102 protein-coding genes (2 of these 102 running past the window's edge) are annotated in these 115,343 nt (G+C 35.1%); 31 read left to right on the top strand and 71 right to left on the bottom strand.

From position 1 onward, the window contains the following. The 4 genes from K7G76_RS09590 to lptB form a co-directional block, all read left to right on the top strand. Positions 1–875: the 3' portion of a KpsF/GutQ family sugar-phosphate isomerase gene (locus K7G76_RS09590; RefSeq protein ID WP_223034158.1), read on the top strand. Its footprint begins 43 nt before the window's first position; the window shows 875 of its 918 coding nt (coding positions 44–918); its start codon lies off the left edge, out of view; its stop codon occupies positions 873–875. Next, positions 875–1,708 carry a twin-arginine translocase subunit TatC gene (gene tatC, locus K7G76_RS09585; RefSeq protein ID WP_223033980.1) on the top strand — a complete coding sequence of 278 codons (834 nt, stop codon included), beginning with the start codon at positions 875–877 and terminating at the stop codon, positions 1,706–1,708. The genes K7G76_RS09590 and tatC overlap by 1 nt, the downstream gene beginning before the upstream one ends. Beyond that, complete coding sequence (locus K7G76_RS09580; RefSeq protein ID WP_223033979.1) at positions 1,692–2,036, top strand: carboxymuconolactone decarboxylase family protein; 345 nt, start codon at positions 1,692–1,694, stop codon at positions 2,034–2,036. The genes tatC and K7G76_RS09580 overlap by 17 nt, the downstream gene beginning before the upstream one ends. Positions 2,037–2,109: 73 nt before the next feature. After that, entirely contained in the window at positions 2,110–2,850 is a 741-nt protein-coding gene (lptB, locus tag K7G76_RS09575; protein WP_223033978.1) for an LPS export ABC transporter ATP-binding protein, read from the top strand. A gap of 196 nt (positions 2,851–3,046) precedes the next feature. On the opposite strand, the gene K7G76_RS09570 is transcribed toward lptB, so the two are convergent. Continuing rightward, positions 3,047–3,922 carry a DUF808 domain-containing protein gene (locus tag K7G76_RS09570; RefSeq protein WP_223033977.1) on the bottom strand — a complete coding sequence of 292 codons (876 nt, stop codon included), beginning with the start codon at positions 3,920–3,922 and terminating at the stop codon, positions 3,047–3,049. A 17-nt stretch (positions 3,923–3,939) separates the two neighbouring features. Then, positions 3,940–4,689, bottom strand: a complete 750-nt coding sequence (locus K7G76_RS09565) for a CDP-alcohol phosphatidyltransferase family protein (protein ID WP_223033976.1) — start codon at positions 4,687–4,689, stop codon at positions 3,940–3,942. Positions 4,690–4,818: 129 nt separating this feature from the next. On the opposite strand from K7G76_RS09565, the gene K7G76_RS09560 reads away from it, so the two are divergent. From K7G76_RS09560 to K7G76_RS09550, 3 genes are all read left to right on the top strand, one after another. Beyond that, on the top strand, positions 4,819–5,892 hold the full coding sequence (locus K7G76_RS09560) for a putative type IX sorting system protein PorV2 (protein WP_255572979.1): 1,074 nt from the start codon (positions 4,819–4,821) through the stop codon (positions 5,890–5,892). A 13-nt stretch (positions 5,893–5,905) separates the two neighbouring features. Further along, positions 5,906–7,081, top strand: a complete 1,176-nt coding sequence (locus K7G76_RS09555) for a lipoprotein N-acyltransferase Lnb domain-containing protein (RefSeq protein ID WP_223033975.1) — start codon at positions 5,906–5,908, stop codon at positions 7,079–7,081. 94 nt (positions 7,082–7,175) lie between these two features. Continuing rightward, positions 7,176–7,541 carry an endonuclease domain-containing protein gene (locus K7G76_RS09550; RefSeq protein WP_223033974.1) on the top strand — a complete coding sequence of 122 codons (366 nt, stop codon included), beginning with the start codon at positions 7,176–7,178 and terminating at the stop codon, positions 7,539–7,541. A 376-nt stretch (positions 7,542–7,917) separates the two neighbouring features. Here K7G76_RS09550 and K7G76_RS09545 read toward each other — a convergent pair whose 3' ends face one another. Next, positions 7,918–9,309 carry a sugar transferase gene (locus K7G76_RS09545; protein ID WP_223033973.1) on the bottom strand — a complete coding sequence of 464 codons (1,392 nt, stop codon included), beginning with the start codon at positions 9,307–9,309 and terminating at the stop codon, positions 7,918–7,920. A gap of 555 nt (positions 9,310–9,864) precedes the next feature. Between K7G76_RS09545 and K7G76_RS09540 the strand changes: the two genes are divergently transcribed. Beyond that, positions 9,865–10,170, top strand: a complete 306-nt coding sequence (locus tag K7G76_RS09540) for a GIY-YIG nuclease family protein (protein ID WP_223034156.1) — start codon at positions 9,865–9,867, stop codon at positions 10,168–10,170. Between the two features lie 386 nt (positions 10,171–10,556). Here K7G76_RS09540 and K7G76_RS09535 read toward each other — a convergent pair whose 3' ends face one another. The 7 genes from K7G76_RS09535 to K7G76_RS09505 all read right to left on the bottom strand — a co-directional run bounded on the left by K7G76_RS09535 (position 10,557) and on the right by K7G76_RS09505 (position 18,445). Continuing rightward, positions 10,557–11,567: a glycosyltransferase family 4 protein gene (locus K7G76_RS09535; RefSeq protein WP_255572977.1), complete on the bottom strand. Its 1,011-nt coding sequence runs from the start codon at positions 11,565–11,567 to the stop codon at positions 10,557–10,559. Next, positions 11,527–12,900 carry an O-antigen ligase family protein gene (locus K7G76_RS09530; protein ID WP_223033972.1) on the bottom strand — a complete coding sequence of 458 codons (1,374 nt, stop codon included), beginning with the start codon at positions 12,898–12,900 and terminating at the stop codon, positions 11,527–11,529. Before K7G76_RS09530 ends, K7G76_RS09535 begins: the two co-directional genes overlap by 41 nt. After that, entirely contained in the window at positions 12,897–14,027 is a 1,131-nt protein-coding gene (locus tag K7G76_RS09525; RefSeq protein ID WP_223033971.1) for a glycosyltransferase, read from the bottom strand. Before K7G76_RS09525 ends, K7G76_RS09530 begins: the two co-directional genes overlap by 4 nt. Next, positions 14,024–15,133: a glycosyltransferase family 4 protein gene (locus K7G76_RS09520; protein WP_223033970.1), complete on the bottom strand. Its 1,110-nt coding sequence runs from the start codon at positions 15,131–15,133 to the stop codon at positions 14,024–14,026. Before K7G76_RS09520 ends, K7G76_RS09525 begins: the two co-directional genes overlap by 4 nt. Further along, positions 15,130–16,464 carry a glycosyltransferase family 2 protein gene (locus K7G76_RS09515; RefSeq protein ID WP_223033969.1) on the bottom strand — a complete coding sequence of 445 codons (1,335 nt, stop codon included), beginning with the start codon at positions 16,462–16,464 and terminating at the stop codon, positions 15,130–15,132. The genes K7G76_RS09520 and K7G76_RS09515 overlap by 4 nt, the downstream gene beginning before the upstream one ends. Continuing rightward, complete coding sequence (locus tag K7G76_RS09510) at positions 16,464–17,303, bottom strand: FkbM family methyltransferase (RefSeq protein ID WP_223033968.1); 840 nt, start codon at positions 17,301–17,303, stop codon at positions 16,464–16,466. The genes K7G76_RS09515 and K7G76_RS09510 overlap by 1 nt, the downstream gene beginning before the upstream one ends. Before the next feature lie 392 nt (positions 17,304–17,695). Further along, positions 17,696–18,445: a hypothetical protein gene (locus K7G76_RS09505; protein ID WP_223033967.1), complete on the bottom strand. Its 750-nt coding sequence runs from the start codon at positions 18,443–18,445 to the stop codon at positions 17,696–17,698. 1,602 nt (positions 18,446–20,047) lie between these two features. On the opposite strand from K7G76_RS09505, the gene K7G76_RS09500 reads away from it, so the two are divergent. Then, a complete protein-coding gene (locus tag K7G76_RS09500) occupies positions 20,048–20,263 on the top strand; it encodes a hypothetical protein (RefSeq protein ID WP_223033966.1) in 216 nt (71 codons plus the stop codon). 19 nt (positions 20,264–20,282) lie between these two features. Here K7G76_RS09500 and K7G76_RS15490 read toward each other — a convergent pair whose 3' ends face one another. From K7G76_RS15490 to K7G76_RS09360, 28 genes are all read right to left on the bottom strand, one after another. Next, entirely contained in the window at positions 20,283–21,458 is a 1,176-nt protein-coding gene (locus K7G76_RS15490; protein WP_223033965.1) for a glycosyltransferase family 4 protein, read from the bottom strand. A 21-nt stretch (positions 21,459–21,479) separates the two neighbouring features. Then, complete coding sequence (locus tag K7G76_RS09490) at positions 21,480–22,601, bottom strand: glycosyltransferase family 4 protein (RefSeq protein WP_223033964.1); 1,122 nt, start codon at positions 22,599–22,601, stop codon at positions 21,480–21,482. Beyond that, on the bottom strand, positions 22,598–24,427 hold the full coding sequence (gene asnB / locus K7G76_RS09485) for an asparagine synthase (glutamine-hydrolyzing) (protein ID WP_223033963.1): 1,830 nt from the start codon (positions 24,425–24,427) through the stop codon (positions 22,598–22,600). The genes K7G76_RS09490 and asnB (K7G76_RS09485) overlap by 4 nt, the downstream gene beginning before the upstream one ends. Positions 24,428–24,436: 9 nt before the next feature. Next, complete coding sequence (locus K7G76_RS09480) at positions 24,437–25,819, bottom strand: asparagine synthetase B family protein (protein WP_223033962.1); 1,383 nt, start codon at positions 25,817–25,819, stop codon at positions 24,437–24,439. Between the two features lie 97 nt (positions 25,820–25,916). Beyond that, positions 25,917–27,104 carry a glycosyltransferase family 4 protein gene (locus K7G76_RS09475; protein ID WP_223033961.1) on the bottom strand — a complete coding sequence of 396 codons (1,188 nt, stop codon included), beginning with the start codon at positions 27,102–27,104 and terminating at the stop codon, positions 25,917–25,919. Further along, positions 27,101–28,939 carry an asparagine synthase (glutamine-hydrolyzing) gene (gene asnB / locus K7G76_RS09470; protein ID WP_223033960.1) on the bottom strand — a complete coding sequence of 613 codons (1,839 nt, stop codon included), beginning with the start codon at positions 28,937–28,939 and terminating at the stop codon, positions 27,101–27,103. Before asnB (K7G76_RS09470) ends, K7G76_RS09475 begins: the two co-directional genes overlap by 4 nt. Before the next feature lies 1 nt (position 28,940). Further along, positions 28,941–29,882, bottom strand: coding sequence for a glycosyltransferase family 2 protein (locus K7G76_RS09465; protein ID WP_223033959.1), 942 nt, complete (start codon positions 29,880–29,882; stop codon positions 28,941–28,943). Position 29,883: 1 nt separating this feature from the next. Then, a complete protein-coding gene (locus K7G76_RS09460) occupies positions 29,884–30,804 on the bottom strand; it encodes a glycosyltransferase family 2 protein (protein WP_223033958.1) in 921 nt (306 codons plus the stop codon). After that, positions 30,794–31,678 carry a glycosyltransferase family 2 protein gene (locus K7G76_RS09455; RefSeq protein ID WP_223033957.1) on the bottom strand — a complete coding sequence of 295 codons (885 nt, stop codon included), beginning with the start codon at positions 31,676–31,678 and terminating at the stop codon, positions 30,794–30,796. Before K7G76_RS09455 ends, K7G76_RS09460 begins: the two co-directional genes overlap by 11 nt. Further along, complete coding sequence (locus tag K7G76_RS09450; protein WP_223033956.1) at positions 31,671–32,495, bottom strand: glycosyltransferase; 825 nt, start codon at positions 32,493–32,495, stop codon at positions 31,671–31,673. Before K7G76_RS09450 ends, K7G76_RS09455 begins: the two co-directional genes overlap by 8 nt. Further along, the gene (locus tag K7G76_RS09445) at positions 32,488–33,459 is read right to left on the bottom strand and encodes a glycosyltransferase family 2 protein (RefSeq protein ID WP_223033955.1); all 972 of its coding nucleotides are present in this window, start codon (positions 33,457–33,459) and stop codon (positions 32,488–32,490) included. Before K7G76_RS09445 ends, K7G76_RS09450 begins: the two co-directional genes overlap by 8 nt. Positions 33,460–33,469: 10 nt before the next feature. Continuing rightward, a complete protein-coding gene (locus tag K7G76_RS09440; protein ID WP_223033954.1) occupies positions 33,470–34,240 on the bottom strand; it encodes a class I SAM-dependent methyltransferase in 771 nt (256 codons plus the stop codon). A 31-nt stretch (positions 34,241–34,271) separates the two neighbouring features. After that, positions 34,272–34,967 carry a TylF/MycF/NovP-related O-methyltransferase gene (locus K7G76_RS09435; RefSeq protein WP_223033953.1) on the bottom strand — a complete coding sequence of 232 codons (696 nt, stop codon included), beginning with the start codon at positions 34,965–34,967 and terminating at the stop codon, positions 34,272–34,274. A gap of 28 nt (positions 34,968–34,995) precedes the next feature. Further along, positions 34,996–35,475 carry a hypothetical protein gene (locus K7G76_RS09430; RefSeq protein ID WP_223033952.1) on the bottom strand — a complete coding sequence of 160 codons (480 nt, stop codon included), beginning with the start codon at positions 35,473–35,475 and terminating at the stop codon, positions 34,996–34,998. Further along, positions 35,472–36,542, bottom strand: coding sequence for a lipid II:glycine glycyltransferase FemX (locus K7G76_RS09425; protein ID WP_223033951.1), 1,071 nt, complete (start codon positions 36,540–36,542; stop codon positions 35,472–35,474). Before K7G76_RS09425 ends, K7G76_RS09430 begins: the two co-directional genes overlap by 4 nt. Then, on the bottom strand, positions 36,539–38,131 hold the full coding sequence (locus K7G76_RS09420; protein ID WP_223033950.1) for a hypothetical protein: 1,593 nt from the start codon (positions 38,129–38,131) through the stop codon (positions 36,539–36,541). Before K7G76_RS09420 ends, K7G76_RS09425 begins: the two co-directional genes overlap by 4 nt. Before the next feature lie 18 nt (positions 38,132–38,149). Continuing rightward, entirely contained in the window at positions 38,150–39,232 is a 1,083-nt protein-coding gene (locus K7G76_RS09415) for a glycosyltransferase (protein WP_223033949.1), read from the bottom strand. Between the two features lie 7 nt (positions 39,233–39,239). Continuing rightward, positions 39,240–40,124: a beta-1,6-N-acetylglucosaminyltransferase gene (locus K7G76_RS09410; protein ID WP_223033948.1), complete on the bottom strand. Its 885-nt coding sequence runs from the start codon at positions 40,122–40,124 to the stop codon at positions 39,240–39,242. Beyond that, positions 40,125–40,949, bottom strand: coding sequence for a glycosyltransferase family 2 protein (locus K7G76_RS09405; RefSeq protein WP_223033947.1), 825 nt, complete (start codon positions 40,947–40,949; stop codon positions 40,125–40,127). After that, on the bottom strand, positions 40,939–41,841 hold the full coding sequence (locus K7G76_RS09400; protein ID WP_223033946.1) for a glycosyltransferase family 2 protein: 903 nt from the start codon (positions 41,839–41,841) through the stop codon (positions 40,939–40,941). The genes K7G76_RS09405 and K7G76_RS09400 overlap by 11 nt, the downstream gene beginning before the upstream one ends. A gap of 38 nt (positions 41,842–41,879) precedes the next feature. After that, positions 41,880–42,734, bottom strand: a complete 855-nt coding sequence (locus K7G76_RS09395) for a glycosyltransferase family 2 protein (RefSeq protein WP_223033945.1) — start codon at positions 42,732–42,734, stop codon at positions 41,880–41,882. Positions 42,735–42,736: 2 nt separating this feature from the next. Beyond that, on the bottom strand, positions 42,737–43,384 hold the full coding sequence (locus K7G76_RS09390) for an acetyltransferase (RefSeq protein ID WP_223033944.1): 648 nt from the start codon (positions 43,382–43,384) through the stop codon (positions 42,737–42,739). Further along, positions 43,375–44,451, bottom strand: a complete 1,077-nt coding sequence (locus tag K7G76_RS09385) for a DegT/DnrJ/EryC1/StrS family aminotransferase (protein ID WP_223033943.1) — start codon at positions 44,449–44,451, stop codon at positions 43,375–43,377. Before K7G76_RS09385 ends, K7G76_RS09390 begins: the two co-directional genes overlap by 10 nt. Beyond that, positions 44,448–45,215 (bottom strand): FkbM family methyltransferase, encoded by a 768-nt coding sequence (locus K7G76_RS09380; protein WP_223033942.1) that lies wholly within the window; start codon positions 45,213–45,215, stop codon positions 44,448–44,450. The genes K7G76_RS09385 and K7G76_RS09380 overlap by 4 nt, the downstream gene beginning before the upstream one ends. Before the next feature lie 29 nt (positions 45,216–45,244). After that, the gene (locus tag K7G76_RS09375; RefSeq protein ID WP_223033941.1) at positions 45,245–45,928 is read right to left on the bottom strand and encodes a sulfotransferase; all 684 of its coding nucleotides are present in this window, start codon (positions 45,926–45,928) and stop codon (positions 45,245–45,247) included. Beyond that, positions 45,925–47,148, bottom strand: coding sequence for an ABC transporter ATP-binding protein (locus K7G76_RS09370; RefSeq protein WP_223033940.1), 1,224 nt, complete (start codon positions 47,146–47,148; stop codon positions 45,925–45,927). The genes K7G76_RS09375 and K7G76_RS09370 overlap by 4 nt, the downstream gene beginning before the upstream one ends. 110 nt (positions 47,149–47,258) lie before the next feature. Beyond that, on the bottom strand, positions 47,259–48,104 hold the full coding sequence (locus K7G76_RS09365) for an ABC transporter permease (protein ID WP_223033939.1): 846 nt from the start codon (positions 48,102–48,104) through the stop codon (positions 47,259–47,261). Between the two features lie 441 nt (positions 48,105–48,545). After that, positions 48,546–49,526 carry an SDR family oxidoreductase gene (locus K7G76_RS09360; protein WP_223033938.1) on the bottom strand — a complete coding sequence of 327 codons (981 nt, stop codon included), beginning with the start codon at positions 49,524–49,526 and terminating at the stop codon, positions 48,546–48,548. A 407-nt stretch (positions 49,527–49,933) separates the two neighbouring features. Between K7G76_RS09360 and K7G76_RS09355 the strand changes: the two genes are divergently transcribed. Next, the gene (locus tag K7G76_RS09355; protein WP_223033937.1) at positions 49,934–50,299 is read left to right on the top strand and encodes an endonuclease domain-containing protein; all 366 of its coding nucleotides are present in this window, start codon (positions 49,934–49,936) and stop codon (positions 50,297–50,299) included. A 314-nt stretch (positions 50,300–50,613) separates the two neighbouring features. Here K7G76_RS09355 and K7G76_RS09350 read toward each other — a convergent pair whose 3' ends face one another. From K7G76_RS09350 to K7G76_RS09340, 3 genes are read right to left on the bottom strand one after another with little or no spacing between them, the layout of a single operon-like run. Next, complete coding sequence (locus tag K7G76_RS09350) at positions 50,614–51,897, bottom strand: nucleotide sugar dehydrogenase (RefSeq protein WP_223033936.1); 1,284 nt, start codon at positions 51,895–51,897, stop codon at positions 50,614–50,616. A gap of 34 nt (positions 51,898–51,931) precedes the next feature. Then, the gene (locus tag K7G76_RS09345; protein ID WP_223033935.1) at positions 51,932–54,409 is read right to left on the bottom strand and encodes a GumC family protein; all 2,478 of its coding nucleotides are present in this window, start codon (positions 54,407–54,409) and stop codon (positions 51,932–51,934) included. A gap of 2 nt (positions 54,410–54,411) precedes the next feature. Continuing rightward, positions 54,412–55,206 (bottom strand): polysaccharide biosynthesis/export family protein, encoded by a 795-nt coding sequence (locus K7G76_RS09340; protein ID WP_223033934.1) that lies wholly within the window; start codon positions 55,204–55,206, stop codon positions 54,412–54,414. 1,100 nt (positions 55,207–56,306) lie between these two features. Here K7G76_RS09340 and K7G76_RS09335 point away from each other — a divergent pair. The 7 genes from K7G76_RS09335 (at position 56,307) to K7G76_RS09305 (ending at position 69,371) form a co-directional block, all read left to right on the top strand. Continuing rightward, the gene (locus K7G76_RS09335; RefSeq protein WP_223033933.1) at positions 56,307–58,166 is read left to right on the top strand and encodes an ABC-F family ATP-binding cassette domain-containing protein; all 1,860 of its coding nucleotides are present in this window, start codon (positions 56,307–56,309) and stop codon (positions 58,164–58,166) included. A 2-nt stretch (positions 58,167–58,168) separates the two neighbouring features. Beyond that, positions 58,169–58,936, top strand: a complete 768-nt coding sequence (locus K7G76_RS09330; protein ID WP_223033932.1) for an O-methyltransferase — start codon at positions 58,169–58,171, stop codon at positions 58,934–58,936. Positions 58,937–59,403: 467 nt separating this feature from the next. After that, entirely contained in the window at positions 59,404–59,976 is a 573-nt protein-coding gene (locus K7G76_RS09325; protein ID WP_223033931.1) for a cob(I)yrinic acid a,c-diamide adenosyltransferase, read from the top strand. Between the two features lie 109 nt (positions 59,977–60,085). Next, on the top strand, positions 60,086–60,307 hold the full coding sequence (locus tag K7G76_RS09320) for a DUF2795 domain-containing protein (RefSeq protein ID WP_008637498.1): 222 nt from the start codon (positions 60,086–60,088) through the stop codon (positions 60,305–60,307). A 158-nt stretch (positions 60,308–60,465) separates the two neighbouring features. Next, on the top strand, positions 60,466–63,819 hold the full coding sequence (gene secA, locus K7G76_RS09315; protein ID WP_223033930.1) for a preprotein translocase subunit SecA: 3,354 nt from the start codon (positions 60,466–60,468) through the stop codon (positions 63,817–63,819). A gap of 208 nt (positions 63,820–64,027) precedes the next feature. After that, a complete protein-coding gene (locus K7G76_RS09310) occupies positions 64,028–68,602 on the top strand; it encodes a malectin domain-containing carbohydrate-binding protein (protein WP_223033929.1) in 4,575 nt (1,524 codons plus the stop codon). A gap of 10 nt (positions 68,603–68,612) precedes the next feature. Beyond that, complete coding sequence (locus K7G76_RS09305) at positions 68,613–69,371, top strand: T9SS type A sorting domain-containing protein (RefSeq protein ID WP_223033928.1); 759 nt, start codon at positions 68,613–68,615, stop codon at positions 69,369–69,371. On the opposite strand, the gene K7G76_RS09300 is transcribed toward K7G76_RS09305, so the two are convergent. The 4 genes from K7G76_RS09300 to K7G76_RS09285 are packed head-to-tail and all read right to left on the bottom strand — an operon-like array spanning position 69,368 to position 72,775. After that, entirely contained in the window at positions 69,368–70,060 is a 693-nt protein-coding gene (locus K7G76_RS09300; protein ID WP_223033927.1) for a peptidoglycan DD-metalloendopeptidase family protein, read from the bottom strand. The genes K7G76_RS09305 and K7G76_RS09300 overlap by 4 nt on opposite strands. Positions 70,061–70,089: 29 nt before the next feature. Further along, positions 70,090–71,643, bottom strand: a complete 1,554-nt coding sequence (locus K7G76_RS09295) for a hypothetical protein (RefSeq protein ID WP_223033926.1) — start codon at positions 71,641–71,643, stop codon at positions 70,090–70,092. Positions 71,644–71,655: 12 nt separating this feature from the next. After that, positions 71,656–72,240 carry a hypothetical protein gene (locus tag K7G76_RS09290; protein ID WP_223033925.1) on the bottom strand — a complete coding sequence of 195 codons (585 nt, stop codon included), beginning with the start codon at positions 72,238–72,240 and terminating at the stop codon, positions 71,656–71,658. Further along, positions 72,224–72,775 (bottom strand): RNA polymerase sigma factor, encoded by a 552-nt coding sequence (locus K7G76_RS09285; RefSeq protein WP_223033924.1) that lies wholly within the window; start codon positions 72,773–72,775, stop codon positions 72,224–72,226. The genes K7G76_RS09290 and K7G76_RS09285 overlap by 17 nt, the downstream gene beginning before the upstream one ends. A 169-nt stretch (positions 72,776–72,944) precedes the next feature. On the opposite strand from K7G76_RS09285, the gene K7G76_RS09280 reads away from it, so the two are divergent. Both K7G76_RS09280 and meaB read left to right on the top strand, forming a co-directional pair. Beyond that, positions 72,945–73,511 carry a DUF2911 domain-containing protein gene (locus tag K7G76_RS09280; protein WP_223033923.1) on the top strand — a complete coding sequence of 189 codons (567 nt, stop codon included), beginning with the start codon at positions 72,945–72,947 and terminating at the stop codon, positions 73,509–73,511. After that, a complete protein-coding gene (gene meaB / locus K7G76_RS09275) occupies positions 73,504–74,592 on the top strand; it encodes a methylmalonyl Co-A mutase-associated GTPase MeaB (protein WP_223033922.1) in 1,089 nt (362 codons plus the stop codon). The genes K7G76_RS09280 and meaB overlap by 8 nt, the downstream gene beginning before the upstream one ends. On the opposite strand, the gene K7G76_RS09270 is transcribed toward meaB, so the two are convergent. Next, a complete protein-coding gene (locus K7G76_RS09270) occupies positions 74,587–75,528 on the bottom strand; it encodes an NAD-dependent epimerase/dehydratase family protein (protein WP_223033921.1) in 942 nt (313 codons plus the stop codon). The two genes, meaB and K7G76_RS09270, sit on opposite strands and share 6 nt — an antisense overlap. 90 nt (positions 75,529–75,618) lie before the next feature. On the opposite strand from K7G76_RS09270, the gene K7G76_RS09265 reads away from it, so the two are divergent. From K7G76_RS09265 to K7G76_RS09255, 3 genes are read left to right on the top strand one after another with little or no spacing between them, the layout of a single operon-like run. Further along, on the top strand, positions 75,619–76,335 hold the full coding sequence (locus K7G76_RS09265) for a glycosyltransferase (RefSeq protein ID WP_223033920.1): 717 nt from the start codon (positions 75,619–75,621) through the stop codon (positions 76,333–76,335). After that, positions 76,332–76,964, top strand: a complete 633-nt coding sequence (locus tag K7G76_RS09260; RefSeq protein WP_223033919.1) for a lipid-A-disaccharide synthase N-terminal domain-containing protein — start codon at positions 76,332–76,334, stop codon at positions 76,962–76,964. Before K7G76_RS09265 ends, K7G76_RS09260 begins: the two co-directional genes overlap by 4 nt. Next, positions 76,945–78,573, top strand: coding sequence for an ArnT family glycosyltransferase (locus K7G76_RS09255; protein ID WP_223033918.1), 1,629 nt, complete (start codon positions 76,945–76,947; stop codon positions 78,571–78,573). Before K7G76_RS09260 ends, K7G76_RS09255 begins: the two co-directional genes overlap by 20 nt. Here K7G76_RS09255 and K7G76_RS09250 read toward each other — a convergent pair whose 3' ends face one another. From K7G76_RS09250 to K7G76_RS09240, 3 genes are read right to left on the bottom strand one after another with little or no spacing between them, the layout of a single operon-like run. Beyond that, a complete protein-coding gene (locus tag K7G76_RS09250) occupies positions 78,574–79,149 on the bottom strand; it encodes a phosphatase PAP2 family protein (protein ID WP_223033917.1) in 576 nt (191 codons plus the stop codon). It lies immediately after the preceding gene. 2 nt (positions 79,150–79,151) lie between these two features. Further along, positions 79,152–79,379, bottom strand: a complete 228-nt coding sequence (locus K7G76_RS09245; protein WP_223033916.1) for a hypothetical protein — start codon at positions 79,377–79,379, stop codon at positions 79,152–79,154. Further along, a complete protein-coding gene (locus K7G76_RS09240) occupies positions 79,366–80,751 on the bottom strand; it encodes an MATE family efflux transporter (RefSeq protein ID WP_223033915.1) in 1,386 nt (461 codons plus the stop codon). Before K7G76_RS09240 ends, K7G76_RS09245 begins: the two co-directional genes overlap by 14 nt. A gap of 297 nt (positions 80,752–81,048) precedes the next feature. Here K7G76_RS09240 and K7G76_RS09235 point away from each other — a divergent pair, with 297 nt between their 5' ends. Further along, positions 81,049–81,870, top strand: coding sequence for a hypothetical protein (locus K7G76_RS09235; RefSeq protein WP_223033914.1), 822 nt, complete (start codon positions 81,049–81,051; stop codon positions 81,868–81,870). A gap of 167 nt (positions 81,871–82,037) precedes the next feature. Next, positions 82,038–82,964, top strand: a complete 927-nt coding sequence (locus tag K7G76_RS09230) for a TolB family protein (protein WP_255572975.1) — start codon at positions 82,038–82,040, stop codon at positions 82,962–82,964. A gap of 3 nt (positions 82,965–82,967) precedes the next feature. Here the strand turns inward: K7G76_RS09230 and K7G76_RS09225 are convergent, their stop codons facing one another. The 3 genes from K7G76_RS09225 to mnmA all read right to left on the bottom strand — a co-directional run bounded on the left by K7G76_RS09225 (position 82,968) and on the right by mnmA (position 86,802). Next, positions 82,968–83,909, bottom strand: coding sequence for an NAD(P)H-dependent flavin oxidoreductase (locus tag K7G76_RS09225; protein ID WP_223033912.1), 942 nt, complete (start codon positions 83,907–83,909; stop codon positions 82,968–82,970). Continuing rightward, positions 83,909–85,513, bottom strand: a complete 1,605-nt coding sequence (locus K7G76_RS09220; protein ID WP_223033911.1) for a S8 family serine peptidase — start codon at positions 85,511–85,513, stop codon at positions 83,909–83,911. The genes K7G76_RS09225 and K7G76_RS09220 overlap by 1 nt, the downstream gene beginning before the upstream one ends. Positions 85,514–85,605: 92 nt before the next feature. Continuing rightward, complete coding sequence (gene mnmA, locus K7G76_RS09215; protein ID WP_223033910.1) at positions 85,606–86,802, bottom strand: tRNA 2-thiouridine(34) synthase MnmA; 1,197 nt, start codon at positions 86,800–86,802, stop codon at positions 85,606–85,608. Between the two features lie 201 nt (positions 86,803–87,003). Between mnmA and K7G76_RS09210 the strand changes: the two genes are divergently transcribed. Beyond that, a complete protein-coding gene (locus K7G76_RS09210) occupies positions 87,004–88,455 on the top strand; it encodes a fasciclin domain-containing protein (RefSeq protein WP_223033909.1) in 1,452 nt (483 codons plus the stop codon). Between the two features lie 557 nt (positions 88,456–89,012). Here K7G76_RS09210 and K7G76_RS09205 read toward each other — a convergent pair. From K7G76_RS09205 to bshC, 9 genes are all read right to left on the bottom strand, one after another. Beyond that, a complete protein-coding gene (locus K7G76_RS09205) occupies positions 89,013–89,717 on the bottom strand; it encodes a toxin-antitoxin system YwqK family antitoxin (protein ID WP_223033908.1) in 705 nt (234 codons plus the stop codon). 90 nt (positions 89,718–89,807) lie between these two features. Further along, positions 89,808–91,706 (bottom strand): membrane protein insertase YidC, encoded by a 1,899-nt coding sequence (gene yidC / locus K7G76_RS09200; RefSeq protein ID WP_223033907.1) that lies wholly within the window; start codon positions 91,704–91,706, stop codon positions 89,808–89,810. A 102-nt stretch (positions 91,707–91,808) separates the two neighbouring features. Beyond that, positions 91,809–93,446 (bottom strand): CTP synthase, encoded by a 1,638-nt coding sequence (locus tag K7G76_RS09195; protein ID WP_223033906.1) that lies wholly within the window; start codon positions 93,444–93,446, stop codon positions 91,809–91,811. 92 nt (positions 93,447–93,538) lie between these two features. Beyond that, complete coding sequence (locus K7G76_RS09190) at positions 93,539–93,772, bottom strand: DUF3820 family protein (protein WP_407927997.1); 234 nt, start codon at positions 93,770–93,772, stop codon at positions 93,539–93,541. A gap of 12 nt (positions 93,773–93,784) precedes the next feature. Then, positions 93,785–94,315 carry a DUF922 domain-containing protein gene (locus tag K7G76_RS09185; RefSeq protein WP_223033904.1) on the bottom strand — a complete coding sequence of 177 codons (531 nt, stop codon included), beginning with the start codon at positions 94,313–94,315 and terminating at the stop codon, positions 93,785–93,787. 56 nt (positions 94,316–94,371) lie between these two features. After that, positions 94,372–96,282: an amino acid ABC transporter substrate-binding protein gene (locus K7G76_RS09180; RefSeq protein WP_223033903.1), complete on the bottom strand. Its 1,911-nt coding sequence runs from the start codon at positions 96,280–96,282 to the stop codon at positions 94,372–94,374. 45 nt (positions 96,283–96,327) lie between these two features. Next, the gene (gene guaA, locus K7G76_RS09175) at positions 96,328–97,863 is read right to left on the bottom strand and encodes a glutamine-hydrolyzing GMP synthase (RefSeq protein ID WP_223033902.1); all 1,536 of its coding nucleotides are present in this window, start codon (positions 97,861–97,863) and stop codon (positions 96,328–96,330) included. A 58-nt stretch (positions 97,864–97,921) separates the two neighbouring features. Next, positions 97,922–99,292 carry a pyridoxal phosphate-dependent decarboxylase family protein gene (locus K7G76_RS09170; RefSeq protein WP_223033901.1) on the bottom strand — a complete coding sequence of 457 codons (1,371 nt, stop codon included), beginning with the start codon at positions 99,290–99,292 and terminating at the stop codon, positions 97,922–97,924. A gap of 3 nt (positions 99,293–99,295) precedes the next feature. Next, complete coding sequence (gene bshC, locus K7G76_RS09165; RefSeq protein ID WP_223033900.1) at positions 99,296–100,900, bottom strand: bacillithiol biosynthesis cysteine-adding enzyme BshC; 1,605 nt, start codon at positions 100,898–100,900, stop codon at positions 99,296–99,298. A gap of 267 nt (positions 100,901–101,167) precedes the next feature. Here bshC and K7G76_RS09160 point away from each other — a divergent pair, with 267 nt between their 5' ends. After that, complete coding sequence (locus tag K7G76_RS09160) at positions 101,168–101,965, top strand: dienelactone hydrolase family protein (protein ID WP_223033899.1); 798 nt, start codon at positions 101,168–101,170, stop codon at positions 101,963–101,965. 53 nt (positions 101,966–102,018) lie between these two features. Beyond that, a complete protein-coding gene (locus K7G76_RS09155; RefSeq protein ID WP_223033898.1) occupies positions 102,019–103,299 on the top strand; it encodes a carboxypeptidase-like regulatory domain-containing protein in 1,281 nt (426 codons plus the stop codon). Positions 103,300–103,364: 65 nt separating this feature from the next. Here K7G76_RS09155 and K7G76_RS09150 read toward each other — a convergent pair whose 3' ends face one another. Genes K7G76_RS09150 through K7G76_RS09140 form a run of 3 tightly spaced genes read right to left on the bottom strand, consistent with a single transcriptional unit; the run spans position 103,365 to position 106,617 of the window. Further along, complete coding sequence (locus K7G76_RS09150) at positions 103,365–105,455, bottom strand: hypothetical protein (RefSeq protein ID WP_223033897.1); 2,091 nt, start codon at positions 105,453–105,455, stop codon at positions 103,365–103,367. A gap of 12 nt (positions 105,456–105,467) precedes the next feature. Further along, positions 105,468–106,118, bottom strand: a complete 651-nt coding sequence (locus K7G76_RS09145) for an outer membrane beta-barrel protein (RefSeq protein WP_223033896.1) — start codon at positions 106,116–106,118, stop codon at positions 105,468–105,470. Between the two features lies 1 nt (position 106,119). Next, positions 106,120–106,617: a T9SS type A sorting domain-containing protein gene (locus tag K7G76_RS09140; protein WP_223033895.1), complete on the bottom strand. Its 498-nt coding sequence runs from the start codon at positions 106,615–106,617 to the stop codon at positions 106,120–106,122. A 209-nt stretch (positions 106,618–106,826) separates the two neighbouring features. Between K7G76_RS09140 and K7G76_RS09135 the strand changes: the two genes are divergently transcribed. The 4 genes from K7G76_RS09135 (at position 106,827) to K7G76_RS09120 (ending at position 110,647) form a co-directional block, all read left to right on the top strand. Continuing rightward, on the top strand, positions 106,827–108,773 hold the full coding sequence (locus K7G76_RS09135) for a tetratricopeptide repeat protein (protein WP_223033894.1): 1,947 nt from the start codon (positions 106,827–106,829) through the stop codon (positions 108,771–108,773). Between the two features lie 222 nt (positions 108,774–108,995). After that, a complete protein-coding gene (locus K7G76_RS09130; RefSeq protein WP_223033893.1) occupies positions 108,996–109,931 on the top strand; it encodes a cadherin repeat domain-containing protein in 936 nt (311 codons plus the stop codon). Between the two features lie 196 nt (positions 109,932–110,127). Continuing rightward, on the top strand, positions 110,128–110,361 hold the full coding sequence (locus tag K7G76_RS09125) for a hypothetical protein (protein ID WP_223033892.1): 234 nt from the start codon (positions 110,128–110,130) through the stop codon (positions 110,359–110,361). Continuing rightward, a complete protein-coding gene (locus K7G76_RS09120; RefSeq protein ID WP_223033891.1) occupies positions 110,345–110,647 on the top strand; it encodes a type II toxin-antitoxin system RelE/ParE family toxin in 303 nt (100 codons plus the stop codon). Before K7G76_RS09125 ends, K7G76_RS09120 begins: the two co-directional genes overlap by 17 nt. 147 nt (positions 110,648–110,794) lie before the next feature. Here the strand turns inward: K7G76_RS09120 and rimO are convergent, their stop codons facing one another. From rimO to K7G76_RS09085, 7 genes are all read right to left on the bottom strand, one after another. After that, the gene (rimO, locus tag K7G76_RS09115; protein WP_223033890.1) at positions 110,795–112,099 is read right to left on the bottom strand and encodes a 30S ribosomal protein S12 methylthiotransferase RimO; all 1,305 of its coding nucleotides are present in this window, start codon (positions 112,097–112,099) and stop codon (positions 110,795–110,797) included. Between the two features lie 60 nt (positions 112,100–112,159). Then, complete coding sequence (ftsY, locus tag K7G76_RS09110; protein WP_223033889.1) at positions 112,160–113,113, bottom strand: signal recognition particle-docking protein FtsY; 954 nt, start codon at positions 113,111–113,113, stop codon at positions 112,160–112,162. A gap of 145 nt (positions 113,114–113,258) precedes the next feature. Then, a complete protein-coding gene (locus K7G76_RS09105) occupies positions 113,259–113,411 on the bottom strand; it encodes a DUF4295 domain-containing protein (RefSeq protein ID WP_104734399.1) in 153 nt (50 codons plus the stop codon). Positions 113,412–113,459: 48 nt separating this feature from the next. Beyond that, on the bottom strand, positions 113,460–113,642 hold the full coding sequence (gene rpmG, locus K7G76_RS09100) for a 50S ribosomal protein L33 (RefSeq protein ID WP_007648529.1): 183 nt from the start codon (positions 113,640–113,642) through the stop codon (positions 113,460–113,462). Between the two features lie 23 nt (positions 113,643–113,665). Continuing rightward, the gene (gene rpmB / locus K7G76_RS09095; protein WP_104734400.1) at positions 113,666–113,902 is read right to left on the bottom strand and encodes a 50S ribosomal protein L28; all 237 of its coding nucleotides are present in this window, start codon (positions 113,900–113,902) and stop codon (positions 113,666–113,668) included. 99 nt (positions 113,903–114,001) lie between these two features. Continuing rightward, complete coding sequence (locus K7G76_RS09090; RefSeq protein WP_223033888.1) at positions 114,002–115,249, bottom strand: competence/damage-inducible protein A; 1,248 nt, start codon at positions 115,247–115,249, stop codon at positions 114,002–114,004. After that, positions 115,249–115,343 carry the end of an Hpt domain-containing protein gene (locus K7G76_RS09085; RefSeq protein ID WP_223033887.1) on the bottom strand. 247 nt of this gene lie beyond the right edge of the window, so 95 of the gene's 342 nt are visible here — the last part of the coding sequence; the start codon falls outside the window, past its right edge — the gene reads right to left on this strand; it ends in the stop codon at positions 115,249–115,251. The genes K7G76_RS09090 and K7G76_RS09085 overlap by 1 nt, the downstream gene beginning before the upstream one ends.

The following is a 115,343-nucleotide window of genomic DNA, read 5'->3' as shown; positions in this document are numbered from 1 at the left end:
ACGATTTTGCCAACACTGTTGAACACATATACAACTCTAAAGGACGTGTTATTATTACTGGAATTGGTAAAAGTGCCATAATTGCCACTAAAATTGTAGCCACCATGAACTCCACAGGAACACCTGCTGTTTTTATGCATGCTGCCGATGCTATTCATGGTGATTTAGGACTTATTTTAGAAGACGATGTCGTAATCTGTATTTCAAAAAGCGGTAACACACCTGAAATCAAGGTTTTAGTGCCTCTTATTAAAAATGCCAAAAACAAAATGATAGCCATTACTGGAAATCCCGATTCATTTTTAGGGCAGCAGGCCGATTATGTATTGAATACGTTTGTTGAAAAAGAAGCTTGTCCCAACAATTTGGCTCCCACAACAAGCACGACTGCCCAATTAGTAATGGGTGATGCCCTTGCTGTTTGTTTGTTGGAACTACGTGGATTTTCAAGTAAGGATTTCGCCAAATATCACCCTGGTGGTGCCTTGGGAAAAAAATTATATTTACGCGTAAGTGATTTGGCAGATGCCAATCAAAAACCAGCTGTTAAACCAGATACGTCTATCAAAGACATCATTATTGAAATTTCTGAAAAAATGCTTGGGGTTACTGCTGTTGTGGAAAATGATACCATTGTTGGTATTATTACAGATGGTGATTTACGTCGCATGTTGAAAAAAACAGACAATTTTAGCGGGTTTACAGCTAGAGATATTATGGGCTTAAACCCTAAACGGATTGATTATGATGCTATGGCTATAGATGCCAAAGAGGATATGGAAGCACATGGTATTTCGCAATTATTAGTAGAACGCGACGGAAAATATGCGGGTATTGTTCATTTACACGATCTTATTAAAGAAGGCATAATTTAATGGCACAAAAGAATATTAATGAAATGTCCTTTCTAGATCACCTAGAAGATTTACGCTGGCATTTAATTCGGGCTACATTGGCCATTTTAGTTGGCGGCATTGTCGCGTTTTTAATGTCTGACTTTTTATTTGACACTATTATTTTTGGCCCAAAAAAAATGACCTTCCCTACCTATCAATGGCTTTGTAAAGTCTCACAATTTGTAGGTGTTGATACTACTTTTTGCCTGGATGAATTTCCATTTAGAATTCAGAATAGGACTATGGCCGGTCAGTTTTCGGCACATATATGGACAGCTATTACAGCGGGATTTGTTATAGCTTTTCCTTATGTCATTTATCAATTATGGCGCTTTATTAGTCCAGGTTTACACCCTAATGAACGCAAACACTCCAGAGGATTTATCATTATATCATCATTTTTATTCTTTATTGGTGTGTTATTTGGATATTATATTGTTACACCGCTATCCATAAACTTTTTAGGCACCTATGTAGTAAGTTCTGAAATTTCCAATGAAATTGATTTAAGTTCCTATATTTCGTTAGTTCGCTCTTCAGCATTGGCATCAGGATTAATATTCGAACTCCCCATATTGGTATATTTTCTAACTAAAATTGGTTTGGTAACCCCTGAAATCCTAAAAAAATACAGAAAATTTGCTTTAGTATTGGTATTAATATTATCAGCAATTATTACACCTCCAGATATTGCGAGCCAAATAATAGTGGCCATCCCTATTTTAGTCTTATATCAAGTTAGTATTTATATTTCTAAAATGGTTGTAAAAAAAGAAAAACGAAAAACATCTAAACATGTCAAATCTAGTTGAAGACTTTAATGCCTATCGTTCTAAAATGAACGATAAAATTCTAGCTGATAACAATAAAATTATCAAACGCATTTTTAATCTGGACACCAACGCATATCAAGAAGGTGCTTTAGATGTAAAAACCAAAGAACTACTGGGTCTAGTAGCTTCTGCCGTATTGCGTTGTGACGATTGCATTCGATATCATTTAGAAAACAGCTATAAGGCCGGTTTAACCAAAGAACAGGTTGTGGAGGCTTTGGGAATAGCCACATTAGTTGGTGGAACCATTGTAATCCCACATTTACGACGTGCTTATGAGTTTTGGGATGCTTTAGAACAGCGTTAAACTTTGCATAAATTAGTACTGTATCAAGTATAGAGTTTTATGATTTTACTATTTTAGCTTCCAGTTTGTACTTATGAAATTAAAAGCAGAACATTTAATGAAGTCTTATAACGGCCGTAAAGTCGTTAAAGATGTCTCTTTGGAAGTTAACCAAGGTGAAATAGTAGGGTTACTAGGCCCTAATGGAGCTGGTAAAACCACGTCGTTCTACATGATTGTAGGATTGATTAAACCCAATGGTGGTCAAATTCATTTAGACCGTACCAATATTACGAAGTTCCCAATGTATAAACGAGCTCAAAATGGTATTGGGTATTTGGCACAGGAAGCTTCTGTTTTTAGAAAATTAAGTATTGAAGATAATATTTTGAGTGTTCTGCAATTGACCAAATTGAGCAAAAAGGAACAGCATCATAAAATGGAATCCTTAATTGAAGAGTTTGGTTTGGGACATATTCGAAAAAATCGTGGTGATTTATTATCGGGTGGTGAACGCCGTAGAACTGAAATCGCTCGTGCGCTAGCTACGGACCCTAACTTTATTTTATTGGATGAACCCTTTGCTGGTGTAGACCCTGTTGCCGTTGAAGATATTCAACGTATTGTAGCCCAATTGACCAAAAAGAATATTGGCATCCTCATTACCGATCATAACGTTCAAGAGACTTTGGCTATTACCGATAGGACTTATTTAATGTTTGAAGGTAGTATTCTTAAAGCTGGAGAACCAGAGGAATTAGCCAACGATGCTATGGTTCGGAAAGTGTATTTAGGTCAAAACTTCGAATTGCGTAAAAAGAAAATTAGAGACTAACCTATCATTCATAATCGGTCATCTGTCACTTGTCATTCAAAACGAGCGCAGCGATGTGAAGAAACCTTTAGGTTCAGCGCAGCTGATCTATTTATCATGAGTTGCTTGTCATTTCATTCAGAGTGAAACGAAGAATCTCTTTGTCAACTGTCACCTGTCATCAGTCATTTGTCATCTGTCAATTACCACGCTTTGCTTATCGCCTAAACATTTTTACAATTACTTTCACAGCTTTAAAAACTACAAGCGCTATAAACCCCACACCCAGACCTACAATAAAATCACGTAAAACGCTAGGCCACGACTCCAATACATGATGAAGAAAATCAATATGATGAACAAAAATACCGCCGGCAACCAATAGCAGGGCAATTGTTCCAATTACCGACAAGCTTTTAATAACCCATGGTAACGCCCGAATTAACAGGTTGCCCAAATTAAAGAGAAAGCCTTTTTTATGGGCTTTCAACTTAACTAACCACAACCCAAAATCATCCATACGTACCAACAAAGCCACTATACCATACACTCCAATAGTTGCAATAATAGCCACTATAGATACTACTAATATTTGAAACAGTAAATCCTGGCCAACAACGGTCCCTAAAGCAATAATGACAATTTCTACAGATAAAATAAAATCGGTTATAATGGCTGACTTTACTTTTTTCTTTTCTATATCGAGTACACTTTCCTTGGGCATGCTTGCCGAAATATGTTCCTGTTTCTCGTGGTCATGGGGCACAAAAAATTCATAAATCTTTTCGGCTCCTTCAAAAGCCAAATACACGCCTCCTAAAACTAAAATCAGTGTCACAGCCCAAGGCACAAAAGCACTTAACACAAAAGCAATAGGTAAAATAATAAGCTTGTTTAAAAACGAGCCTTTTGTAATAGCCCATAAAACAGGGAGCTCGCGGGAAGACATAAAACCAGAAGCCTTTTCAGCATTCACAGCCAAATCGTCACCTAGAATACCTGCTGTTTTTTTGGTGGTGACTTTGCTCATAACCACTACATCATCCATTAATGCACCAATATCATCCAATAAGGCAAAAAACCCTGAAGCCATTTTAATTTCAAATTAAATTAAACAATTGTTTTTTGAGCAAACAAAGATAATAGGATATAACTAACAATAATTACCGGTATTGCAGCAAATTGCAAGACAATCAATAACACAATGCTCAACAGAAGAAAAATATAACGTATACTATTTTCGCTAAATCCCCAAGTTTTAAATTTTAGCGAAAATAATTTAAAGGGTGCGTTTAATACATAACAGCTCAATATGGTTACGCCAATTAAAAACCAAATATTAGTAATAGTTGCATTAATTACATCGTTATTCTGAAATTCCATAATTAAAGGAAACGACAAAATTAATAAGGCATTGGCTGGTGTTGGCAAACCTTTAAAATATGACTGTTGCTCAGTATCAATGTTAAAGTTGGCTAACCTATAGGCAGAAGCTAATGTTATAAGCAAACCAACTATCGGTAAAAATAAATACAGTTCTGCATTAGAAAATTCAAACCCTACAGTACTGTTATATTTCATATTATCCCATTGCGGCCCGGTTAGTTCTATAAGTTTATACATCATTAATCCAGGAACTAAACCACTAGTCACCATATCTGCCAAAGAATCCAACTGCAAGCCCAATTCACTTTGAACATTTAATTTACGGGCAGCCAGACCATCAAAAAAGTCGAAGAAAATACCTAAAAAAACAAAAATGGCAGAAGCCACAAAATAATTATTTATAACCAAAATAACGGCTATAGAACCGCATAATAGGTTTAACAGTGTAATTACATTAGGGATGTGTTTTTTCATAAGTACGTATTACGCTTTGTAAAAATAACAAACTATTTGCGTCTAAAACAAACAACGTACAATAAGTCTACTAATTTCAAGTTTATTATATTGAAAAATTGTAGCATATTTGCAAAAAAAGAATTGTCTTTGAGAACCTTACTAACCACGGCACTATTAGTTGTAGTTTCCATTTCATTATTTGGACAAACTGTTCGTAAATATTCCAATGAATTTATGAATATTGGTGTTGATGCTGCAGCTCTAGGTATGAGCAATGCAGTAACAGCCAGTACTGCCGATGTTAATTCGGGCTATTGGAATCCTGCCGGCTTAACCGCTCTAGAGGATAAGCAAATAGCTTTAATGCACTCCAGTTACTTTGCCAATATTGCCAATTATGATTATATAGCTTTTGCCATGCCCTTGGACGATAGAAGTGCGATTGGTATTTCTGTAATACGTTTTGCTGTTGATGACATTTTAAATACCACCGAGTTAATTGATGCTGACGGAAACATTAACTACGACAGGATTAGCTTATTCTCTACTGCCGATTATGGGTTTACCTTTTCATATTCACGAAAACTGCCTTTGGATGGTTTGAATTATGGTATTAATGCCAAGGTTATACGTCGTATTATTGGTGATTTTGCTACGTCTTGGGGTTTTGGTCTTGATGCTGCTATTCAGTTTGAAACCAAAGATGAATGGAAATTTGGTATTATGGCTCGGGATATTACAACAACCTATAATGCCTGGGCTATAAATGAGGAAGAATTTGAAAAAATACAAAATGCCATACCAGGTGAGAATCAAGATTTACCTGAAACTACTGAAATAACCATTCCTAAATTACAATTTGGTGTCGCCAAAAAATTTATTATTCGCTATGATTATTCGCTATTGGCTGAAGTAGATTTAAACTTTCGTTTTGCTGAAACCAATGATGTTATCTCCACGTCTTTTGCCAGTATAGCACCTGCTTTAGGATTGGAGTTTGGATATATTGATATGGTATTTTTACGTGCTGGCATGGGTAATTTTCAAAACGAACTACAAATAGATAATTCAGAAAAGGTTACCTTTCAACCCAGTATTGGTCTTGGTTTTCGATATAAGGGTATAGAGATAGATTATGCCTTTACCGATATTGGTGACCAAAGTGTAGCTCTCTACTCCAATGTCTTTTCTCTAAAATTGGATTTTAGTATCTTTCGCTAATTAAACCCATACTATGAGTCTGCGTGTACTTGCACTATTAGTCCTTTTAAGTATTCAAAACCTATTTGCACAACAGTTATCACCTGAAGCTTCAATTCGTGTTTTAACTATTGGACCGGGTTATAATTTAAATGATGCCTTTGGGCATTCGGCTTTTCATATTCAAGACCACTCCCAAAACATTGATATGGTATTTAACTATGGGGTTTACGATTTTGATACCCCAAATTTCTATACCAAATTTGCACAAGGGAAATTACATTATCTTATTGGTGTTAATTATTTTGACGACTTTATGCTGATGTACAAACGCCAGAATAGAACTGTGCAATCCCAAGAATTAGATTTAGATACTGGGCAAAAACAAGCGCTTTTTGACTATCTACTTGAGAATTACAAACCCGAAAACAGGCGTTACCTTTATGACTTTTTCTATAACAACTGTGCCACTAAAATTAGAGATGTTTTACAAACAGCTGTTGGTGAACCTATAGTTTTTCATGAACCAGAAGCATTTCAACCGCAAACATTTCGCACACTTATTCAGGATAATTTGAAAACTAATTCTTGGGGCAGCATGGGTATAGACCTAGCATTAGGTTCTGTAATTGATCAAACCGCCACTGCCGAAGAGCATATGTTTTTACCAGAGTACATACATACGTTTTTTAGCTCGGCTACTTTGGGAAATAGTAACAAAAAACTGGTCAAGCAAGACAAAACCTTGTATACCAAACAGGCTATCAACTCCAACAAATCGTCATTTTTTACGAGTCCAATTTTTGTATTAGGCGTTATTGGGCTTTTTATAGTTATTATTACCTATTTCGATTTTATTAAAGGAAAACGAAGCCGATGGTTAGATTTTACTATTTCTGTATTAACAGGCGTTATTGGTTTGTTGCTTTTACTATTATGGTTTGCTACTGACCATACGGCTACAGCTCAAAACTATAATTTACTTTGGGCATTTCCGCTCAATATTATTTTGGGTATACAATTACTCAAGAAACAACCAAAGCCATGGGTTATCAAATTCTTAAAGTTTTTGTTTATTATGCTAGCCTTAATGGCCTTTCATTGGTCTGTAGGTATACAAGTTTTTGCTCCAGTACTTATACCGTTGTTATTAGCATTGGTAATTAGGTATATGTATTTGGTGTATTATTTAAAAAACGAGAAATTATAAAACCCTTTATCAAAGAGCCTTGCTTTTTGACGCCTCCCTTTATATAAAGAAAGGAACCAAAGGGAGTTTGAACTTAAATTACTATACTTAATTCATGTCCAAACAACACATACACAACAAAATTCAGTTGAAATCTAGAAGACAGGAATTAAGAAAAAATCTGACTCCAGCTGAAGCGTTTTTATGGACACACCTTAAGTCAAGACAATTGAAGTGGAAACGTTTTACAAAACAACACAGTATCGGAAACTATATTGTAGACTTTTACTGTGCTTCAGAAAGACTTATCATTGAGCTAGATGGTGAAGTACACAACAATCCAAAAGCAGTATCCTATGATGAAATTCGAACCGGATATTTAAACGAATTGGGATACCAAGTCCTCCGATTCGAAAACAAAATGGTATTTAACCAATTACCCTCTGTATTGCAGGACATAATAAGGCATTTTAAAAACTAATTCAAACCCTCCGTCTAGACTCAATACGTCTAGACACCTCCCTTTATCTAAATGGAGGAGCCTTTAGGTGATAAACAAAACTATTACTCCCCTCTTCAGATGAAGAGGGGAATGAATTTGTTTAATTTACGAAAACAAAGAAAGGGGAGTTTGATTTTAAATACACCAATACCTTTTCAATCCATCGGTCTAACCAAACCTTTTGCCTGCTTGCACATTCACTTAAATAGTCCACCAGACAGTTTTCAAACGTCCAGTCGCCTTCTGAAATCGAAGATTCGATAGAGTCAATAACATTGATCTTTCTTATTTAATGAGGGTAGCCTTATATAAAACTAGTTAGTAGCACTTTGTACTTATCTCTTATCTAGTAAATTTATTGCCCCCTAAAAAATATCATTGTACTTAAGGTTTTAATAATAACATTGGCATCTAAAAAGAAACTACGGTGTTTAATATAATACAGGTCGTATTGTAATTTTAATAAACTATCCTCTACGGTAGAACCATAGCGCACCTTAACTTGAGCCCAACCTGTAAGACCAGGTTTTATAATATGCCTGGTTTCATAAAACGGAATGACTTTAGAGAGTTCTTTAACAAAGTAAGGGCGCTCTGGCCTTGGCCCTATTAAACTCATGTCGCCCTTTAAAATATTAAAAAACTGGGGCATCTCATCCAATCGTGAACGTCGTAAAAACCGTCCAAATCCTGTAACGCGCTTATCATGTTTTGTGGCCCAAACCGCTCCTTCCTTTTCTGCATTTACAATCATGGTGCGAAACTTCACAATTTTAAACACTTCACCATTTTTCCCCACACGTTCTTGGGAATAAAACAAGGGGCCACGATTGGCTATTACATTTCCTAATAAAACAATAGGCATCAAAATCAGTGTCAATACCGCACCAACACATGCAATAATTAAATCGAACAATCTATGAAAAAACAAATACAGTTTATTTTGATTGCTTCTACTAAATGGAAAGTACTTGTAAAAATCCTTACCAACAAATTGCACCGGTACTCTATACGTAATATCCTCGTACACTTGAGTGTATTCCTTAATAGGAAAACCACGCTCCAATAGCGCTATTAAGTCTAAATAAATTTCTGAAGTAATCGTTTCAGCATTATAACTGGCCACAACAATTTCAGAGATGTTTTCTTCTAGAATAACCTGATGGATAGCACTGGGGTGATATTCAGAAATCCCTTTATAAACGATATCGCTATCCTTTTTGGCCTCACAATTAATAAATCCCACTATTTTGTAATTGGGATCCGAATTTTTAAAGGCTTCAACAATGGTTTCAATATTAGAAATTTCGCCAACAATCAATACCTTTTTGTAAAACCGTGGTGAGGTTATAAACTTGACATATAAAAAGCGCCATAGCATTAAAGCGACTATAATGGCTATATAAAAATAAAGAATTTGCAAACGATTGGCGGGTAAGAAAGGTGTAAAATAAGGCGTTAGTAAATAAAACAGCACCGTTACGGATGCCGTAAGCACAACATTAGCAAATACGGCATCAAGCCTACTGGCCTTTTGCAAATCGTAGAGTTCGAAAACCGTACCAAACGCACTAATATATAATGCTAGAACTACAACCCAACTCCAATTTTCAGCACTTATGGTAAAGTAATCAAAGTTAAATTTTACACTTATAAAACACAATACCAGCAGGACACTAATCACATCCATTAAGCGCAGTAAAATCTTGCGTTCTGAAATATTAAAATGTACGGTCTGCTTCCCCATTTCGTTAATAAAATGTTAAGGTAAAGATAAAAAGTTCACTGTATAAAGCAAGGTTAAGCTTTAGTAATTATTATAAATGCATGAACTAATGGTTTGACTTTGTTTTTTAAAATGTCAGTTTTATAAGATTACCTATACTGATTGAGAATGTCAGCATCACCATGACAGCACCATCCCTATTAATACAGTATCTTGTCATTCAGAACGAGCGCAGCGAAGTGAAGAATCTCGTTGTCATTCAGAACGAGTGCAGCGAAGTGAAGAATCTCGTTGTCATCCTGAACACGTAAGGCAAAATGAAGAATCCCTAATACTAAACTTTGTTAAACTTTAAAAGATTCTTCGGTCGTTCCTCCCTCTGAATGAAAATCAGCATGTCATTGACTACGTCGAATCTTCGATTTCATAACGTGTAAAGCGCAGTGAAGAATCTCATTGTCATTCAGAACGAGCCTGCCTGTCGGCAGACAGGCACAGCGATGTGAAGAATCTCTTTCTCATCCTGAACAGGCAAGGTAAAGTGAAGAATCTCAAAAATTGATTATATTTAGTTTAATAAAAACTATAGGCACACATAATTATTATGTTTACATTTTAACAAACAAAAGTAAAACAGTACTATATACAGGTGTTACAAATAATCTTAAAGAACGTATTCATCAGCACAAGAATCCATTACCTTTTTCTAAAGCTTTTACAACTAAATACAAATGCTTTTTCCTCATATACTATGAACATTTTAATAATATTGAAATAGCCATTAAACGCGAAAAACAAATAAAAGGATTTAGCAGAATCAAAAAAGAACAATTAATTGAAGCATTTAATTCGAATTGGGGATTTTTGAATGATAGTATTTAGAAATTTAACAGGTTCTTCAGTCGGCTTAACAGTCTCCTTCTGAATGACAGCTTTAATATTTTTTAATTGCCCAAGTGTCATTCAGAACGAGCGCAGCGATGTGAGGAATTTCCTTGTCATCAGTCACTTGTCATTCCGAGCTTGCCGAGGAATCTCATAAATTAAGGCTCCATAAACTTCTAAAGGTTCTTCAGTCGGCTTAACTGCCCCTTTCTGAATGACAGCTTTAATATTTTTAATTGCCCAAGTGTCATTCAGAACGAGCGCAGCGAAGTGAAGAATCTCTTAATTGAATACCCTAAAACAATAAAGGTTCGTATCAGATTGCCGCGTCACAAGCTCCTATAAATGAAAGCATTAGTGTTATTGAATAGATTTAAATGTTTTTATTGCAATACTTCAAACCATTGATGCTTGACAACCTTCCATGCAAACAGCTCCACTTTTTTCCTAGCATTAAACGCCATAGCTTGGCTGGCAACAGGACTATTTATAATACGCTTAATAGCATTAGCCATTGCTAATGCGTCATTAGCAGGTACCAACAACCCATCGGTTTCATGGTCGATTAAAAAAGGTATTCCACCAACCTCTGTAGATACTATGGGCAAGCCCAATGCCATAGCTTCAATAACACTTACGGGCATATTATCAAAATTGGTGGTATTTATAAAGATATTGTAATCTGCTGCCAAGGCAACCCAATCTGTTTTAGGCAATTTTCCGGTAAAATTTACAGAAACATTATAGGCCTTGGCCAAGTCTTGCACTGTTGTTAAGGAGCCATCACTATCGGGTCCAACCATACACAATTCTGCCTGAATACCATCTTCCTGAAGCACTTTCAACACCTTTACAGCTAAAGTGGGGTTATATATTTTAGAAAACGAGCGTACCCATAACAATTTAGGGTGGTTAAATGCTTTTACAACATATTTATAGGCATCCAATTCCAAACTATTGGGTATATAGGTCACATTGGTATAGCCATGGTATTTAAATGCTTCTTGTAAATATACCGATGGGGACACTAATTTATACGCGGTCCTAAAAATAAGCCTGCAAAGCCCTGGATTTTTTTCCAAACGCACAGGCAGGTTCCCACCATTTAAGCTTGGGATATATGTTATGTTTAAAAGCCTACATAATTGACTCACCGCTAACGCATAATAGAAATTTTGTGTGCTATAAGTATCTATTATAACAGCATCGGCCCAGTTTCGATACTTGATACAACTTTTTAACATATCCATAAAACGCCAAACCTTATTTGAGTAACTGGAAGCATATCGTACATTAAAGCCTTCGGCTTCGAGCATGGGGCCCAAAACAACAATAGAGGACACATTACTCCGCTTATTGTTTAAGTTGTTTCCTATGTATAGTAGGTTTTTCATTTGTTACATTTAATAAGGCTAGCGCATAAATAAATGATGGTGCTACAATACGCATGCCTGAATGGTTAATCGTGGCAAACCAAAAGGCTAAAAAGGCATAAAAAAACAGGTTCTTATTATTCCTGCTGTAATATCCCAGAGGAGTTGATACCAACAAAATAATTACCATTATTCCAAATATACCATGTTCTGCCAACAACCGCCCTATTTCATTGTGAGATGGCAATTTTAGTCCTATAGTCTCAACACGGATATTTTTTATTCTACTCGCTCCAATTCCAATAAATGGACTTTCTAAAAACCCCTCAATTTCTTCCATAAACAAACCTAAACGGCCCGTTGACACATCCTTCTTTTGTCGTCCCATAGAATCCTTATTCAAATACCTATTATCAATAAGTCCTTGGGTTTGATTGGAGCTAATAGTCCATGTTACAACAATGGCAATCATTAATAGCAAAAAGGAACCAATAATTTGGTTTTTTTGTTTATAGGATGAACGAATAAATAATGAGAATAGAAATACACTAACTACTATAACTGCTGCTATTACACCACCTCTACTAAAGGTTACAATAGCCCTGAAGGTCATGGCTCCCAAAATAAGAATATTAAATATTTTTAAAAACAGTGAGGGTGATTTTAAAAACAATCTTACAATAATTAAAAACATCCCCAAGCCCAATACCGTTGACACTTGATTAGGCCCAAACCCCCCTGAAGTTGCCGCATTTGAAGCCGTTCCCGATAAGGTATCCTTAATACTTGGGTTATATAAAAACAAGTACATAGTAGTTGAAACAACAGGTAATAGCATATATAAAAGCACATCCATTAACTGTTTATTCGTAACTTTCCTATCGTAACAAAACAAAGCTGCTATACCCAAAGCTACAGGACCACTTAATACAAAGGCAATATTCGTTCTAAATTGTGCGTCAAAAGTCAAAGTAACAGAAGCCACTACAATTGAGGGCACTAACAAAATTAAGTAAATAAAATAAGGATAGCCTTTTCCAGAAAGGCCTTTAAAAAACATCCCCATTAGCATAAAGACAATTACCAAGTATTTAGACGCTTCATAGGCCAGCCCCCCTTTAGTCATCCTAAATAATACTTCTATTCCCGTAAAATACGCACAGGCCAACAACACTTGTTGCACTTTTTTGGATTCAGGGGCTGCTATTATCTTCCAGATAAAAAACAACATCATTATCGTAAAAAAGACTTTAGCCATGGGCTCAGCCACAAAAAAAAGGACACCAAGTCCTATATGGAACAGTACCAAAACTACATAGTTATCTATATTTTCTGACTGAATCCGTTTTATCATTTTTCTAGCAGCTTCAATATTCGATTATTATAATGTTTAAAAGAAAATCTATTAACTATATCCCGATTACCCTTTAGGTTTTTGATTATGTTCCCATCTATACCATCCTTAAGAATAGCATACAAAACCTCTTGAATAGTATCCAAAGATACGGTATCTAAAATATATCCTTGTTTCCCATTTATGACATACTGTGCAATAGCTGACACATTTGACACCACCGGTATACAGCCAAAATTCATGGCTTCGGCAATCACTTTAGGAAAGCCTTCAGACGCTGTGGTAGGCATCAAAAAGATATCCGATATCTTAAACACTTCAAAGACTTGCTCACGTGGTAAATAACCATGAAACCGAATTTCTACGCCAGCCTTCTGTGCTTCAGCTTCAAAATGGGGTCGTTCTGGTCCATCTCCTACCAAATGAACCGTTTTCACCTTGGCTTTGGCTTCTGGACTTAACTCTGTAAAGGCTTGAATAATGCGTCCCACACCCTTTTCAAGTTCTAAACGCCCTACATAACAAAAGGTCAAGGGACTCTTATAGGTTTTCTTTTTCGACCACGCCAAACCTGCTTCCAAATCCGCTTCCGTTAAACAGGGGTTTTCAAAAGTCAAGCAATGTACCGGTTGGTTGGGCCAGTGTCCATTAATCGTCACCTTTCTGCTTTGTTTTTTCAACATCCACCGTTGCAGACGGTAGCCTAAAGGTGGATTAGCTTGGTTCCAATTCCCAGCATATTTATACCAACCTGGTTTTTTTACAAAAAGGGTCAAGTACGGAATAAGATACACGCCAATACCTGTTGGTGTACGCAGTTGGAATACATCGGCTTTTTTAAGGGTTTGGGACACGATTTTTATCACTTTTGGAGCCTTCCAAATACTCTGGATTTTAGCAGCTATTGTACGCCCACCCGAAGGCGGTAAGGCTACAAACTGAATATTCGAAGCAGTATAGGGTAAGGCACTGGGTGGTGGGGTTCCCAGATGTAACATGGCTATATGAAAAATGGTTTCAAAATGTGCCGCCAAATGGTTGAGTTCACTAACAGTCGGTCCCCAGCCCACCCATTCTCCAGATGCTGTTTGATAATGTTCGGTATGGGATATGATACACAGTTTCATGCCTCAATTACTTTAATATAGTCTTTAACCACCTTTTTCCAATCGTGTTGTTCAGCCCATAGGCGGGCAGATTTCTGGTAGAATTTCCGCTGTTCTAAAATGCCCTGCAAAGCTTTAACCAAAGCTTGGTCGTTTTGGGTATCTATAAGCCTACCCGTTTCACCATCAACAATAGCATCGGTAATACCAAAGCCTCTAGTGCCAATTGCTGGCAACCCAAAATAGTTGGCCTCTAATATAGCAATTCCAAAGCCTTCCACATCACCACTCTGGGTTTCGGTACTCAACATCACAAAACAGTCGGTGCCTTTATAAAAACGCTCCAAAGCTTCATGACTCACATGACCATGAAACGTCAATTTATCAACTACCCCCAATTGTTTAGCCGCATTTATAACACTATTTTTTTCGGTTGGAAACCCCACACAATGGTAATGGGCTTCAGGATATTGAGCCAAGACAGCAGGTAATTGTTTAATTACTTGTAGCTGTCCTTTACGTTCGGTAACATTGCCTACGGTTAGTAAACTGGGATTTCCTTTAAGGGGCTCATTTCCTCCCATTGCCTGTTTCCAGTCTGTAGGATTAAAACCATTAGGTATCACCGTAACGGCCCGTAAGGGCAGATGTGCTACCAAACTTTTGGTGTATTGCGATACAGCAATAATATGGTCCATACGCTTTAAAGCCCTATTAATGGAATTTTTTAACAGAGGCTGCGCAAAATTAACCTCACTTCCATGAATTACAGCTAGCCAAGGTATCTGATATAAGCTCTTAACTAAACCGCCTAGCCACAGGGAGAATTTTCCCGAAACAATAACTACATCTTGATGCTTTAATAGTTGTCTAGCTAGCTGCAGGCGTTTGACGTACATAAAAATGCGTTTGTTTTTTATGGCTATCCTATGGACCTTAAACGGTAACTTGTCGTCAAAAGCCACTTCCACCTCCGGGTTGGGATCCCGTTGGTCCGCCATTAGGGTAACCTCATATCCTGAATGTTGTAATTGCAAGGCCAAATTATAGGCATGATTCCCTATACCGCCAGGTAATGGTGGGAATTCAGACGTGATAATGAGTATGTTTCTTCGGGTTGCTTTCAAATTAAGGATTCAACTTTTGGGCCTTCAGCCAGTTTTACGGAAGCCAGTCGCCATGATTTCCATACTTGATACACTACTATTGGCAGCAGCAATACAGCCAGAAAAGCACCCACAATCTTTAAGGCTTTATGACTCTTAAATCGGTACGGCATTATAGATAACGGCACTGTTTTAAATATAGCGTATTTTGCCGCCGTGTTGCCATAATACCTCCTAAAATAGTATAATACACTTGGGATTGGTCTGGGATCTAAAAAACTTTTTGTTCTAAATGCATCCCAACTTCCCATATCGCGTAGCCCTCCTGTGCCTACTTTTAGATGTAAACGTTTGGCTTTGGGGTTTGATATATTTTTAAAATTATTGATAAAAGCCCTCGCTCCAAACTCGCCATCTCCCATCCGTTGTTTTTCAAATTGCCTATCAAAAAGTCCGATGGTTTCAAAAACCTTACGTTTTATCATTGCATTTCCTGTATCTAATTGATCACTAATCCTGAAAATATTGTAATGCTCAGGTACTTTATCCCCTACTTTAGAAATTGACACCCCAGACGATATGTCGGCATTAAATGCTTCCAAACATTTAAGATGGTTAGATATCCAATCGGGTTCTACACGACTGTCATCATCAAACAATAAAATATACTGTCCTTTAGCCTGTTTGATAGCCGTATTTCTGGCTAGCCACAATGCTTTTTCTTCCTGTCTGACAACCTGTACATCAAGATTAAAATCCTTGTAAAAATTTGCTTGGAAGGGTTCGGATTGGTCCACTACAATCACTTCAAATCGCTTGTAATTCTGCTTTTCCAAATCCTTTAACACATCTTTTAAATACAGATAACGATTTAGAGTTGGTATAATTACGGTTACTAAAGGTTGATTTATTATCCATTGAGATTTAAAGGTCTGCCAATACTCCTCATGTGAAATTGGATTTTCTAAATACTTGATCCTATTTACATGTTTAGCAGTAGTATAAGCTTTGATTTCCTTAATTGGATTTCTAAAACTTAATACTCTTATCATTAATACATAAAGTACCCAAAAATGACTAAAATATCGTTTAATAAAAATATAACTATCCCCAATAGAAGGTTTATAATTGTTATTTATTGTTCCTGCATTTTCCAATAATCCTTTATTAATTGCTTGCCAAGACAAATCTTCATTTCTTATTAAATCATTTGAATACTTAAGCTCACTTTTTAAAACTTTTTTTACTTCAGAAGGGATACTTTCGTAAGACGGTAAAATATAAGTCCCATCTTTTCTTTTTAAACTAAAATAATGGGTAGGCTGTAAAATTTTTAAAAATGAAAACACCATTAGTTTATTTTTGGAATACAAAATATATTTGGTGGCAATCCATTTTTTTCTTTAAATGGTTTTAAATCCATATCCAATATATCATAATCCATGGATTGAAAAAAGGAAACTATTCTATTATCGCTATTCGTTTCTACTATACATATTGGACTGTATAATTTTAAAACATTAGTACACCCTTTTAAAATATCTAATTCAATACCATCTACATCTATTTTAATTAGATCACATTTTTTAAGATGACTTTTCTGAAAATAATTATCCAATGTTATCATTTCCACCTCCTGCTTATTCAAAACTTTATCTGATTCCAAAACATTAGATGTTGTATTATTTAGAAAAATTGAAATCCTTTTATTTTCAGCACCAACCGCCATGTTGTGCAACTCTATTTTGTTCTTCAAATTGTTTTTGTCAATTGATTTTTTAAATGAATTGTAGACGTTCTTATTCGGTTCGAAAGCGATTACTCTACCAAGTTTTTGGCAAACTGTAGTTGCCCACACCAAGCTTAAAAATCCAAAATTTGCACCTACGTCAAAGATTATTATCTCATCCCTCCAGTCTTTGTGTAATTTTAGCAATTTAAATGAGTTTAAAAGCAATGTATTTTCTACTCCTGACTTTTTGGCTTTTGCTGCATTCTTTATTGTTGACATATACTTAAACTGACTCTTAAAATCCAGATATTGTCTATCAATAAAGACCTCTCCTTCTTTATAAGCACCGTCATTTTTCAAAAGAAAATCCCGAAGGGGCTTTAAAACAACAGATTGTCCCAATTTATGCTGTATCGTCTTCGGTAAAATTGTATAAATTGCCAATAAAAATTTATTCATAAATCTGTTAAATTTCTGTCATTTTTTAATAAAAATATCCTTCTAATATTCAACGGAAACCCATTAGAAAAATACTTTTGATTTTTTCATTTTTATTTTACTAAATCACTACTACTATTTAAAGTTAATTGTCGTTAAAAATACTAAAAGGTATTTACTTGACACTATACTGATTATAATTTATGTGCATGGCGTATTATTTTGTGTTTATTTAGGGATTAGTAGTAGGTAGTGGGTAGTGGGCAGTAGGTTGTCTAGTTAATTATTCTTCATTTTTAATAGACTCGTTTTGCCGTATGAAAACCATTGCCTTTACTTTTTACTCATGGTAAATAGCATACAACAAAAAGAGCCTGTGTTTCCACAGGCTCTACTTACTCCATTCTTTCCATTTAGATCAGCCCGACCATTTGCAATGCATTGTAAGCTCCATTATTTAATGGGTACTGTACGGCATTAATCTCTTGGTAGAAGGCTATCTTTAAGAAATAGGCCTGGGTACCCATTCCGACAGGTACTGCTGCCGGTGTTAGAGTAACCGTACTCAAGGTATTGTCTATGGGCAGGTTTGTGATAGGACTTAATTCTAAGTCTTTATCGCCTGTAGCAAAGTCCAGGTTCAAAAATCCCGACTCTAAACTCACATGGGTTGCTCCTTCGGGTATTGCCAGATTTTGATTTGGTGCAAAATCGGCAATGGTAATTTCTCCTGTTGCCGTATCCAACGTAAAATCGGATAATAATACCGCACTTAACTTGGCCCTATCGTTAAAATTGAATCCGTTTAAAGCCTGTTGCCCATTGGGTGTTAGAATTCCAACCGCCACTGTACGCTGACCTCTAGGACTGGTTGTATCTGCATTTTTCACCCTCATCATGACTTGGGTCAATCTTGACGTCACCAAATTGTCTTTGGCATCGGACATCAGGTTGAGAATAGCCTGCCTTAACATTTTGCCACTTGAGGCTGCCATGCCAAATTCTGAACCATTTTCACGGGTTCTTGCAAAAGCCGGATCGTTTTCTATCCTTTTTTTACTTACCCCACTTTTGGTTTTTACCAAATACCCCTCTTTGCCCTTGTAAAAGGTAAGATCGTCCAGGGTTCCTTCGATCTTGATTATGCTTTTTAATTTTGCCATTTTTTTAATTTTTATGTGTTTTAAAAACACGTTTTACAATTATTTATCCATTTGATTTGGTTGCGCAAATCACCTCGGCCGTCGGTTATTATATATCCCCTTTCAAATGGTTTGATGAAGTTATCACAAACAGTAGCTGATGCATTACCGTACCTGCCACATTATTTAGATTTATCCTAAAGGCTCAATAGTTGGTATACTTTTCTTTATGCTGTTTTAGGTGCCTGAATTTCATAATTTTTTAATTTTTTGTTAGCCCTACCGATAGTGTCTATTTTTTCCACTGCTAGCTTTTATTACCATTTGTTCCTATATGTTTCATTCATACTTTATCCATACCGAAGCCATACTTAAGCCATGCTTGATCGTAGGATTAGGGATTAAATATTTCACGCCTTTTCTAAATAGCAACCATGCTTCGCTGTTTCAACAGCACTTCGATGTTTCGAGAGCGCTTCGACAGCACTTCGACAGGCTCAGTGTGACATTGCTTGATACAGGCTTGCTCAATGTGATAGTGAGATAGCCAAGTCGTAAGCCCCTCGCAATGACAAAAACTTTTTTATTCTACATTATAAATACTTTGCTATTATGGTTGCACATCGTTGATTTGAAAGCACTTTGACAGCACTTCGACAGCACTTCGACAAGCTCAGTGTGACATTGCTTGATACAGGCTTGCTCAATGTGACAGTGAGATTGCCGCGTCATGCCAATGCGCTGGCTCGCCTACCTACCGGCAGGCAGGTTCCTTTACTAAAATAGTCCACCGGGCAAATTTTAAGGTTCGGTCGTAACTAAAAGGAGAGGCTTACTTTAATATATATTTACAATTCTTGAAGCACTCATTGTTAGACGAAGAGACGTGAGTTTTGATTTATGGCATTTTGTTTCCCTTACTTTTTTGCATTGTCCAAATAGTTCGACAGGCTCACTACAGGCAAGTAACAAAAAACGCTAGGCTGATGCTGACTTTCTTGACCTTCTAGCACGATGCCTTAATTGTGGGTTTAAGGATTAATTTTTATTCTTTGTGGTGGTAGTTTTATTTTATGAGATTATGATTATTATTTAAATAATTGTCTATTGTATTTACAGATTGACGCTGGCGTATCGCCTTTACCATGATAATTAAAAACTGGCGATTTTTTTATTTGTTCTTTTTGCCATTGCCGCAAAAAGAACCCAAAAGGTCTAGACTTACTTTTAACACCGTGGTAAAACTAGATCGAGAGGGCCTTATATAAATACTAAATTAATTACTATTACATATGAATTGGAAAACATGGATGTAATAGATAGCTAATGGTTTTTGATTATTTAAGTCATCTTCAAACTCTCTGTCTAGCCTTTATATTTCAAAGCATTAAGTCTGTGAATAATATGATGACTTCTTGAATTTAAATGAGGTTCTTAAGATGATATTGTTTGAAGTCTGTTAAACTTTTAATAAAAACCGTTACAATATGTAAGAAAACTATTTCTTTTTACGTTGTTTGTTTAAAGTAGGTTTCTACTTCTATAGCTTTTCAATTCCCACAAGACAAACTCTTTTAAAATTAACAAGGCTCCATTGTGCTTTGTACTTAACACCATTTTAAAATGTCAATTTATAGGATGTGTATTTATGCTAAAGAAATTTCATTTATTACAGGACGTAGTGAACGCTATGCCCGGGAGGTTATTCGTGATATTCGGTTATTGCATGGAAAAGATAAGCATCAAGTTATCACTATTGCAGAGGCTTGTGACTATTTAGGTTTGCCATACGCCGAAGTATTTAAAATGATTAATGGGCGTATTCCCCAATCTTCTTAACTTTTAAAGTCAAATTGATTTAACCATTTTGATAAAATTCTAACCACTCCCTATGGTGTTTTGTTAGGTTAAATTGGTCTTTCACCCTTTGTCTAGCCTGTTTAGCTATTCTGACTTTTTCATCTTCAGGTAAATTTATCACTTCTTTTATTTTTTCTGCCAGGGCTTTTGGATTCCGTTTTGGTACCACCCAACCTGTTTGTCCATGTAATATATTTTCGGTTAAGCCTCCTCCATCGGACACTACACATAGACAACCCATTGCTTGGGCTTCCAGAACCGCATTACAGAAGCCTTCTGAATAGCTATATTGTAGATACAAATCAGCTTGAGCCATATACTCTACTACCCTTTTATGAGCTTGCTTACCTATTAATTTCACCTCATCATATATATTTAACTGGTGTGCGGCAAATTTTATTGGTTCAAATTCTTGCCCTTCACCAATGATGATATAGTTAAATTTTATCCCATTCTGTTTTAATTGCGCCAAAGCTTCCAAAGTCTCGATAAAACCTTTTATCCAATGCAAACGCCCTACGGTTAAAAAATACAATGTGCTTTCAGGTTTTGGTAATATTTCTACTTTATTATCAAACAATTGTGTGTCGATAGCTGGTGTGATAATTTCTGTTGGCACATGGCCAGGCAATCCAAAAGTTTTAGCTTTGCCTAATATATACTTGGAAATACCATGTACTTTGTCCACTTTAGTCCATAACAATTTATAACAATTTGGATGTTTTAACGGGTACACATCTACATCGAAGCCACGAAAACTTACCGCGAATTTGGCGTTGATTGCTTTAGCCACATGCTCACTTTGTAATGCCAATGTACCAAACCCAAAATGTAACCAATCTACATTAGCCTTAAGTAAATGTGCATTATTGTAACAATTTTTTAATATCTGAATTTTAGAGCGTTTAGCGGCTATTTCTAATCTATAAAAACGCACTAAACGTTTTGAATATGGTAAAAGCGTTATAAAGACCCATAGTGATTTGAACAATTGAATATATGACCGTTTATATACTTTTGGTGCTTTTTTGGTTTCACATAAGCTAAACGAAGCATTATCGTTTTGCACCAATAAAACCACCTTATAACCAGCCTCTTGTAACCCTTTAATTTTGTTATTAAAAAATGTTTCTGAATATGCTGGTGGTTTCGATAAAACGAGTCCTATTTTCACTATTATAAATTTATTATTTTTTTACTTCAAGATTTTTAAAAACATTTGTTCTGTCCTTTTCACTTCCCTTTCAATTGTATAATTTTCTTTAACATGTAATCTGAACTGCATACCCAATTCCTTATTATCTTCTTTGGTCCTATTCATACACAGTGAAAGTGCATGACTCCATGAGTCTACGCATCCAGCCTTTATTAAGCTCTGGGGAAAATCTTTTAATTGGTCTTTAATTCCAGGAATATTTGAGCCTAGAACATTTTTACCAGCAGACATGGCTTCTAATAATGAAACGGGAGATCCTTCTTTCCGCCCCTTATTTAATGTTGGTAAAACCACTATTTCCGCTAAACTCAAATAGTTTTCCATTTGACTTTGCTTGCCACAAAAAATTACTTGATCTTTTAACTTTAATTGGTGCATGAGTTTTTCCATTTCTTCACCATAAGCATTATTATTGTCACCAACAATCATTAATCTCCAATCAGACTGGCTTTTTGTTGTTTTATTAAATGCCTTTAATAAGACATCAATTCCTTTTATTGGCACTAGGTTAGCTATACACATAATAATACGCTGGTTGGGTTTTATCTGCCATTGTTTTGCCAAGTTTACATCTCGGTATTTTGGTGTAAATTCTTTTGTATTTACCCCTCTAGGGATGAGCCTAGTTTTGTTTGAGTTTGGAAAAAAAAGTTTTTCCATATCTGTATTTTGAATAGCAATGGCTGTTGCTAAGTAACTTCTTACTTTCCATGCATTTTTTGATGTCCCTCCCCAATTCATATTCTTTTTAGTATATACCCATTTAATTCCGGCCATTTTAGAAGCTAAAGCTTCAGAATAGTCGGCCGCATAATGAAAACTATGAATAATATCTGGTTTAATAGCTTTAAACTGTTTGCTAATTTTATAACAGTTGCTTATCCCTTTAAAATATGGTTTCATAGTACAAGTATATTGTAAAATATGAATCGGGATTCCTGATTGCTCAACTGTTTTAAAAAAGTCTCCTTTATTATGCATACAGGCAATATGTGGTTCAAATTTTTTTGAATCCAATCTTGTAGCCACATTAAACAATGCTTTACCACTACCCGCCGTGTCAAAATTTGGTATTGTAAATAGTACTTTTATTTTTTTCATTTTAAAAGCGCATAAAGTGTAAATAAAGGCCACTTGAAATCGCCTTTTTCTTGAATATGATCTTGAAGCATGGACTCAATAGCTTTTTTTTCAAAACCAAATTTAACTGCATCACCTTCTAAAAGCCGTTCCGAAAAAACAGTCTTTAAATCTTTTCGTATCCAACTTGATAAGGGTATAGAAAACCCTTTTTTTACAGTCTCGTTAGGAATTGAGGGAATTCTATTATGCAGTATTCCTTTAAGTACTTTTTTTCGATTAGCACCCCCAAAACTGATTAGTGGATCCATTTTTAAACTAGCTTCAATCATCTCTTTGTCTAAAAATGGTACTCTCACCTCCAAACTATTTTGCATGCTTGCTAAATCTACCTTTCGGAGTGTTTTTTGCATCATACCATAGAACTCTGCATGACGGATATTGGACATAAGGGCTCTTGCGTCTTTAGAATTACTGTAATTATACACATTATATCCTTCTGGTATATCCTCCTTTTGTAAATCTGGAGCTATTTTATATAACCATTCTTTTCGGAACCTAGAATGTAATCCTTGATGTGCTGCCGCTTGAGATTTTGCCAAAAGTGCCGCATTTACCCGCTGATTTCCTGACGTATATTTATCTACTCCATAAATAGCTTTTTTAAACAAACTGGGGAGATGTTGATATTTTATATTTTTTCCAATACTCCAAAAACGTTCATAACCAAAAAACAATTCGTCACCCCCATCCCCGCTTAATGCCACTGTTACTTCTTTCTTTGCCAGTTTAGACACTAGAAAGGTTGGTAGAATACTAATATCTGCCAAGGGTTCGTGAAGTGCTGCTATAGCTTCATCCCAATACATCATCATATCATTAGCGGTGAGATGCTGAATAGCTTGTTTTAAGTGTAAAGCCTTGGCTATCTTTTGAGCTCTTTTGGATTCGTCATGCACCTTACTATCAGAACCTATAGTAAATACTTTAGGATTTTTCTGGTTGTTTTTTAGGGCTGTACAGATTAAAGCTGAATCCACACCACCCGATAAAAAAGCACCTAATGGCACATCAGACAACAGTTGAGATTTCACACTTGAATCTAAAACGGTTGCAATATATGATTCTGCTTCTTGACTATCCTTTATTTGATAATTCAGACTGGTGGGCAGTTTCCAATACCTGGTATGCGTTTTTTTACCAGTTTGCGTAATTGTAATCATTTCACCAGGCAAAACTTGATATGTATTGTCATACAAACCAAAGGGAGCTGGCACAAAATGCTGTTGCAAATACAATTTCAGTACACTAGGATCTATTGATTTACTATTAAATAGCGGGTGACTTGTTATTTGGTCGTATTGGGAGGCAGCTACAAGCGTACTACCATTCCAGGCATAAAACAAAGGTTTTATGCCCGCAAAATCACGTACTAAAGTAACCTCATTCGTTTTATTATTAACAATTGATAATGCGAACATACCATTCAATGCCTTTACCGTTTTTAGAATCCCCCATTCCTCTAGGCAAACTGTAATGGTTTCCGTATCACTTGTAGTACAGAATTTATTGTAACTTAATTTTTTTCTTAATTCCAAATGGTTATAAATTTCACCGTTGAACACTATAGTGAATTTATTATTTTTGCTAATCATCGGTTGGTTTGCAGCATTTGACAAATCTAAAATTGCCAAGCGGTTAAATCCCATTTGAATATTAACATTATTAGACCAATAATTTTGGCTATCAGGCCCCCTAGTATTGGAGAGCGCTAAAATATTCAAAAAGTTACTTTTATTTATTCCAATTTGAGAATTGCAATTGTACTCAACTAAAAACCCACACATACATCAAATTTAATCATTGTTTATATTAGACTGATATAAAACTGCCAAAATCATATTTAATTGATGTGCCGTTTTAGGATTCGGGTTTAATTTAAAATCGACAACCGTTTGGTTTATAAAATCTTCTGGTATGCAATTATTACTTTTTAACATTGATATAGTTCTATCTAAACCCAATTGATTAGATTTTCCTAAAAATTGTAATTCCCAATTCCGTAAAACATGTGGTTTACCTATACCCTCTTTTAGTAAACGCTTAACTTTATTAGCCAGTTTGTAGGGTATATTGTAAGGTGCTTTATTAAGCCTATAGTTATTTAAATTAAATGGAATCATTTGTTGCCAGGTAATTTTAGCCAATTCTGGAGCTTTATTTTTAATATATGCTATTTGAATTTGACGATTTTTTAGATAGTCTTCAGGAATTGAGCAAATAAATTCGCACATACGGTTGTCGTAATACGGCAACCCAATAGGGTGTTTTGCCTTGAATACTGATAGATTTACAGATGTCCATCGCGGTGCCCAATATAAACTTTTAAACGCCCTTAACTTGGCATTTGTGTTTTCAATTTGTATTTCATCCAGTAATTTCTCTATTCTCCCTTTATAGTAGGTTTTAAAATCGCCGCTTAAACCCCATACTGCCCATAGATTAGTGGCCAATTCCAGTCCACCTTTCTTCAACAGTTTTAATTGCATGATTTCAAGTTCCTCTTCTTTTGATAATTGTGGTAGGTCCATAGAATCAAATAACACATCGCCCCAATGCCCCAAATTAAATTTAGTACCCATTGTGTCAAATTCATCGTATATTGCCATTTGACGTGGCGCTGTAAAATCGGAATAGCATTGATTTAATTCTGATAATTTATCCAGTTTATCCCATAAATACCCGCTTGGAATTGTAAATGGTCTAAAATCAAAATTACACGAATTTGCTATTTGCTTTGCTATTTTAGTTTCTTTATAGCCATTTTCGAAGTGGTATCCATAAGAAAACACATCGGCATTTATACTTCTTAAAGCCACTGCTTGCGTTCTACTATCCAAGCCTCCGGACAAAGGTAAAATTACTTTATGCCCTTTAGACTGTTCTGATATAATAGTTTCAAATAAATGACCAAATTCTTCTACTGCATCATTAAATGACACAACTCTAGGTGTGTAATACCATTTAAACCAGGATTCAGAATTTACAAGCGAATTTTGATTGTTCAATGTATTGTAACTGGCCGGTTTCAAGACTACCTGATCTTTCCAATATGTATCGGTATCTAAAAAAAAACCCATAGCCGCAAACACACAAATAGCCTCTAAATTCAAACTATGCTGTGCTTTTACACCTGCAAAGGTTTGATTAATTGGAATAATTGGGGTTTTTACCTGCATGTCTGTTGTTGTTGCCTAATATAGGTAATATTTAAAAAATCAGAATACAAAATCTTTTTTAAGAATTCCCCCATCATGCGTTTTCTCTATTTGGCTCTTATTTATTTGCAACCGAAGTATATAAAGTTAAAAACTTCTCTATACAATTTTCCTTATTAAATTCTTTTTTAACCAAATCATGCGCTTGTTGGGTTATACTATTTACGACATTTTCAGGTGTTTCCTGAAAATCCAAAATAGCTTGGGCCATAGCATTTGGATTCCTTACAGGTACCAACCAGCCTGATTCATTTAATTTCACAACTTCAGTCATCCCGCCACAATCTGTAGATATTACTGGGAGTCCCAGAGCCATTGCTTCCAGTACCACGTTGGCAATACCCTCTTCTAAACTGGGCAATAAGAGGACATCATACGTTTTCATAACCTGAAACAATTCATTTTGAGTCTTCCCTTTTACAATCTTGACTTGGTTTACAAGATCTAATTGATACATTTGAAACAAAATCTCTTCAGACACTTTATTAGAACTTATAATAGTATACTCAAACTGTATCCCTTTTTCCTTTAGAATAGAACAGGCATCCAGTGCATATTTATAGCCTTTTTTCCAGTGGAAGCGCCCAATTGACAGTATTTTTATTGGACCATTGTTTTTTTTAATGTTACTGAATAGCTTAAAAGTTTTCCTAGGCACCGGAGAGTGTATCAAATTTATTTTTGAAGGTTCTGCATTATACTTTTGTGCTTCCAAAGCAATAGCCACCGAAACTGCATGAAAACCATCGACAACAGGAAAATATTTTTTATACAGTTGAGCAATATGTCCTTCTACAATAGGCGTATAATTGATATGTGCGCCTCTTAAACTTACGATTACAGGTATATTGAACTTTGTTTTTAAAAAGGTATAGAATTCCATATCCCTTGCCCATTGCAAATGTATCACATCTGGTTTATGCAATACAATAGGTAAGAATTTTGAAAACCATATCCATTGATCGTAAAATCTTGGGTATTTTTTAATTTCCTGAAATAGCTTTACACTATCTAAAGGACGTTTTAATAGTAATTGTGCTAGACGGTACAGCGTATACATTAGATTTTTAATATGCGAATAGGGTGTGCTGTATACTTTTATGTTTTTGGATTTATAAATTTTAGGAGTTTCAATAACTCCAAATAAAAGCACTTTATGATGTTGTGCTACACCTTTAATAAGCTCTTCAATAAATGTAGAACTTGGGATAGCACCCGAAAAAATGGCTATTTTTAAAGGTTTCATATTAATTTTTCTTTAAGCGCCCATTTTTGCCAAGCATAAATGTGCCAGACACCCCAAGCTGAATTATGTTTATCTAAATAAAAATCTTTGACGTATTGCCTTAATTCCTTCTGTTTAATAATTTCATTCCCATAAATAGGCTTATCAAATATTACACTCTTTACATCTGCTTTAAGTTCGCTTTTCAACCAAGATTCCATAGGTACTGCAAACCCTTTTTTTTGTTGGAAGATGATGTTTTTAGGAATATAATCTGCTAGCATATCCTTAAGTGTTCTTTTAAGATCTTCAGGTTTTCTTATACTTTTTGGGTCCAACTTTAAAGCTTCTTCAATCACCTCTTTATCCAAAAAAGGCACCCGCACTTCCATGCTATTAGCCATACTCATACGGTCTACTTTTATCAAGACCCTTTGCATATGACCGTAAAACTCATTCCACCTCATCCCTTTCCATAAGCTTGTTCTGGATGTTGTATTTATACTGCCATAAAGTTCGTTGAACTCTTTAGAAAATGATATGTCCTCGAAGATATTATTCAGTTTATCAGGATTTATATGACTGTGTTTACCTCTTATAAAATCGGTTAGGTTTTTGTAATTATAGGGTGCCCATGTATGAATCAGTTTCAATTTATTCAATAGGCGTATAATTGGTTTTCTTGTTTTAAGAGGCACTGAAAACCAATGTCGTTTTCTATATACATCCCAAAATCTGGGATATCCCCAGAACAATTCGTCTCCACCATCACCAGAAAGCATAACCGTAAATTGTTTTTTTGCTTTTTTAGAAATCAAAAACGTTGGAATGCTTGAGTAATCGCCAAAAGGTTCTGAAAACTTTTGAAAATGTTCGTCTATAATATGCAACAAGTTATCTGTTTGGATACTTTCGATAGTATGCTTGACTTTTAGGTTTTTAGCATAAGCCTTGGCTACATGACTTTCGTTTAAATCTTTATGCTCAACCTCCAAAGTAAAAGCTGTAACATTATTTTTATGCTCATTTGCCACTGCTGTAATCAAAGGACTGTCTATTCCTCCGCTTAAGAAGGTTCCCAAAGGCACATGGCTTACCAATTGCGATTGTGTAGCCTTAACTACTTTCTGCTTTAGTTTTTGAGGATTGGTTTTTGCATTTGATAATCCTAAAAAATCAAAACTCTGAATTATTTGTTTTTTAATATTCCCTTTTTTATCACATATCAATAACTCTCCAGGGTTAATCTGATAAATTGATTTAAAAATTGTATTTGGTGCCTGCATGTATCCAAAGGCAAAATATTCTTTTATTACTTCTGGTCGGTAATTTAAATTGTCTCTAAACCAAGGATGCTTGAATATCTGATTAAATTGTGAAGCTGACACCAAACCTTGTTTTGCCACCCCATAAAACAGGGGTTTTATACCTGCGAAATCACGTGTTAGATACATTTTATCTGTATTTGTATCCATAATCGCCATCGCAAACATACCATTGAGTTGGGATATGGTCTTTTCAACACCCAACTTATCCAGCATGTGTACCAAAACCTCGGTATCTGAAGTTGAAACCAAGTTTTTAAGCTGGTAGTTTTGCTCCAGTTCTTTGTAGTTATATATCTCACCATTAAATACTACATGATATCGACCTGATGGACTCCGTTTGGGCTGATTCCCTAACTGACTAACATCCAATATAGCCAACCGGTTAAATCCTAATTGATAATACTCTCCCTTAAAAGTCTCAGTAAAATCTGGTCCGCGGTGTGTTGACAGACTTAAAAGCATTTCAAAAGCGGAAACTTCCGTTACGTTTGTGCCAGTATAAGTAAACTCTGCTAAAAAACCACACATACTATTTGAAAAAGTTTAAATTATATAGCAATTTAAGTACACTGACAATAAATTTAGATTTTATTTTTTTTAATTCTTTGACTTGAATAAACTGACTATAATATATTGCAACTCTAAAATCTTTATTTTTTAGTGCTATATGGGATAACTGCCTCGAACGTTTTTTCATTATTTGGTCAAGTGTTTTATCATATTTTCCTCCAAAAAAATCATTCCAATATTTAGCATGCTTCATTCTATTAGTTAATTCATTCTTGAATGACAAATATTCAACCCTATTTTTACTTGTAACACTATTTGAGTGAGTCCTGTAAAACCCTGTTGATTTAGCAAAAAACCGGGTTTTTCCCATACTCGATAAGTAAGTAAATAATGGCCAATCCCCAACTTTAAACTCTAATAAGATATTTTCCAAGTTATGAAAATCAATATTTCTAAAAACTGTCATTGCAGTCACAAATGGGTTTTGCTTTATAAAATCATTAGGTGTATAATCTTCATAAGCGGAACCTATTTTTTTAATTTGCTTATATTTTTCAATTTTTTCTAAACATAAATTTGCATTGTTTCCAATTAATATATAATCCAAATTTTTTTCTAAAAAATCAATTTGTTTTTGTAATTTAAGTTGGTCAGTCCAATAATCATCACCTTCGCACAATGCAATATATTTACCTCTGCAACTTTTTAGTGCAAAAATAAAATTTGATATCATCCCGATATTTTTAGAGTGATTTATATACTTAATAAATTCCCCTTTTGGATTAGATTTTTTTAAAGATTCAATGATTACATGCGTGTTATCCGTTGAACAATCATTTACTACAACTAACTCAAATTCATACTCCATTATTTGCATTAACACACTATTAATAGCCTGCTCAATAAACGCCTCATGGTTATAAGTAATCATACATATACTGACTACGGGGTTCTTTTTCATATCATGAATGTTGAGCAATTAAAGTTTTTATTCTCAAAAAAATATACTTCACAAAATACATATCTAAATATATTAAAGAATAATATATACCTTTAAGTATTACCATGAGTCTTCCGTTAATACCAAATTCAATTTTACGGTGTGCTTTTAAAGCCGCTTTATAATCTTTATTTGGAATGAGTACAGGAAACTCCTTTTTAAAGTCTTTTAGCAATTGTCTTGAAGCCTGATATTGTTTTCTTTTATTTGTTGTTACCGATTGGCGGTTTGATTTCCGGTTCATTTTAACCAAAACTTTTGGAATTCCGAAAATGTTTGAAACCAAAGCGAAACGTAATACATAATTCCAATCTACATTAAAATTACCATAGGTATCTTTAAAACTTAAATTGTTATCCATATGAACAGACTTACGGAACATCATGCATGTATTGACTACTTTTAGTTGATTTATATACAAGTATTTGAACAGTTCCTCACCTTGTGGAAAGGCCTTGCCTTTTACTAAAATCCCTGGAAAAAAAACAGATTTATTATCTCCTACAAATTCTGTAATTCCCGACACTAAACCAACATTAGGGTATTTTCTCATAATGGCCACTTGCCATTCCAAACGTTCAGGAACGTAGAAATCGTCTTGTTCTGCCATGGCTATTAAATCACTGTTTAAAGGCGTTAAAGAAATTAATTTATTTACATTTTTAGCTAAACCTAAATTGGTGGGGTTTTCATGTATAACAATCCTCTTGTCATCAAAAGACTCAATTATTGTTTTTGAGGCATCATTCGTGCCGTCGATTCCAATATGCAACTCAAAATGCTCATAGGTTTGGTTTAACAAACTATCCAAAGTTGCTTTTATGGTTTTTTCTCCGTTATACACTGGTAAAATGATGCTTACCAAGGGCTGTTCATTCTCCATAGAGGTGCTTTTTAATGGTGACAAGCCTTTTAACTATAGGATTGTATAATTTAATTAGCTTCCATTTGTTCTTATTATGTAATTGCCAAAATAAATTTTTATAAAACAACTTATACAGTAGCGTTCTATCAGGAATATCACGCCTTTTATTTATAACGCTGGCTTGTTTATCATGTAGCCTAAAACCCGCCAAAATCTCATCGACAAAACCAATATCGAAATAACGCATTACCCGATACCAATATTCACTATCTAAATCCTGCTGTAGCTTTTCATTGAAGTATCCTACTTTATTAAAGCACTCCCGTCTTAATAAGACATTAGTAGGTTCGCCAATTTTATTTTTAGGAGAATTTAAAAATTGTTTATCTTTTAAATAGGTTTTCCCCGGTAATATTCCTTGTTTCACCTCAAAGTCTTCCCAATAGGTGTGTAAATTACCATAATAGGCTATAAAACCTTTAGTTCTATCGCTCATGTTGTCCACCAAAAACCTCCGTTTACAGTAAACCAATCCCGTTTTAGGGTTGTCTTCCATCAAGGTCATCAATTTTGAAATGCAATGCTTTTCCAGTATATCATCTTGAAACAAGAACTTTATGTAATCGCCTTTGGCCTTCCTTATGCAATTGTTCCAATTTGCTCCAATTCCGTTTGGAGTGTGTTTGTATATTTTAATGGGTATATTGGTTTTGGATTTGAATCCCTCTATGATTGCCAAAGTATTATCATTAGAAGCATCATCAGAAATTACTATTTCCAGATTGGAATAATTTTGGTTTATTGCTGACTGTAACGCTTCTTTTATATACGTTTCACCATTATAGGTTGGAATACAAATAGACACTAACGGCCATGTCTCAATACTAGTCATTATATAAATCTTTATGTACTGTATTAACTAAATTACCATTACTGTCGATATTCCAAGATGCCGATTCGTTTGCTGTTTGCATGTAATACTTTTGTTCTTCGGTAAGATTACCTGTATCAACATACCAACCTTCATGACGTGCCATATATGGCGGTTTGGAACGCCAAGCCTTTGTAAAGTGTTTTAATTTATATTTATACCCTGGTCTATACATAGCCCAAGTTGTATCAATTTCAGCTTTGTAGGCTTTAGAATGGCATTCTGATTTCCAAAACTGTTTTTCCCAATTTTCAACGGCCTTTTTATTAGGATTATGTTCAGGTATATCATCTATTTTTAGTGACAATCCTACTTTAGTTCTATCATAAGCCTTGTCCAATAAAGTCATCAGCACCCACATCATATCACCTGGGCATTCATCAATTGGTAAAATATCGGCATCAGTAACTACATAATACCCCTTACTATATTTTTTAAAAATATTTTTGTTTTTCCAAAAGGCTAAATGCCCCTCATTTTTTTTCAAATACTCTACTTTTACTGGACCTTCAATAGATCTTAAGTATTCCATAAGAGGAGGATATGTAGACTTGTTATCCACTATTATTATATTCTTATAGTAATTTTCTAACAACCAATTTACCAATTGTTTTATATGCGTTAATTGGTTATAACTGATAATGATAATGGGTATACTTTTGGGATCCTTTTTTTGTCTAGCCACTACTCTATTACATAGACTATTATAGACAAGATTTAGATAATGTTTTACCACTAACTTTAACTTACTCCAACGGTATGTCCACTTATTAGGCATGCAATGGTTTTAATAAATTATACCCTTTTCCAAATATACGATATGACCAAATCATAAGGTTTGCTCGAAAATAGAATTGTTTTTTTCTTAATGAACCCACTTTTACAAATGGTAGCATGTTTTTTAATATCTTTAAAACTTTTTGTGCTAAATAAAACCGTTTTTCTAAAACCAAATTCTTAAAAACTAAAGTTACCATTTCCAACACTTTGAGCTGCGTCGTAAAAGTCAATCGGTCATGATAATTTTCTATAGTTCTTTGTTTCACCTTAACATTGGATAGTACTTTATGGTCATTTTTCATCCAGTTATTAGATAAATTCTCCTCATGAATAACCATTTTAACTAAAACTGCATTTTCTACTACATAATTTGAGTCTATAGCTAAAGCTTTAATATGAAAATCATATTCTTGAGACTGCATCAATGTTTCATCAAATCTCAACTTACTATTAATAATAAATTTAGTTCTCCACAAAGGGCTTGTTGTTAACCAAAAAATCTTGTAACAAATATAATCTTCAAATCTATTACCTGATTCGATTTTAGGTGATCTTAAACCTAATGAATTGTCATTTAACAAATCATAAACTTCTGTTTGACAAATGCAATAATTAGCACTTTGATGTTCGCTTAACTTTTTAAGTTGTACTTCCAACTTTTTTGGATGCATCTGGTCATCACTATCAAACCAATTGACATAAGTACCTTTAGCCAATTCAAAGCCATAATTTCGACAGGCATTGGCTCCTTTTGGCCTATTTTCAGGTCTTTTATGAAATGAAAATCTCGAGTCGTTTTGAATATATTCTCCAACTATACGTTCTGTATCGTCTGTTGAACCGTCATCTACTATTATACATTCCCAATTGGTGTATGTTTGTTGACGAATACTATCAAGCGTCTCCCCAATTAAATTGGCTCTGTTATATGTCGGTATTATTATGGAGACCATTGGATTCATAAGGTTATAATTACTTGCTACAGTTATAGATCCTTTCAGACTCCATAAAACCATATTTAAAGCGTAAATCCTTATCGAAGGATTTTACATAATCGTCCACATTAACCCTAAACCCTACACTCTCCAATTTTTCTTTATAATCGAGACCGTAAACACGAACATGATCTTTTTGACCAAAAGCTTTCTCTCTTGCTTCGGGGGATGTTATAGAAAAATCTTCATATGTCTCATTAAGCAATGGGTTTAAAGGGACCTGAAAAATACCAAACCCGTTAGGTTTCATAACCCTAAACAACTCTGACATGGCCAATTTATCATTAGGTATATGCTCAAGAACATGGTTGCAAAGAATGAAATCGAATGCATTATCCTTATAAGGAATTTTAGTAATATCTACTTTTTCAATGGGGATATTCCCATTGTATTTAAAAACTTCAGGGTTTAAATCACACGGTATGTATTGTAAGTTACTAACTTGGGTGAATATATTATAGAATATTTTTTCTGGAGCAAAGTGTAGCATTCTAAACTGTTTTTTACTCTCAAAAAAATTAATTTTCTCATTAAGATATTTCCATAATAAACGGTGTCGCTCCAAAGATCCACAGTTTAAACATTCTGCATTTTTACGTTGAGACAAACCATAAGTTTTAAAAATTCTATATTCCGATTTACAAATGGGGCATTTTACATTACTTCCATAATATCGTTTATAATTTACATACTTATAATACCGTTTTAAAATAAACTTTGGAATTATATTTTTAACTCTGTCTTTCATAGTTCAGTATTAAATATTCGTTATTATAAGCCTATATTATTCTAACAGCTACATGTGCATAATAGGTTTTTTTTGATTTAGTAGCTGCCAATACTTCAAATGCCACACTATAAGCTTGACAATAGTCTTCAAAAGCCCTAAATTCATGCAAAACGCTTGAAAACTCATCAAAAATAATTACCGAACCCTTTTTAATAATATCGTGTGATTTGGTTAGCACAAATAAAGTAGACGAGTACAGGTCTGCATCTATATTAATAATTAATGTATTATCTGATTTATAGGACTCTATAAACCCTGGCAGTGTTTCCTGAAACATACCCTTGTAAAATGACACTCGATTATCTTCGATATTAGGTAATTTGCCCTTAACATCAAAAAAACCCTTTTGCAACCCCCCCGTGAAATTATCCCAGCTTTCAGGCAAACCACTAAAGGTATCAAAGCCATAAAACTTTGAGTCCTTATTGGAATTTAAATTTGCCCAATATTTAATACTCGCTCCTTTAAACACGCCAAACTCGCAATATGAAAGGGGTTTGTTAGCTAACAGATCGTTAATATAATCGTATAATTGATTCCGACTTTTTAAGAAAACAACTTGCTTACCAAATGATTTATGAAAGGATTCCAATTTTGGCAGCCAGGTTAAATATCTCAACTTTTCTGAATCTGGCAATAGTTTTGAAAGCCCTTTTTTAAAGGTTGTGGTTAGTTTAGCATTCATACCTTATGTTTTATCTGCTTATGATGTTTTAATTATTATAATATTTAATTGTGGTTTTATAATAAAACCATAACCATCTTTTGGTATTAATATGGGCGTGTTTAACATAAGCCGCTTTCTCAATCCCCTTTATGGACGGTTTATTTACGGTATCTACAATAATAAACACCTCCTTTATATTTTGATTAAACAAACAGCGTTTGGAAATAAAATGAATCATTTTAGGATATAAACTGAGACCTCTAAAAGCTTCATCAGTAAAACAATCTCCAATAACAGGGCCTTTTTTCTTAATTAAACCCAACAAAAAAACTTTTTCAAACAGATTACTCCTGTGAACAACCTGTTTGTTTTTCAACAATTTAAATTGCGTTTTTTTCTTTGATAGGTTATTGATTTCTATATCATATTCCGGCTCTGGCAATGACCTGTAAGCTTCCTTATTTAATGTATAAACAAATACATCAATATCTTTGATTTCTATTTTCTTTAATAGCTTACCAATCATTTAAATCGCTTTAATATACCTGCAATTATTGCTTTATTGCCCTTTAGAAGTTTAGCACACCTAACATATACTTTAAACATTATAGGATTAAGAATACTATAATGATGTGGATTATCATAAAAAATCTCTTGGGCTCCTAAATGCGCTTTAAATTCCCTAACCCCCTTGGAACCGCCCATTGAAATATTGTAACCTTTAAACCCCATTTCAAATGATTTTACAATCCATTGCCAATGTAAGGCATAGCCCGCCTTAACATCTGGTTTCCCTATTTTTGTTCCACCAAAAATATTTGTAAAATAATTCCCAGCCCTAACTGAGAAGGAAGCTCCTTTAATTTCACTATCGTGTTTGAGCAGCATAAAATGTGCTTTGTCTTTTGAAATTAATGCTAGAAGTTGATTTTTTAGATCATCAAAGTCTCTTAATGCATACTTGCCTTGCTGGGCTTTATCTTCAACCAGTTTATATCCCTCCTTTATATCCTGTTCTTGCTCCACCATAAGCATATCGACACCCAACCTATGTGCTAATCTAATATTTCTCCTCGTTTTAGCTGAGATTTGATTTAATAATTCTTCAGGTGATTTACACTCTTTAAAATCCACCCAATTTATGCCGTAGGAACAATATATATAATTAAAAAGTTTACCCTTGTTAAAGTCACCCTTTGGTATTTCTAAAACATTAGGGCTCAATACATGGCTACTGATTACTTGGATTGATGACAAAGGCATACTAAACTGCACATAGCAGCACTTTAATTTTTTAGCTCGTTTTTTTAAATATTTGAGACAGTCACTTAACAGGTACTCATACCCTTTGGTACAAATAGGCCCATGTGGAATAATATAAAACTTAAACCACATGGCTTTAGCTATTACAGCCCCATATCCACCCACGATAGTATCACCGTCCAAAAAAACACATAATTCAAAATCGAATCCATATGATTTATACGATGCCAACCAATCTGTTAAGACTAAGTGGTTGCCACGTGGTTCTTTAGATATGTATTCGTCCCATTTTGAAAACCAAACAGGATCTGTTGTAAAAAAATGCGTCATATGGTTACTTCTCTCGCTGTAAAATGGTTTTCACTTATTAGACATATACCTCCCTCTTCAGTCACATCAAACTCTAGATATTCTAAGGGAGCCAGGTATGTTATTAATTCCTTTACTGTGGGATTCCAAAGCTTTTTTTCTGATATTTTTTTTGAAATACAAGCAAAGTTTTTATTGACTTCTGAATCAATCCTACCATCAATAATTAAGCGTCCCTTATGGTGCTTTAATGGTACTGAAAAATATGTATGTGCAATACAAATCCCTTTTTCTTCAATCAATGTATTAATGTTTCTAGGATTTAGCGCCTGTTTGAAATCGACCATTTCCATGGTCTGAAATATATAAAATTCTACTTTGCCAATCCTATGCCTAAAAAATAACGGGGTGTATTTTGCCAAAGTATTGACTTTATACTTTTTTGAATTGTAATGTAACCCTGTTGATATTATTACTTTAGATATGCCGAAGGCGCTACGAAAGCATTTTGCCCATTTTCTTTTTTTGAGGTTATTAGCAAAATCTTTATACAATCTATTATAATTCGAATGGTCTAAATTATTAGTCAGCAAATTCTTTATCCATAGCCTTGTAGACTCCAGTACACCTAAACCTTTAATTCCTTTAAGAAATGCTTGTAATGTAAAATGACTTGGATTTATTTGGTTAATTACTCCAGGAATACACGTGCCGGAATCGCTATAATTCCACAATATACTAATGTTTTTATCATGCAAAAGACGCCCATATTGTTCTACACTTAAATTATAATTTTCAAAGCATGAGACATTATACGGTTGATACCCATGATCAATCCATGTATTAATATTATCTAATGGCGGTGTGAAATTCTCAAAGTCCTTAAAGCCCTCTTCATTCGGCTTTATCGATTGAGACAAGGCGTGATATGCCAATTCATGACCATCGTCAATCCAAGCTTTATATTCGTTAGCATGGTATTCCATAGCCGCATTATCGTCACGTTTTGAATAATGGTTTAAGAAAAAACCCTTGGTAGTTTTAATGCTATGCTGCTTAAAAAACAAGCGCTGTTGCTTTAAATTCTTTAGCGTATCAAAGTCACAATGATCTGTAAAACATAAAATGGCCGAAAACGGTATTTTACTTCGACTTACTTCTAGGGCGCTTCTGCCAGGTAATAATAGCGCCAGTGGTTTATCAAAATTATAAGTTGTTTGAGTTTGCTTGATTTGTCTATCATGGCTATTCGCTTTAAATCTTGTTAATGGCTGGGCATTTTCTGGATTAAACCGCCATAATAATTTATTAGGCTCCTTTTTGTTTATCTCCCAAATACCAATATTACGATTTGCCTGGACCAGTTTGCCATTGGCTAATTGAATAATTTTTGGTGCATACCAATTTGCTATACACCTTCCAGTGATTTCTGTCCACTTATAATCATAATTTCTAAATTTAACTATATTATATTGAAATATTATCTCTAGGTCAAAAAAAGATAATGAACTTGTCATGTCATAATCTATGATAATTTGGCATTTAGAATCAAAATGTTTAACCGGAAGAACATAATTACTATAATTTTCAGATTTAAGATTAACGGTCAAAAACATATTAAGATTAAATTATATCGTGCTTCTAATTATTTCATTTAATTTTCCTATGTGAATCGACATGCTGTAATATTTCTTTATTCTTTTTTTTCCTTGTATACCTAAATCAATTGCTAACTTAGGAAATTCTAGCACTTTCATCATGGCTCTTGACATACCATTTATATCTTTTTCATTTACCAAAAGACCGGTTTCTTTATCTAACACCACGTCAGGAATACCTGCATGATATGTTGAAATTATTGGCAATCCCGCTGCCGAGGCTTCTAATATTGCTACAGGTGTCCCTTCCATATCTCCATTATTCGCTGTAATAGAATGTTGTACAAATGCCATTGACTCTTCTAATATTTTTTTGAATAGGCTCGGTGTTATCACTCCTAAAAATTTCACATTTTCACTAATCCTAAAACATTCGACTAAATTGACACACGCATTTAACAATGGTCCATCACCAGCAATCAATAATTTTGCATCCGGAAAAGTGTTTAGGATATTTTTAAAAGCCAAAATTGTAATATATGGTGCTTTCTTATCAGTAAAACGGCCTACAGCAATAAACTGTCTTTTGGAAAACCTCGGTGTAATTTCTGCAAAAAAATCTTCAGGCGCACAAGGATTATAAATTATTTTTGATGTTGGGCATCCAAGTTGTACTAATCTAGATTTCATTTCTTTAGAAACTACAATGACATATTTAGCAATATCAAAAACAAGCTTATATGAGTTATTTGAATTTATTACATTAATCATACTCGCATCATACCCATGAAAATGCACTATTAAAGGTATTTTTAAGCTCCTACTTATCTCTGCTACAGATTCTCCAGTAGGACCATAATGAGCCAATATTACATCAATTTTGTTTTTTTTTAAAGAGCTAGAAAAACTATGAACCCTATAATCATTTTTTAACAACCTAAGCTTTCCTAAAAACCACAAATTCTTTCTCAAAATACTTCCATGCCCTTCTAATTTAGTTGGCAACAAACCATCATAATAATAAAAAACATCCCCCTTTAGATATTTTTTTTGAGCCTGAATAAAAGTTTCAGAATAAGAATTTCTACTAGGTGATAGTAAAGCTATATTCATAATTAAACTACTTTTTTATATTATCCAAATACTTGATTAAAGAAAGTTTTAATTTTAAAGAAATTGGAAACTCAAATTTACGAGCAAAAAATTTGTTTTTAGATATAATCATCTTCTCTAAATCTGAATTATCTAAATTAGCTGGAAAATTCCCATTTCTGTCTGACCAATCTATATACCTCAAACTATCATTAACAACAGTAGCAGCAAACTTTGAGTTAAGTAATACTGTGTGAACATACATTTCTTCTGAACAAAAGGAATGTTTAAACCTATTAAGTAAAAATTTATTCTTATCAGTAAAATCTATAACATATGACAAAGCCTCTCTTGACAGGCTCCACCATGTTTCGCCTCCGTATAGCTTTGGAACTTTTTTTGAAATACGCCTTTTTATCTTTAGTTTTTTTTGTATCTCCACTAACTTAAAAATATAATGTCTATATCTTTTTGCATTTAATAAATCATAAAAATTATAATACTCAATTCTATCTAAACCTCCATTTGGCCATTTTATTGATGGTAATTCATGAAAATTCAAGTAGTTTTCAGAACTATGCCTTTTAAAGTAATCAACAAAATAACTACAGGTTTTTATTGGATAGTCGTGCCCACTAATAACATGGAATCTTTCAATATTTTTGTTTTTCAAAGCTTCTTTAGCTAAATACAATATACACTTTAAATGATTTACACCTCCCCAATTAACTTTATACTTTCTTGAAACCAACTTTACTTGAATTAAGTCCTGTAATTCATTTAATACTTTTGGTTCTAAGTTACTTTTCTTATCAATGTGAATAAAGATTTCAAAGTTTTGATCAAAAAATTCAGCTAAATCTTTTAAGTGCTCAAAGTTTTTATAAGCCGTTATTAAAATAGCATGTTTCATTTATTGCTTAAAAACAGTTTTTAAAATTTTTTCTATATTAAAAGCTACTCTCATAAATTTTCGGTTTTTAATACTCTTCAATTCATTCTCATAATCTTGGCTCAAGAAAATTTTATCTCTTAAAATCTTCGCTTGAATTAAATCAGGCTTTGAAAAAATATATGAAATAAGCAACTCTCTATTTCTATTAGAATTCACCAACATTGAATTTTCTCTAACTCTATAATCGTAGCATACTAAAGGAATGTATTTAAATCTCCATCCTTTAAAAAACAGGCGCATATTTAAATCCCAGTCTTCGTAGCCCATAACAGGCATCTTTTCATCATAACCTTTTACAGATTCCCAAGCCCTCTTACGTAAAACCACACAAGCATCTATATAATTTTTTTTGATTAACCTAGCCACATTAAATTCTCCAACCTTAATGTCTTGTTCACTCATACCAAACTGTCTGTTATCTCCATACACCATTCCCACTTCTGGATTTTCGTCCAATAGTGCAGTTCCCCTTTCAATATATACCGGTCTTAATTTATTATCGGCATCTAATGGAATTATATAAGGCGCAGTAGCTAATTCAATCCCCTTATTTCTTGCCGCACCTAAACCTGCATTTTTTTGATGTACAACAGTTAAATTTTTTGCCGTATAACTATCTAATATCCTTTTAGTATACCCCTCGTCATCAGAACCATCATTAACCACAATGATTTCTAAATCTTTTTGCTTGGGATACTTAAAAACAGAGGCTAAAGCATCCTTAACAAAGTCGCCCATATTATAACACGGTATGACTACACTAATCTTATAATCAACTTTCATTTTTCAGATTAAACAATTTATTAATAGTTTTCTTCATTAATTCTTTTGGGCTCCTGTAATTTAGTTTTAAAAACCTAATTAGTTTTTCAAATCTATAACTATAAATCAATGGCTTCCTATATCCATCATTTATTAATTTATTATAATAAGTAGCAACTCCTATTTGTTTTTCAAAAAGTATTTTCTTTAAATTTTTATCCGTAAAATAAGAAATCATACAAGAATATAGTTTTACGCTCTTAATTAAAATATCATTATTATTCATTTCAGATAATATCCCAACGTGATACCTATAAACCGACATACAATCTTTCATAAAATGAAGTTTACCATTTTGCGCTAACATCATATACAAAAAATAGTCTCCGAATGGGACTTGTTCAAACTCAAAAGGATATTCTTCTAGAACATTACGAAATACGACAGAAGGGGTGTGAATATAATTCCCAAACCTTGCTAAATCTTCAATATTCTCATATTGTTTTGGCACTTTAGTAATAAAATCTTTAACTAATTTTTTGTTTTTCATCAACACCTTTACCTCATGAAAACATAAAACCGTATCTATGTTAGTGTCTAAATAATTGACCTGTTTTTGTAGTTTATTAACATCGATCCAAAAATCATCACCTTCACACAAAGCAATATATTGCCCTTGACAACGTTTTAATGCAAATATAAAATTAGGCATCATTCCCATATTATGATCGTGCCTAAAATATTTTATATTTCTTGAACTTGACCTTAATGCAATAGCTTCCCTTATCTTAAAATCAGTTTTATCGGTTGAGCAATCATCCGCAATTATCAATTCAATTTCAAAATTGGTTTTTTGCATTAACACACCATTGATAGCATCCTCTACATATGATTCTTGATTATATACAATCATGCAAACACTTAACTTTGGTCTCCTCATCGACATAGATTTTATTTATACTCTAAATACAAACCATACATTTTTTGAAAGATAATACTCTTTGGAAATTTTTGTTTTGCTATGGCATTATAAATTATAGTTTTTTTTGCACTAACAATGTTTTTTTCTCTTCTGCTCAATAAAGGATATATTATTTTATAAAATTCTAAATATTTTTTAGATTTTTGGGTTTTATCAAGGCCAGAATAAACACCATTATCGTGAACACGATACACCGACATTACTTCATTTATACATTGTATTTTTTTTTCTTTAGATATCAATTTATAAAGACCTAAATCTCCAAACGGCAAATTCTTAAACCAAATAGGTAAGAGGAAATTTTTTGGCCTTCTAAAAACCACACTTGCCGTAGCTATAAAGTTGTAATACTTTAACAGCTCATGATAATTAAAAGGTATTTCATCAAATGGATTTGGAATCTTATGTAAAAAAAACTCATTATCAATCAATAGATTAGCCTTATGAAAACAGATATTAATTTCTTCGTGGCTTTCCAAAAAATCAACTTGCTTTTGGAGTTTTAAAAAATCTGTCCAATAATCATCTCCTTCACAGATTGCAACGTACTTGCCTTTGCTTTTATTTAACACAAATGAAAAATTTGCTGACATTCCTATATTTGAAGAATGATTAAAGTAATTGATAATATTTGCTTTGGGGTGAGTCGCAATAATTCTATTTATTAGTGCATCTGTTTTATCTATTGAAGCATCATTTGCAATAATTAATTCAATTTCAAAATCTGTTTTTTGCATTAAAACACCTTCTATAGCCTGTTGTATATAATTTTCATGGTTATAAGTTATCATACAAACACTCAAAAACACTCTATTTTTCAACATGTTCAAAAAGTTAATGGTGCTAATTGCTTTTTAATTACCGCAGGCACCCCAGCAATCATACAATTACTAGGAACATCTTTAGTAACCACAGATCCTGCAGCAATAATAACATTTTCTCCAATAACAATATCTGGCAATACAGTTGTATTAGCACCTATCTGGCAAAAACTATTAATTTTGCATCTACCTAATAATGTAACTGAGGGAGAGACTTCCACAAAATCTCCTAATTGAACATCATGAGTCAATACTGTATTGTAATATATTATGCAACCCTTACCAATCTTGACATCATTAGACACTATTGCTCCATGCATAATATTTACTCCACTATCTATTTCTACTCCATACGAACTAATTTGAGCTGAATTACTTATAGTTCCTTTTAAAACACCCCCAATCTTTGTGAATTTCTCATACATTAAGAATCGTAACTTCGGATTACCAATGCCGATTACAAAATTTTTTTCAATACTTAAGAAATGTTTTTTTACCTGACTTGTGGAATTTAAAATTGGGTATTCACCATAAAGTTTTTCTTCAATATCTTTACTAATATCATCATAAAAGCATAGCTCTTCAACAGCATTATTTTGAAAGAGCACTTCTAATATTTCTTTAGCAAACCCTTTAGCTCCAATTACCAACATAATTCTTTTTTTACTATTGTAATAATCCTTTCAATATTTGCATTTGACAAACCGCTATATAGAGGCAAACATAATGCTCTAGAAGCTATTCTCTCTGAAATTGGCATCGATTTTCCATTTATATATTTGACAGTATTTAAAGAAGGGTAAAAATACCGTCTTGGAAAAATATTTGCTTGATTTAAAGCATTTTTTACGGCCAATAATTGGGATTCGTTCTTAAAAATAATAGGGTAATAACTATTGTTCCATTCTGTGTGTTTCCTTAGGCCCAACAATTGAATATCTAAACCATATAAAGCTTCATTATAAGCATCAATAACAGTTTTTCTAGATTCCAAAACATGTGATAAATAAGGTAAAACTGCCAAACCCATAGCCGCTTGGAGTTCACTCATCTTTGCATTAATACCCAATCCATGAAAGGATTCTTGACCATCATGACCAAAATTATGATGCCAATACATCTTATCAAACTGATCTGACTTACAAAATAAGGCTCCACCCTCCCCTGTATGAAATAGTTTGGTAGCGTGAAAGCTACAGGTGCTGGCATCTCCATAATTAAAAATGGACTGCCCTCTATAGGTAACCCCAAAGCAGTGTGCCGCATCATAAATCACTTTTAAGTTATATTTAATCGCTATGGCTTCTATAGCCTCCACATCACAAGGGTTACCAAATACATGAGTCGCTAGAATAGCAGACGTTTTAGAAGTAATAGCGGCTTCAATCTTGGTTTCATCAATTGTCAAATACTCGGGATGGATATCTACAAACACCGGCGTACAGCCTTCCCAAATAATACTACTTGTCGTCGCTACATAGCTAAAAGGTGTGGTTATAATCTCTCTTTTAAGCCCAAGGGCCTTAATAGCAATTTGCAAAGGTAAGGTACCATTGGTCATTAATAACACATCGGGCACTTTAAGATAATCTCGAAGCTTACCTTCTAGTTCTCGAACCAATACTCCACGATTGGTTATCCATCCTGTATCCCAGGCGTATTTTAAAATAGATTGATACTCTGTTTGAGGCGGTAAGAATGTTTTGGTAACATTAATCATAAATTAACATCGATTTTAAAAGAATCCAATACCCCTCCCTTTTTTATAAAAACTAACTCTACTAACCATAACACATAAGGCTTAAACGGTTTGTTCAAATCAGTTATGTCAAATAGTGTATACCCGTTTCTATCCATAAAATTAATCATTCTTAAAACACTGTTTTCAAAAATTTTGCAATTAACACTAGCTTCAACCATAAAAATTTCAGTTTTACCAAAAAGTTTATCAGCACCTTTCAGCACTTCTATGTCCAATCCTTCAGCATCAATTTTAACAATATCTGGCAATGGTATATCCTCGTTTTCACTAACAATATTGTTTAAAGTTTCAACTGGTATCTGAATTTGTTTAAACCCTTTTTCATTTGCCTCTTCTTCAGTATATCTAAATGAACAACTATCATCCCTGTTTACTAATGTAAATAAAAAATTACCCTTTTGAGCCCCTAACCCTACTGCTTTTACGGAAATCTTTTCATTAGCATCTAATAAATCTTGAAAAGAGGTTTGCAACCACTTTTGAGGCTCAATTAATGTGTAATAAGCATTTGGAAAATACTTTAAAGTTTCACGTGTCCAAGTTCCATGATTTGCCCCAACATCAACAATATGTTTTGGCAGAAAGCCCATCTCTTTGACATTTATAAATAATGATGCCAGTAGATTATTTTTATGCAAAATCTTACCACCATTATTATGTTTAGTGTAGCCATACTTAAAAGCTATACCTTCAAATATTTTCTTTATTTTTTTTTTTATCATCTTATGTAAATATCTTATCAATAAATTAATTATTTTAAAAAGTCACATGAATAGTTTCTATTAACAATATCATCAGAAGTTATTTTTGGAAATCCAATGTCTTGTGTTTTAATTTTAAAAAACTCACACAATCTATAAAAATCTGACTTATTAGCAATATTAATAACCAACAATTTGGCTTTGTTATTTTTAAAATAATCTAAAACCGTTTCTATATGGTTGTTATAAAATTTTATTAAAGATTCTTTATCATAAAGCATATCGTTATTATTAAAAAAAATGCCATTCATAAGCTCCCAAGACCACCCTTTGTAGATATAATTAGAATTTTTCAAGCTTTCTTTTGTTGGAATTTTTCCATTATTATAAAAATTAGAGTGAAAATTCAAAATAGATTCATACCACTCTTCAGGAGAATTTCTTATTGTTAAAATAAATTTACTATCAGGAAATTTAGTAAATAAATGTTGATATGTATAAGGCAGTGAAAATGGTACATCTTGAAAAACGACTCGATCTTTTGATGAGCAAAATCTTATTATCTCATTAAAATCCCTTTTTAAATAAGCCTTCAAAAGTAACCCTCCAGCTCTTTGGTTTGCAACTGGATAGTTGTTCATCTCAAAAAAAGAACCTAGAGAAGTAGTTCCTGTCTTATTTAAGCCTATACAAAATATCTTTTCTCCCCCTTTTTTTTTAAAATTTAATATCATAGATTACAATTTTCATACGTAGCTGCTAACAAAAATGGAGGCCATACTTCTTTATCACTAATAACCTGAAAACTCATTACGCCATTAATTCGTAACATAGGTTCTTTATTTTCAGTCTTACTAACCCATATATTTATAGAATATACCCCTTTAGAAAGTTGAAGATTATTATGCTTAACGTTAAAAGCAATACCCTTATCTAATATTTTGATATTGGAGTCATTTTTATTATGTTCCAAAATTGCAACTGGGCGTTGTTCTTTATCAAAAATTGAAATACCGAATATTGGTACTTCCATAGTTAAATTAAGTCTAATCTTTAAATAAATATTTAACGTGTCTCCCCATAGTAATTGAGGAATTCCATTTTTATGATTTGCACATCCACTAATTTTCACATCTTCAACCACAATACTTCCATCATCGAAAATAATATTTGAACCATTATCTGAAAACCTATTGTAATATAAATCAATACCCTTTCCTACATCTACTCCCAAAAATTTTGCCTGTCCATTATCCATTAAAATAACTTGACTACATATACGCGAGACCATTGGCATATTATGAGAAACAAAAACAATTGCCGTATTTGGTAAAATGGCATCAATGGTTTTAAAACACTTGAGCATAAAACCTAAATCGCCCACTGCCAAGACCTCATCAATAATCAATATATCAGGTTCCATCTGGGCCGCAACAGCGAAGCCTAGGCGTACCTTCATCCCACTACTATAGTGTTGTACCGGCATATCTATAAACTCCTCTAGCTCGGCAAAAGCAATAATATCATCCAGCTTAGTATCAATCTCCTTACGGCTAAATCCTAAAATAGCACCATTATTATAAATATTTTCCCGTCCGCTTAATATAGGATTAAAACCGGCTCCCAGTTCTATTAAGGCCCCAACACGGCCCTTCATTGTCACTTTGCCCGCATCGGGGTTTATCAACCCGTTCAATATTTTAAGCAAGGTACTTTTGCCCGCACCATTGTGACCTATTAAACCCAAACATTCTCCCCGTCGCAGTTCAAAACTCACCTCTTTTACCGCCCAAAATTCCTTGGGGCGCAACTGCCGCTCATGGCTAGAGCCACGTACACCATTTACCATATCCTTAACTCCATACCACAAACTGGTTTTCAGATCCTTACAAAACTTTTTGCTTAGGCCTTCTACTTTTACTAAAACCTCGTTGTTGGGTTGCTCTTTATTCATTAATATTTGGTTATGGTTTTCGTTATAAAAAGGTTATTTACTAATAATGATATAGGTTAGTTTAAATTTCGTTACAAATTATTAATTATTCATCATTAATTGTCAATTGTTTAAGCACTTAAGCGTTCCACAATAATGGGTATCGCTATACGGTACAGTACTAGACCCAAAAACAGTAAAGGCACACATACGCCCAAAACCATTAAAAAATAGGTTAAATATTGTGGTGTAAATCCAACTACCAAATCACGCGTAGTTAAAATAATGGGCGTTATAGGGTTATAGGTCATAAGAATTTTCATAATACCGTCTTTGGGTATAGCATACACCACAGGTGTTACATACATTAAAAACTGCATCCCAAAGGTTATTATTTTCCCGATATCTTTATACAGCAGACCAATAGGTGTTAAAAACAAACCTAAAGTACTTCCAAACAAAACAGCTCCCAAAACAGCAACTGGCATCAACAACAAGCTCCAATGAAATCCAACCCCAAAAATAAATACAAAGAGCACTAGTAGCAATATCTTAATACTACTATCAAATAGAAGTTTATAAACACCAGAGAGCAACAGCGCTTCCTTTGGAAAATTAATTTTTGTCAGTATACCCTTTGCTGCATTGGTACTCTGCATAGGTGAATTAATAGACGCCACAATAATAGACCATATTAACGTGCCTGAAAACGCATAAACGGGATATGGCACACCAGTATCACTTAAACGCACCGTACCACTGCTATTCAAAAAAATCCATACTGCAGCCGTAGCTATAGGCGTAACAAAGGCCCATAAAATCCCCAAATAGGACTGGCGGTACTGCGCTTTAATATCCCGCTCGGCCAATTGTCGGGCTAAAAACCGGGAGCCCAACAAATCCTTTAAACTCGCTTTTAAAAGCGCACCCATTTTTAAGGTACGTTCCTTTTGATACACACGGGTTTCTAAAGACATATACTAGGGATTGGTAATCGTATTAATTTGGTTAGGGCTAATATAAATAATTATGACTTAAGAATTAAGAATTACGAGCTCGTTTTTATTGGGAAAAGGAATGAAAGGTGATTGATGACGTATGACGGGTGAGTGATGAGTGATGAGTGATGACCGATGGCAGATGATGGGTAACGGTTGGTGGATAAGAGATTGCCGCGTCTCCAGACGGTAAACGTCTGGATCCTCGCAATGACCGAGAAAAATTTGATATTTCGAGCACTTCGACAGGCTCAATGTGACAGCTGGAAGCGTTGGAGATTACTCATGCGTAATTATTTTTAGAAATAGGTGTTCGTGAATACTTCGTATTTACCATGTCGTTTGCCAACTCGCCAGCTGGCCCATTCGTGAAAACAGTTTACCAAACTGTTTTTTTAACGCTCTGTCTCGCAATGACAGTTAGTGCTTAAACCAATCCCAAGTCAGTTTCAAACCCTCACGAACTGTAACTTCAGGTTTATACCCTAGCAAGCGTTCTGCTTTAGAAATATCAGCCAAACTATCACGCACATCGCCTTGTCGTGGTGAGCCATAAACGGCTTGTAAATCAGAGCCTGCAGCATGTTGAAGGCTTTCCCATAGGTAATTAATACTAATACGCTCGCCACAGGCCACATTAAACACCTGGTTTTTGGCTGCATCTGTTACAAAAAACCCGCGTACATTGGCTTGCACGGCATTATCCACATAGGTGAAATCACGGGTTTGCTCACCATCGCCATTAATTTTAGGAGACACATTATCTTTTAAAGCCTGCATAAACAAAGGAATCACCGCTGCATAAGCCCCATTGGGACTCTGTTTAGGGCCAAACACATTAAAATAACGCAATCCTATAACGTCAGTACCATACGTTTTTCCAAACACATCAGCATAGAGTTCATTTACAAACTTGGTAACCGCATAGGGCGATAGAGGTTTTCCAATAGTATGCTCTACTTTTGGTAATGACGGACTATCACCATAAGTCGAACTCGAAGCCGCATAAACCATCCGTTTTACGGTATCAGAATCCTTTAAAGCAATCATCATGTTTAAAAAACCTGAAATATTAACAGCGTTAGTCGTAGCAGGATCGTTAATAGACCGTGGTACCGAGCCTAATGCCGCCTGATGGCTTACATAATCCATACCGGTTAAGGCTTGCTTACAGGTGTCCAAATCACGGATATCCCCCTCCATAAGTTCAAAATTAGGGTGATTCATAAATTCGGTAAGGTTCTCACGATACCCATTGGAGAAATTATCCAATACACGTACGGTTTTGGCTTTGTGTTTTAAGAGGTATGCAACAAGATTAGAACCAATAAATCCTCCTCCACCTGTAACAAGAAAGTTGAGGTTTGATATGTCGATTGAATGATATTTGTTTACGTACATAGTTTACACTTATGCTATAAAAATAACACTAATCACAGAAATACAAAGGGAAATAATAAGCTATTAGATAAAGGGATTGGGTCTATCGAGTAACGGTAACACTATTAAGATTTCAAACCCTCCGTCTAGGTTTTATCAAACCTAGCCACCTCCCTTTATCTAAAGTGAGGAGCCAGTTGGTAATATACTATCCATTTAAGCTCCCCTCTTCAGACACGGCCAAGCGTTAAGAAATAGTCCAGCGGACTATTTCAGCGCAGGAGCGAGCTGGCGCTAGGCCAATGAATTTGTCGTAGCTTGTGGAGACAAAGAAAGGGGAGTTTGATAAGAGGAGAATGAATTTGCTGCAGGGACAACGAAAACAAAGAAAGAGGAGTTTGAATAATTAAATTTATTATATTTAATTCATGCCCAAACAACACATACACAACAAAAGCCAGTTAAAAACCAAAAGACAGGAATTAAGAAAAAAACTGACTCCAGCTGAAGCGTTTTTATGGACACATATTAAGTCAAGGCAGTTAAAAGGCAAACGATTTACAAAACAACATAGTATTGGAAACTACATTGTAGACTTTTACTGTGCATCCGAAAAACTTATCATTGAACTAGATGGTGAAGTTCACAACAATCCAGTAACTCAAGAGTATGATAATATACGTTCTAGCTATTTAGAAAATTTAGGCTATACGGTTATTCGATTTGAAAATAAATTAGTTTTTGAAAATTTACCTTCTGTGTTAAAAGCGATTGCTCTTAATTTTAAAAACTAATTCAAACCCTCCGTCTAAACTGCTTTCAACAGTTTATCCACCTCCCTTTATCTAAAGGGAGGAGCCAGTTGGTAATATACTATCCATTTAAGCTCCTCTCTTCAGATGAAGAGGGGGAATGAATTTGTCGTAGCTGGCGGAGACAAAGGAAGGGGAGTTTGATTTAAAATATATAATTACTATTTCAAACCCTTCGTCTAAACTGTTTTCAACAGTTTATCCAACTCCCTTTATCTAAAGGGAGGAGCCCCAACTTGGCTTCAATCTATAGATAATCATGTTCATATGAATAACCTCTTTAGGGATTTAGAGTACTACAACCGCGCATCAGTCTGCTCGGCTGGCAACATAGCCTTTACATCAAAAACTACTCCAGAAGGAGCTTTTAAGTTTTGAATATTTAAATCTGTAAACTTATCATGAGAAACGGCCAAAACCACAGCTTGGTAGTCAGTGCCCAACAATGTATCACTACAAATTAAATCGAGACCGTATTCCTCCTGCACTTCGTCTGCCGATGCCCAAGGATCGTACACATCCACTTGAATATCATAGGTTTCAAACTCGCGAATAATATCGATAACCCGAGAATTGCGAATATCAGGACAGTTTTCCTTAAAGGTAATACCCAGAACCAATACTCTGGAATCCTTAATGGTTGCCCCCTTTTTTATCATCATTTTCACGGTTTCGGTAGCCACATAACTGCCCATGCTATCATTCATTTTACGCCCTGCCAAAATAATCTCGGGGTTATACCCCGATTCAATGGCTTTTTGCGCTAAATAATAAGGATCTACGCCTATACAATGCCCGCCTACTAGACCCGGAGTGAACTTAATAAAATTCCATTTGGTTCCTGCCGCTTCCAAAACAGCTTTGGTATCAATATCCAAGAGGCGAAAAATTTTGGATAGCTCATTAACAAAGGCAATGTTGATATCCCGTTGTGAATTTTCAATAACCTTCGCCGCCTCGGCCACCTTAATAGACGGTGCCATATGGGTACCTGCAGTAATTACTGATTTATATAAATCGTCTATAATTTTGGCGATTTCGGGTGTGGAGCCCGATGTTACCTTTAATATTTTAGTCACGGTATGTTGTTTATCACCCGGATTAATACGCTCTGGGGAATAGCCCGCATAAAAATCCATATTAAATTGTAATCCAGACTCACGCTCTAAAATAGGCACACAAATATCCTCGGTAACACCCGGATAGACCGTAGATTCATAAATGACGATATCCCCTTGCTTCAAAACACTTCCAACGCTTTCACTAGCCTTTATTAAAGGTGTAAAAATGGGTTTGTTCAAGTCGTCTGTAGGTGTAGGAACCGTTACAATGTAAACATTGGATTGTGACAAATCGGACACTTGGTCCGTAATGTAAAGCCCTTTTGATTGCTTGTCTACCGCTAATACGGCCTGTAATTCGGGTGAAGGCACCTCTAAAGTACGGTCTGTACCGGAACGCAACTCCACTACACGCTTGGTATTAATATCAAAACCCACTACCGGATAGTGCTTAGCAAATTCAACTGCTAATGGCAAGCCTACATATCCCAGACCTACAATAGTAATATGATGTTCCATATATAATCCCAATTATTAATAATAGCTTGAAACTTTAAAACCTCTTTATGAAGCGCTTAACCTTTTGAAAGGCAGATAGTTTACCATCTTCATGATAGGCATTCCCATACACGCCATAACCATAGCCATAGCCATAACCATAGCCGTAGCCATAGCCGTAGTTATGATTGGTTTTATGTTTATAAAAATTCAAGACAAAATTGATGTTTTTAATCTCCCCAGCCCTGTACTTGGCATTAACAAGCTGTAACATACCCTTTTTGGTATAATCCAAGCGTACCATAAAAATAGAAGTATCGGCATATTTAACCAATTCCAAAGCATCAGTAACCAAGCCTAATGGCGGCGTATCCAATATAATAATATCATAGGTCTGCCGTAAATCTGTCATTAGCGTTCGCATACGGTCACTCATCAATAATTCTGAAGGGTTAGGTGGAATAGGCCCAGCTGTCACTATCGTTAAATTATCGATATGAGTTTTATGACTAACCGTATCAAAATCCGATTCGCCGATAAGATAATTCACCATACCTAAATCGTTGGTAATATTAAAATCATCAAATATTTTGGGCTTCCGTAAATCCAGCCCCAATAAGATGGTTTTTTTACCACTTAAGGCATACACCGTAGCGATATTGATAGAACAAAATGTTTTTCCCTCCCCACTTACCGAAGAGGTAATCATTATGGTTCGACCATCATCACGCGGAGTTTTATTCAATATAAACTGTAAAGACGATCGGATAGAGCGAAAGGACTCTGCTACTGCCGATTTAGGCTTCTCAAACACCACTAAATTATTATGGTAGCGGTATTTACCAATAAGTCCTAAAATAGGAATTTTGGATAACCGTTCTACCTCGTCTGAACCATGTATGGTATTATCTAGCAAAAAGATAATGAAAATGAGAAACATAGGCGTAAAAAAACCTATCATCAAACCCATCATATAGTTTAACGACTTATTGGGTCCTATAAGTCCGCCTCCAATATCTTTGGCCTCATCAACTATACTAATATCTGAAATGTTGGCCGCTTTAACTATGGCAGCCTCACTGCGCTTATCCATATACACATTATAGGCCTCCTGACTGATATCTAATTTGCGTTGAATCTTAAGATATTCCTGCTGGTCTTCCGGAAGCTCACTTAATTTTGCCTCCATACTGGCTACATTCCGGTTTAGACCTTGCAGCAAGACTCGAATAGTGTTTCGGGTGGCATCAATGGTTTCCAATAGGACATTCTTTTCGGCATCAATCCTTCTATCAATATCCTTAAATAGATCTGAACCTTCCCGCGTTGTATATTCCAAGCTTTGACGCTCAATAGCCAAAGCTGTAATTTTAGACACAGATTGTTGGATATTCGACTCCTCAATACCTACCGAACTTGGTGCCGCAATATTAGTATAATCAGTTTTGGTTCGCAGATAGGTTTCCAAGGTCTTTAAATAATCTAATTTAATGTTCTCGGCCTCCCGTTCAGCCTCATATTGTTTCAGTTTTTCAGAAATTTGATTCATTTCCTCCGACACATCGAAAACCTTGTTTTCCTTACGGAATTGGTTCATTTCCTCATTAACATCTTTCAGATTATCATTTACCGCTGCTAGACTACTATCAATAAACTTAATGGTATTGGTTGCATACTGGTTTTTACGTTTCAGTTCGGTTTCGCTTAAAATAACAGCTGTTGTATTTAAATAATCTACAATTTTCGCTTTGTTATTTCCTGTAAGTGCCAAAACCAATACAGACGCAGAATTTTGATTAAATGGGCTAACCTTGATATTTCTTTGATATGAGTAAACCAATCCATCATAATCAGAAAATCTTATAAAAAATTCTGATCCCGGTTTTATAACACGATTATTACGTATGTTTATGATACCATTTAAGAATGGTAACTGTATTAAATCGCCTAATGAGTATTCCTTAACAAAATCTCCCAGAGGTAAATCAACCGGTTTTTTTTGCTTCGTATCATAACGTTGGGCAAGACCTTGTTCATTTTCAAAATTAGTAACTATTTGAAAGGTATTTTCACTAACAAAACGGATACCTATAAAATGACCCCTAACTTGATATTCACTCAAAACCGGGACAAAAACAAAAGGCGCCTGCTTATAAACGTCTATTTTATTATATTTACCCTCCACATAATAATTTAGATACGATTTTAAAGAATCAACTACTTTTTCATTATGGGTTCGTGTTTTTAGCGTAGTGATGGTTTTCCCCATTTTACCGGACACCCCACCCCAATTAAAGGAAATACTAGTATTCGCCGTAAAAAACGGGTTTTGATCGTTCTCAACGGAAATTAAAGAACTTAATCGGTAAACATTTTGCTTCCGTACATTTATTAAATAAGCTACAATAAGTGCTAAACCAATTGACAATAAGACTAATTTCCATAGATTGAGGGCTTTAAACAAAAATCCTCTAAAATCGAAAGCCATCCCGCCAGTTTCAACATCCTTATCTTCGAATCCGTATTCTGCCATGTCTATAGTCTATCTATCAATAATAAAGTTGTTGTAACCAAAGACAATGCCGTAATGATTGTTCCCAAAGTTTGAAGCCCTGTTGTACCCGTTCCCCAAGATTTTTGCTTTAAAGGCTTCACATATATTATATCATTCATTTGAATATAATAGTAGGGTGACTTCATGACATTAACATCCAATAAATTTAAATGATGGATCTGTTGTCCGTTTGGGTATTGCCTTATAATCAACACATCTTCGCGATTCCCTGTGACGGTAATATCGCCAGCATTGGCCAAAGCTTCAAACACATTAACACGAGGTTGGTATAGTGTATGGGTTCCTGTACTGCCCACTTCGCCGTTAACCGTGTAACGCAATCCCGTTAGTTTGACACTTACAAATATATTGGCTGTCTCTTTAAACTCTTCTTCCAATAGTTTTTTCTCCAATAACTCCTCAATCTCTTCTGTGGTATAACCTAAGACATTTATTTCACCGAGTACTGGTATGCGAATATTGCCATGTAAGTCCACCGTAAAGCCATCAAAAAAAGCACGCTCCTCACCATTAGCGTTTAATTGACGTTCACCTGCTGGATTAAAAATCTGTACATTATTTTGATCCATGACCTTGACCACAATATTTAAAATATCATTAATCTGTACACGGTAGGGTTTTTGAGCTTCGGTTAAAATTAATGTACTATCTAAAGCGGCTTCTTGGTTTTGTAGGTATACCAACTTTTTATTGGGAATACAGGACTGCATGACACAGACCATAACAACCAAAAATACAATATATAAATGCTTCATAATTAGGGCATCGGTTTCATCACAAATATAGCCTTTCACGAGGAATATCAAAACATATCCCCTAAATTTTGGTTTTTTTACGATGAACGTTGTAAGCTTTTCGCTTTATCGTAAAATATGGTAGGTTGTAGAACGCTTTTCAAACCTTCAGTCTAGCCTCTTACGAGACTAGCCACCTCCCTTCAGATGAAGGGAGGAGCCTCTTGGTTAATTAATTATAACTAGCACAGCTCCCCTCTTTAAATACGGTCAAGCGTTAAGAAATAGTCCAGCGGACTATTTTAGCACAGGTGTGAGCTCGCGCATTGGCAATGAATTTACTGAAGTTTTAACGGAAGTAAAGAAAGAGGAGTTTGACTGTTGCAAAGTATTACTATTTCAAATCTTACCCATTTTAATTTGAGATTGCCACGTCGTCCCAAAGTATTGGGACCTCCTCGCAATGACAAGCAAAATGTCATTGACTAGGTCGAGTCTTCGATTTCAGAACAAGCGAAGCAAAGTGAAGAAACCTTTAGGTTCAGCGCAGCTAATCTCTCTGTCATGCTGAACTTGTTTCAGGATCTCATAATAAGAGAAAATGAGATTGCCGTACTTCGATTAGCGTTTTTTAATCAAACCCTCCGTCTAGGTTTTACCAAACCTAGCCACCTCCCTTCAACTCAAGGGAGGAGCCCTTCGGAAATGAACTAAAACTAAACTAGCTCCCCTCTTCAGACACGGCCAAGCGTTAAGAAATAGTCCAGCGGACTATTTTAGCGCAGGAGCGAGCTGGCGCTAGGCCAATGAATTTGTCGGAGCTGGTGGAGACAAAGGAAGGGGAGTTTAAAAAAAAGAAAGAAAGTACTAAAACTTGAATATAATTAAGTCTCAACTGCCCTCAACCTAACAAAACAATAAAACAATTTCAAAAATAACACCAGTACTCTGAAAGAGATTGCCACGTCGTCCCAAAGTATTTGGACCTCCTCGCAATGACAAGCAAAATGTCATTGACTAGGTCGAATCTTCGATTTCAGAGTGAACGCAGTGAAACGAAGAATCTCTATATCATTCTAACCAAAACCTTATTTTTTTACGTTATTTGCAAAAAATACGCGGTGAACTACCTATCTGTTGAACATATTGCCAAACATTACGGCGAGTTAACACTCTTCGAGAATCTCTCGTTTAGTATTCATAAAGACCAGAAAATAGCTCTTATAGCTAAAAACGGCACAGGCAAAACTTCCATACTGAATATGCTTGCCGGCAAAGATGAACCCGATACTGGGCAAATTGTGTATCGCAAAGACATTCAGGTCGCTTTCTTGGCGCAAGAACCTGAACTGGACGATAGCCTAACTATTGAAGCTGCCATTTTCAGCACCAAAAACCCCACCTTGGACATAATTAGAGCCTATGAAAATGCCTTGGAAAACCCAGAAGACACTGAAGCTTACCAAAAGGCGTTTGACAATATGGAACGCCATCAAGCCTGGGATTTTGAAACCCAATATAAACAGATTCTATTTCAGCTTAAACTCGACAATTTACAACAACACATAAAAACACTCTCGGGTGGACAAAAGAAACGTTTAGCACTTGCCCTTGCGCTACTTAAAAAACCAGATCTGTTGATTCTAGATGAGCCTACAAACCATTTGGATTTAGAAATGATTGAATGGCTAGAGACTTTTTTCGCGAAAGAACAGTTAACCCTGCTGATGGTTACCCACGACCGTTACTTTTTGGAGCGTGTTTGCAACGAAATTATCGAACTCGACCAAGGGCAACTCTATACTTACAAAGGCAATTACAGTTATTATTTAGAGAAGCGTGACGCCCGTCTGGAACAAGAAGCCATTGAAACCAACAAAGCCAAACAGCTCTTTAAAAAAGAACTGGAATGGATGCGTCGACAACCCAAAGCCCGAACTACAAAATCCAAGTCACGGATTGACGATTTTCACGATATTAAGCATCGTGCCCACCAACGTCGCAAAGACCATGAGGTGCAGCTTGAACTCAATATGGAACGTCTCGGCAGTAAAATTATCGAGCTCCATAACCTGACCAAAAGCTATAAAGACAAGGTTATTTTAAACGGCTTTGACTACACCTTTAAAAAAGGTGAGCGTATTGGTATTATAGGAAAAAACGGCACAGGAAAATCGACCTTTCTTAATATATTGACCCAAAGCATCAAACCCGATGCCGGAAAAGTTGTGGTTGGTGAAACGGTTAATTTTGGCTATTACACCCAAGCCGGCATTCCTGTAAAACCTGAACAAAAAGTTATTGATGTCATTAAAGCCTATGGCGATTATATCCCCTTAAAAAAAGGCCGGCAAATTAGTGCCCAACAATTGTTGGAACGTTTTTTATTTGACCGTAAAAAACAATACGATTTTGTTGAAAAGTTAAGTGGCGGTGAACGTAAGCGTTTGTATTTATGTACGGTGCTTATTCAAAACCCCAACTTTTTAATTCTGGATGAACCAACAAACGATCTTGACATTGTAACCTTAAATGTCCTGGAGAACTTTTTGTTGGATTTTCCAGGTTGCCTAATCGTGGTTTCACACGACCGATACTTTATGGATAAGATTGTTGACCATCTTTTTGTATTTCGTGGCAACGGTGTGATTGATGATTTCCCAGGTAATTATACTGATTTTAGAGCCTATGAGGACAGCCAAGAGCCCCTGGTGACCGACGCGCCTAAAAAGGAAAAGAAACAATGGAAAAAAGACAGTAACAACGCCTTAAGCTATAATGAGCAAAAAGAGTTTAAAAACATAGAAAGCAAATTAAAATCCTTGGAGTTCGATAAAAAAACTTTAGAAGACGAATTTCTAAATCCTGATTTATCCAATGAAGCCATTCAAGACTTGTCCCAAAAATTACAGGTTGTTTTAGATACCATTGAAGAAAAGGAAATGCGCTGGTTGGAACTTATGGAAAAAATGGAACCGTAATCATGTGGCACGCTGTTATATCCTATTTTAAATTTTTGTTGGCGTCCACCAATCAACATGGTGTGCATTCCCCTTTTGTCTACAATTTGGTAACCCAATGCTTTTACGATCAAACAGTCTATAAAGATTATTCCAAATTAATTACCTATCGCGAGCAACTATTACAAAATGACCATATTATATCCATAACCGATCTGGGACCTGGTTCTAAAACCCAACCATCCAATCAACGACAAGTCTCTACCATTGCAAAAACTTCTGGAACCTCCTTAAAACGCAGTAAGCTATTATACCGTTTGGCACAATACTTTAGACCCCATAATGTATTAGAACTGGGAACCTCGTTAGGCATCGGTACCCAGGCCATGGCTTTGGGAAATCCTGAAGCCCAAATTACCAGTATTGAAGGTTGTCCAAACTTATCCAGATTTGCTAAACAAAACTTACAAAACCACAACGCCATCTCATTATTAACTGGTGATTTTAACACCCACCTGCCTGACCTTAGCAGTCAGACTTTCGATTTTATTTTCTTTGACGGCAATCATACCAAAACCGCAACGCTGGATTATTTTGAGAGACTTCTCCCTACAATTCATAACGATACCGTTTTTATTTTTGATGATATCTATTGGTCCAAAGGCATGACGGAAGCCTGGGAAACCATTAAACAACATCCACAAGTAACCGTAACCATTGATACGTATTTTTGGGGTTTTGTGTTTTTCAGAAAGGAACAAGCCAAAGAGCATTTTAAGATTCGAGTTTGATTATTAATTTTAGTCCAAGAGATTCTTCAGTCGGTTTTCAACCTCCTTCTGAATGACATTTTGAATGCTTTTATGATTTGGAATGCACTTCGACAGGCTCAGTGTGACATAAATATCGGTAATTTCAATGTGATAAGTTAAAGTCGTTGTCATTGACTTCGTCGAATCTTCGATTTCAGGGTGAACGTAGTGAAACGAAGAATCTCAATATCTCATTTTAAAAATTTCTTTTAAAATTTATATAGTGCTTAAACGTTGTAAGAGATTGCCGCAGTCGTTCCTCCTTCGCAATGACAATTGAAAAGCTTTTGATTTTTGGATAGTATATCCATGTTTGAATGCACTTCGACAGGCTCAGTGTGACAATTGCAGTTAATTGTTATTCAGAACACAGTCAAGAATCTAACTACTATAATTAATGCTTTTATTCCTTTTGCCCTTACACTTTTTACGTTTAACTTTACCACATGAAAATTTACACAAAAACAGGCGATAAAGGAACCACAGCATTATTTGGTGGAACCCGTGTTCCTAAACACCATATTCGTATAGATAGTTATGGTACGGTAGATGAATTGAACTCACATTTAGGATTAATTCGCGACCAAGACATTAAACAACACTATAAAGACATCATAATCCATATACAAGACCGCTTGTTTACAGTGGGCGCCATTTTAGCCACAGATCCTGAAAAGGCTATTTTAAAAAGTGGTAAAGAACGTTTAAACATTCCTAAAATTTCGGAAGCCAATATTGAACTTTTAGAAACCGAAATGGACACCATGAATACCGCATTACCACAAATGACACATTTTGTCCTTCCTGGTGGCCACCAAACCGTGTCATTCTGTCACATTGCGCGCTGTGTGTGCCGTAGAGCTGAGCGTTTAGCATCGGCATTAAACGACATCGAGCCTATAGACCCTTTGGCTTTAATGTATTTAAATCGGCTTTCTGACTATTTATTTGTATTGGCACGAAAGTTGTCCTATGAACTGCAAGCCGATGAAGTGAAATGGATTCCAGAAAAACACTAAGGCTTTTGTAAACAACCACGTTCTTTTTATTAATGCGTAATTAATTGTTTTTTTTCTTGCCTATTTAAACTAAAAATTTATTTTTGCAAAAAATTAAAACACATTACAAATGTATTGGACATTAGAATTAGCATCATATTTAAGTGACGCACCTTGGCCAGCCACTAAAGACGAATTAATTGATTATTCCATTAGAACTGGTGCTCCGTTGGAAGTAGTTGAAAACCTACAATCTATTGAAGACGAAGGGGATTCTTACGAATCGATTCAGGAAATATGGCCTGATTATCCAACAGACGAAGATTACCTCTGGAATGAGGACGAATATTAATAGTTTAAACAACATATAAAAAAGTCTCGTTTTGAGGCTTTTTTTGTGTCTATTAATTATAAAAATTAACCGAACAACGGTATCTTTGGGAGCGTTAATTCTCAAAGAAAAACTATTACTATCAGTTACTATACTGATACAATTAAAACATACAACACATGAGTTTTTTAAATTCTGTACTTAAGGTATTTGTAGGCGACAAATCGAAACAAGATGTCAACGCCATTATGCCAATAGTAAAACAAATCAAATCGCACGAAGCTGCTTTAGAAGGCTTATCACATGACGAACTACGTGCCAAAACAGCTAATTTCAAAGCCCAAATTGCCGAAGCCCGAAAGCCGCTTAATGAAAAGATAGATGACCTTTTAGCAAAAGCGGAAGCTACCGAAGATATCGATGAGCGCGAGGACATTTATCTCGAAATAGATACTATAAAAGATGAGGTTTACAAAGTAACCGAGGCTATTTTAAACGACATTCTCCCTGAAGCTTTTGCTGTTGTAAAAGAAACTGCCAAGCGTTTTGTGCACCATACCGAAATAGAAGTTACCGCTAATACTTTTGACCGTGAAGTATCGGGCGAAAAAGACTATGTAACCCTTAATGACGACAAAGCTATTTGGGCCAACTCTTGGGATGCTGCCGGCAAGCCTATTACTTGGGATATGATACATTACGATGTACAGCTTATAGGTGGTATAGCTATGCACCAAGGTAAAATTGCCGAGATGCAAACTGGTGAAGGTAAAACCTTGGTTGCCACACTACCAGTTTACTTAAATGCATTAGCTGGTCGTGGTGTGCATTTGGTAACGGTTAACGATTACCTTGCTAAACGTGATAGCGCCTGGATGGCTCCTATCTTTGAATTCCATGGATTAAGTGTAGATTGTATTGATTACCACCAGCCTAATTCAGCTGCTCGTAAAAAAGCCTATCGTGCCGATATTACCTACGGTACCAACAACGAGTTTGGTTTTGATTATTTACGTGATAATATGGCACACTCCCCTGACGATTTGGTTCAGCGTCCACACCACTATGCCATTGTAGATGAGGTGGATTCTGTATTAATTGATGATGCCCGAACTCCTTTAATTATTTCAGGACCTATTCCGCAAGGCGACCGCCATGAGTTCGTAGAACTTAAACCTAAAGTAGAAGATATTGTTTCGGTACAACGTAAATATCTTACGGGTGTTTTAGCCGAAGCCAAAAAATTAATTGCCGAAGGTGATACCAAAGAAGGAAGTTTTCAATTACTGCGTGTGTATCGTGGTATGCCAAAAAACAAAGCGCTTATTAAGTTTTTAAGTGAAGAAGGCATCAAGCAAATGCTTCAAAAGACTGAAAACTTTTACATGCAGGACAACAACCGTGAAATGCCTAAAGTAGATGCAGAACTGTACTATGTAATTGAAGAAAAAAACAATCAAATTGAATTGACCGATAAAGGTATCGAGCACTTATCAGGTAAAGATAATCCTGACTTTTTCGTGATGCCCGAAATTGGTATCGAGATTGCCAAAATAGAATCTCAAGGCTTAACATCGGAAGAAGAAGCCAACTTAAAAGAAGAACTCTTTAGGGATTTTGGTGTCAAATCTGAACGTATCCATACCCTAAACCAATTACTGAAAGCCTATGCCTTATTTGAAAAGGATATTCAGTATGTGGTAATGGAAAATAAAGTCATGATTGTTGATGAGCAGACGGGACGTATTATGGATGGTCGCCGTTACTCTGATGGTTTGCACCAAGCCATTGAGGCCAAGGAAAATGTAAAAATTGAAGATGCCACCCAAACCTTTGCAACGGTAACGCTTCAAAATTACTTTAGAATGTACCGAAAGTTATCTGGTATGACCGGTACAGCGGTTACCGAAGCTGGAGAATTCTGGGAAATTTATAAATTGGATGTTGTTGAAATTCCAACCAACAAACCTATAGCTCGAGACGACCGTGAAGATTTAGTGTATAAAACCAAGCGCGAAAAATACAATGCTGTCATTGATGAAGTTACTAAACTGTCGCAAGCTGGAAGACCGGTTTTAATTGGTACAACATCTGTAGAAATTTCAGAATTGTTAGGAAAAATGTTGAGTATTCGTAAAATACCGCATAATGTCCTTAATGCCAAGCAACATAAAAAGGAAGCCGAAATTGTAGCCGAAGCCGGTAATGCTGGCCAGGTAACCATTGCCACCAATATGGCTGGTCGTGGTACCGATATTAAATTATCAGAAGAAGTAAAAGGTGCTGGCGGTTTAGCCATTGTTGGTACCGAACGTCATGACTCTCGACGTGTGGACAGACAGTTACGTGGTCGTGCTGGACGTCAAGGAGACCCTGGAAGCTCACAATTCTATGTGTCTTTAGAAGATAATCTAATGCGCTTATTTGGTAGTGAACGTATTGCCAAAATGATGGATAGAATGGGATTGGAAGAAGGTGAAGTCATTCAGCATTCCATGATTTCAAAATCTATAGAACGTGCACAGAAAAAGGTAGAAGAAAATAACTTTGGTGTTCGTAAAAGGCTTCTGGAGTATGATGATGTTATGAACTCGCAACGTGAAGTGGTTTACAAACGACGTCGTCATGCTTTACACGGTGAGCGTTTACGAGTGGATTTAGCCAACATGATTTACGACACCTCTGAAGGTATTGCGGAAAGCAACAAAGCTGCTAATGACTATAAAAATTTCGAATTTGAATTGATTCGTTATTTCTCCATGAGTGCACCAGTTTCAGAGGATGAATTTGGAAAACTAGGCGCTCAAGAGCTAGCAGGTATTATTTACAAAGCCGCATTTGAACACTATCGTGCCAAAATGGAGCGCAACGCCGAGATTGCTTTCCCCGTTATTAAAAATGTTTACGAAACACAGCGCGATAAATTTAAACGTATTGTGGTGCCTTTTACTGATGGTGTAAAAAACCTTCAGGTTATCACCGATTTAGAAAAGGCTTATGAAACCAATGGCAAACAGCTGATTAACGATTTTGAAAAGAACATTACCCTAGCCATTGTAGACGATTCATGGAAAACCCATTTGCGTAAGATGGATGAGTTAAAGCAATCGGTTCAGCTAGCTGTACACGAGCAAAAAGATCCGTTATTAATCTATAAGTTTGAAGCGTTTGAATTATTCAAAAGCATGATTGATCAGGTGAACAAAGATGTAATTTCATTCTTGTTTAAAGGTGAATTACCTACCGAAACCACCAATGCTATTCAGGAAGCCCGTCAAACCCGTAAAAAGGAAACCTTGAAAACGGAAAAAGAGGATATTCCAAATATGGATGAGCGCGCTGCCCAAAGTCGAGCTGCCGGTAATACACAACGTCAACCTGAAGTTGTAGAAACCATCGTTAGGGACCGACCAAAAATTGGGCGCAATGACCGTGTGACTATCAAACACGTTATGAGTGGCGAAAATAAAACCTTAAAATATAAACAAGCTGAACCTTTAATTGCGAAAGGCGATTGGGTTTTGGTTGAATAATATTTCAAAATCATTATATCCTTAATACCGCGTTTTTTGACGCGGTATTTTTTTGGAATAAACTTTAAAACCGATATTTTTTTCTTTTTAACGAAAAACACCGTTCACATTCTTGTAGATTTCTTGTTATTAGTAAATTTACAATAGACAACTTTCCTAATAAAAAAGCTTTTTCGATTAATAGCACAAGTAAACGAAAAGTAAAATTATGATGGTATTATCGTATATTACAAGTAGGTGCTATTTTCCTATTCTAGTAGCCCTAACTTTAGTTTTATCCATTAGTAATCAAATGGCTGCCCAATCCATTAGCTTTGGATCAACAGGCTTACAAAATGAAGGTGTTTTAAATCCTACGTCGTTAGACTTTGGCCCTGACGATAGGTTGTATGTCTCACAACAAAATGGTACTATATATGCCTACACCATTGAACGTGATAATGCTGTTGCTGGTGAAGGTACTTACACCGTAATAGATACTGAAGAAATAAACATCATTAAAACTGGGATTCCAAACCATAACGATTTAGGAGAGTTCAATCCTAGTCAACAACGTCTGGTAACTGGAATCATGACAGCAGGAACAGCTCAAAACCCTGTATTATATGTAACATCATCTGATTATTTACTGGGTGGTGGTTCTGCTGGAAATGATTCAAACTTAGACACGAACTCCAGCATGTTATCCCGAATAACAAAAGTAAATGGTGTTTGGGAAAAGGTTGATTTAATTCGAGGCTTACCACGTTGTGAAGAGAACCATGCCATAAATGGTTTGGATATGTTTAACAAAGACGGAAACGATTATTTACTCATCGTGCAAGGCGGACAAACCAACAAAGGCGCACCAAGTAATAATTTTGCAGGCACTCCAGAATTTTTCCTATCGGCTTCCATGCTTATAGTCAATTTAACCGATTTAGAGAGCATGCCTGTTTATACCGACCCTAGAACGAATACCCAATATGTATACGACTTACCTACGTTAAATGACCCTTTACGTCAGGATATTGACAATACCCATCCTGAATTCCCCTATCCGGTAGGACATCCTATGTACAATGCAACCATTGATATTGGTGATCCTTTTGGTGGAAACAATAGTTTAAATCAGGCTTTTCCAGAAGCAGGTGGCCCTTTACAAATTTTTGCTCCTGGTTTTAGAAACGCTTATGATGTGGTGGTAACAGAAAACAATAGAATTTACACGTCTGACAATGGCCCCAATGCACTTTGGGGTGGCGTTCCTAGAATTTATGATAGTGCTACAGACACCTATTTGGGAGATGAAAGCACTATTACCTATAATCCTAATTTGCACTATATTACCAATGAAATGAATGAGAGCGGTAGTGAATTCTCTGGCGATCCGCTGCACTTTGTTGGTACTATTAATGATGCAAACAGAACCTATTATGGTGGGCATCCTATTCCCATTTTAGCATTTCCTTCGCGAGCCCATGTTATTTCGTATGAACAAATTGAGGGTTCTTGGGTAGCAACTAACAACCATGATTTAGCGTCCTTACTTGTTGGCACTTCAGGTTACTTTAATAATTCGTTTACAATCAATGATTTTCCAGATCAACCTGAACTGGGTGAATATTTGGTAGATGAACCGGTATCCAGCCCGCGAAATAATATTTTAGATGTCATTTCATCTTCAACAAATGGTATTACTGAGTACACTGCCAGTAATTTTTCGGGCGCCATGCAAGGTAATATTTTAACAGCTTCATTTAATGGTGATATTAACAGGTACGTACTTAACGCTTCTGGCAATACGGTTTTGGAGCATGACATTACTTTTAACGGTTTTGGAAGTATTCCTTTAGATGTTATTGCACAAGGTGATGATGATATTTTTCCAGGCACTGTTTGGGCAGCAACCTATGGTTCCAATAGTATAACCATTTTTGAACCTTCAGATATAACCTGCTTACAACCTGGCGATCCTGGTTATGACCCCAATGCTGACACCGATAATGATGGGTTTACAAATCAAGATGAGATTGATAACAATACCAATATTTGTTCACAAAGTAGCAAACCTAAAGATAATGATGGTGATTTTATTTCTGATTTAAATGATCCTGACGATGACAATGATGGTATTTTAGATGTTGATGATGCTTTTGCTCTAGATGCCCATAACGGAACGACTACAAACCTGCCTATTGACTACCCGTTTTGGAATAATGATCCCGGTACCGGCTTTTTTGGGCTTGGCTTTACGGGCTTGATGTTAGATCCAACTGGCAACACAGACTATCTTGACCAGTTTAATGAAACGCAGATGTCTTTTGGGGGTGCTGCGGGAAAAGCTACTGTTGATGGTGTTACTGGAGGTGACGCTTTTGAAAATAACAATGACCAAGATTATGGTTTTCAATTTGGTGTAAATGTGGATGTTAATTCAAATGCCTTTACCGTACACTCTAGAATTGAATCGCCATATTTTGGCTCAAATGGTATGCAGAACAACCCCCTAGATTTTCAATCCTATGGTATACAGCTAGGAACAGGCGATCAAAATAACTATCTAAAATTTGTGTTGATGAATGGCACTGACAATAGCGACAACGTTAATGGTTTACAAGTACTATTGGAAACTGGAGGAGTTGTAACGTCTAACACTAGTTTTGATATACCCAATATTTTAAATTCGGGTTCGGTTGATTTATATATATCTATTGATCCCGCTACCTTATTGGCACAGCCTTTTTACTCTTTAGATGATGGCCAAACATTAATTATTTTGGGCAGTCCTGTAACGATTCCTTTAGCATTTTTAGATGATACTGATGATAAAGGTTTAGCAGTTGGTTTGATTTCAACAGCACGTTCGCAAACTACACCAAACTCTTTTACGGCGACATGGGATTTTATAGAGGTTTATGAAAATCTAGATGGTATTATATCCATTAATCCAGATCCGTTGCAATTTGGATTGACTCCAGTTACTAATTCGCAACGCACAAAATACCTAACCTTAAATAATGAAGGTGGTCCAACAGATACCGTAATTACGGTTACTGCAATTAACTTTACTGGAGCTGATAGCAGTTTGTTTTCTACTGATGTAAGTTTGCCTTTTAACATTAACCCAGGTTCATCTGTAACTATCCCTATAGATTTTAGTTCTGATGCCGTTATTGGCTCAAAAACCGCAGCTATTTCTGTTGTCCACTCTGGTAACAATTCTGCAATACAGGCTGATATAACTGCTGAACTCACCGATATTTTTACTCCAATAGTTAGAATAAATGCCGGTGGTGTTGAAGTAGTAGCTACAGATGGCGGCCCTAATTGGGAAGACAATATAACCCGTAATGGTGAGTCGTTTGTTGTGGCTTCAGGTAATCCGTTTAATGGTAGTGTAAACTATAATAACAGGGACGCATCCATACCCGACTACATGGATAGCAGTACTTACACTACTGTTTTAAGTAGTCAACATAGTAACAGTGGGCCTGACTATCCCATGATTTATGCTATTAATGTCCCAGATGGTGATTATATTGTTAATTTATATTTTGCTAACTTATACAGTGGTACATCGGAACCCGGTGAGCGTTTGTTTCATGTTGATATTGAAGGGGAACGCAAAATAGCCAACCTTGATTTATCGTTACGTTTTGGTCATGAAGTTGGGGGCATGGAACAATTTAATGTTACTGTTACTGGAGGCGCTTTGGAAATAGGATTTATACATTCTGATTTACAAAACCCTTTAGTTAATGGTATTGAAATTTTAGGTATTCAATACCCTGAATTGGAATTACAACCTCTAGCAGACCGTATAGACTGTGAATTAGAAATTTCAGATTTTCAAGCCGAAGGATCTGGCGGTAATCCTTTAGATAATTTAACATATGAAATTTCGGGACAACCATTAGGTATTGCCATAGAACCTACAAACGGTTTAATATTTGGCACTATTGACGAAACCGCTGTTTTTGGTGGCCCCAATAACGATGGAGTGCATCAAGTTACAGTAACCCTAAAAAAACCTGGAAGTTTAGATGTTAACCAATCTTTTGAATGGACCGTTTTAGACGATACGGAAGCACCAACCCTAACATGTCCTATAAACCTTGTTGAGGAGATACCGATTGGTACTACAGAAGCTAATATCGTTATATCAAATCCTACGGCATTAGATAATTGCGATAGTGCTATTACTTATGACTTTTCACGTTCTGATGGGTTATTGCTTACAGATCCATTCCCATTGGGCACAACAACTATTACTTGGACTGCTACGGATGCTTCTGGTAACACCTCATTATCATGTGACCAGACCATTGATGTTTTAATTCCGGAATACACCGTAGATTTAAGTGTAAGTCTACAAGGGCGATCAGACTATAGTGGCTCCTACTCTGTTTTGTTTTATACTATGGACGATTTAATAACACCTGCCTATACTTTTAATGAAACTGGAAGTTCGGGTGGCACTATTAATTTGAGTTCAACTATTAGTAAGGGTACCTATAAGGTTTTAGTAAAACATCCTCAATATTTACAACAATTAAAAATAGTAGCTGTAAATGCCAACGGAACAGAAATTATCCCGATGCTACTGGCAGGTGATGTTAATAATGATAATGCCGTTAATATTTTTGATTTGGGAATTTTTGCTGGCACTTACAACTTAAGCGATGGTGATTCTGGTTTTGATTCGCGGGCTGACTTTGACGGCAACCAAACCATAAATATTTTTGACCTTGGATTATTTTCTGGAAACTATCAATTACTTGGTGATACTCAAAATGATTAAAATTTAAAAGATGAAACAATTAAAGCCATATTTTCTACAAGTTGCCTTGTTCTTTTTTATAAGCATGAGTTTAAGCGCCCAATCAGTTGATTTAGTTGCAACAGTAGATGTTACTCCTCCATTAAGTAATGGACAAACATTTAATTATTCTATACTATCTACTGGAAACCCCTATAATGCATTACGAATAAAACTTATTTATAACCCTAGTGTTATTCAACTTAATGGTTTAACTCCAGTATATGCTTTTGATTTTACTCCAGTTAATAATACTGGCACACCTGGTTTAGTAAAATATGAGGCAGCTAGTTTATCTGGAAACATTACTACTGATGAAATTATTTTTACTATTGAATTTGAAGTTCTCGATGAAACGCAAGCCATATCCATTGCTCACAATTATGATGCTGCCGATGGTACTGTAGTAATAAACAGCTCTGGAAGTGATATTTTAGGAACCGCAAATGACATTCTTTTAGAAACCCTATCTGTCGAAACATTTAATAATTCAACAGCTATTTTTATTTATCCAAATCCAGCACAAGATACGGTAACAATTAAACTTACCAATAATCAAACCGCTATTGAGTCATTAACAATACAATCCCTTGATGGTAAAACGGTGCTTTTAAAGCAAATGGATAGCAGTTCTACAACTCCTGAAGGAATCGTTATAGATACATCTGCACTACCTAGTTCTTTATATTTTTTAACTGTTAAAACCATAGATGGTAACCAAAACGTTAGTAAACTTTTAGTATCACATTAAGGCAATTTTAGTAGCAAATTAGGGTCTGGACAATTGTTTAAATAAAACTGTAAATCTTTTTGGCTAGTCACGCCAGGGTAATCGCCTTTGTAATTACCAATATCTCGAATAATCTGAAAATGTAAATGCGGCGCATAATCACCATTCACTTTAGCATCTCCAAGCGTAGCCAAGCAATCGCCAGCTTTGAAAGCTTGCCCTATGGTTAGATTATTTATAGATTCTAAACTTAAATGTCCATACAATGAATAAAACACCCCATCTTTAATTGTGTGTTTAAGAATGATAGTTGGCCCATAATCTCCATGATTAACATTATTGGCATAACTATGAATTGTACCGTCTAAAGGTGCATAAATACAACTTCCTACAGCTAACCATAAATCTATTCCGAGATGAATATTGCGTTCCAAATCTTTATGAGATACATTAAAATATGAACTGCGCTTGTATATATTGCGTTTTTCCGCATAACCTCCGTAAGCTACTTGCGACTGATTGTTTTGTAGATAAGCATCTAAATACGTTTCCCAATCTTGGGAATTAGAAACATTAAATGCTAGTAAATCTGGATTGGTTTCAGATAAATTAATAGGTGTATACTGATTTAAAGGAATGGCTTTATCTAAAACATATAACGGTTTTTTGCTAATACCGTTTAAAAAAGAAGAAAATTGAGTGGCGTTCATTTACAGCATGAAAACCCAAAAATAAAAAACTATTGCATGATTACCTTACTATATTTTGCGTTTATTACAATAGTTTTATTATTAGCTATGCTCCCCAAATTAAATGAAGAAACCGATTTCCCCTTATTGTTTTCTGGGTGCTCTAAATAAGAATTCTTGCCTTGATATTGCAACTTAAAATCACTTTTTGGCAATTTAACTGCAGCATTACTATTATCTAAAGTTATGTTTAAATTATTAAAGTTGTCATTTATATTGTGTATAACCAAGTCGCCAAAGCTACCATTAATTATAGCGTTTCCAGACAATCTATCAATTCCTATATTAGACGAATTGGAATTTAAAACCATACCATTGACATCCTGAAGTATGGCGTCTTGAACGAAATTTAATTTTAACTCGCCCATATTCCAGTTTTTAACAAATACCGATGTATAGGAAGCATTGATGGAGGTTTTTTCTCCATCAATGCTATTTGCCAAAAAGGTGGCATGATTTAAATCGGCCTTTAAATTGTGTATCACATTAGAAAACTTTAATTCACCATGACGCACATTAACTTTTAGTTTAGCATCTTTTGGGATTTTTATCTTAATGGTTTTCTTAATATTCAAATTCTTTTTGGATTCTGTTTCTAAAAGTGCACGATATGCTTCTTCTCTTTCTTTAAATAATCCTTCGTTAGCTTCTGCTTGCTCTTCAATTATTTTTGCACGCTCTTCATAAACCTTGGCACGTTCTTCCATTTCCTTACCAAATTCTTCTCCCCATTTCTCCATATCTTCACCGAACTTTTCACCCCAGGCTTCCATACTTTTTCCAAATCGCTCACCAAACTCTTCGCCCCAAGCTTCCATTTCCTTGCCAAACTTTTCTCCGAACTCTTCACCAAATCGCTCACCAAATTCTTCACCCCATTTCTCCATTTCCTTTTCGTATTTAGCTAAAGCCTCTCTATCTACTTTTTTAGCCCAATTTTCCATTTTTTTGGCATAAGCTTCACCATACTTTTCTCCATACTCTTTACTCCATTTGTCCATGTAGGCTTCTCCCTCTTTTTCGTATTTATCAAAATCGAAATTAATGTTATTCATACCTTCTGGCAAATCTGGTAGTTTAGGCATTTTTGGCATTTTTGGCATATCAGAAAAATTCATGTTTTCTAAAAACGATAGCTCTGGCATTTTAGCCAATTGCACTTCTAATTCTGCCAATTCAATTTCTAGATCTTGTAATGCATCTATTGATTCCAATTCAAGAAGACCTACACTTTCTGTCCAAGATATACCTGAAGCATTAGAACTAATGGTAACGTTATCTTTAGATCCATCAACATTTACCTTCCATCCTTTTAAATAGGTTTCCAGTTCTTGTTTTGTAAGGGAGTTACTCTCCATATAAGCCTCAACCTCTATGATATCTTTGTTCCAAGTATCTATAATAATATTGGTTTGACTTGTGTTGAGATTAATAGTCACATTATCATTTACATTAACTGATTGTGAAATTTTTTCTAAACGTTGTTGTGCCGAAACACTTATGGTTAAGAAAAATAGTATACTTAATATATTTACTGTTTTCATTTTTTGATTGTTTTATGCATTAATCTTGTTGGGATTCTGACTCTCGTTAGTTTCGTTCAGTAACTTTAATTGTTCCTTTAAACGGTACATTAGGTTTAAACGAAACTTTAAATTGGTAATTAAGGCATTTACAGTTAGCTCATTAGCACCAGACTCGGTAAGTTCTATAGACAGGCGTTTGTATTCCTTATTTAACTCGTCCAACCTACTGATGTAACCATCGATTAACTCTTTATTATCAGGGGTTAGCTTAACCTTTGACAACTCTAAATTGATATTTGCCAAATAATAGTCTTCAACCTTTTTTAAATCTGGTGAAATATCACCCAAGCTTTTTGTAGGCTCCTCCTGATTTTTATTAGTATCGACAACCTTAACAGGTTCTATTGGATTATTAAAATAGGTGAACGTACCGTATCCCAATCCCATAATAACTACTATACTGGCTGCTATTTGCAACCAATTAAAGCTTTTGGATTTCTTAATTGGTAATTGGCTATCCAACTTTTTTAAGAATCGTGCTTCGTGACCTGAAGACATTTTATCTTCTGTATTGTTGCGCGCCTCTTCAAATAATTTTCTAATATCCTGTGCCATTTTGTTTTTGTTTTAGCAATTTTTGCAACTGTAATTTACCTCTATATAGCTGTGTTCTTGAAGCCACTTCAGAAATATTTAAAATCTCTGAAATTTCTTGATGATCATAACCTTCAATTAAAAACAACATAACGACATATTTGTATTTGTCAGACAGTTGATTTATAGCTTCTTTTATTTCGTCTATGCTCACAGCATCATCTGCCAACCATTTGTCATCATCTCCAGTATCAACAACTTTTAAGTGCACATCCTCTAATTCAACAAGACGTTGTTTTTTAGATTTTAAAGCATCAATACTAGTATTGACAACAATACGTTTTAACCAAGCCCCAAACGTTACCTCTGCACTATACTGATGGAGTTTAGTGAACGCTTTAATAAAAGCATCCTGAACAACATCTTCGGCCTCGGCATCATGTTTTACAAACCGCTTAGCAACACTATACATACCATTGCAGTACTGGTTGTACAACTGCATTTGCGCTTTACGATCGTTTTGTTTGCATTTTTCAACAATGTCAACTTGAAACATGCTCTGTTTGGTTTTTGGTTTAGTTCATCTTAAAGACGAACAAAAAATTCTGATGTTGCAAAAAAGATATAATTTTTTTTACAGATAAAAATTTGTATTAATTTTATGGTTTACTATTTTATTACAAATAACATTTAAAGTATCTTTATAACACTATTTTTTTGGGGAAATGAATAATAAATTTCGATGGTTTTTTGGCTTATTGGTGCTCATAGCAGTGAGTCTTTTTTTATATTCTTATTTTGTGGACGATAGCCTTTTGGCCAAAAGAAAGAGCCCAATAGATACTGTTAAGCTTATAGAAAATGATTTAGTCTTTGAAGTGGTATACAATAGACCATCAAAACGTGGCCGAGACATTTTTGGCGGTTTGGTTCCCTACAACAAAGTCTGGCGAACTGGTGCTAATGAGGCTACTACCTTTAAATGCTCAAAACCTATAAAAATTGGTAACGACTCGCTACCAGCAGGAAAGTATACGCTATGGACCATACCTAACGATTCTACATGGCAGGTTATGTTTAACAGCAAACAATATCCTTGGGGTGTAGATGCCAAAATGAATCCGTTACGGGAACCCGAGTTTGATGTTGTACATATTTCAGTTCCTGTTGAACGCTTAAATCAGATCGTAGAACAATTTACCATTGGCTTTAACAATACATTGGACAGTATATCTTTAACCATGGCTTGGGATAACACCAAAATTGGTATACCTTTAAAAACTTTTGACTAAAAAAGGGAGACATAAAACGGCATTATCAGAACAAGAAGGTATTTCAGATCCTGAAATCACTAATGACAAAGCCATACTTAAAATTAAACAAAAACGTTTGCTATCGGTTTCTTCCGAGACTTTGGTTTCTGAAATTTTAAAAGGGCAAGTTACTGCATTAAGTAGAGCTATCACGTTAGTAGAGAGTAAAAACAGTAAGCATTTAGAGAAAGCCAATACAATTATCAAAGCATGCTTACCGCACGCTAACAAGTCCGTTAGAATTGGCATAACCGGAGTTCCTGGAGTTGGCAAAAGTACTTTTATTGAAGCTTTAGGGAAACACTTATCTGCTTTAGGTAAAAAAGTTGCTGTATTGGCCATTGACCCGAGTAGTTCCATTACAAAAGGAAGTATTCTTGGTGACAAAACCCGCATGGAGGATTTGGTTAAAGACAGCAATGTATTTATTAGACCTTCTCCTTCTGGCGATTCATTGGGAGGTGTAGCCAGAAAAACACGTGAAACCATAATTTTATGTGAAGCTGCTGGATTTGATACCATTCTAATTGAAACTGTTGGTGTAGGACAAAGTGAAACTGCTGTACATAGTATGGTTGATTTCTTTTTGCTTCTTAAGTTGGCAGGGGCTGGTGATGAGCTTCAAGGTATAAAACGTGGGATCATTGAAATGGCAGATGCCATTGCCATAAACAAAGCTGACAATGACAATATTAAACATGCTAAATTAGCCAAAGTAGAGTTTAATCGTGCCCTCCACCTCTATCCAGAAAAAGCTTCTGGTTGGACACCTAAAGTTCAACTTTGTAGTGCCTTAAACAATGAAGGGATTTCAGATATCTGGAAAACCATTGAAGATTATATTGAATTAACTAAAGAAAACACCTTTTTTTCTGAAAGAAGGCAAGAGCAAAATAAGTATTGGTTAATCCAAACTATAAAAGACAATCTACAGAGTGCGTTTTTTAATCACCCCACGATAAAAACAGCTTTAGTTGAGCAGCTTAAACTTATAGAAGCCAACCAAACCACTCCATTTGTAGCTGCAGAATATCTCTTAAACTTAAAGCAAGGATTATAGGAAATTTTTCTTGTACCAATCCACTTGTTTTTCAACACCTTCTGATAGTGTTGTTTCAGGATTATAATTCAATAACTTTTTCGCCTTATCTATGTTTGCTTTTGTTCGCAGCTGATCTCCTGCCCTAGCTTTAACATGGTTAACTTCAATTTTCATATTCATTACCCGCTCAACGGCTTCTATACCCTCTTTAGTAGTATGCTCTGTTTCAGTTCCAAGATTAATAACCTCACCGTTAACAATATCCTCCTTACCAATCACACTAACTACCCCATCTACAATATCACCTACATAGGTGAAACTACGTAAATGTTCTGCACTACCTTCATACAATGGAAAAGCTTCATTGTTGAACCCGCAAGCAATTAATTTGGTATACATTTTTTCTGGTCGTTCACGTGGTCCAAAAACGGAATACAGTCGCAAAGAACAGGCTTTCAGTTGTTTCTCTCTAGATTTTTGCAAAACCAATTGCTCTGCTGCCAGTTTAGTTACACCGTAATATGAAGCTGGTTTTGGTGCTTTATCTTCGGGGAACGTAGCTTCTAAACCGTAAATTGAAGATGTTCCAATATTGACAAACAGTTTTAAGTTAGTCAATGACAGCGCATAATCAGTTAAATTTTTGGTTGCCAAAATATTATTGGAAAAATAGTCTTCAAAAGTAGATGTTGAGGAAATTCCGGGCTGGGCAGCAAAATGGAAAATATAATCAATATCGTTAGGCAAAATCTCACTCAAATTATTTGAACGCAAGTCTACCTCTAACATGGTAACCCCGTTTTTTATAAGTGATTTTTCGTTCAATCGTTTTAATTCCTCACTATAATAGGGCGAAAAATTATCGAGTCCATAAACCTCAAAACCCATTGAACACAAACGCTCTGCAGTATGCGAACCAATAAAACCAACTGCTCCTGTTACTAATACTTTCATATACAATAATATCTTACAAAGAAACATTTTTTTTTGATAAGAAAAGATTTCTTTAAAAAAGAATACATTTGCATAACTAACTAGAGTTACATGAATTACCAATTTACCATTATAGTCCCCGTTTATAATGAAGAAGATAATTTACTCCGCGTTGAAAAAGAGTTATTAGCCTACACCAAAATAGCTTCAAAAAAAACCAAAATTTTATTTGTTAACGATGGCTCAAAAGATAACAGTCAAGAACTTATTGAAACCATATCAAATAGAAACGCAGGTTTTCATTTTATTTCATTTGCTGAAAACAGAGGTTTAAGTGCTGCTATAAAAGCTGGGTTTGATTACGCAGATACTGAATTGGTTGGGTATATAGATTCTGATTTGCAAACAGCTCCTGAAGATTTTAATTTATTGTTGGAGCATATTGGAGCGTATGATTTAGTAACTGGTGTACGAGCAAACCGAAAAGACTCATTTGTAAAAAACATGTCATCGACCATTGCCAACGGAGTTCGCAGAGCTTTTACTCACGATGGTATGGACGATACAGGCTGCCCTTTAAAAGTCATAAAGACTGAATATGCCAAACGCATTCCTATGTTTAAAGGTTTACATCGGTTTTTACCTGCTATGATTTTATTACAGCATGGAAAAATAATACAGATTCCGGTTCAGCATTTTCCTCGTGTAGCGGGTCAGGCAAAATTTGGGGTCTGGAACAGGCTTATAGGGCCTTTAATGGATTGCTTTGCGTATTTATGGATGAAGAAAAAGTACATTAATTATACCGTTGCCAAAACTAGCGAATGAGTCATTGGATAATATATAGCATTGGGTTTTTTGCTCAAATATTATTTTCCTCGCGACTTATAATTCAATGGGTGTATTCAGAAAAAGAAGGTCGTGTTATTACACCTACTATTTTTTGGACTTTAAGCTTAATAGCCTCATTTCTATTATTTGTATACGGATATTTACGAGACGACTTTGCCATTATGCTCGGCCAAGGTTTAACCTATTTTATTTACATCAGAAATCTCCAGTTACAGGACAAATGGGAACAGATACCTAAATGGCTGCAATGGTTTATTTTATTAATGCCTTCTTTTATTGTCATTTACTATTTTAATAATAACGCTATAGATGTAGAAAAGTTATTTAAAAACGATGCTATTCCTTTATGGCTGTTAATTCTTGGTATTGTTTCTCAAGTAGTGTTTACTTTACGTTTTGTTTATCAATGGTTATATTCTGAAAAGCAAAAAGAATCTTCTTTACCCATGGGGTTTTGGTCATTAAGTTTAATAGGGTCTATATTGATTTTAACTTATGCCGTTTTTAGAAAAGATCCGGTTTTATTTGTAGGGCATATTTTAGGCGCTACTATTTATGTTAGAAATTTAGTTTTAATTTACCGATATGCTAAAGCGACTCGTTAATTCATACCCTATTTTAACACTTTGCATAATATTGATAATTATGTTGCTCCCCAATTTACATGTATTGGAAGTAACTATTATGGAAGCGCGTAATTTTATTACAGCTCGTGAGATGCTAACTGATAATAATTGGCTATTGACAACAATGAATGGCGAAGCCCGTTATGAAAAACCACCACTACCAACTTGGCTTACGGCTATTTCTGCTTCAATTTTTGGTGTTAAAAGTGTATTTGCCATGCGACTTCCTGCAGTATTATTTGTGGTTTTACTAACTGTTTTTGTTTTTAAGCTTTCATATAAGCTGACTCAAGATACATTTTTTGCATTCAGAAATGCTTTAATTATTGGTTCATCATTTTACGTAATCGGTATTATAATTGAAGCGCCTTGGGATATATTTACCCATGGTTTTATGTGTGTTGCCATATACTTTTTGTTTCAGTTTTTTGAACATGAAAAATCACATTTTAAATATGCTTTACTAGCCAGTGTATTTTTAGGCTGTTCGTTTTTAAGTAAAGGGCCTGTTTCTTTATATGCCTTATTTCTACCCTTTTTGTTGGCTTATGGATTTACTTTTAAATATAAACCCTTATCTAAAAAACTTGTAGCCATTGTAATTATCTTGATAGTAGGGGTTTTACTTGGCAGTTGGTGGTATTTATATATTCGTGCCTATGACCCTGAAACTTTTACAACTATTGCTGAAAAAGAAACGGGTAACTGGAGTAGTTATAATGTTAGACCATTTTACTATTATTGGAGCTTTTTCACACAAAGTGGGATATGGACCATTCCTGCATTTATCAGCTTGTTGTATCCGTACTTAAAGAATCGGGTCAGGCATTTAAAAGCTTATCAGTTTAGTTTATTGTGGACACTATTGGCCGTTATATTGTTATCGCTTATTCCAGAGAAAAAGTCACGCTATTTAATGCCTGTTTTAATTCCGTTGTCCATAAATATCAGTTTTTATATGGATTATGTAATTCGAGAATTTAAAACTCTAAAAGACAAACGCGAAACATATCCTCTCTATTTTAATTTTGGCCTAATAGGTTTTATTGGAATAGCTTATATTTTTATTGTTGCATGGTTTTTAAAGGGCAATATGAAAGGCTATTATGGCTATATTATTACTTCAGGCTTACTACTTTTCACTATTGGGGTTTTAATTTTTAAGTTTTTAAAAAAGAAGCAACTACCCAGCGTGTTTTATTTAACATTTGCTCTATTTGCAGCCCTATTACTTACGGCTTTACCAATAAAAAACGTATTAATTAGTGAAACCTACAAACCTATTAGTGGTTTGAAAGCAACCAGTAATTTAAATCTTTATCAGTTTAATTATATCGCACCAGAAGTTATTTGGCAATATGGTGATAAAATTCCAGCAATAAAATCAGAAGATGGCACTATTGAATTTCCCAAAGACAATACATTTGGTTTATTGGCCATAGGAATCAGCCCTGAAGATTCGGACTATATGCAGTCCTTATATCATATTGAAAAGCAAGGCTCTTTCGATTTAAACCAAGTCGATACAGATTCAAAACAATATAAAGAGCGCTTACAGGCCAATTACTACATTCTAACCAAGCGGTAGCTATCGCATTCTAAATCGGTTTTGAAAATATTTATCCAAGCGGTAAAACATATATCCCGAAAGTCCCCCAAAAATCCAACCACTCAATACATCAAGTGGATAATGCACACCTATATAAATGCGGCTATAACCCATACCTATTGACCAGGCTATTAAAATATAAAGCAAGTATTTAAAGCGGTAACGCAACATAAATCCTGTAAATACGGCTACTGCCATCGAGTTGGATGCATGCCCAGAAAAATATCCAAATTGGCCGCCACAATTGGGCTTCACCAATCTAACCAACCCTTCCAAAAGTGGATCATGACAAGGCCTTAAACGCATAACTAATATCTTTTTAAACACGTTAGTAACCTGATCTGTAAATGAAATCATTAAAACTATTAAAACAACAGTTAAAATAAAAATTTTGGGATTCGGCATCTTGTAAATCAAAAATAACAAAACGGCATATAGCGGTATCCAATAAAATTTAGTGGTATAAAACATCCAAAAGGCATCCCATGTGTTTGTTCCTAAATTATTAAGGTATAAGAAAAGGTCAGTATCCAACTGCACTAATTGTTCTAACATAACTATTCTTCGTAGCGTTCTACTTCCCTATCGTAAAACTTGTTGGCTTGTTCAATTAAGTTTTCAGCTTCAGTTTCCAATTCACGTTGATCCTGTTGATCAAAATCCTCCAACCATTCTACTTCATCATTTTCAAGGTTGATAATAAATCGTGGAAATTCGGTATGTATCACATAAATAGCGTTAGGATAATCGGTATTATCGCCTAAAATAAATTTAGGAAGTTCCATGTTTTGCATCAATTAACTTTTTTGTTAAATAATTAAATCTAATATACAATAAAATAGCGGCAGTAGATAAACCAGCCAACAGTCCAAGCCATATTCCAAAACTACCCAGACTATCAGATTTTCCAAAATAAATACTTATAGGAAAACCAACAACCCAATATGAGATGAAAGTTATTATTGTTGGTATTTTAACGTCTTGCAAGCCTCTTAATGCCCCAAGAACTACAACCTGAATACTATCACTAACTTGAAATATTGCAGCTGCAATCAAAAGTTTTGAGGCTATAGCCATCACTTCAGTATTATCAATAGCATTTAACATATCATTTTGATCTAAATATAATTTTGGCAACTCAGTGTGAAAGGCAAAAAACAAGAGTCCAAAACATATGGCAAACAATGCTCCCATTAAAAATAATGAAAATGCAATACGCCTTAACTCCAAATAATTCTGCAATCCTTTTTGGTTGCCAACCCGTATCATGGATGCCACACTTAAACCCATAGCAACCATAAACGTCATAGACGATAAATTTAAGGCTATTTGATTGGCGGCCTGTGCATTTTTACCCAACAATCCGCTTAACCATATAGCTGCCGTAAAAATGGCCACTTCAAAAAACATTTGCATGGCACTTGGTGAACCCAAACTCATGATTTTTTTAACCATGTTGGAATTCAATACAAACAATTTGATTTGTGTAACATAGGCTTTGGATTTTTCATGCCCCTTCAAGAGCCACCATAAAAATCCAACCATTACAAAACGGGATATTAATGTGCCGTAAGCCGCACCAACGATGCCCATTTGCGGAAAGCCTAACTTTCCAAAAATCAGAACGTAGTTTAAGGCTACATTTACAATATTCGCTACCAAAGTAGCATACATAGGATAGCGTGTCATAGACAGACCATCACTAAACTGCTTAAAGGCTTGAAATGAGACTAGAGGAATTAATGAAAATGCTACCAAATCTAAATACGGAATGGCCAATTCCACAACTTCGGCTGGTTGCTTCATGAGATACATAAGGGGCTTCGCAAAAAACACCATTAGAAACAATAAAATTCCCAAAGCTGTACACAAAAACAATCCATGCTTAAAAGCTGACTTACCCGAAGCAAAGTTGTTTTCAGCATCAGCTTCAGCTACTAAAGGTGTTATAGCTGTTGAAAAACCAATACCCAACGACATGGCTATAAACATAAAACTGTTACCCAACGATACCGCAGCTAGTTCGGCAGTCCCTAACTGTCCTACCATGATATTATCAACAAAACTCACGAAGGTATGCCCCAACATACCCAACATAACGGGTGAAGCCAGTTGCCAATTATATTTAAACTCCTTGGTGTAATTGCTTAAAACCATTTGGCAAAAGTAGTACTTTAGAATGGGAAATAATTTATTAAAAGCCCTCAAATAATTTGGGGTTTTAAAGTTCCTGACTCATTAAAAATCAGTTAAACAACTGATAATCTTAATATTAATACCAGAAGAACCAACCTCTTTATCAAAAAATTGATTATCTTTATTAGATAGAAACATTCTGCCTTTCTCTACTCATCCATCTATTCCTATTTAAAAGTTAATGTTAATCAGATATTATAATCTCATAATATCTATTGAAATTGTAAACATTTATTAACTAACCAATACAACTTAATTATGAAAACAATTAAAAAAGCAAAACTAATTTATTTACTATTTTTTACGTTTATTTTTCAAGCCCCCTCTTTTGGACAAGAAGCCCCTGAAAATGTATATGTTGAAATAGGCTGTATTAAATCTAAATCTAATGAGCTAGGCTCTTGGCTTAAAGAGAATGGTATTAAATTTAACAAAGCAGCACAGGAGGCCGGTGCTGTATTAGATTGGGTTTTAGTAGAAACCATGTATCCTAATGGAGAGGAATGTAAGTGTGATTACCGGATGGTGACTGTTTTTACAGACATGAAACAATTGGATATGATGATTGCTCCTGATTTTGGCCCAAGAACAGCCGGGAAAGCATTTGGTGACAAAGCATTGGAAATGTACAATACATTCCAAAGCATGGCTGATTTTGTTGGAAGTCAGATATACATATTAAGGTCTAGCGCTTTACAAGGGCCTAGTTATTCTGCCATGAGCATGATAAACTTTATTCAAGTAGATGATGACAACAAAAGTGATTACCGTAAAATAGTTGATGACGTCTGGATGCCAGCCATACGTGAAGCAGTTAAAGCAGGCCACTTAAGAGATTTTTCTGTTTGGGAACGCATAATGGGTGGTGCTGATGACGAAGGCAACTATATTACCGTGTTGGATTTTGATAGTTTCACATATTTAGATAATATGAAGAATATGGATTTCCCAACTATTTTTAAGAAAGTACACCCCGACAAAGATTTAAAGGAAATTAGAGAGCAGTCGGATCAGCTTTCAGAAGATGTTAAGCAAGAAATAGTACGTCTAGTAGCTGCTTTAAACAAGCCTGAAAACTAGAATAACCATATTTTAAAAATTGAAAACTGTTGGAGCAATAATAACTGCTTCGGCAGTTTTTTTTAGAATACTACTTGTAGTCCTCTAAATCTTCTCTTTTGATTAACAAATCATTATGAAGCCGCTATCCAATGAATTACTATCTTGTGTTCAATCAATTTTTAATTATGAAGCTTATTCTTTCACTCACTATCATCCTTACTTGTAATCTTTGCTACTGCCAACATCAATCGGAACCCTTTTTATCAGAAATCACAACAAAATTTCCCAATGTTCGTGATATTGCGATCTCCCCAGATGGCAATGAAATATTGTTTACAGCACAAAGTGTCATGGGAAATTTATCGACCATTATTTTAGTACAAAAAATAAAAGGGCCCTGGAATGATGCAAAGGTAGCTTCATTTTCAGGACAGTATTTTGATTTGGAACCTTGTTTTTCTCCTGATGGATTAAAACTATACTTTGTATCAACTCGACCCTTAGATGATTCCATGAAACCCAAGGATTTTGATATTTGGTATGTTGAAAGATCGAGCCTAAAGAGCTCATGGTCAGAACCTAAAAATTTAGGGGCACCTATCAATACAGAACATGGTGAATTTTATCCTTCAATTGCTGATAATGGCAATTTTTATTTCACACGAGACGATACTTCAAAAAACAGAAAAGATGATATATATGTCAGTGTTTTAAAAAATGGTGTGTATCAAGAACCTGAAGCCCTACCCGACACAATAAATTCGGACAGCTATGAATATAATGCTTTTATTGCTCCTGATGAGTCTTACATCTTGTTTGGTGGTTACAATAGAACTGATGGATTGGGAAGTGGTGATATTTATATCAGTAAACGAACCGAAAACCGTTGGTTAAAAGCTGAAAATTTAGGTTCAGAAATTAATTCTGACAAAATGGATTACTGTCCATTTGTAAAAAATGGTGTACTTTATTTTACAAGTAAACGTGATCATACACAAATAAAACATGAACAACCTTTAGACCTTGACAGTTTGATTAAAGAGCTTAATAAAGTAAATAATGGGTCAAGCAAGCTGTACCAAATTCTTTTTAAAGCTAATAAGACCGATTAATAATTATAGATTGGAAACTCGTTTTTTTGCAGCTTCAAATTCCTGCATCATATCTTCGACAATTTGAGCTACAGGTTTAATATCGTGAATCAATCCAGCAATTTGTCCTATCTCTAATTCCCCATCATCCAAATCACCTTCAAACATACCTCTTTTTGCTCGAGCTCTGCCTAATAGTTCTTTTAGCTGTTCTGAAGTTGGAGCCGTTTTATATAACTCTTGGACATCGTTAAAAAACTTATTCTTGATTAATCGGACTGGCGCCAATTCTTTTAAGGTTAATTGCGTATCTCCTTCTTTGGCATCAACTACGACCTGTTTAAAAGCTTGATGCGCCGAACTTTCCTCACTAGCCACAAACCGGCTACCAACCTGTACAGCATCTGCACCCAAAACCATAGCAGCTAACATAGCCTGACCCGTTGCAATACCTCCTGCTGCAATAAGCGGAATCTGCAATTGCTCTTTTACCATAGGAATTAGTGTAAGCGTTGTTGTTTCATCGCGACCGTTATGCCCTCCTGCTTCAAAACCTTCAGCAACCACAGCATTTACACCAGCTTCTTGTGCCTTTAAAGCAAACTTAACACTACTAACCACATGCACTACCGTAATCCCTTTTTCCTGCAACCAACTCGTCCAAGTTTTTGGGTTTCCAGCCGAAGTAAAGACTATCTTGACACCCTCTTCAACAATAATATCCATAATCTCCTTGATATTAGGGTACAACATTGGGACGTTTACACCAAATGGTTTATCGGTTGCTTGTTTACACTTTTGAATATGTTCACGTAAAACATCTGGATACATGCTTCCTGCTCCTATTAAACCCAAAGCACCAGCATTACTAGAAGTCGAAGCTAATCGCCAGCCACTATTCCAAATCATGCCAGCTTGAATTATGGGATATTGTATATTGAAAAGTTTGGTAATTCTGTTATTCATTATTTTTTAAGTAGTTTAAAGGTTTTAAAGCCATGATTGAAAGTTTGGATTTTAAGAATGTACATACCAGCAACCAATTCTTTTAAATTTATTGTATTGTAATTTCTAAAAATGGTCTTCTTCATTATAAGCTTACCTAACATGTTATACAGTTCAAGATTTACTACTTCAACGTTTTCAGGAAAAATAATCTGCAAGTTATTGGATACCGGATTGGGAAAAACTGCAAAATCATTTACTTCCTCGTCTTCAGACGACAAAGTATTTAACGCTAGACCAAAGTTTGGTATTCCATACCCCAAAAAATTATCAGGTGTGCTATATTGTGAGGCTGATTGTTTTACAGCTTGCATTATTTCGGCATGAGTCAAACTTGGAACGGCTTGCCATAAACAAGCAATAGCACCTGCTACAATTGGAGAACTGAAGGATGTTCCGTGAGCTACCCTAACCTCATCACTTTCATGAATTACCGCAACATTCCATCCCCTTGCTACAACATCTGGCTTTTGAGAAGGCTGAAATGAATTCCCCTGTGAACTAAAATAGGCATATTCTCCAGAACCATAAACAGCTCCAACCGTTAAAACATGCTCTGCATCTGCTGGAGCAATAACACCATCTTCACCTTCATTTCCGGCCGAATTCACAATTAGCATACCTTTTTCAAAAGCCATATTAGCGCCTCGGGTTATATATGTTGTGTTACCATCCATATCTTCAGGCGTATAACTATAACGTTCTTCAAACCACCCTCTGAAACCCAAAGAGGAACTTATTATATCAGCTCCTAAACTGTCTGCTCGCTCTGCCGCTTCAATCCAAAGACTTTCTTCTATAGGTTGATCAATTCCAAAAGCATTATCTGTTCTAAAAAGATAGAAACTGGCATTTGGGGCAGTTCCTGTGTATTCCCCTTCGAAAAAACCAGCCATAGTACTTAATGAAATTGTACCATGATATCCAGCTTCGTCAATATATACATTTTCAGATCTATTGTAAAAATCATAGACACCCAATATGTTACCCGAGTCCCTTAATCTTTGAAACCCCGTCATAGTATCTACATTCCCAAATCCGGCATCTAAAGCAGCAATAATTACACCTTCACCTGTATATCCCAGAGCATGTAAATCATCTACATTAATCATCTCTACTTGAGTAGTTGCATTACCATATTCAAAATTTGGTCTTCTATTTTCTATACTAGGCTTTTTGTTAATATCACCAACCCTAGATTCATTTAGGTTTCTATCAAAAAACTCAATATGCCCCACAAAACTTTCATTTAATAAATTATTAATGTGAACTTCTGATCCTTGCACATGAACAGCATTAAACCATTTGGATTTTGCCAAAACCGTTATTCCTTCAGTATTTTTTATTTGAGAAATATACGTTTCATCTACGGGAACATCCCTAAAGTCTATCAAGGTTCCACGTAAGTTTTTTCTATGTATCGCTTCTTGTGTTAAAATAGTTAAAGGGTTTGCTAGTGCTGAAGCAACATCAGTTTTAGCATTGAAGTAGACCAAGGCATCTTCTTGAGCCAAAACAATTGTCCCAATCAACAGAAAGTAAATAGCCAATATTTTTTTTAACATAAATGCTTTAAGAAATTCTTAATCTGAAATTTATGGATTTTCAATGATATAATACCATATCATGAAAATTAATCCGGTAATTCAATTTAACATTAAGATATTACTCCTGAACCCAAAAGTTCATCGTTTAGATACCAAGCCGCAAACTGCCCTTCGGTTATGGCTGATTGTGGTTCTTCAAATTCTATGTACAAACCTGACTCTACTTTATGCAATGTAGCTTTTTGTAATGGTTGCCTATACCGGATTCTGGCATCAACGGACATTGTTTCACCAATTTGCAATGCTAAATCTTCACGAATCCAATGTAGTTCTTCATTTTTAATAAACAATGCCGACTTGTACAATCCTGGATGCGCCTTACCTTGACCTGTATAAATTACATTTTTCTCAACATCAGTATCAATAACAAATAATGGCTCTGGAGTTCCGCCTACTGCCAAGCCTTTGCGCTGTCCTTTTGTATAAAAATGGGCTCCTTGATGTTTCCCAACTATTTTGCCGTCGGAAACGTCATATTTTAGTTTTCTAGATTTGTACTCTAGTTCTTCCCATTTAGAATCGAAATTATTAATATGGTTTTTATAATTTGAATTGGATTGTGGCACCTCAACAATCACACCGTCTTTTGGTTTGAGTTGTTGCTGTAGAAAATCTGGTAATCTTACCTTACCTATAAAGCATAGCCCTTGTGAATCTTTTTTATCGGCTGTAACCAAATCTAATTTGGTTGCTATTTCACGCACTTCTGGTTTGGTGAGTTCTCCAATTGGAAATAGTGATTTTGACAATTGGTCTTGAGACAATTGACATAAAAAATACGATTGGTCCTTATTGTTATCGACACCAGACAGTAATTGATAGACTACCTTTCCATATTTTTCAATACTTCCTTTTCTACAATAATGACCTGTAGCAACAAAATCGGCTCCTAAATCAAGAGCAATTTTCATGAATACGTCAAACTTAATTTCTCTATTACAAAGCACATCAGGATTTGGAGTACGTCCATTTTCATACTCCCTAAACATATAATCTACAATGCGCTCTTTATATTGCTCACTTAGATCGACCGTTTGAAAGGGTATGCCCAATTTATCGGCTACCAACATAGCATCATTACTATCATCCAACCAAGGGCATTCATCTGAAATAGTCACAGAATCGTCATGCCAATTTTTCATGAACAAGCCAATAACCTCATACCCTTGCTCTTTTAAAAGGTATGCAGCAACGCTGGAATCTACTCCACCTGATAAACCTATTATAACACGCTTTTGTTCCTTCATAATGGGCTGCAAAGATACATAAATACTCTTATTTATATACCATTGTTTTTCCTCTAAACTATCGAATAATTAAATGATTGAGAGTGAAAATATTTTTATTTGTTTAAAGTTTTGTTAATTTTTTTAAACATTATTTGGTTGTTTGTTTAATCTTTTTATATATTTGCTAAACAAAAATTTAATAATCTTAAATCAAAAACAATGAAAACATTAACAGCTTTAAAAAAAATAACAGCTTTAGCCCTGGTGTTATTGGTTACTCTTTCGTGTAGTAGCGATGATGACAATACTACACCTAGTCCAGCACCTCAGGCTAAATCTATTGTAGAAATTGCTCTGGAAACTCCAGAATTGTCAACACTAGTTCAAGCCCTAGTGCGTGCTGACGGGAATTTAGTTGACGTACTAGAAGGCGATGGCCCATTTACAGTGTTAGCACCAACAAATGCAGCGTTTACTGCATTTTTGAATGCCAATGGTTTTGCTTCTTTAGAAGACGTTCCAACAGATGTACTTTCTCAAGTATTACTAAACCATGTAATTATGGCAGATGTAAAAGCTGCAGACTTACAAGCACAAGGAACAGGATATGCATCAGGTAGTGCCACTAGCGCCGCAGGCTTAAATATCAGTCTGTATTTTGATGCTACAAATGGAGTGCGCTTTAACAACACTGCAACCGTAACAACTGCAGACGTTAATGCATCCAACGGTACAATCCATATTATAAATGCCGTTATAGGTTTACCAGATATTGTAGATCATGCTATTATGAATGATTCATTTTCAAGTTTAGTAACTGCTCTTGGTGCTGCTGATGATGATGGTATGGGTAATAATTTAGTGAGCACATTACGTGGTGCAGGACCATTTACAGTTTTAGCTCCAAACAATGATGCCTTCGAAACATTTTTAGATGGTACACCTTTAGGTAGTGTTGATACTGCAGCCTTAAGAGTTTTATTACTAAATCACGTTATTGGTGCAGCCATTAATGCTGACTTTTTAATAGATGCTGGATCAGGATACACTTTCACCTCTGCTATGGGTCCTAATGATAATAACATAAGCATATATTACGACACAACAGATGGTGTTACTTTTAATGGTATTTCTTCTGTCTTTCAGGCGGATGTAGTTGGGACAAATGGAATTATCCATGCAGTTGATACCGTAATAGATATTCCAACTGTAGTAACTTTTGCGGTTGCAGATCCATTATTCGACACTTTACAAGCAGCTTTAACAGACTTAACTCCTGGAACTGATTTTGCGGAAATATTAAGTAGAACAACAGGAAGTAATGCAGATGGCATTAATCCTAACTATACAGTTTTTGCCCCAACCAATGACGCCTTTGATGCATTAATAGAAGATTTAGGTGGTGTACCAGCTGAACCGACCTTGACAGCAGTATTATTATATCATGTAGCTAGCGAGGCTAATATTACTTCAGGAGACTTAATGACAGGTGCCAATCCCGTAACTTCTTTGCAAGGTGGCGTATTTACATTGAATGTTCCTGGAACTGGAGATAACATTGCTGATATTACAGATGGTTCAGGTGCAACTGATATTGGAGTTGTTGCCGTAGATGTACAAGCAGGAAATGGAGTAATACATGTACTAAACAAAGTCATGTTACCTAACTAAAAATTAAGATAGATTAATGATAGAGTTGGTCTTTTGAATTGTTATTGCAATAGCGATCAGAAGACCAATTTAAAAAAGTAAAGTCAAGTTCCAAAAAATTTAAGTTATTAAAAAAATTTGAAGTTTAGGTGGTGCGCAGCCTTTACTAATTGAACGACAAGAGTACGCGAATCATATTTGCTGTTGATGTTTCATGCTGCCTATGACGTTATAAAATTTAACAAGGTTGTTTTACCACCTTTATTATTAACAGCAAAAAAACATAGTCGTTTTATATTTGGTTGGTTGTCAAATTAAGTTAGTTAGTTAGTTAAAAATGGCTATGAAAAAGAGGAAGGCTATTCTAAATAAAGAATAGTCTTTTCTCATGTAATAAAACTATTTATTTATAGAATATTTTGTGAGTCCTAAATAATTATATATATTGCCCATGCTTATGTTTAGGTACTTCCCCATTTTGATGATTAATAGCTTATAAATTCAAATTAGATTATACCTAACATAGTAAAGCTCCTTAATTTCTTAAGGAGCTTTCATTTTATATAAACTCTGTTATATTAGTTTTTCTTTTTCTTGTAAGGGTTTTTACTGTAAACCGTAAAGTCCTTTTCTTCCTTTAGTTCACCATTTTCGTAGTATTTCCATATACCGTGTTTCTTATCATTTCTATACACTCCCTCAACCATTATGGTACCTGCTTTGTCATAAAATGATGCCTTACCATGCAACAAGCCATTGTTGTATAAATATTCCTTAATAAGCACACCATTTTCAGCATACCAATAGGCTTTACCATCTAACTTACCACTTTTATAAAATGTTTTTTCAGCCATTTGTCCATTAGGATAATAAATTATGCGGTCGCCATCTAATTCTCCAGAACTATTATAATGCTCTAGTGTCATCAGCTGATCTGAATTGTTATGAAAGTACTTCCACGGACCTATATATGTCCTATCTTTCATTAAGCCCTCACTCACAACCTTTCCGTTAGAAGCAAAAAATGTAACCTTTGCTGTACCATCGCCATTAAAATCTCGGGTGGCCGTTAGCACAGCCTTACCATTTATATTCTTGTAAAACTTAAACTGGCCTACCTCTTGACCATGATTAAATTTTCCTTCATAACGCAAAACTCGCGTGCCTTCAAAGTTTTTCTTCCAATCACCATGTCGCTTGCCATTAGCGTCAAACTGATTAAACTCTTGAGCAGAGGCTAATCCAGCTATTAATACAATTAAAATAGAAACAATAGATTTCATTTTTGAATTAAGTTTTACAATTTTAATAAACGTAAATTTTATGAAAATGTTTTATAACAAAAAAGCTGCCAAAATTGACAGCCTTTTTACTTATTTACGGTTTTGGTTCTTTTTTTGCTGCTCGGCCTGCTCCATCATTTCTGCCATTTTTCGCTGAAACTTATTTTGCTTTTTAGGCTTCTTCTTGTTCTCTTGAATTTTAGCATGAATCTTATCTTCATCTATAATGTACTTTTTAATAACCAACATAATACCTATGGTAATTAAATTGGAAACAAAGTAATACAAACTTAAACCAGAAGCGTAGTTGTTAAAGAAGAACAACATCATGATTGGTGAGAAATATATCATATACTTCATCATTTTACCCATGTCTGGCATTCCTTCTTGTGTAGGTTGCGACGCCATTTGCTGACCGGTTGTCATTCGCATATAGAAAAAAATCGCTAAAGATGCCAATATAGGGAACAAGCTTACATGGTCTCCATAAAAAGGAATATTAAACGGCAACTTCGCTATAGTGTCATAAGATGATAAATCTTCTGCCCAAAGGAAGCTTTTTTGTCTTAAATCGAATGCCGAAGGGAAAAACTGAAACAAAGCATAAAAGACTGGCAATTGCATTAAAGCCGGCAAACAACCAGCCATAGGGCTAACACCTGCTTTACTATACAAGGCCATGGTTTCTTGCTGTTTTTTCATGGCATTGTCTTTATACTTGGCATTAATTTCTGCAATTTCTGGTTTTATAACCTTCATTTTAGCTTGTGACACATAAGACTTATATGTAACAGGTGACATAACAATTCGCACTAAAATTGTCATAACAATAATAGCTATTCCGTATGGCAAGAATCCACTTAAAAATCCAAACATTGGAATAAACACGTAGCGGTTTATCCACCCAAAAATCCCCCAACCCAAAGGAACTACCTCATCCAGATTTCGGTCGTAGTTATTTAAAATTTTATAATCGCTTGGCCCATAGTACCAATTCATACTTTTATTTAATTCACCACCTTGTAATTCCAAAGGCAACTTGGTTGCAAAAGCCTTTGTATAAACCGTATCTATTTCTTCATCCTGAACTAGATTTTCTGATTTTAAACTTGCTGATTTAAATGGTGTATCAGCTAATAGAATAGACGTGAAAAAGTGCTGTTTGTAAGCTACATAAGTTACATCCTGTGCGGTGTCTTCTGTTAATTCTTGCTGACCTAAATAATCATCTTTCCCATCTTCATATTCAAATACAACTTCTGTATACCTGTTTTCATATGAAATACTTTTCGCGTGGCGAATGGCTTTTAAATCCCAATCCAAACCTATTGGTTGTGATGAGTTAAAAACAGAAGCCAATCCTTGAGAACGAATGGTAAAGTCCATCATGTACTCATTAGGTTTCAGTTCGTAACGGTACTCTAAAAAGGCCTGTTCAGAAACCTTTAATTTCATAGAAACAACTGTATTCTCCCCATTTTTGGAAATATTAGGCTGAAAATACAAATCTCTAGTGTTTAAGTTACGGCTATCTGTGGTGCTGAAGTTAATATTAAAGTCGGCATTACCATCTTTAATTAAATAAATTGGAATAGAGTCATAGTCTACAAATTGCTTCAATTTTATTTCTGAAACATATCCGCCTTTATTACTAAACTTAATAGCCAACACGTCATTTTCTACTAATGTTTCTTTTGCTGTTGCAGATGGTAATGTCGCAGAATAAGCAAAAGCACCCAACTTATTGTTTAAAGCTACCATTTGTGCAGAATCCTGAACCGCAGCTGCCGAAAAATCTTCAGCTGATGTTACCGCAGCAGCCTTATCTTGTTGTGTTTTCTTTTCAGCATCTACTTGTTCCTGTTTAGCTTTTTCCTGCTCTGCTAACTCTTCAGGTGTTGGTTGATTGGTGTACATCATGTACACAAGTATTCCAAAAATCAAGATAAATCCGATTATTGAATTTAGGTCAAATTTCTTTTCTTCCATATTAAAATTACGGCCAAATTGAGAAAATGCTTTATGCTACTTACTCTTCTTCTGACTATTTAGTTGTTATTACATTTTGGATTGTCAAAAAACTATCCAAAATTACTTTTGTGCCATACTGGCATCTTTACTTTTGTTTTTTCGTTTTAAAGCTGCCTTAACAAACGACACAAATAATGGATGTGGGTTGGCCACTGTACTCTTATACTCTGGATGGTATTGCACTCCAATAAAGTATGTGTGTTCAGGTATTTCAACAATTTCTACTAATTTGGTATCAGGATTAATTCCTGTGGCAATCATTCCTGCTGACTCAATTTGTTCTCTATAATCATTATTGAATTCAAATCTGTGGCGATGACGCTCCATTATTGCATTAGACTTATATACATTATAAGCAATACTATTAGGTTTTAAGTCGCATGCCCAAGCTCCTAAACGCATGGTACCGCCTTTATCTGTTATAGATTTTTGGTCTTCCATTAAATCTATAACTGGATTTTCACAATCTGGAGCCATTTCTGTTGAATTAGCATCTGAAAGCTTTAACACATTTCTTGCATACTCTATAACTGCCATTTGCATGCCTAAACAAATACCGAAAAAAGGAATATTGTTTTCCCTGACATATTTAACAGCATCTATTTTACCTTCAATTCCACGTTCTCCAAAGCCTGGAGCAACTAAAACACCATCTAAATGTGACAACTTAACATCTACATTTTCTTCAGATAAATATTCAGAATGAATAGGCTCAACATTAACTTTTACCTCGTTTTCGGCACCAGCATGAATAAAGGCCTCTAAAATGGACTTATAAGAATCCTGTAATTCTACATACTTGCCAATTAACCCTATTGTAACTTCTGTTTTAGGGTTTTTATGTCGTTGTAGAAATTGATTCCACCGTGTTAAGTCTGGAGTTGCGCTTTCTAAATCCAGTTTTTTAAGCACGACTTTATCCAAGCCTTGATTAAGCATTAAATTTGGCACATCGTAAATTGTAGATGCATCGATTGATTGTATGACGGCTTCTTCGCGAACATTACAAAACAAGGCCAACTTACGTCTTAAGTCTTCGGGCAATTCATGCTCCGTTCTGCAAACCAATACATCTGCCACAACACCACTTTCCATCAATGTTTTAACACTATGTTGGGTTGGTTTTGTTTTCAATTCACCAGCTGCCGATAAAAATGGTACTAATGTTAAATGGATAACTATAGCATTATGCTCGCCCAAATCCCATTTAAGCTGACGTACAGCTTCAACATAAGGTAGAGACTCAATATCACCAACAGTACCTCCAATTTCAGTGATGACGATATCATAATCACCAGAGTTCCCTAAAATTTGAACACGTTCTTTAATTTCATCCGTGATATGAGGAATAACCTGAACCGTTTTTCCTAAAAATTCACCTCGTCGTTCTTTTTCTATCACACTCTGATAAATACGACCAGTGGTTACATTGTTGGCCTGACTGGTAGGGACATTTAAAAAGCGTTCGTAATGCCCTAAATCTAAATCGGTTTCGGCTCCATCATCTGTTACATAGCATTCGCCATGTTCGTAAGGATTTAATGTTCCTGGGTCAACATTAATGTAGGGATCTAATTTTTGAATGGTTGTTCGATAACCTTGCGCCTGTAAAAGTTTTGCCAAAGATGCGGCAATAATTCCTTTACCTAATGAGGACGTTACACCTCCTGTTACAAATATGTATTTTGTTGTTGTCATGTTGCGTTGTTAAACGCAGGCAAATTTACAAAATTAAATTAGGTAATCAGGTATTGTTTTTAAGATTAAAAAGGGCAAATTAATTAAAGTTTTTAAGGTCTTGGAAAGTTATTTTTAATATTTCTTACTAAATCTTCTAACCCATTAACTTTTAGTTCGTAAACCGTTTGAAGATAATCGCCCAACTTTCCCTGAGGAAACCCTTTATTATGATACCAGACAATGTAGTACTCTGGCAAATCTATTAAGTACCTATCCTTATATTTTCCGAAAGGCATTTTTGTATGCGCTAATTTTATGAGAAAATCTTTATCTGGTTGCACTATTTCTAGTTTATCTTATTGATAATCTTTCAAGGCTTCTAAAGCCTCCTTAATACTCTTTTGCCATTTGGCTTGAGCCTCATGATTTCGCGAATAATTGGTTTCATCATCATAATGGTTTTGATAATCATTCAACTCCTTAACAATTCTACTGTGAATGGCATCCAATTCATTATTTGCATTTTGGGAAACAACAACTTGAGAGGTAGCTTTTCTTAATTTGCGTGTATACAATTCGGTAATATCAAAGTGCAATTGCTCGTGAGCCAGAATATGATTGTCCGCCTCATTGGATTTCACCCAAGACTTTTCAGGATAAAAATGCGCTGTAACTTCAACATGAATACTTTCAATCACATTATTTACACGACTTAAACGGTAACCAAATGTAATACCCGAAGACGTAACTGCTGCAGCATCTGAATTAGGGTCTGGCTGCCCTATAAAATTCTCCCAACTTAATTTATAATTCTCTTGCCAAGGAATACTCTGGTCACTTTTTAAAAATGATAAGGCTGCTATGCAAAAAACAAGAATACGAATCATAAATGATTAACGAAACACCACTCTAAATATTGCAAACATGAACATAGGCAAAACCATTATTTCACCTCTACAATTTTAAGTCCATCGTACTTTACCAAATACACCGTGCTGTTAAAGTAACCACCAAACATCTCCTTTTTATAAGAAAATTTGTTTTCTACATATTCAGTTAACGGGTCGTTGACAACAGACTCGTATAAATTATTGTTTGTAGCCAATCGTAATACAACATCCATTGTTAAATCAAAACCTCTAACCGCTATAGCATTTGGTGTTATCCCATAACGCGATTTATATTGTTTAGCAAAACTATTACTATCTTCTTCGTTGTAGGTTTTTGCTATAGTAGGGAAATGAAATTGTAAGTTTGACAAATGATAATTAGAAACCTCATCGTCTTCAAAGGCCTTGTTCATATTAGTTGTAGCCAATACAATCTCAACACCATCAGATCTTAACGCGTTTAGTTTACTTGTAACATTTGAAATCAAACCAGAATTAGCTGTTTCCAAAAACACAATATTCTTTCCCGGTTTTAATTTATCAATAATATCGCTATCCAAAATAAAATAAGCATCTACACCTTCTTTATTTTTTCTAGAATACACTTGTGATGCTCTATTAAATATGCGCTTTAAATTATCGCTAACTTTCGTATGCTCATGATCAGCTATAATGATTACCTGGCTTAAGGTAGAATCATTTTTAACATATTCTATAATCTTATTTGACAACAAATCTTCAGAAGGTCTTGTTTGAAAAACGTTATCTAATAATTTTACATTTTTAGTTAGAGGTGAAACAACAGGAACTTGATACGCATTTAAGGCTTGGGCAACGCGCTCAACATTATCTGGCATAAAAGGACCAATAACAGCATCAACAGCATTCAACTTATCGGTTCTTAAAATACTAGACACTTCACTTGACATATTTCGCGTATCATAAACATCTACTTTTAATGAAACTCCCAATCGTTTAAGAGAATCGAATGCCACTAAAACACCCGAATAAAAATCCAAAGATGTTTTTAAGTAGGGATCACGATTTATTTGCCTTTTAGTATCTGTAATGGAATCTAAAACAACTTTATCCAACTTAAATGGCAACATAACCGCTATATGTTTGGTCTCTCCATCTATATGTTTTGAAGCTAGATTTACACCTTCAATATTGGCTATCACACCATTAACTTCACCGGTAAAAGGTATTTTTAAAATCATGCTCACTTTTAAGCCACCATTATTTAATTCAGGATTTAAAGCTTCCAATTCTTCTCGTTCTAAACCTAATTTTAATTTCAGTCTGTAAAACCCCTCTTTAGGCAAAACCTCGTAATAAGAATACTGCTCACTTACCTCCTTCACTTCATTCTTATCGACATTAGGAACATAAATTTTATCACCAGGATTTAATACTTCTGGCATATTGGGATTTAATGCTTCTAATTCATTTACCGTAATTCCATATTTATAAGCAATACGCCATTTACCCTCTTTAGGCAATACCGTGTAAGTATTAGTAGGCGAAACAGGCTCGACAACCACCAATGTTTTTTTGTAAACAGGTATTTTTAATTTGTCTCCCTTTCTTAAATTATTAGCGTATAAAAATGTGTTGTGCTTTTTAATTTCATCTTCAGTAACGTCATATGCTTTAGAAAGACTATACAGTGTTTCTTTTCGCTTAACTTTATGTTCCTTGAACCCAACCAACTCTTTTGAAATGGCGGCTTGTGGCGCATCAGTTACTTTAGAATCTGGAATAATTAAAACTGTATTTTTTTTTACCCCTTTTTTTGCATCAGGGTTTAAAGCATAAATATCATAGGGTGTAACTAAATACTGTTTAGCTATACTCTCAATAGTTTCTCCATCTTTAACTTTATGGGTTTTGTAATTTTGTGCATTAATACTTGCACAACTAAAGACCAATAGTAAGGTTAAAAGATAAAAAAACTGTTTCATGTAATATTGATTTTTAATTATATACGGTAAAAGTTTAATTAAAGACTATTCCCACTCAATTGTTGCAGGTGGCTTTGAACTGATATCGTACACTACTCTATTAACGCCTTTTACCTTATTTATTATTTCGTTCGAGGTTTTTTGTAAAAACTCATAAGGTAAATTTACCCAATCTGCAGTCATACCGTCAGTACTTTCAACAGCTCTTAAGGCTACACATTTTTCATAGGTACGTTCATCTCCCATAACCCCAACACTATTAACTGGTAATAATATGGCTCCAGCTTGCCAAACGCTATCATATAAATTCCATTTTTTTAAATTATTTATAAAAACAGCGTCAACCTCTTGTAATATACGAACTTTTTCGGCCGTAATATCTCCCAAAATTCTAATAGCCAAACCTGGGCCAGGAAATGGGTGTCTACCTAAAAGCGATTTTTCCATATGCATTGAAGCTCCAACACGTCTAACCTCATCCTTAAATAATGCTTTTAAGGGCTCTACCACTTTCAGCTTCATAAAATCTGGCAACCCACCAACGTTGTGATGGCTTTTAATAGTTGCGCTAGGCCCACCAGTTGCCGAAACACTTTCTATAACATCTGGATAAATGGTACCTTGAGCCAACCATTTTACATCGGTAATTTCATGAGCTTCATCATCAAAAACCTCAATAAAAACGCGACCAATTGCTTTACGCTTTTGCTCTGGATCGCTTAATCCCTTTAAGGCTTCCAAAAAGCGTGCCGAAGCATCAACGCCTTTTACATTCAACCCCATGCCTTTATACTGCTCAAGTACATCATGGAATTCATTCTTTCGTAACAAGCCATTATTTACAAATAAGCAATACAAGTTTTTCCCAATGGCTTTGTGAAGCAACATAGCTGCCACAGAAGAATCCACACCTCCAGATAGACCAAGCACGACTTTATCATCACCTAATTGCTTTTGTAAGTCGGCTACTGTTTCTTCTACAAAAGATTGCGGTGTCCAATCTTGATTAACACCAGCAATATCTACCAAAAAATTTTCTAATAATTGTTTTCCATCTTTTGAATGGTATACTTCTGGATGAAACTGTATAGCATAGGTCTGCTCCCCTTCAATTTTATAAGCTGCATTTTCAACATCGTGGGTACTTGCCAAAAGCACACCATTTTCAGGGAGTTTCTTGATGGTATCGCTATGGCTCATCCAAACTTGGCTGCCTTCATATATATTATGAAAAAATGATTCTTTTTCTTTGATATAAGATAGATTGGCCCGACCATATTCTCTAGTATTTGAAGGTGCTACTTCACCTCCTGAAAAATGTGCCAAATATTGTGCACCATAACAAACAGCCAACAAAGGTTTCTCGCCTCGAATGCCTTTTAATTCTGGATGCAAAACATCTTCTCCTCTCACCGAGTTTGGGCTACCTGATAAGATAACAGCTTTATAGCTTTCAATGTTGTTTGGAATCTTGTTAAATGGGTGAATCTCGCAGTAAATATTGAGTTCCCTTACACGTCTCGCAATAAGCTGTGTATATTGCGATCCGAAGTCTAAAATAAGTACGTTATTGTGTTGCATGTGCAAAAGTAATAATTGCATTTAGATTGACATACATCCATCTCTATTTTTTGTGTATTTATTGCATGGATTCTAAAATCATCTGAATATCCTTTTCAGTTGTATCCGGATTAATAAAGCAAAACCTTGAAACGGTTTCAAAAGTGTTGCCATTTTTCCATTTTGTTGGTGTAACTAATGCAAATCCTTTTTTATGATTTTCGTAAGTCCAATGTGTATAGTCTTCTGGCTTCCACCCAATTCTTCTGTAAAGCACACAGGACAAGCTTGGTTCTCTTACCAATTCTAAATTTGGGTCTTCCTCAATCATTCTTCCAGCAATTTGAGCCAATTCAATGCCTCGTTCTACAGACTCTTTATATCTATCTGTACCATGAGTTGCCAATGAAAACCATAGTGGCAATCCTCTTACTCGACGAGTTAACTGTATTTGATAATCGGTTGGATTAAAACCATGGGCGCCTTCATCTTTAAAAATATCTAAATATGAACCCTGTTGCGAATGCGCTTCTTTGGCCAATTCTGGATTTTTATAAATAACCGCTCCACAATCGTATGGTGAAAACATCCATTTATGAGGATCTATAGTAATACTATCTGCGCGTTCAATACCTTTAAACAATGGTCTAACCGAGTCGGCAGCAAGAGCTCCGCCACCATAAGCTGCATCGACGTGAAACCATAATCGCTCTGTTTCACAAACTTCAGCAATACCTTCTAAATCATCAATAATTCCCGCATTGGTTGTTCCTCCAGTTGCCACAACAGCAAACAAACGCTTACGTTGATGAAATGTTAAATTGTCTATAGTTTCACGAAGGGAACTTCCAGTAAGTTTTTCTTCTGTATCTACCAATAATATATCGACATCTGCCACTTTGGCCATGGCCTTAATTGATGAATGCGCACCAATTGATGTTATAATCAAGCCTTTTTCACGTTTATAGGTATCATCTCTTCTCCAATACTCTCTGGCCGTAACAATTGCCGATAAATTGGCAGCTGTACCTCCACTAGTAAATACTCCAAAAGCACCTTCGGGCAAGCCTGTTAACGACACAATCCATTTCATGGCTTCATTTTCACAAAAAATACCTCCAGCACCTTCCATCCAATAGGCACCATGAATACTCGAAGCCGAAGTTATTAAATCAAACATAACAGCTGCTCGAGTTGGTGAGGCCGGTACAAATGCTAAATTTCTAGGGTGGTCAACCGGGACATTGGCTTTAGATAGATGTTCTTTCCAAAGGTTAAATGCATATTCGCCGCCAATTCCTTTTTCCGTTACAGTTTCCCCTACCAGAGCTTTTAGCTCTTCCGCTTTTTTAGGTTTTCCTATCTCGTGTTCGGTTGCTGAAATTCTACCTATGGCATACTTCATGACGTCTAACGTCATTTCAATAAGTTCAATATCAATCTTATGCATGAATTAGTCTAAATTTAGTATTGTAAACTCCCCTTTAAGCGGTTGCAAATTTACGACTAACAGCTGAATAAATTGGTCTCCATACACTAAATAAAACTCTGAAAAATTAGCATAACGCTCTTGTAAACTTTTGTTTGGAAATAATTCGTCCTGCAATTTGGAGACACGGTCTAAACGTTCATTATATTTTCTTTTTTGAGCTTTTAACAACCGTTTTTCTAGATGTTCCAAACCTTTAATTTGCTTTCGTTCTTGAGCCGATACTGCTCCAACGAACGATTTATCGGTTTGTTCCGATAATTTATATAGATCCTTAAACTGCTTTTTGAGATGTTCCTTTTGTTCTGAAAAATCTATATCTATTGAAGACACTTGTTTTGTTACTTTAGAAACAAGTTCATCCTGATCAATAAACAAATCTGCTATTTTTAAATCGAGTTTTTCAAGTTTAGAACGTTGCTTTTGAGATGTAATTAAAACCGAATTACGAAGTAACAGTATTGGAAATGTAACATTGTTAGCCTCAAAATTAGATTGAAGCTGAAACCAATATGCCAATTCACCTCCTCCACCAATGTAGCATAAATTAGGCAGTATTACTTCTTGATAGAGTGGTCTTAAAATCACATTTGGACTAAAACGTTCCGGGTAATTATCTACTTCCTTTAGCAAGGTTTCCTTATCCCAATTTAAATTGGTTTCCAAAACCATATATTGCCCTTTATCTTCCACAATACGTTCTCGAATACCTTGATTTAGATAAAACAAATTAATTTCTCTGGGATTAACTTGAATGGTATAATCTGAATTTACCTTCTTAATTTTTTCATTGGTTTCAGACACATGCTTATAGGCAGTTTTATCAAGAAGTTCGTTTTTTATATAAGGTTTGAATATCGCTTTCAACCCTTTATCATTTCCGTCTAAAATTACCAGACCATATTCCGTAAACAATTCATTAACCAAATATCGCGTGGCTTCAGTTAGAGTTTGGTGCTTTAAGTAAGCGGTTTTAAAAAGTTGCTTCAACTCATTGGCATACTTGCCCAATCCTAGTTTGCTTTCAAAAGTATGAAATACGTCCTCTATTTCATTTAAATGCAATTCACCAACCGCTCCAGAAGCTTCTTTATCCCACCTTACCTTTTCATTTTTAAAGTTGAAAAAATTTATTTCCTCAAAATCATGATCTTCAGTAGCCATCCAATATATGGGTACAAAATTAAATTCTGGATATGCTGCCTTTAATTCTTTACATAGATTTATGGTAGATACTATTTTGTAGAAAAAATAAAGTGGCCCCGTAAATAAATTTAATTGATGACCTGTAGTAACCGTAAATGTTGTTTCGTTTTGTAAGGCATTTATATTTTGAAATGTAAGTTGCGACGCCTCAACATTTTTATATTGCTCATTAAGCGATTTTACAAGGCTTTTTCTGGTTTGTGGAGAAAATGTTTTTCGTTTTTCTTCTATTTGAGCCTTGAAGTTTTCAATTTTGGGAAAACGATTATAAAACGGTTGCCATTCAGGTTTTTCATCTAAATAATCACATATTAAATTTGAAAAGTAATGGGTTTCTCGAAAGGGAACACTATTTGTTGGCATACGCAATTCAAAATTTATGTAAAGATACCATCTTTTGTAAACTAAATTTCAATAAATGGTTTTTAGCTTTTTTTTAACAGCTAAGTTTTAATTTAACCGGTATTTGCAGCAAAAAGACTATTCCCTAACCATATGTCACGATTCCCTAATTAAAGAGTAGGATTCACTCAATTTAATACCAAATTCATTTTTAAGAAAGCTAACTTTATAACTGATTACATGATTAATAACCACATTTTTATTACATTTATTAAAAAATTGACAACCATGAAACTTTTAAAATTACCATTTATTTGTCTGTTTGCACTTGTGCTAACTTTTAGCTGTAGTTCAGACGACAGTGACGAGCCTTATGTGCCGCAACGTTCATTTGATGATGTACGCCAAGACTTTAGCGAGATTGACTTCACAACTGGCAATAATGACATTGCCCTTTTAAACCATTTTAATTTTGTCTGGAACTTTAGGGTTATTATGCCAGATGTAGATTTTACAAACAATAATCGCCCATTGATTATTACGCTACATGGTGGTGTATTGATAAACAATCCTGATGCACATAAGCAAACCGATTGTTATGCCGAACCTGGTTTTGAATCCTTGGATGCCATAATTATTAGTCCGAATGCCGATCAATTGGCCTGGTTTCATTCCTATAACGTAGAGCAAGTATTATCGTTAATTGATTTAGCTGTAGAGTTTTTACCAGTAGATGCTAACAAAATTGTAGTTAATGGTTACAGTGATGGCGGAAACGGTAGCTGGTATTTAGGCGAAACACGTTCTAATTATTTTTCAGCCGCCATCCCTATGGCGAGTACGTATGGCTCGTATAACCAAAACGGATCGGCAAGGGTAATGCCTATACCCATGTATGCCATTCATGGTGAAAACGATGAGCTGTTTCCTCTTGCCGATATTGAAGACTGGATAACAGACACAAACGCAGCAGGAAGTGATGTTACTTTAGAAGTTGCTCCTAACCTAACCCATCTGGAACCTTGTGAATATGTTTCGTATTTACAAAATGCATCCAATTGGCTTGAAAACTACGTTTGGAATTAACTTAAGGGTCATTTAAAAGATAATTCGTAATTTCATATTACCATTTTATTACAATGAAATTACAGTATCCATATTACTATTCACTTGTAATGAACCTGTTTTTACTGACAGGTTCATTTGTCTTTGCTCAAGAAAAAAACAATACCTATATAGAAATAAACGGCTCTGTTACCGATAGTAAAACAAAAGCCCCTCTTGTATTTGCAGACCTTATTGTGCAAGGGACAAATATTGCCACAATTACGAATACCGAAGGGGATTATTTATTGAAAATTCCAGACTCCTTAAAGAGCATATCGGTTGTTGTCCAATATCTTGGATATGAAGATCAGACCATCTCTATACCTGTATTATTAAGTAATGCTAATATTCGTTTAAACCCATCTATAACTACCTTAAACGAAGTGACAATTAATGCCCCAAAAGATGCAGAAACGTTAGTTCGACTGATGTTAAAACGCAAAGGCGACAATTCGTTTAATACTGGGATTTCAATGACTGGTTTTTACAGAGAGACTATTAAAAAGAGACGCCAAAATGCCTCCTTATCTGAAGCCGTTGTTGAGATTTACAAACAACCCACAACAAGCAATAAACGCGATGCCATTAAAATTGTAAAGGTGCGTAAAAACACAAACTATTCACGGTTAGACACCATAGCCTTAAAGTTACAAGGCGGTCCGTTTAGTAATTTGTTTGCCGATATAATAAAATATCCGCAGTATATTTTTTCTGAAGAAAACTTATCAGACTACACCTTTACTTTTGATAAACCCACACAAATTAACGACCAGCTTATTTATATTGTGAATTTTAAGCAGCGTCCAGAACTTAAAATCCCGTTGTTTTATGGTAAACTTTATATCGATTCACAAAATTTTGCCTTAACCAGTGCCATATTTAGTTTAAATGTTGACAACAAGGTTCTCGCCAGCGAGCTGTTTGTACGTAAAAAACCCAACAAAGCAACTGTATATCCTACTCAAGCCAATTACCGCGTTAATTACAGAACGAGTAATGGCAAATGGTATTATAGCTACAGTAATATCTTGCTCACCTTTAAAGTGAATTGGAAAGGTAGACTTTTTAGCAGTTATTACACACTTAACAGTGAAATGGCCATTACCGACTGGAAACCCACAAACGTAAAATATGAAAAACCGAATAATAGAGACCTGATATTAAGACCATCTACCATTTTAGTTGATGAAGCTTCAGGGTTTAACGATCCTGAGTTTTGGGGCGAATATAATATTATTGAACCTGAAAAATCTATTGAAAACGCGATTAAAAAAATCAACAAACAGTTAGATAAAGAAGAGCCGCAATCTTAATTAAAAACTGCTAGGTTTCAAACTTTCTCCCTTCAACAATTATTTCTATAAAATTTGCTATCATATTAGAATTTACTTGGGTTCATTTTCTGTAATTTAACTAATACCCGATTGTAATAGTCTACTAATTTCTCTGCATTTTCTCTGCTAGGGTTATCTATAACTTCTTGTAAATATGGCAGTTTCATAATATCAAAACCAGATTGTTTAATATAATCTTTTTCAATTTGTTGAATGGCTTCTTTGAGTGAGGTATAGTTTTTACTTGTTGTCTTTTCAGCTATACGCTCCTGTATTGTCGCAGGTTTGGATTCTTCCTTTGGTTGAATTTCAGATTCCACATCAAATAGTTGGGGCTTAAACCCTGAATCTAGTTTTGCCAAAGATTCCTGCATCATATTCATTATAACTTGCATCTTTTCAATTTGGAATGTCAAATCATTTGCATTAATCCCAATAGCTGTTTGAACATAACTGAAAACGTTATCTCCAATGGATTCAGCCCATGCTACTCCTACTATCCGTTTATAATCGTTAATATTCATTTGGTCAGGAGAAATTGCAATTGCAAAACCGTCAGCATTTCCGGTTGACACAATATAATCTCCTACTGATGCTTTACCCAAGACTTTTACAGGCACCTGCCCTATAAATGCTACTTTTTCATAGTCCTTCTCATTTCCTTTTTCAGGCATTGCAGCACTAATCATAGGATTTTGTGAAATGACCATAAACTTATCAGCATCTGCAAATGATTTTGAAATCATCCCTGCTTTAACGCCTACTACATCACCAAAGCTCAATACTTCATTTGTATTGTATTTTCGTAGCCATTCGGCATAATCTGCTCCTCCGGATTCATAAGCAACTCCAATGTTAATTTCATTATATGTAATGTATCCTCCAAGCTGAATACCAGCAACCACAACGTCCATAAAAGACCAAACCACGTCATCGCAATCTCCAGTAGCGCAAAAGCCCAATGCAGCTGTTACATTAATTCCAAACCTAATGATATGAGATACTAACTCTAAAGTCAAAGAATAGGCTCCAAAAGCATAATTATTATTAAAATATTGATTTGGTTCTACATCGGGAGGTGTATCATCTGGATCAGCATCAATGACATCACCAAAGTCGGGAATGGTAATAAGATCCCAAATAATATCCGTTGATATTGAAACAAGACCTTCATTCGCTTCTATTCTACCCCTTATCGTGTTATCACCATCCCAAAAAGATATGTAATTATTATTTCTATTTGGTGAATTAGGAGCCAGTTTAATAGCGATTCCTTGTTGACTTCCCTCTATCTGTAATGGATAAGCATCATAATCATCTATATCTGTTTCAGCCAATGAAACATCTATTTTTACTCTATTGAAAAATTCTGATTCCCCATCAACCGTTAAGTTCCCTGATAAATCAGTAGGGCTTTGATTATTGACATAAAAATCACTATTAAAGTTTACTACTCCGTCAGCTGTTACTGTGTTTAATGCTGCATGTTGGTTTACCGTAATATTATCAAATACACCATCAGAAAAGTTAGCTGTTCCTTCTACGGTTAAATCTCCCGTAAGTAAAGTTGGCTCTTGATTAAAAACTGTTAGAGCACCATTTAAATTTGTATTTCCATCTACAGTCAAATCACCTGTTAAGTGAGACGGACTCGCATTGTTTACTGAAAAACTGTTGTTTAAATTAGTAGCACCATCTACATCCAATGTTGAAGTTGCAATGATTTCACGATGCTTTACATAAGGTATATAAGTAAGTTCTTGATAGCTGAAACCTACCCAACCATTTCCATCGTTCAAATCTATTTCAACTTTCAAATATTTTTCATTATTCCAATATATTTGGTTGAAACTATTTATTACAGTTTGACCTTGACCAATCATTAAATGAATCATTCCGTAAGCATCGGTTGTTGTACTATGGATTTCCTGGTATTCAACAGATCCATTGTTATCAATAATTGAAAATTGAACCTGTAAAGGTACATTTGGCAAGTTATTAGATGGAATATCAACTCCTGGTATTTCTTGTGGGTTGTTATCAATGATAACTGCTTGGTAACTGATACCATCTGTTTGTGAAAATCCTAAAAGCGTTATAAAACAGCAAACAAATAATAAGGCTAACTTTTTCATAATTTAAAAAATTTAAAATGGACAATTACAATTAGGCAGATTGATAATCAGGCCTAATCCAAATTGATGTGTGATTAGTTTTAATTGTTCTTCATCTATGCCATTTCCTTTTCCTATAAGCACGGTTCGCCCGTACGTATAGTTAACAAATAGCGATGTATTTCGTGAAATGGGATATTGCATTCCCAAATGACCTCTGGTAAAAAATATGGTGTTGTTAAATTCATCTTCACCAACCAAATTAAAGACCTGATTGTTCACTGTTTGAGTTCCTCGAATTAAGAACTCAGCAGCTATTGAACCCTTTAGATAAAACGAAAAATCGCGTAAACTAAACAGCTTAACATCCAATCCTGCATTAACACCCAAATAGCTCACATCCCACTCAAAATAGTTATCCAACCTGTTATCACTACCAATAGCGCCATAGCCATTGTAGGATGCTCCTAGAGAAACAAATAAGGTTTGGTTGTTATTCAACACGTTTCTATAACCCATACCCAAATAAATATTTGGCTTAGACAATAAATTATCCAATGGTTCTCCTTGTGAATTTTTATAGTCGAAAGCTGAAATAGTTGGTCCAAACTCTACATATAACTGTTGTGAAAAACCGCCTATTGCTAAAAACAGAAAACACCAAAAAAGCACATTCCGTTTCATACTATCTTCTTATTAATTTGGCCAAAAACGTTTTGGAACGCATCCTAACCACTAACACATAATTACCAGAACTCACAAAACCAAAATCAAGATCCAGTGTTTGTACAGGACCAAACTCGTTATTATAAATAGTTCTTCCCAACACATCAAATAAAGTTACTTGTAAAACATCATAGATAGCTTCATTAAACCGAATATGAATGTCGTTATCAAATGGATTAGGGTAAAAATAACCGTCCAAATCTGTATCTGAACCTCCATTTAAAGCTGAAGGAGAAATGGGCTGTAAAAAGCCTTGTCGCAAAGCATAGCCATCAAGATTGTATGTGAATGTAACGCTAGCTTGCCCAATACTCTCTTGAATGAAATAACTTTTATTATTGGCATAAATAAAGTGTGAAGAACCTTGACTAGATAGTGTTTCTTTCTTCTTTATTTGTGCAAATCCAGTCTGAAAAAACAAGCAAACAATTGTGAAAATTAAAAATGTCTTGTACATGGTTTAGTGGTTGTCTTACGGCTAATGTATTTAGTATTAGCCTAGTAAAAAAGGAAAAAAGGCCATGTCCACCCTTTGTCCACCCCTTTTAAAACAGTATTTAATAATTTTTATAGACTTTTATAACGGCAGTAAACACTGTCATTTTAATTTACTATATTTCTGATTTACAATTAATTATATTTTGAATTGTATTAAAACCAACTATTATGACTTTTAATATGGCAACCAAAACTGCATTTCACGCTGTCCCATTACAAACCAATTCAAATAAGCGGTTCTTTAAAGTGGACAAATTGCTATTCACGTTTATTTTAATCTGCTTATTAAACCCAATGGTTACGCTTTCCCAAAATCAAAAAAAAATAGATAGTTTGGAAACCGTTTATAATACTTCAAAAGATGACAAACAGCGTTTAAGAGCTCTTCAAAAACTTTTCAACGCCACATTGCATTCCAATAATAATGATGCGCTTGAATACGCAAAACAAGGATTGGCTCTTTCCAAAAAAACGAGACTTAAAACTGCCCAAGGAGATTTTTATAGAAACCATGCCTATTATTATCGCTTTTTGCCAAATATTGATTCTTCACGATATTATTATCAACAAGCAGTTGATGTTATGCAAAAAGCTAAACCTGGTAAACGAACCTGTTGGAATTATGAGGAGTATGCCACTTTAGAAATTTTACAAGGTAACTTTGAAAAAGGACTCATCCTCTTGGACTCTTCTATGGCTGTTGCTAAAAAACTCAAAAATGGCTTGCTCATTGCTAGTGCCGTTGGTAGAAAAACTACAACCTATATTGACATGGGTAAATTTGATTTAGCTACCCAACAAGGATTAAAATCTTTAAAAATTCTAGACACACTTAAAAAACCCAGCCTAAAAGGTGAAGGCATAACACTTGGTCATTTAGGCAGAATCGAAATGCTTCGTGGTAATAGCGAAGAAGCCATGAATTACCTACTGAAATCCCTTGATAAGTTCAAGGAAATTAATAATACTGAATGGCTTTCCATTACATATAATGAAATTGGAAACTTGGAAATAGAAAACCAAAACTTTGACTTGGCTCTTGAAAATTATCAAAAAGCTTTAACCTATTCCAAAGAGCTAAACCGTCCAGACATGGAAATTATGAATCTAGCTAACATTGCCATGACCTATTCTGATAAAGGGGATTACAAAAAAGCTTTGAAAAGCATGCAGGAATCGGTTTTTATATCCAACACAATCCAATCCATGAACAACCTGATTGTTGGCCATAATATGTTGGGAGAAATTTATCGCAACGACAAGCAATATGGCAACTCCATAGAAAGCTATGATAAAGCCGTGGCATTTGCCGATTCCATTTCAGCTTTGAAACTATTGGAAGAAGCCTATCAAGGCCGTTCCCTTTCCTATGAAAAAAACAGCAATTTTAAACAAGCTTTGTTAGATCAGCGAAATTATCAAACCATACATGATAGTATTTTCAATTTAGATTCTGCCAAGGAAATCGAAGAGCTTAAAGTAAAATATGAAACAGAAAAAAAGGAAAACGAACTGCTGAAAAAAGAGAATGACATTGTGGTGCTAGAAGCCCAAAAGAAAAAGGATGATTCCTTTAGGTTGATTTTAATCATTGCTCTAATTTCAGCTATTTTAATTGGATTGATGACCGCTTATAGCTTACGTCAAAAAATAAAACGCAATCGTGCAGAAAAGGAAAAATTGGATAACGAATTAAGCTTTAAGAAAAAAGAGCTGACTTCGCATGCCCTACATTTGGCAAAGAAAAATGAAGTCCTTCAGGAAATAAAAGCCAAGGCCAAAGAACTCAAATACTCAAACTCATCTAGTGGCTACCAACAGCTTATTCAAACCATTAACTTTGATTTAAAAGATGATAACAATTGGGAGAACTTTAAAAAATACTTTGAGGAAGTACACAAAGACTTTAACAACAATGTTAAAAAGAAGTACCCAGAAGTTACTTCAAACGAACTCAGACTGATGGCTTTATTAAAGATGAACCTGTCTTCTAAAGAAATTGCCAACATATTAAACATATCTAGCGAAGGCATTAAAAAAGCCCGATACAGATTGCGTAAAAAACTAGATTTGTCTTCTGATGATTCCTTACAGGATTTAGTAATAAAATTGTAATCAAGTGTTTAAGTAATTCAGTCCACCTATTGTCTACCGTTTTGATTTACTATGTCCACTAGTTGTCCACAGCATAAATTATTTCACATAAACTCGTCATTGTAAGTTTGAAGTGCTATTAGTTTAGCATACCAGTTTTGTGGTGTCTTGCAATAGTTTTGGCTGCAGACAATTCCTATTGCATTTCGCTGCAAACTTTCATAAACCACAAAACACTTTATTATGAAAAATCAAGTTAAACTAGTCATCCTATTTGTATTAATTACAGTAATGTCCTGTAGTAATAGTGATGATTCTCAAAATCCCCCAAACAATTCCGATGGTTCAACGGTTGAAATAGCCTTCAACGAAAATCCAAGAAGTGGCGACCTAATCACCATAATTTCCACCAACCTTTCAGGCGATGTTACTTTCTCTTTGAGTTCAGAATCTGTGAGCAATGCCTTTACGCTTGATAGTAATTCAGGGGAATTACGTGTTGCTGCTTGGCAAGTTTTCGATTTTGAAACCAATGAAGTCATCACCGCTACTGTAGCTATTTCCAATGGTACAGAAAGCAGCAGTAAGGTAGTTATTGTTAACCTAAACAATATGGATGATATCTGGTCCTTTTTAAATGATTCCCGAAGTGCGTATGAAAGCGCTTCAAACGGACAATGGGTTATGATAACTGAAAATGAGTATAACGATCTTGCCAATTACCTATATGATGTGAATAAATGTGGTGCTTCCAATTCACAATACTATAGAAGCAACTCCATATCCTATGACAGTGCGCTTTATACCTATGCTAATGACAATAATGCAACCGTAGAACCCGAAAACTATGTGTTTGCCTTTAAGTATGTCACCAATGCCAATAATCAAACCAATGCCAAGATAAAGACCTCAACCAGTTTACAAGAAGGTTATCAAAACGTAGGAAGCAGCCTGCCACAACACAGTAGTGGTGAAAACTATTTTGTTCTTAAAGGTGCCAATGGTAAACACCCTGAAACCACTTATATGGCTCTCGCAGCTGAAGGAATTGGATATTACAACGGCATAAGCAACCATAGTTTTAAATATGGAAACTTTGATACCAATTCCCTACCTTACAACTGGACAGGCATTGCCATATACCAAGGTTTAAGCTCGTCACTCAAACAATGGAATTAAACCCAATCTATTTTATGAATGACTATAAGGGAAGCTTGGGGGCTTCCCTTTTTTATTGAATTTGTCGAAAAAATAACCGAACTTCGTTATCGGTGGATATAAATCATTAAAACGATGTCATATCCTAAACGTTATGCAACAGTTAAAATCACGTTCAAAAATTGAATGTTTAGATTAAATTTGTAAATTTGGTATTATGGATTTAAGTTTAGAAAATAAAAAAATAGAATTAATTCAATGGCTATCAACTTTGAATGATACATCTCTGATTGACAAACTAATGAAATTAAGAGAGAAAGAGAAGAATGATTGGTGGAATGAAATTTCTGCAAGCGAAAAAGAGTCTATCGAAAAAGGGATTCAAGATGCTGATGGCGGAAAATTGACTTCTCACTCAAACGTGAAAGGAATCTATGAAAAGTGGTTATAAGATTCTGTGGACTGACCACGCAATATCTGAACTTAAAGAAACTATTGAATATCTTGAGAATAAATGGACAGAAAGAGAATTAAGAACATTCTCTGCAAAATTAGACCATACAATAGAACTGATTTCAAAATCACCTGAAATTTTCCCAGTATCATTCGAGAAAAAAAATATTCGAAAAGCTGTAGTCGAAAAACACAACAATCTTTATTACCGAATTAATAAAAATTCAATTGAGATTGTTTCTTTATTTTCAAACAGAAAGAATCCGAAAAAGAAAAAGCTATAAAAACCGTTGCATAACACCGTATAAAAATAATTGCTACTTTTACCTTAACCAAAGGTAGTTGCTTTTTTGCTCTCGTGGATTTTCCTGCGGAAAATCTGCCGGACACAAAAACGCAACTATTCTTATACAAACCGATAACGAAAATTCCTAAATTATCGCCTCGCCATACAGATCAAAATCAGCAGCATCTATAATTTTAACTTGAGTGTATTCGCCAGTTTTTAAATAGGCTTTTGAAGCATCAATGAGTACTTCGTTATCGACATCTGGCGAATCATACTCTGTGCGTCCAACAAAATAGTTGCCTTCCTTTCTATCAATAACCACTTTATAAGTCTGCCCTATTTTGGCTTGGTTCAGTTCCCAAGAAATCTGCGATTGTATTTCCATAATCGCATTGGCACGCTCTTGCTTCACATCTTCTGGTACGTCATCTTCCAAATTATAGGCATGGGTATTTTCTTCGTGACTATAGGTAAAGCACCCCAAACGTTCAAAACGCATGTCTTTTACCCATTGTTTCAATTCCTGAAAGTTTTCTTCGGTTTCACCAGGATAACCCACTATCAACGTGGTACGAATGGTCATTTCTGGAACCGCTTCACGAAACTGTTGAATAAGCTTGGTGGTTTTCTCTTTAGTAGTTCCACGACGCATACTCTTTAAAATATCATCAGAAATATGCTGTAAGGGAATATCCAAATAGTTACAGATTTTCGGTTCACGCTTCATGACATCCAAGACATCCAATGGGAATCCAGTTGGAAACGCATAATGCAGTCGGATCCACTCAATACCGTCTACTTTAACTAAAGCTTCCAACAGTTCGGCCAGGTTGCGTTTTTTGTATAAATCGAGCCCGTAATAGGTTAAATCCTGCGCAATTAAAATCAATTCCTTTACGCCATTAGCAGCCAGTTTTTCAGCTTCTGTAACCAATTCTTCAATGGGTGTACTTTTATGTTTACCACGCATTAAGGGTATCGCACAAAAACTACACGGTCTGTCACAACCTTCAGCGATTTTTAAATAGGCATAATTTTTAGGAGTTGTAGTTAAACGCTCACCTATTAACTCATGCTTATAGTCAGCTCCTAAAGCTTTTAACAAATGCGGTAATTCGGTCGTTCCAAAGTAGGCATCCACATCAGGAATTTCTTTTTGTAAATCCGGTTTGTAGCGTTCACTTAAACAACCTGTAACAAATACCTTATCCACTTCACCTGCTTCTTTCTTCTGCATAAATTCCAATATGGTATTCACGCTTTCTTCTTTAGCATTATTGATAAAACCACAGGTATTGATAACCACGACATTGCCTTCTTCTTCATGAGCAACGTCCTTGCCATTGGCTTTTAGTTGTCCCATTAACACCTCGCTATCGTAAACATTTTTACTACAGCCTAGTGTTACTACATTGATTTTATTCTTTTTACGTGACTTTGTTCGCATGAAACTTATCTAATTAAATAGAGATCCTTCAACAAGTTAAGGATAGCAGTACATTAATTATTATTTGAAGAACGAGTCTACAAACTCATACTTATTGAAAACCTGTAAATCTTCAATACCTTCCCCGACACCTATATATTTTACAGGAATTTGAAATTGATCTGAAATACCAATAACCACACCTCCTTTTGCTGTACCATCTAATTTGGTAACTGCTAAAGATGTAACTTCGGTTGCAGCAGTAAATTGTTTGGCTTGCTCAAAAGCATTTTGCCCAGTAGAACCATCTAATACCAAAAGTACATCATGAGGTGCGTCACCTACTACTTTTTGCATCACTCGTTTTACTTTGGTCAACTCATTCATGAGGTTAACCTTATTATGTAAACGCCCTGCGGTATCAATAATAATAACATCAGCATCTTGTTTGACACCAGACTGTAAAGCATCAAACGCCACAGAAGCAGGATCACTGCCCATATCTTGCCTTACCATAGGAACATCGACACGATCTGCCCAGACCTGCAATTGATCGATAGCTGCTGCTCTAAAAGTATCGGCAGCTCCCAAGACCACTTTAAGTCCTTTTTTCTTGAATTGATATGCTAACTTACCGATAGTAGTTGTTTTTCCAACACCGTTGACACCAACTACCATAAGCACATATGGTTTTTTATTGGCTGGAACGGTATACTCTGTCTCCTCACCCGAATTGGTTTCACTTAATAGACCTGCTATTTCTTCGCGTAAGATTTTATTCAATTCATCGGTTCCTAAATACTTATCCTTGGCTACACGCTCTTCTATACGTTCAATAACTTTTAAAGTGGTATTAACACCTACATCGCTGGTAACCAGAACCTCTTCAAGATTATCTAAAACATCATCATCTACTTTTGATTTACCAGCAACGGCCTTACTTAACTTATTAAAAAAGGACGCATTGGATTTTTCTAAACCCTTGTCTAGTGTTTCTTTTTTTTCAGAAGAAAATATTTTTTTAAAAAAACTCATAGTAACTATTTATAACTCCATATTACCATAGCAAAAGCCTTGCCTATATACTACATCTGCACTTTTGTCATTCGGTCGTAAATATAAAACAAAAAGCTGCTTTCGAAAACCGAAAGCAGCTTATATATTTTTTAAGAATAAATTCTTATTGTTTGTTTAACCAATCGTTTACTAACTCTGGAGCCATAACAGATTCTACAAACATGTAAGATCCCGTTTTAGGAGATTTTACCATTTTGATAGCTTTTGTTAAACGTTTAGATCCTGTTTGTAACGATGCTACTGATTTCTTTGCCATGTCTAAATATGTTTTAGGACATTCTCACAAGAGGTGAAAATCTCTGAATTACTTAATCTCTTTATGAACCGTCATTCTCTTAAGAATAGGATTAAATTTCTTAATCTCCATTCTGTCTGGCGTGTTCTTTTTATTTTTAGTTGTAATATATCTAGACGTTCCTGGTTGTCCAGACTCTTTGTGTTCTGTACACTCTAATATTACTTGTATTCTGTTACCTTTCTTTGCCATTTTACTAACTTTTTATGTAGCTATTACTTAATGAAACCTTTAACCTTTGCTTGTTTTAAAGCAGCAGAGATTCCTATTTTGTTAATAGTCTTTAATGTTGACGCAGCTACTTTTAAAGTAACCCACTTATCTTCTTCAGGGATGTAAAAACGTTTCTTAACTAAATTCGCATTGAATTTACGCTTTGTTTTATTCATTGCATGAGACACGTTGTTTCCAACCATGGCCTTCTTTCCTGTAAGTTCACAAACTCTTGACATTGTTCTAACCTTTAAATGTTATTGTGTTCTGAATTGACTATTCTTTCAAAACAGGGTGCAAATTTAGTAAAACTTTGGAATATCAACAAACTAAAATAACTACTTTTTTAAAATTTCTTTTTGTAGCATTTCAAAAGCTTTGTTTACGGCTTTTCTAATCACTTTTTTTCTGTGGTTTCCAAAGTTGAATTCTTCGGAGTAAACTGCATTTTTATTAGCTATAGCTATAAAGACAGTACCAACTTCTGCATCCGAATCACCTTTATTTGGACCTGCATTTCCTGTTGTGGCTATAGCATAATCGGTTTTAAACAATTTTAAAGCACCCATTGCCATGGCTTCGGCTACTTCTTGAGACACCACCGAGTGCTTTTTAATTAATGCTTCCGGAACATGCAAAACATTTACCTTGGCTTCTGTGGCATAGCTTACCACACTACCTATAAAATAATTTGAAGCACCTGGAATAGCCGTAAAACTTTCAGCTATTTTTCCTCCCGTGCAACTTTCGGCCGTAGCTAAAGTTTTTCCTAAATGAGTTAATTGCTTACCTACTATAGCTTCTAAAGAATCATCGGTTTCAAATCCAGCGAAAATGTCCTGAATTTGTGGCAGTAAGGTTTCAACCTGTTTTTGCATTTCGGTTTTAACCAAATTTTTATCCATAGCTTTTGCCGATAGGCGCAAACGCACACGCCCTAAACCAGGCAAATACGCTAACTTCATGAAATTGGGCAAATTATCTTCCCAGTCTTCAATACGCTCGGCCAATGAGCTTTCACCCAAACCATAGGTTAATAAGGTTGTATGCTTGATAAAAGGAAACTTATAAGCTTTTCGTAATCTTGGAATAACCTCTTGTTCCATTAAGGCTTTCATTTCATAAGGTACGCCAGGCAAGGATATAAAAACCTTATCATTTTTCTCTAACCACATACCTGGCGCACTACCAAACTTATTCATTAGCACCTGTGATTTAGAAGGTACTAAAGCTTGATCGATATTGACTTGCGCCAATGGTTTTTTGATATAAGTCTCCCAGAGATGCTCAATATTTTTTAAAACCACATCACTTTGTACCAAAATATCATCAAAGTATTCAGCTAATGTTCTTTTGGTAATATCATCCTTGGTTGGACCAAGTCCGCCAGTAATGATAATAATATCGGCATTTTCTTCGGCTTCTTTTAAAGATTTTAAAATATGATCCTTATCGTCTTGAACCGAAGTAATTTGATAGACGGAAACCCCAATTTTATTTAGTTGTTTGCTAATATATGCTGAATTGGTATCGACAATCTGACCAATTAGAATTTCATCTCCAATGGTTATGATTTCTGCCTGCATTACAATCCGAAGTCTGCTTTTAGTTCTTCAGTGGCTTTTTCAACAGCCGTTACAACTCTATTCAGCTTTTCGGTTGGATCCATGTCTGTTTTTT

The sequence above is a fragment of the Hanstruepera marina genome, assembly GCF_019880635.1.
GTDB classification, from domain to species: domain Bacteria; phylum Bacteroidota; class Bacteroidia; order Flavobacteriales; family Flavobacteriaceae; genus Hanstruepera; species Hanstruepera marina.
The sequence above is the reverse complement of the archived record's forward strand: the minus strand, read 5'-3'. Positions and strand labels throughout refer to the sequence as shown.

Excerpts from the sequence above, each read along its gene's own strand:
- tatC (WP_223033980.1), top strand. The coding sequence starts at position 875 with ATGGCACAAAAGAATATTAATGAAATGTCCTTTCTAGATCACCTAGAA.
- K7G76_RS09580 (WP_223033979.1), top strand. The coding sequence starts at position 1,692 with ATGTCAAATCTAGTTGAAGACTTTAATGCCTATCGTTCTAAAATGAAC.
- lptB (WP_223033978.1), top strand. The coding sequence starts at position 2,110 with ATGAAATTAAAAGCAGAACATTTAATGAAGTCTTATAACGGCCGTAAA.
- K7G76_RS09570 (WP_223033977.1), bottom strand. The coding sequence starts at position 3,922 with ATGGCTTCAGGGTTTTTTGCCTTATTGGATGATATTGGTGCATTAATG.
- K7G76_RS09565 (WP_223033976.1), bottom strand. The coding sequence starts at position 4,689 with ATGAAAAAACACATCCCTAATGTAATTACACTGTTAAACCTATTATGC.
- K7G76_RS09555 (WP_223033975.1), top strand. The coding sequence starts at position 5,906 with ATGAGTCTGCGTGTACTTGCACTATTAGTCCTTTTAAGTATTCAAAAC.
- K7G76_RS09550 (WP_223033974.1), top strand. The coding sequence starts at position 7,176 with ATGTCCAAACAACACATACACAACAAAATTCAGTTGAAATCTAGAAGA.
- K7G76_RS09545 (WP_223033973.1), bottom strand. The coding sequence starts at position 9,309 with ATGGGGAAGCAGACCGTACATTTTAATATTTCAGAACGCAAGATTTTA.
- K7G76_RS09535 (WP_255572977.1), bottom strand. The coding sequence starts at position 11,567 with ATGAAAAACCTACTATACATAGGAAACAACTTAAACAATAAGCGGAGT.
- K7G76_RS09530 (WP_223033972.1), bottom strand. The coding sequence starts at position 12,900 with ATGATAAAACGGATTCAGTCAGAAAATATAGATAACTATGTAGTTTTG.
- K7G76_RS09525 (WP_223033971.1), bottom strand. The coding sequence starts at position 14,027 with ATGAAACTGTGTATCATATCCCATACCGAACATTATCAAACAGCATCT.
- K7G76_RS09515 (WP_223033969.1), bottom strand. The coding sequence starts at position 16,464 with ATGGTGTTTTCATTTTTAAAAATTTTACAGCCTACCCATTATTTTAGT.
- K7G76_RS09510 (WP_223033968.1), bottom strand. The coding sequence starts at position 17,303 with ATGAATAAATTTTTATTGGCAATTTATACAATTTTACCGAAGACGATA.
- K7G76_RS09505 (WP_223033967.1), bottom strand. The coding sequence starts at position 18,445 with ATGGCAAAATTAAAAAGCATAATCAAGATCGAAGGAACCCTGGACGAT.
- K7G76_RS09500 (WP_223033966.1), top strand. The coding sequence starts at position 20,048 with ATGTCAATTTATAGGATGTGTATTTATGCTAAAGAAATTTCATTTATT.
- K7G76_RS09490 (WP_223033964.1), bottom strand. The coding sequence starts at position 22,601 with ATGAAAAAAATAAAAGTACTATTTACAATACCAAATTTTGACACGGCG.
- asnB (WP_223033963.1), bottom strand. The coding sequence starts at position 24,427 with ATGTGTGGGTTTTTAGTTGAGTACAATTGCAATTCTCAAATTGGAATA.
- K7G76_RS09480 (WP_223033962.1), bottom strand. The coding sequence starts at position 25,819 with ATGCAGGTAAAAACCCCAATTATTCCAATTAATCAAACCTTTGCAGGT.
- K7G76_RS09475 (WP_223033961.1), bottom strand. The coding sequence starts at position 27,104 with ATGAAACCTTTAAAAATAGCCATTTTTTCGGGTGCTATCCCAAGTTCT.
- asnB (WP_223033960.1), bottom strand. The coding sequence starts at position 28,939 with ATGTGTGGTTTTTTAGCAGAGTTTACTTATACTGGCACAAACGTAACG.
- K7G76_RS09465 (WP_223033959.1), bottom strand. The coding sequence starts at position 29,882 with ATGAAAAAGAACCCCGTAGTCAGTATATGTATGATTACTTATAACCAT.
- K7G76_RS09460 (WP_223033958.1), bottom strand. The coding sequence starts at position 30,804 with ATGGAGAATGAACAGCCCTTGGTAAGCATCATTTTACCAGTGTATAAC.
- K7G76_RS09455 (WP_223033957.1), bottom strand. The coding sequence starts at position 31,678 with ATGACTAGTATTGAGACATGGCCGTTAGTGTCTATTTGTATTCCAACC.
- K7G76_RS09450 (WP_223033956.1), bottom strand. The coding sequence starts at position 32,495 with ATGCCTAATAAGTGGACATACCGTTGGAGTAAGTTAAAGTTAGTGGTA.
- K7G76_RS09445 (WP_223033955.1), bottom strand. The coding sequence starts at position 33,459 with ATGAATCCAATGGTCTCCATAATAATACCGACATATAACAGAGCCAAT.
- K7G76_RS09440 (WP_223033954.1), bottom strand. The coding sequence starts at position 34,240 with ATGAAAGACAGAGTTAAAAATATAATTCCAAAGTTTATTTTAAAACGG.
- K7G76_RS09435 (WP_223033953.1), bottom strand. The coding sequence starts at position 34,967 with ATGAATGCTAAACTAACCACAACCTTTAAAAAAGGGCTTTCAAAACTA.
- K7G76_RS09430 (WP_223033952.1), bottom strand. The coding sequence starts at position 35,475 with ATGATTGGTAAGCTATTAAAGAAAATAGAAATCAAAGATATTGATGTA.
- K7G76_RS09425 (WP_223033951.1), bottom strand. The coding sequence starts at position 36,542 with ATGACGCATTTTTTTACAACAGATCCTGTTTGGTTTTCAAAATGGGAC.
- K7G76_RS09415 (WP_223033949.1), bottom strand. The coding sequence starts at position 39,232 with ATGAATATAGCTTTACTATCACCTAGTAGAAATTCTTATTCTGAAACT.
- K7G76_RS09410 (WP_223033948.1), bottom strand. The coding sequence starts at position 40,124 with ATGAAACATGCTATTTTAATAACGGCTTATAAAAACTTTGAGCACTTA.
- K7G76_RS09405 (WP_223033947.1), bottom strand. The coding sequence starts at position 40,949 with ATGAAAGTTGATTATAAGATTAGTGTAGTCATACCGTGTTATAATATG.
- K7G76_RS09400 (WP_223033946.1), bottom strand. The coding sequence starts at position 41,841 with ATGATTGTATATAATCAAGAATCATATGTAGAGGATGCTATCAATGGT.
- K7G76_RS09395 (WP_223033945.1), bottom strand. The coding sequence starts at position 42,734 with ATGTTGAAAAATAGAGTGTTTTTGAGTGTTTGTATGATAACTTATAAC.
- K7G76_RS09390 (WP_223033944.1), bottom strand. The coding sequence starts at position 43,384 with ATGTTGGTAATTGGAGCTAAAGGGTTTGCTAAAGAAATATTAGAAGTG.
- K7G76_RS09385 (WP_223033943.1), bottom strand. The coding sequence starts at position 44,451 with ATGATTAATGTTACCAAAACATTCTTACCGCCTCAAACAGAGTATCAA.
- K7G76_RS09380 (WP_223033942.1), bottom strand. The coding sequence starts at position 45,215 with ATGATAAAAAAAAAAATAAAGAAAATATTTGAAGGTATAGCTTTTAAG.
- K7G76_RS09375 (WP_223033941.1), bottom strand. The coding sequence starts at position 45,928 with ATGATATTAAATTTTAAAAAAAAAGGGGGAGAAAAGATATTTTGTATA.
- K7G76_RS09370 (WP_223033940.1), bottom strand. The coding sequence starts at position 47,148 with ATGAATAAAGAGCAACCCAACAACGAGGTTTTAGTAAAAGTAGAAGGC.
- K7G76_RS09365 (WP_223033939.1), bottom strand. The coding sequence starts at position 48,104 with ATGTCTTTAGAAACCCGTGTGTATCAAAAGGAACGTACCTTAAAAATG.
- K7G76_RS09360 (WP_223033938.1), bottom strand. The coding sequence starts at position 49,526 with ATGTACGTAAACAAATATCATTCAATCGACATATCAAACCTCAACTTT.
- K7G76_RS09355 (WP_223033937.1), top strand. The coding sequence starts at position 49,934 with ATGCCCAAACAACACATACACAACAAAAGCCAGTTAAAAACCAAAAGA.
- K7G76_RS09350 (WP_223033936.1), bottom strand. The coding sequence starts at position 51,897 with ATGGAACATCATATTACTATTGTAGGTCTGGGATATGTAGGCTTGCCA.
- K7G76_RS09345 (WP_223033935.1), bottom strand. The coding sequence starts at position 54,409 with ATGGCAGAATACGGATTCGAAGATAAGGATGTTGAAACTGGCGGGATG.
- K7G76_RS09340 (WP_223033934.1), bottom strand. The coding sequence starts at position 55,206 with ATGAAGCATTTATATATTGTATTTTTGGTTGTTATGGTCTGTGTCATG.
- K7G76_RS09330 (WP_223033932.1), top strand. The coding sequence starts at position 58,169 with ATGTGGCACGCTGTTATATCCTATTTTAAATTTTTGTTGGCGTCCACC.
- K7G76_RS09325 (WP_223033931.1), top strand. The coding sequence starts at position 59,404 with ATGAAAATTTACACAAAAACAGGCGATAAAGGAACCACAGCATTATTT.
- K7G76_RS09320 (WP_008637498.1), top strand. The coding sequence starts at position 60,086 with ATGTATTGGACATTAGAATTAGCATCATATTTAAGTGACGCACCTTGG.
- secA (WP_223033930.1), top strand. The coding sequence starts at position 60,466 with ATGAGTTTTTTAAATTCTGTACTTAAGGTATTTGTAGGCGACAAATCG.
- K7G76_RS09310 (WP_223033929.1), top strand. The coding sequence starts at position 64,028 with ATGATGGTATTATCGTATATTACAAGTAGGTGCTATTTTCCTATTCTA.
- K7G76_RS09305 (WP_223033928.1), top strand. The coding sequence starts at position 68,613 with ATGAAACAATTAAAGCCATATTTTCTACAAGTTGCCTTGTTCTTTTTT.
- K7G76_RS09300 (WP_223033927.1), bottom strand. The coding sequence starts at position 70,060 with ATGAACGCCACTCAATTTTCTTCTTTTTTAAACGGTATTAGCAAAAAA.
- K7G76_RS09295 (WP_223033926.1), bottom strand. The coding sequence starts at position 71,643 with ATGAAAACAGTAAATATATTAAGTATACTATTTTTCTTAACCATAAGT.
- K7G76_RS09290 (WP_223033925.1), bottom strand. The coding sequence starts at position 72,240 with ATGGCACAGGATATTAGAAAATTATTTGAAGAGGCGCGCAACAATACA.
- K7G76_RS09285 (WP_223033924.1), bottom strand. The coding sequence starts at position 72,775 with ATGTTTCAAGTTGACATTGTTGAAAAATGCAAACAAAACGATCGTAAA.
- K7G76_RS09280 (WP_223033923.1), top strand. The coding sequence starts at position 72,945 with ATGAATAATAAATTTCGATGGTTTTTTGGCTTATTGGTGCTCATAGCA.
- K7G76_RS09270 (WP_223033921.1), bottom strand. The coding sequence starts at position 75,528 with ATGAAAGTATTAGTAACAGGAGCAGTTGGTTTTATTGGTTCGCATACT.
- K7G76_RS09265 (WP_223033920.1), top strand. The coding sequence starts at position 75,619 with ATGAATTACCAATTTACCATTATAGTCCCCGTTTATAATGAAGAAGAT.
- K7G76_RS09260 (WP_223033919.1), top strand. The coding sequence starts at position 76,332 with ATGAGTCATTGGATAATATATAGCATTGGGTTTTTTGCTCAAATATTA.
- K7G76_RS09255 (WP_223033918.1), top strand. The coding sequence starts at position 76,945 with ATGCTAAAGCGACTCGTTAATTCATACCCTATTTTAACACTTTGCATA.
- K7G76_RS09250 (WP_223033917.1), bottom strand. The coding sequence starts at position 79,149 with ATGTTAGAACAATTAGTGCAGTTGGATACTGACCTTTTCTTATACCTT.
- K7G76_RS09245 (WP_223033916.1), bottom strand. The coding sequence starts at position 79,379 with ATGGAACTTCCTAAATTTATTTTAGGCGATAATACCGATTATCCTAAC.
- K7G76_RS09240 (WP_223033915.1), bottom strand. The coding sequence starts at position 80,751 with ATGGTTTTAAGCAATTACACCAAGGAGTTTAAATATAATTGGCAACTG.
- K7G76_RS09235 (WP_223033914.1), top strand. The coding sequence starts at position 81,049 with ATGAAAACAATTAAAAAAGCAAAACTAATTTATTTACTATTTTTTACG.
- K7G76_RS09230 (WP_255572975.1), top strand. The coding sequence starts at position 82,038 with ATGAAGCTTATTCTTTCACTCACTATCATCCTTACTTGTAATCTTTGC.
- K7G76_RS09225 (WP_223033912.1), bottom strand. The coding sequence starts at position 83,909 with ATGAATAACAGAATTACCAAACTTTTCAATATACAATATCCCATAATT.
- K7G76_RS09220 (WP_223033911.1), bottom strand. The coding sequence starts at position 85,513 with ATGTTAAAAAAAATATTGGCTATTTACTTTCTGTTGATTGGGACAATT.
- mnmA (WP_223033910.1), bottom strand. The coding sequence starts at position 86,802 with ATGAAGGAACAAAAGCGTGTTATAATAGGTTTATCAGGTGGAGTAGAT.
- K7G76_RS09210 (WP_223033909.1), top strand. The coding sequence starts at position 87,004 with ATGAAAACATTAACAGCTTTAAAAAAAATAACAGCTTTAGCCCTGGTG.
- K7G76_RS09205 (WP_223033908.1), bottom strand. The coding sequence starts at position 89,717 with ATGAAATCTATTGTTTCTATTTTAATTGTATTAATAGCTGGATTAGCC.
- yidC (WP_223033907.1), bottom strand. The coding sequence starts at position 91,706 with ATGGAAGAAAAGAAATTTGACCTAAATTCAATAATCGGATTTATCTTG.
- K7G76_RS09195 (WP_223033906.1), bottom strand. The coding sequence starts at position 93,446 with ATGACAACAACAAAATACATATTTGTAACAGGAGGTGTAACGTCCTCA.
- K7G76_RS09185 (WP_223033904.1), bottom strand. The coding sequence starts at position 94,315 with ATGATTCGTATTCTTGTTTTTTGCATAGCAGCCTTATCATTTTTAAAA.
- K7G76_RS09180 (WP_223033903.1), bottom strand. The coding sequence starts at position 96,282 with ATGAAACAGTTTTTTTATCTTTTAACCTTACTATTGGTCTTTAGTTGT.
- guaA (WP_223033902.1), bottom strand. The coding sequence starts at position 97,863 with ATGCAACACAATAACGTACTTATTTTAGACTTCGGATCGCAATATACA.
- K7G76_RS09170 (WP_223033901.1), bottom strand. The coding sequence starts at position 99,292 with ATGCATAAGATTGATATTGAACTTATTGAAATGACGTTAGACGTCATG.
- bshC (WP_223033900.1), bottom strand. The coding sequence starts at position 100,900 with ATGCCAACAAATAGTGTTCCCTTTCGAGAAACCCATTACTTTTCAAAT.
- K7G76_RS09160 (WP_223033899.1), top strand. The coding sequence starts at position 101,168 with ATGAAACTTTTAAAATTACCATTTATTTGTCTGTTTGCACTTGTGCTA.
- K7G76_RS09155 (WP_223033898.1), top strand. The coding sequence starts at position 102,019 with ATGAAATTACAGTATCCATATTACTATTCACTTGTAATGAACCTGTTT.
- K7G76_RS09150 (WP_223033897.1), bottom strand. The coding sequence starts at position 105,455 with ATGAAAAAGTTAGCCTTATTATTTGTTTGCTGTTTTATAACGCTTTTA.
- K7G76_RS09145 (WP_223033896.1), bottom strand. The coding sequence starts at position 106,118 with ATGAAACGGAATGTGCTTTTTTGGTGTTTTCTGTTTTTAGCAATAGGC.
- K7G76_RS09140 (WP_223033895.1), bottom strand. The coding sequence starts at position 106,617 with ATGTACAAGACATTTTTAATTTTCACAATTGTTTGCTTGTTTTTTCAG.
- K7G76_RS09135 (WP_223033894.1), top strand. The coding sequence starts at position 106,827 with ATGACTTTTAATATGGCAACCAAAACTGCATTTCACGCTGTCCCATTA.
- K7G76_RS09130 (WP_223033893.1), top strand. The coding sequence starts at position 108,996 with ATGAAAAATCAAGTTAAACTAGTCATCCTATTTGTATTAATTACAGTA.
- K7G76_RS09125 (WP_223033892.1), top strand. The coding sequence starts at position 110,128 with ATGGATTTAAGTTTAGAAAATAAAAAAATAGAATTAATTCAATGGCTA.
- K7G76_RS09120 (WP_223033891.1), top strand. The coding sequence starts at position 110,345 with ATGAAAAGTGGTTATAAGATTCTGTGGACTGACCACGCAATATCTGAA.
- rimO (WP_223033890.1), bottom strand. The coding sequence starts at position 112,099 with ATGCGAACAAAGTCACGTAAAAAGAATAAAATCAATGTAGTAACACTA.
- ftsY (WP_223033889.1), bottom strand. The coding sequence starts at position 113,113 with ATGAGTTTTTTTAAAAAAATATTTTCTTCTGAAAAAAAAGAAACACTA.
- K7G76_RS09105 (WP_104734399.1), bottom strand. The coding sequence starts at position 113,411 with ATGGCAAAGAAATCAGTAGCATCGTTACAAACAGGATCTAAACGTTTA.
- rpmG (WP_007648529.1), bottom strand. The coding sequence starts at position 113,642 with ATGGCAAAGAAAGGTAACAGAATACAAGTAATATTAGAGTGTACAGAA.
- rpmB (WP_104734400.1), bottom strand. The coding sequence starts at position 113,902 with ATGTCAAGAGTTTGTGAACTTACAGGAAAGAAGGCCATGGTTGGAAAC.
- K7G76_RS09090 (WP_223033888.1), bottom strand. The coding sequence starts at position 115,249 with ATGCAGGCAGAAATCATAACCATTGGAGATGAAATTCTAATTGGTCAG.